At 64.9% G+C, this 87,042-nt stretch carries 74 protein-coding genes, 1 tRNA gene, 1 other RNA gene, 3 pseudogenes and 1 riboswitch; of the genes and pseudogenes, 46 read left to right on the top strand and 33 right to left on the bottom strand.

Features of this window, described 5'->3' with window-relative positions:
- Together CKJ85_RS10335 and CKJ85_RS10330 are read right to left on the bottom strand one after the other, a co-directional pair.
- The coding region (locus tag CKJ85_RS10335) for a Rib/alpha-like domain-containing protein (protein WP_255396023.1) at positions 1-2,148 on the bottom strand (2,148 nt) is incomplete at its 3' end.
- A 289-nt stretch (positions 2,149-2,437) separates the two neighbouring features.
- Entirely contained in the window at positions 2,438-3,430 is a 993-nt protein-coding gene (locus CKJ85_RS10330; RefSeq protein ID WP_095554257.1) for a hypothetical protein, read from the bottom strand.
- A 186-nt stretch (positions 3,431-3,616) separates the two neighbouring features.
- Here CKJ85_RS10330 and CKJ85_RS10325 point away from each other — a divergent pair, with 186 nt between their 5' ends.
- From CKJ85_RS10325 to CKJ85_RS10280, 10 genes are all read left to right on the top strand, one after another.
- The gene (locus tag CKJ85_RS10325) at positions 3,617-3,982 is read left to right on the top strand and encodes a DUF4259 domain-containing protein (protein WP_095554256.1); all 366 of its coding nucleotides are present in this window, start codon (positions 3,617-3,619) and stop codon (positions 3,980-3,982) included.
- A 10-nt stretch (positions 3,983-3,992) separates the two neighbouring features.
- Positions 3,993-4,607 (top strand): dTMP kinase, encoded by a 615-nt coding sequence (locus tag CKJ85_RS10320; protein WP_095554255.1) that lies wholly within the window; start codon positions 3,993-3,995, stop codon positions 4,605-4,607.
- Positions 4,607-5,290, top strand: coding sequence for an MtrAB system response regulator MtrA (gene mtrA, locus CKJ85_RS10315; protein ID WP_095278806.1), 684 nt, complete (start codon positions 4,607-4,609; stop codon positions 5,288-5,290). The genes CKJ85_RS10320 and mtrA overlap by 1 nt, the downstream gene beginning before the upstream one ends.
- 63 nt (positions 5,291-5,353) lie before the next feature.
- Positions 5,354-6,943, top strand: coding sequence for an MtrAB system histidine kinase MtrB (gene mtrB, locus CKJ85_RS10310; RefSeq protein ID WP_279326477.1), 1,590 nt, complete (start codon positions 5,354-5,356; stop codon positions 6,941-6,943).
- On the top strand, positions 6,927-8,672 hold the full coding sequence (locus CKJ85_RS10305) for an LpqB family beta-propeller domain-containing protein (protein WP_095554254.1): 1,746 nt from the start codon (positions 6,927-6,929) through the stop codon (positions 8,670-8,672). The genes mtrB and CKJ85_RS10305 overlap by 17 nt, the downstream gene beginning before the upstream one ends.
- A gap of 28 nt (positions 8,673-8,700) precedes the next feature.
- Positions 8,701-9,318: a ComF family protein gene (locus CKJ85_RS10300; protein ID WP_095554253.1), complete on the top strand. Its 618-nt coding sequence runs from the start codon at positions 8,701-8,703 to the stop codon at positions 9,316-9,318.
- 170 nt (positions 9,319-9,488) lie between these two features.
- Positions 9,489-10,157 carry a ribosome hibernation-promoting factor, HPF/YfiA family gene (gene hpf / locus CKJ85_RS10295; RefSeq protein WP_095536395.1) on the top strand — a complete coding sequence of 223 codons (669 nt, stop codon included), beginning with the start codon at positions 9,489-9,491 and terminating at the stop codon, positions 10,155-10,157.
- Positions 10,158-10,436: 279 nt separating this feature from the next.
- On the top strand, positions 10,437-13,028 hold the full coding sequence (gene secA, locus CKJ85_RS10290; RefSeq protein ID WP_095536394.1) for a preprotein translocase subunit SecA: 2,592 nt from the start codon (positions 10,437-10,439) through the stop codon (positions 13,026-13,028).
- A gap of 40 nt (positions 13,029-13,068) precedes the next feature.
- Complete coding sequence (locus tag CKJ85_RS10285; RefSeq protein ID WP_095536393.1) at positions 13,069-13,482, top strand: HAD family hydrolase; 414 nt, start codon at positions 13,069-13,071, stop codon at positions 13,480-13,482.
- Positions 13,482-13,976: a hypothetical protein gene (locus CKJ85_RS10280; protein ID WP_095536392.1), complete on the top strand. Its 495-nt coding sequence runs from the start codon at positions 13,482-13,484 to the stop codon at positions 13,974-13,976. The genes CKJ85_RS10285 and CKJ85_RS10280 overlap by 1 nt, the downstream gene beginning before the upstream one ends.
- Here the strand turns inward: CKJ85_RS10280 and rsgA are convergent.
- Entirely contained in the window at positions 13,950-14,978 is a 1,029-nt protein-coding gene (rsgA, locus tag CKJ85_RS10275) for a ribosome small subunit-dependent GTPase A (RefSeq protein ID WP_095536391.1), read from the bottom strand. The two genes, CKJ85_RS10280 and rsgA, sit on opposite strands and share 27 nt — an antisense overlap.
- Complete coding sequence (aroA, locus tag CKJ85_RS10270) at positions 14,978-16,258, bottom strand: 3-phosphoshikimate 1-carboxyvinyltransferase (RefSeq protein WP_233127038.1); 1,281 nt, start codon at positions 16,256-16,258, stop codon at positions 14,978-14,980. The genes rsgA and aroA overlap by 1 nt, the downstream gene beginning before the upstream one ends.
- Before the next feature lie 12 nt (positions 16,259-16,270).
- On the opposite strand from aroA, the gene CKJ85_RS10265 reads away from it, so the two are divergent.
- Positions 16,271-16,954: an SOS response-associated peptidase gene (locus CKJ85_RS10265; RefSeq protein ID WP_095554252.1), complete on the top strand. Its 684-nt coding sequence runs from the start codon at positions 16,271-16,273 to the stop codon at positions 16,952-16,954.
- Between the two features lie 4 nt (positions 16,955-16,958).
- Here the strand turns inward: CKJ85_RS10265 and CKJ85_RS10260 are convergent, their stop codons facing one another.
- Positions 16,959-17,432, bottom strand: a complete 474-nt coding sequence (locus CKJ85_RS10260; protein ID WP_095537115.1) for an aminoacyl-tRNA deacylase — start codon at positions 17,430-17,432, stop codon at positions 16,959-16,961.
- Between the two features lie 67 nt (positions 17,433-17,499).
- On the opposite strand from CKJ85_RS10260, the gene CKJ85_RS10255 reads away from it, so the two are divergent.
- The 3 genes from CKJ85_RS10255 (at position 17,500) to CKJ85_RS10245 (ending at position 21,428) form a co-directional block, all read left to right on the top strand.
- Entirely contained in the window at positions 17,500-18,120 is a 621-nt protein-coding gene (locus CKJ85_RS10255; RefSeq protein WP_095537253.1) for a sigma-70 family RNA polymerase sigma factor, read from the top strand.
- On the top strand, positions 18,120-18,434 hold the full coding sequence (locus CKJ85_RS10250) for a mycothiol system anti-sigma-R factor (RefSeq protein WP_143340196.1): 315 nt from the start codon (positions 18,120-18,122) through the stop codon (positions 18,432-18,434). The genes CKJ85_RS10255 and CKJ85_RS10250 overlap by 1 nt, the downstream gene beginning before the upstream one ends.
- Before the next feature lie 624 nt (positions 18,435-19,058).
- Positions 19,059-21,428: a hypothetical protein gene (locus CKJ85_RS10245; protein WP_095554251.1), complete on the top strand. Its 2,370-nt coding sequence runs from the start codon at positions 19,059-19,061 to the stop codon at positions 21,426-21,428.
- 505 nt (positions 21,429-21,933) lie between these two features.
- Here the strand turns inward: CKJ85_RS10245 and CKJ85_RS12405 are convergent.
- Positions 21,934-22,008: a 50S ribosomal protein bL37 gene (locus CKJ85_RS12405; RefSeq protein WP_095066802.1), complete on the bottom strand. Its 75-nt coding sequence runs from the start codon at positions 22,006-22,008 to the stop codon at positions 21,934-21,936.
- Between the two features lie 152 nt (positions 22,009-22,160).
- The gene (locus CKJ85_RS10235) at positions 22,161-22,424 is read right to left on the bottom strand and encodes a WhiB family transcriptional regulator (protein WP_095278793.1); all 264 of its coding nucleotides are present in this window, start codon (positions 22,422-22,424) and stop codon (positions 22,161-22,163) included.
- A 511-nt stretch (positions 22,425-22,935) separates the two neighbouring features.
- Here CKJ85_RS10235 and CKJ85_RS10230 point away from each other — a divergent pair.
- Positions 22,936-23,436: a hypothetical protein gene (locus CKJ85_RS10230; protein ID WP_233125489.1), complete on the top strand. Its 501-nt coding sequence runs from the start codon at positions 22,936-22,938 to the stop codon at positions 23,434-23,436.
- A gap of 21 nt (positions 23,437-23,457) precedes the next feature.
- Here the strand turns inward: CKJ85_RS10230 and CKJ85_RS10225 are convergent, their stop codons facing one another.
- Together CKJ85_RS10225 and CKJ85_RS10220 are read right to left on the bottom strand one after the other, a co-directional pair.
- The gene (locus CKJ85_RS10225; RefSeq protein ID WP_095536386.1) at positions 23,458-24,663 is read right to left on the bottom strand and encodes a hypothetical protein; all 1,206 of its coding nucleotides are present in this window, start codon (positions 24,661-24,663) and stop codon (positions 23,458-23,460) included.
- Entirely contained in the window at positions 24,660-25,970 is a 1,311-nt protein-coding gene (locus CKJ85_RS10220) for a DEAD/DEAH box helicase (protein ID WP_095546053.1), read from the bottom strand. The genes CKJ85_RS10225 and CKJ85_RS10220 overlap by 4 nt, the downstream gene beginning before the upstream one ends.
- 96 nt (positions 25,971-26,066) lie before the next feature.
- On the opposite strand from CKJ85_RS10220, the gene CKJ85_RS10215 reads away from it, so the two are divergent.
- The 9 genes from CKJ85_RS10215 to CKJ85_RS10175 are packed head-to-tail and all read left to right on the top strand — an operon-like array spanning position 26,067 to position 38,936.
- Positions 26,067-26,291: a DUF3107 domain-containing protein gene (locus tag CKJ85_RS10215; protein ID WP_095278790.1), complete on the top strand. Its 225-nt coding sequence runs from the start codon at positions 26,067-26,069 to the stop codon at positions 26,289-26,291.
- An 11-nt stretch (positions 26,292-26,302) separates the two neighbouring features.
- Positions 26,303-27,328, top strand: a complete 1,026-nt coding sequence (locus CKJ85_RS10210; RefSeq protein WP_095546052.1) for a DUF3152 domain-containing protein — start codon at positions 26,303-26,305, stop codon at positions 27,326-27,328.
- Positions 27,329-27,337: 9 nt separating this feature from the next.
- Positions 27,338-28,054 (top strand): hypothetical protein, encoded by a 717-nt coding sequence (locus CKJ85_RS10205; RefSeq protein ID WP_095537111.1) that lies wholly within the window; start codon positions 27,338-27,340, stop codon positions 28,052-28,054.
- Positions 28,055-28,072: 18 nt separating this feature from the next.
- Positions 28,073-31,165, top strand: coding sequence for an ATP-dependent DNA helicase (locus CKJ85_RS10200; protein ID WP_233127037.1), 3,093 nt, complete (start codon positions 28,073-28,075; stop codon positions 31,163-31,165).
- Position 31,166: 1 nt separating this feature from the next.
- Entirely contained in the window at positions 31,167-34,496 is a 3,330-nt protein-coding gene (locus CKJ85_RS10195; protein WP_095554249.1) for an ATP-dependent helicase, read from the top strand.
- 21 nt (positions 34,497-34,517) lie between these two features.
- On the top strand, positions 34,518-35,621 hold the full coding sequence (locus tag CKJ85_RS10190) for a TrkA family potassium uptake protein (protein ID WP_095546050.1): 1,104 nt from the start codon (positions 34,518-34,520) through the stop codon (positions 35,619-35,621).
- 7 nt (positions 35,622-35,628) lie between these two features.
- Positions 35,629-36,363, top strand: a complete 735-nt coding sequence (locus CKJ85_RS10185) for an NAD(+) diphosphatase (RefSeq protein ID WP_233127036.1) — start codon at positions 35,629-35,631, stop codon at positions 36,361-36,363.
- Positions 36,364-36,387: 24 nt separating this feature from the next.
- The gene (locus tag CKJ85_RS10180; protein WP_095547509.1) at positions 36,388-38,436 is read left to right on the top strand and encodes an ATP-dependent DNA helicase UvrD2; all 2,049 of its coding nucleotides are present in this window, start codon (positions 36,388-36,390) and stop codon (positions 38,434-38,436) included.
- Between the two features lie 5 nt (positions 38,437-38,441).
- Positions 38,442-38,936 (top strand): M48 family metallopeptidase, encoded by a 495-nt coding sequence (locus CKJ85_RS10175; RefSeq protein WP_095554259.1) that lies wholly within the window; start codon positions 38,442-38,444, stop codon positions 38,934-38,936.
- A gap of 3 nt (positions 38,937-38,939) precedes the next feature.
- On the opposite strand, the gene CKJ85_RS10170 is transcribed toward CKJ85_RS10175, so the two are convergent.
- Positions 38,940-40,055, bottom strand: coding sequence for a PDZ domain-containing protein (locus CKJ85_RS10170; RefSeq protein ID WP_338080417.1), 1,116 nt, complete (start codon positions 40,053-40,055; stop codon positions 38,940-38,942).
- A gap of 109 nt (positions 40,056-40,164) precedes the next feature.
- Here CKJ85_RS10170 and CKJ85_RS10165 point away from each other — a divergent pair, with 109 nt between their 5' ends.
- On the top strand, positions 40,165-41,586 hold the full coding sequence (locus CKJ85_RS10165) for a zinc-dependent metalloprotease (protein ID WP_095547507.1): 1,422 nt from the start codon (positions 40,165-40,167) through the stop codon (positions 41,584-41,586).
- Here CKJ85_RS10165 and CKJ85_RS10160 read toward each other — a convergent pair whose 3' ends face one another.
- Together CKJ85_RS10160 and CKJ85_RS10155 are read right to left on the bottom strand one after the other, a co-directional pair.
- Entirely contained in the window at positions 41,587-42,285 is a 699-nt protein-coding gene (locus CKJ85_RS10160) for a hypothetical protein (RefSeq protein WP_095554248.1), read from the bottom strand.
- A 56-nt stretch (positions 42,286-42,341) separates the two neighbouring features.
- Entirely contained in the window at positions 42,342-42,839 is a 498-nt protein-coding gene (locus CKJ85_RS10155; RefSeq protein ID WP_095537249.1) for a PPA1309 family protein, read from the bottom strand.
- Positions 42,840-43,018: 179 nt separating this feature from the next.
- Here CKJ85_RS10155 and CKJ85_RS10150 point away from each other — a divergent pair, with 179 nt between their 5' ends.
- Positions 43,019-45,922, top strand: coding sequence for a UPF0182 family protein (locus CKJ85_RS10150; RefSeq protein ID WP_233127040.1), 2,904 nt, complete (start codon positions 43,019-43,021; stop codon positions 45,920-45,922).
- Between the two features lie 4 nt (positions 45,923-45,926).
- On the opposite strand, the gene CKJ85_RS10145 is transcribed toward CKJ85_RS10150, so the two are convergent.
- Complete coding sequence (locus tag CKJ85_RS10145; RefSeq protein WP_095554246.1) at positions 45,927-46,403, bottom strand: hypothetical protein; 477 nt, start codon at positions 46,401-46,403, stop codon at positions 45,927-45,929.
- Between the two features lie 238 nt (positions 46,404-46,641).
- Here CKJ85_RS10145 and CKJ85_RS10140 point away from each other — a divergent pair.
- Positions 46,642-46,718 (top strand) — tRNA-Met (locus CKJ85_RS10140).
- A gap of 333 nt (positions 46,719-47,051) precedes the next feature.
- Here the strand turns inward: CKJ85_RS10140 and CKJ85_RS10135 are convergent.
- The gene (locus tag CKJ85_RS10135) at positions 47,052-47,456 is read right to left on the bottom strand and encodes a MerR family transcriptional regulator (protein WP_034664654.1); all 405 of its coding nucleotides are present in this window, start codon (positions 47,454-47,456) and stop codon (positions 47,052-47,054) included.
- Positions 47,457-47,625: 169 nt separating this feature from the next.
- On the opposite strand from CKJ85_RS10135, the gene CKJ85_RS10130 reads away from it, so the two are divergent.
- The gene (locus CKJ85_RS10130) at positions 47,626-49,185 is read left to right on the top strand and encodes a SulP family inorganic anion transporter (protein WP_095554245.1); all 1,560 of its coding nucleotides are present in this window, start codon (positions 47,626-47,628) and stop codon (positions 49,183-49,185) included.
- 135 nt (positions 49,186-49,320) lie between these two features.
- On the opposite strand, the pseudogene CKJ85_RS10125 reads toward CKJ85_RS10130, so the two are convergent.
- The 9 genes and pseudogenes from CKJ85_RS10125 to CKJ85_RS12265 form a co-directional block, all read right to left on the bottom strand.
- Positions 49,321-50,540, bottom strand: a pseudogene (locus CKJ85_RS10125) (IS30-like element IS1513 family transposase).
- Between the two features lie 19 nt (positions 50,541-50,559).
- Positions 50,560-50,769 (bottom strand): annotated as a pseudogene (locus CKJ85_RS12270) (helix-turn-helix domain-containing protein); the annotation flags it as partial.
- Positions 50,770-51,150: 381 nt separating this feature from the next.
- Positions 51,151-51,393, bottom strand: a complete 243-nt coding sequence (locus tag CKJ85_RS10120) for a CopG family transcriptional regulator (protein ID WP_005292604.1) — start codon at positions 51,391-51,393, stop codon at positions 51,151-51,153.
- Between the two features lie 88 nt (positions 51,394-51,481).
- Positions 51,482-51,844 carry a DoxX family protein gene (locus CKJ85_RS10115; protein ID WP_005292602.1) on the bottom strand — a complete coding sequence of 121 codons (363 nt, stop codon included), beginning with the start codon at positions 51,842-51,844 and terminating at the stop codon, positions 51,482-51,484.
- Complete coding sequence (locus tag CKJ85_RS10110) at positions 51,841-52,416, bottom strand: TetR/AcrR family transcriptional regulator (RefSeq protein ID WP_005292598.1); 576 nt, start codon at positions 52,414-52,416, stop codon at positions 51,841-51,843. The genes CKJ85_RS10115 and CKJ85_RS10110 overlap by 4 nt, the downstream gene beginning before the upstream one ends.
- A 62-nt stretch (positions 52,417-52,478) precedes the next feature.
- A complete protein-coding gene (locus tag CKJ85_RS10105; RefSeq protein ID WP_005292595.1) occupies positions 52,479-52,868 on the bottom strand; it encodes an NUDIX domain-containing protein in 390 nt (129 codons plus the stop codon).
- Positions 52,869-52,888: 20 nt separating this feature from the next.
- Positions 52,889-54,073, bottom strand: coding sequence for an Nramp family divalent metal transporter (locus tag CKJ85_RS10100; protein WP_011272788.1), 1,185 nt, complete (start codon positions 54,071-54,073; stop codon positions 52,889-52,891).
- A gap of 491 nt (positions 54,074-54,564) precedes the next feature.
- The gene (locus tag CKJ85_RS10090; RefSeq protein WP_158221642.1) at positions 54,565-55,590 is read right to left on the bottom strand and encodes an alpha/beta fold hydrolase; all 1,026 of its coding nucleotides are present in this window, start codon (positions 55,588-55,590) and stop codon (positions 54,565-54,567) included.
- Positions 55,591-55,626: 36 nt separating this feature from the next.
- Positions 55,627-55,816: pseudogene (locus tag CKJ85_RS12265) on the bottom strand (hypothetical protein); the annotation flags it as partial.
- A 193-nt stretch (positions 55,817-56,009) separates the two neighbouring features.
- Here CKJ85_RS12265 and CKJ85_RS12035 point away from each other — a divergent pair.
- Together CKJ85_RS12035 and CKJ85_RS10080 are read left to right on the top strand one after the other, a co-directional pair.
- Entirely contained in the window at positions 56,010-56,171 is a 162-nt protein-coding gene (locus CKJ85_RS12035; RefSeq protein ID WP_158221641.1) for a hypothetical protein, read from the top strand.
- A 70-nt stretch (positions 56,172-56,241) separates the two neighbouring features.
- Positions 56,242-57,663 (top strand): cytosine permease, encoded by a 1,422-nt coding sequence (locus CKJ85_RS10080; protein ID WP_095554244.1) that lies wholly within the window; start codon positions 56,242-56,244, stop codon positions 57,661-57,663.
- Here CKJ85_RS10080 and thiC read toward each other — a convergent pair.
- The 3 genes from thiC to CKJ85_RS10065 all read right to left on the bottom strand — a co-directional run bounded on the left by thiC (position 57,660) and on the right by CKJ85_RS10065 (position 61,072).
- Positions 57,660-59,432, bottom strand: a complete 1,773-nt coding sequence (gene thiC, locus CKJ85_RS10075) for a phosphomethylpyrimidine synthase ThiC (RefSeq protein ID WP_095546041.1) — start codon at positions 59,430-59,432, stop codon at positions 57,660-57,662. The genes CKJ85_RS10080 and thiC overlap by 4 nt on opposite strands.
- A riboswitch (TPP riboswitch) is annotated at positions 59,430-59,542 on the bottom strand. It overlaps the preceding gene by 3 nt.
- Positions 59,543-59,606: 64 nt before the next feature.
- Positions 59,607-60,110 carry a hypothetical protein gene (locus CKJ85_RS10070; RefSeq protein WP_095554243.1) on the bottom strand — a complete coding sequence of 168 codons (504 nt, stop codon included), beginning with the start codon at positions 60,108-60,110 and terminating at the stop codon, positions 59,607-59,609.
- A gap of 17 nt (positions 60,111-60,127) precedes the next feature.
- The gene (locus CKJ85_RS10065) at positions 60,128-61,072 is read right to left on the bottom strand and encodes a cation diffusion facilitator family transporter (RefSeq protein ID WP_095554242.1); all 945 of its coding nucleotides are present in this window, start codon (positions 61,070-61,072) and stop codon (positions 60,128-60,130) included.
- Positions 61,073-61,296: 224 nt separating this feature from the next.
- On the opposite strand from CKJ85_RS10065, the gene CKJ85_RS10060 reads away from it, so the two are divergent.
- Both CKJ85_RS10060 and CKJ85_RS10055 read left to right on the top strand, forming a co-directional pair.
- Positions 61,297-63,069 carry a BCCT family transporter gene (locus CKJ85_RS10060; RefSeq protein ID WP_095554241.1) on the top strand — a complete coding sequence of 591 codons (1,773 nt, stop codon included), beginning with the start codon at positions 61,297-61,299 and terminating at the stop codon, positions 63,067-63,069.
- 297 nt (positions 63,070-63,366) lie between these two features.
- Positions 63,367-64,650, top strand: a complete 1,284-nt coding sequence (locus CKJ85_RS10055; protein ID WP_095554240.1) for an HNH endonuclease signature motif containing protein — start codon at positions 63,367-63,369, stop codon at positions 64,648-64,650.
- On the opposite strand, the gene CKJ85_RS10050 is transcribed toward CKJ85_RS10055, so the two are convergent.
- Genes CKJ85_RS10050 through CKJ85_RS10040 form a run of 3 tightly spaced genes read right to left on the bottom strand, consistent with a single transcriptional unit; the run spans position 64,647 to position 67,507 of the window.
- Positions 64,647-65,081 carry a GNAT family N-acetyltransferase gene (locus CKJ85_RS10050; protein ID WP_095548577.1) on the bottom strand — a complete coding sequence of 145 codons (435 nt, stop codon included), beginning with the start codon at positions 65,079-65,081 and terminating at the stop codon, positions 64,647-64,649. The genes CKJ85_RS10055 and CKJ85_RS10050 overlap by 4 nt on opposite strands.
- Positions 65,056-66,270, bottom strand: coding sequence for a DUF418 domain-containing protein (locus CKJ85_RS10045; RefSeq protein WP_095554239.1), 1,215 nt, complete (start codon positions 66,268-66,270; stop codon positions 65,056-65,058). The genes CKJ85_RS10050 and CKJ85_RS10045 overlap by 26 nt, the downstream gene beginning before the upstream one ends.
- A 22-nt stretch (positions 66,271-66,292) precedes the next feature.
- Entirely contained in the window at positions 66,293-67,507 is a 1,215-nt protein-coding gene (locus tag CKJ85_RS10040) for an amidohydrolase (protein ID WP_095554238.1), read from the bottom strand.
- A 115-nt stretch (positions 67,508-67,622) separates the two neighbouring features.
- Here CKJ85_RS10040 and CKJ85_RS10035 point away from each other — a divergent pair, with 115 nt between their 5' ends.
- A complete protein-coding gene (locus tag CKJ85_RS10035; RefSeq protein WP_095554237.1) occupies positions 67,623-68,471 on the top strand; it encodes a S1 family peptidase in 849 nt (282 codons plus the stop codon).
- Between the two features lies 1 nt (position 68,472).
- Here CKJ85_RS10035 and hisN read toward each other — a convergent pair whose 3' ends face one another.
- Together hisN and CKJ85_RS10025 are read right to left on the bottom strand one after the other, a co-directional pair.
- Complete coding sequence (gene hisN, locus CKJ85_RS10030) at positions 68,473-69,255, bottom strand: histidinol-phosphatase (RefSeq protein WP_095554236.1); 783 nt, start codon at positions 69,253-69,255, stop codon at positions 68,473-68,475.
- Positions 69,248-70,054, bottom strand: coding sequence for an inositol monophosphatase family protein (locus CKJ85_RS10025; protein ID WP_233127035.1), 807 nt, complete (start codon positions 70,052-70,054; stop codon positions 69,248-69,250). Before CKJ85_RS10025 ends, hisN begins: the two co-directional genes overlap by 8 nt.
- A gap of 80 nt (positions 70,055-70,134) precedes the next feature.
- Here CKJ85_RS10025 and prfB point away from each other — a divergent pair, with 80 nt between their 5' ends.
- Positions 70,135-71,238, top strand: a complete 1,104-nt coding sequence (gene prfB, locus CKJ85_RS10020; RefSeq protein ID WP_095554234.1) for a peptide chain release factor 2 — start codon at positions 70,135-70,137, stop codon at positions 71,236-71,238.
- A 3-nt stretch (positions 71,239-71,241) separates the two neighbouring features.
- On the opposite strand, the gene CKJ85_RS10015 is transcribed toward prfB, so the two are convergent.
- Complete coding sequence (locus CKJ85_RS10015) at positions 71,242-72,558, bottom strand: MFS transporter (protein WP_095554258.1); 1,317 nt, start codon at positions 72,556-72,558, stop codon at positions 71,242-71,244.
- A gap of 412 nt (positions 72,559-72,970) precedes the next feature.
- On the opposite strand from CKJ85_RS10015, the gene CKJ85_RS10010 reads away from it, so the two are divergent.
- Genes CKJ85_RS10010 through CKJ85_RS09995 form a run of 4 tightly spaced genes read left to right on the top strand, consistent with a single transcriptional unit; the run spans position 72,971 to position 77,431 of the window.
- The gene (locus tag CKJ85_RS10010) at positions 72,971-74,533 is read left to right on the top strand and encodes a pyruvate carboxylase (RefSeq protein ID WP_095554233.1); all 1,563 of its coding nucleotides are present in this window, start codon (positions 72,971-72,973) and stop codon (positions 74,531-74,533) included.
- 2 nt (positions 74,534-74,535) lie between these two features.
- On the top strand, positions 74,536-75,066 hold the full coding sequence (gene accB, locus CKJ85_RS10005) for an acetyl-CoA carboxylase biotin carboxyl carrier protein (protein WP_095278943.1): 531 nt from the start codon (positions 74,536-74,538) through the stop codon (positions 75,064-75,066).
- A 36-nt stretch (positions 75,067-75,102) separates the two neighbouring features.
- A complete protein-coding gene (accC, locus tag CKJ85_RS10000; RefSeq protein ID WP_095278944.1) occupies positions 75,103-76,479 on the top strand; it encodes an acetyl-CoA carboxylase biotin carboxylase subunit in 1,377 nt (458 codons plus the stop codon).
- Between the two features lie 31 nt (positions 76,480-76,510).
- Positions 76,511-77,431: a DMT family transporter gene (locus CKJ85_RS09995; RefSeq protein ID WP_095554232.1), complete on the top strand. Its 921-nt coding sequence runs from the start codon at positions 76,511-76,513 to the stop codon at positions 77,429-77,431.
- 257 nt (positions 77,432-77,688) lie between these two features.
- On the opposite strand, the gene CKJ85_RS09990 is transcribed toward CKJ85_RS09995, so the two are convergent.
- Positions 77,689-78,822: a PDR/VanB family oxidoreductase gene (locus CKJ85_RS09990; protein WP_095554231.1), complete on the bottom strand. Its 1,134-nt coding sequence runs from the start codon at positions 78,820-78,822 to the stop codon at positions 77,689-77,691.
- Between the two features lie 248 nt (positions 78,823-79,070).
- On the opposite strand from CKJ85_RS09990, the gene CKJ85_RS09985 reads away from it, so the two are divergent.
- The 8 genes from CKJ85_RS09985 to ssrA all read left to right on the top strand — a co-directional run bounded on the left by CKJ85_RS09985 (position 79,071) and on the right by ssrA (position 86,519).
- Positions 79,071-80,450, top strand: a complete 1,380-nt coding sequence (locus tag CKJ85_RS09985; protein ID WP_233125480.1) for an oxygenase MpaB family protein — start codon at positions 79,071-79,073, stop codon at positions 80,448-80,450.
- Between the two features lie 37 nt (positions 80,451-80,487).
- Positions 80,488-81,714 carry an oxygenase MpaB family protein gene (locus tag CKJ85_RS09980; RefSeq protein ID WP_095554230.1) on the top strand — a complete coding sequence of 409 codons (1,227 nt, stop codon included), beginning with the start codon at positions 80,488-80,490 and terminating at the stop codon, positions 81,712-81,714.
- Positions 81,715-81,770: 56 nt separating this feature from the next.
- Positions 81,771-83,144 carry an NAD-dependent succinate-semialdehyde dehydrogenase gene (locus CKJ85_RS09975; RefSeq protein ID WP_095554229.1) on the top strand — a complete coding sequence of 458 codons (1,374 nt, stop codon included), beginning with the start codon at positions 81,771-81,773 and terminating at the stop codon, positions 83,142-83,144.
- A gap of 128 nt (positions 83,145-83,272) precedes the next feature.
- Entirely contained in the window at positions 83,273-83,965 is a 693-nt protein-coding gene (gene ftsE, locus CKJ85_RS09970; RefSeq protein WP_095278949.1) for a cell division ATP-binding protein FtsE, read from the top strand.
- A 2-nt stretch (positions 83,966-83,967) separates the two neighbouring features.
- Positions 83,968-84,870 carry a permease-like cell division protein FtsX gene (gene ftsX / locus CKJ85_RS09965; RefSeq protein WP_095278950.1) on the top strand — a complete coding sequence of 301 codons (903 nt, stop codon included), beginning with the start codon at positions 83,968-83,970 and terminating at the stop codon, positions 84,868-84,870.
- Positions 84,871-84,886: 16 nt separating this feature from the next.
- Positions 84,887-85,384, top strand: coding sequence for an SsrA-binding protein SmpB (smpB, locus tag CKJ85_RS09960; protein WP_095278951.1), 498 nt, complete (start codon positions 84,887-84,889; stop codon positions 85,382-85,384).
- 24 nt (positions 85,385-85,408) lie between these two features.
- Positions 85,409-86,065 carry an SDR family oxidoreductase gene (locus CKJ85_RS09955; RefSeq protein ID WP_095554228.1) on the top strand — a complete coding sequence of 219 codons (657 nt, stop codon included), beginning with the start codon at positions 85,409-85,411 and terminating at the stop codon, positions 86,063-86,065.
- A 70-nt stretch (positions 86,066-86,135) separates the two neighbouring features.
- Positions 86,136-86,519, top strand: a transfer-messenger RNA (tmRNA) gene (gene ssrA / locus CKJ85_RS09950).
- Positions 86,520-87,042: the final 523 nt, after the last annotated feature.

Raw genomic sequence — 87,042 nt, 5'->3', positions numbered from 1 at the left:
GAAGTTCGCAGTGATGCCCTTCGGTAGTTCATCCTTGTTGGAGATTGCCGCGAGCGGGTCGGCGGTTTCGCCTTCCTTGATGGTGATACCGGTTGGAGCCGGGGTGTACTTCTCGGCGTCGGTGAGGCGCTCGACGGTGAGGTCGGTCTGGATCTCTTCGCTGGTGCCGTCGGGGTAGGTGACTTCGACGGTCACCTTCTTGGTGCCCACGGAAGAGGTGTCGACCTTGCCCTTGAAGTTCGCAGTGATGCCCTTCGGTAGTTCATCCTTGTTGGAGATTGCCGCGAGCGGGTCGGCGGTTTCGCCTTCCTTGATGGTGATACCGGTTGGAGCCGGCTTGTACTTCTCGGCGTCGGTGAGGCGCTCGACGGTGAGGTCGGTCTGGATCTCTTCGCTGGTGCCGTCGGGGTAGGTGACTTCGACGGTCACCTTCTTGGTGCCCACGGAAGAGGTGTCGACCTTGCCCTTGAAGTTCGCAGTGATGCCCTTCGGTAGTTCATCCTTGTTGGAGATTGCCGCGAGCGGGTCGGCGGTTTCGCCTTCCTTGATGGTGATACCGGTTGGAGCCGGGGTGTACTTCTCGGCGTCGGTGAGGTCGTTGACGTGGACGTCGACCTTTACCTCGTCCGTGCTTCCGTCGGTGTAGGAAACGACGATGGTGGCGGTGGTATCGCCGGGCTTTGAGGTATCGACCGCGTTCTTGAAGGTGACGTCTTTGACCGGGAGCTTGTCCAGGTTGGTGATGGCCTTCTTTGCGGCGTCGTTGGTCACCTTCGCGCCGACCTTGGTAGCGATACCGTTGCCGATGATCGGATCATATTGATCGTTTTGCGTCGTCACGGTGATAGGGACGTTGAACGCAGGGGAGACGGAGCCGTCAGCAAATGCAATCTGGACGGGCACGTTGTGCTTGCCCTTGAGCGACAAGTCATTGGGGCGCGCAACAATTTTTCCGTTTTCGATGCGTACCCAGTCGCGGTTGTTGTTCACATCGGAGACGAAAAGCTTAGCCCCCTGCGGGGTTGCAGGGACGTCGTTTTTGTTTGCAGACGTTGCGTCAATGAATTTGGGGCCGTCTACTGCACCTGAATCTTGAACGCCGACTGTGATCGACCCGCGGAAGTCGGCCGTGAATCGGGCTGCGTTCTTCAGATTCCCGACGAAGATCTGAAAATTCGGGATGTCGTACTCGGGGCCCTCATTCTCCCCGTACATAAACGTGAATGGGAGTTCTACCCACCCAAGTTCGGGAGAATCTTCGGCGACTGTAATTTTCGTACCGATGGTTTTGCCGGGGGTGTCGTACGTGATCTCGGCGTCGTTGCCATCTACGGCGTAGAAATCGTTGGCGTTATGGCTCGCATCAAGGATGCTTTGGTCCTTTTCAACCTTGTATTCGATCTTGTCTTTGTTGTCTTTCAACGGCCAGTCGACGTTCGTTCCGGGGTCACGGATCGGGTCATCGAAGGCTACTCCTTCGAAGATCTTGGTTTCGCCCGGTGCAATAACAATTGGGTGCCGGGGGAACTTAGGCTCGTAGCGGACAAAATCAGGCAACTTTTCTTTGTCGATGTCGCCGTTGCTGTCTCGCGGAATGCCGTCGCGATTGACGTACAGGGTGATGCTTGTTTTGAACGTGGAGCCAGACGGATCCTTCGCCTCGGTGAAGAGCGTCCAAACATTTTGGTTCATGCCGTAGCCGCTGTCCGGCACATCCTCGGGCACTTTGACGGTCACGCTGCCGTCGTCATGGAACTCTGCCCAATCTGGATTCTGCCAGGCCTCGCTGCCAGCAGGTTGCGTGGACCATGTGAGTCCTTCAGGCGTGCTGCGCTGCACTGTTTCCGGATAGAACTCCCAGTATTCGGGGGCGAGGATCTCTATTGTTTCGCCCGGGTCAGCAACGTAGTAATCGGCGTAAGTCGGCCGGTACGTCAGGAACCAGGGCAGCTTGTTTTCGTTGGTCCCCTGGAGTCCGACGCTCGGAACCTCCGTGTCCTCTCTGTCCGGAACCGCGGCCTGTGCGTACGCGGCGACCGGAGCGGTCACACTGACTGCAGCGGTGCCGGAGATAGCCAGCGTAGCTGCCATGGATGCGGCGAGGGCCGGGCGAAGATCAATCTTGCGGGGGGTGAAGAAAGACCGCATGTAGGTCCCTTTCTGAGGAGACGGCTAATAGGAAGAATCAGTCCCGGGGAACCTTATCTACGGCACCAAACTGTTTTGAAAAACGCTTGATGCAGGGTTGGAGGGACCTTTGTATGGAATGTTACGGCATTGGTCATACAAAGGCACGGGGAGGCGCTGATGCGTGTCGCCAAAATGGGGGTAGGCGGGAGATCCCAGCGCAGTGCGGGTGGGGTGGCTGAAAACGGGGCCCGGCAGCCAGCGGAGCACCTTGGATTTCCCTGGAATCGTCGGCGCTCGTCGCGAGTTCTTAGTGGCGGAAGTTGCCCACCCAACGCTGCCAGGCGTGCTGGGCGTCGGAGGAGAAGCCTCCGGGCTGCGGCGCGGCCGCTTCCTGCGGTTGCTCGGAGGGGGCTGCGGGGGCTTCCGGCGCTGCCGGCTCGGGCTGCGGCTGGCCGGGCTGCCCGGCCTGCTCAGCCTGGTTCGCCGGCTCGGCCGGTGCCTGCGGCTGCGAAGCGCCCTGCTGGTCCTGGCTGTCGTTGGCGCCATCGTTGAGGCCCATCGGACGCAGTGCCTCGGAGGCCTGCTGTGCTGCCTCGCTGGCGGCGGACTGTGCTGCGGATTCGGCCGCGCTCGCCGGGTTCTCCGCACCTTGTTCGCCCGGTCCACCCTGGCCGCCCGGGGCTGCGGATGCGGTCGGCTCCGTCGCCGGTGCGGCGGTCGTGGGCTCGCTGTCCTGGGCGCCGGCGGTGCCCGGGGTGCCCGCAGCGCCCGGCTGTGCCGAATCGTTCGCGCCGCCGGTGGTGCCCGTGGTCGCCTGCGCCTCGGGGCCTGCCACCGCAGTCGTGGGCATCACGGTCGTGGGCACCACGTTGGTGGGGCGGAAGACGCGCGTGGACTGGTTCGACGGTTGTGCGGTACCCACCACCGCGTGCTGCGGCGCGTACGGGTCGGAGTTCAGGTTGTAGTTGGAACCGCCGCCCTGCTGGGCGGGCGCGGCCTGGTACGCGTCGGTGTCGTGGTGCGCGTTCTGGTGGCGGGGGTCCTGGTTGTCCTCGCTGGTGGTGGAGGAATTGTGGTCCGCGGGGGCGTCGCTAAGCGCCGTTGCCTTCGTGGACTTCGAGATTGCAGACTCGGTGCTGGAGGCGGAGGTGTCCGGGTGCTTCGTGTTGCTGTCCGTGACGTACCCGGCCTGCGCGGAGCGGTCGGAGGCGGAGGTGTTGAACACCACGATGCCCACCACGATGGCTACCAGGATGCCGGCCGTCATGAAGAGGCCCACGCGGGGCTGGTTGTCCTTCATCGCTCCTCCTCTCGCATGTCACACTATTGAGTCAAAAGTATTACAACCCTATAACAAGAGTTGCGCTGAAGCCGTTATAGCACGCCGCAGGGGAAAGTTTGTGTCCGAGTGATCGCAAACACACCCGCAGCGGCGCGATCGTGGTAGACCTAAGGGGCAAACTGCCCAAATTAGAAGGAGACGCCGATGAGTACGTGGGACGAGGAAATCTTTTCCATCGACGCCAACACCGATTTTCTCGACGAGCTGGATACCCTCGAGGGGGACGAGCTCGAGCAGGCGCTTATCGACGCCGTGCTGCTGGCCGCCAACCAAGACCCCAGCACCGTCAACGAGGACGAGCTGCTGAACGCCCAGGCTGCGGCGACGATCGTGGCCATCTGGTCCGGCGCCCCCTTCTCCGCGGGCGAGACGGCCGATACGTACACCTTTATCCGTACGCACAACGGCGCGCTGGACGAGGAAACTGCGGAGGCGGCCACGTCCGTGCTCGAGGCTGCGGCCGAGCACACCGACTCGGACCTGGACCAGTTCCTCGAAGCGCTGGCGTAGGCGCGCGAGCATGATCATCGCAGTCGAAGGCATCGACGGCGCCGGGAAGAACACCCTGGTCCAGGCGCTGCGCCGCGAGCGGGGTGCGGACGCGCTGGCGTTCCCCCGCTACGCAGACTCGATCCACGCGCAGCTGGCGCAGCGAGCGCTGCACGGGAAGATGGGCGACCTGACCGACTCCGCGTACGGCATGGCCACCATGTTTGCGCTGGACCGCTTCGGGGCGAGGGCGGACATCGCGCGCTACAAAGGCAGCGACGAGCTCGTGATCCTGGACCGCTACGTGGCGTCCAACGCGGCGTACTCCTGGGCGCGCACCGGCGACGAGACGGTGGTGGAGTGGGTCCGCGAGCTCGAGTTTGACCGGCTCGGCCTTCCTCTGCCGGACCTGCAGGTGCTCGTGGATACGCCCCCGGAGGTCGCGCAGGAGCGGGCAGTCCAGCGCGCGGCGCAGGACGCCTCGCGCGAGCGCGACCGTTACGAGCGGGATGCGCAGCTGCAGCGCGACACCCACGGCGCCTACGTGTCCCTGGCGGAATCCGGCTGGGTGAGTCCGTGGATTCGCACCAATGATGCGGGCACTATTATGCAAGCAGTGAAAGACTTCTACGCCAAGGAGCCGTGATGCAGCCGAAGATCCTCGTTGTTGATGATGACCCAGCCATCAATGAGATGCTCACCATCGTGCTGGAGGCCGAGGGCTTCCGCACCGCGTCCGTCCAGGACGGCGCGGAGGCGGTGGACGCGTTCCATAGCTTTGACCCGGACCTGATCCTGCTGGACCTCATGCTCCCGGGTGTCAACGGCATTGACATCTGCCGCGAAATCCGCCGCACCTCTCCGGTGCCCATCGTCATGCTGACCGCGAAGACCGACACGGTCGACGTGGTGCTCGGCCTGGAATCCGGGGCGGACGACTACATCACCAAGCCGTTCAAGCCGAAGGAGCTGGTGGCCCGCATTCGCGCCCGTCTGCGCCGTACCGACGACCAGGCCAGCGACGTCCTCCACGTGGGCGACCTGACCATTGACGTCCCGCAGCACATTGTCAGCCGCGGCAGCGAGGAGATCTCGCTGACCCCGCTGGAGTTCGACTTGCTGCTGGAGATGGCTCGCAAGCCCAACCAGGTGCACACCCGCGAGGAGCTGCTGGAAACGGTGTGGGGCTACCGCAACGCATCGGACACCCGCCTGGTCAACGTGCACGTACAGCGCCTGCGCTCCAAGATCGAGCGCGACCCGGAGAACCCGGAGATCATCCTGACCGTGCGCGGTCTGGGCTACAAGACCGGCAAGCCGGGGGTGTAGCACATAAAGCGCAACGCAGTCTGGCGGGCGAGAGAGCGCGTCGCAGAATCTTGGCGCACCTCCCTGCAGGTTCGGTTCGTGGGCACGGTGCTCATCGTCTCCACCGTGGTCATGCTCGTGCTCGGCTTCGCCATGGCTTCCGTGGTCACCCAGCGCATCGCCGCCACCAAGCTCGACGCGGCGAGCGTGGAGATTGACCGCGCGCGGGTGATGGTGGAGGACCAAGTCAACACCACCGGCAGCGCGTCCTCCCTGCAGGTGCGGCTGAACTCAGCGCGCGCCGCGCTGACGCAGCGCTCCCAGCAAAGCGCTGAGGCCCCGAGCGTGTACGAGCCGGTCCTGGTGGTCAGCGGCGGCCCCGGCGCCGGTACCTCTTCGCCGGAGTCCTTCTCCATCCCGGAGCGGCTGCGAACTTACGTGTCCGAGGGCAACGTGGCCTACCAGTATTCCAGCGTGGAGCGCGCTGACGGCACGACCTACAACGCCCTCATCATCGGTACGCCGACAAACGCGGACGTGCAGGACCTCCAGCTGTACCTGGTCATGAACATGGACAACGAGGCCTCCACGCTCGCGCTTATGCGCGGCCTGATCGCGTCGGCGGCGGTGATTGTCATCGTGCTGCTGGTGGGCATCGCGTGGCTCGCCTCGCAGCAGATCGTCGCGCCTGTGCGCTCGGCGTCGCGCACGGCGGAGCGCTTCGCCTCCGGCCACCTCCGCGAGCGTATGCCCGTGGACGGCGAGGACGAGATGGCGGTGCTCGCACTGTCCTTCAACAACATGGCGGACAAGATCTCGCAGCAGATCAACCACCTCGAGCAGTACGGCGACCTACAGCGGCAGTTCACCTCGGACGTCTCCCACGAGCTGCGCACCCCGCTGACCACGGTCCGCATCGCCGCCGACATGATCGCCGCCAATGAGGACGAGCTGGACCCGGCGACCAAGCGCGCCTCGCAGTTGATGATCAGCGAGCTCGACCGCTTCGAGGCCCTGCTCACCGACCTGCTCGAGATCTCCCGCCACGACGCCGGTGTCGCTGACCTCTCGCTGGCAAACATCGACGCCCGCGCGCCCATCGAGTCGGCCTGGGCACAGACGAAGCACCTGGCAGAGGAGCTCGAGGTCGAGGTGCTTTTCGACGTCCCCGAGGACCCCGTCAACATCGAGGGAGACCCGCGACGCATCGAGCGCATCGTGCGCAACCTCATGGCCAACGCCATCGACCACTCCGAAGGCAACCCGGTGCGCGTGGTGCTGCGCGCTAACGACGAGGCCGTCGCCATCACCGTCACAGACGGCGGCGTGGGCCTCCAGCCCGGCCAGGAGGAGCTGGTGTTCAACCGCTTCTGGCGCGCGGACAAGTCGCGCAAGCGCCATTCCGGCGGCACCGGGCTGGGCCTGGCCATTGCCCGCGAGGACGCGCTGCTGCACAAGGGAACGCTCGACGCGGCGGGCACCCCGGGCGTGGGCGCGCAGTTCCGGCTCATTCTGCCGCGCCACACCGAGGACGGGTTCACCGAGGAGCCCCTGCCGCTGGTCGCCCCGGGGGCGGAGCTGGAAGCGGCGGCGGAGCCTGCGGAACCTGCGGGGCCGGCGGCACAAGAAGACACTGCGGCGCTGAAGGAGGCGACAGATGCGGAGGAACGGTAAGGCCAAGGCGGCGGTGGCGGTGGCGTCGATAATCGCCCTGACCACTGGATGTACCTCCTTGCCCGCGAATACTGACCCGCACGTGCTGCATCCCTTTGACGAGCAGACCGCGGGCGGCCCGGACGTGACCCCGGTGCAGGGGCGAGAGCCGGACCTGCTGCTGCGCGACTTTTACAGCGCGGCCGCGGTTCCCGCCGGCGACTACGAGGCGGCGCGCGCGTTCCTCACGGGCGACGCGCGCTCGGCGTGGGACCCGCGCGTGCAGACGCTGGTGGTGGACAGCCTCGGGGTGACCACGCTGGTCGGCAGCGCGGGGAACAAGCGCAGCTTCAGCGTCCACGGCGACGTGGTCGGCGAGCTGCACGACGGCGGCGCGTTCACCCCGGAGCACGGCTCGTACGAAGCCACGATCGAGCTCGAGCTTGTCGACGGCGAGTGGCGCATTTCCTCGCTTCCGTCCGGCGTGGTGCTGGAGCGCAGCGAGATGCGCGACGAGTACCAGCCCTACGACCTCTACTTCTTCGACCCCGCCGGCAACGAGCTCATCACGGATCGTCGCTGGGTCTACGCCCGCCGCGAGTCGCTGCCGAGCGCCCTGATCTCCCTGCTCACGCAGGGGCCGTCGGACCGCCTCCAGCCCGCGGTGTCCGGCCCGAACGCGCTCGCCTCTGCGGAGGAGGAGGACGCGACGATCGCATACACAGGCTTCAGCGACGGCGCGTACGAGTTCACCGGCTTCGGCGGCATGGACGAACAGACGCGCAAGCAGTTCGCCGCGCAGGTGGTCTGGACGCTCGCCTCCGCCGGCGTGACCGGGCCCTATAACCTGCAGGCCGACGGGGAAGCGCTCTTCGACGGCGCCGACAAGCTCACCGTCGACGACTTCGCCGAGTTCAGCCCCCTCGTGGACCTCGTGGGCGACAGCACGCTCTATTCGCTTACCGACGGCCACGTGTCCCGCGTCAGCGGCGGCACCGCCAGCCAAGTCGACGGCCCGCTTGGGCAGGACGGCAACGTCATGACCGCCGACATCTACGGCGAGGACGCCTGGGCCGGGGTCTTCGGCGACGGACCCGAGGGCGAGGACGACGCGTTCCGCGTCGGCCGCTTCGGCGGAGGAGACGAAGAGGTAGTGAAGGGCAAGACGTTCTCCAGGCCCACCTTCGAGCCGGACGCGGCCGCCGTGTGGATCGTTGCGGAAGGTAAGAACGTGCTGCGCACGTGGCGGTCCACCGCCACCGGCGAGTACACCACGAGCGAGATCACCGTCGACCTGCCGGAAGGGGTGGAAGGCAACATTTCGGTGCTGCGCCTGTCGCGAAGCTCGGCGCGCGTCCTCATGATCATCGACGGTCATCTGTACACCGGCATCGTGCAGCGCGGGCAGACCGGCGATCGCTCCATCGTGAACGTGATGGAGTACGCCTCCGAGCTCGGCGGGTCGTTCATCACCGCCGAGTGGCAGCCGGACGGGTCGCTGCTGGCCGGCACCTCCAGCGCGGCCGCGCCGGTGCTGCGGGTGGAGCAGGACGGTTCCTCCACGACCACGCTGTCCGCGGGCAACATTTCCGCGCCGGTGGTGGCCGTGGGCACCTCGCCGAACATGCTCTACGTCACCGACGCCAACGCGTTGCTGCAGATGCCCATCTCCGGTGCGGATAACCCGCTGTGGCGCGAGGTCCCGGGCTTGCTGGGTACCCGCGCGCTGCCGATTGTGGCCCGCCACTAGGCAGCGGTGCCGGGGGAGGGGGAAGACAATGCTTGGGGGCGTCGCCGACCTGATCCTGCCGCGCTACTGCGCCGGCTGCGGCGAGCCGGGCGCGGTCCTGTGCGGGCGTTGCCGCACCCTGCTGGCGGCGCCGCCGACCCGCGTATTTCCCAACGTCGCCGTCCACGCGCCCGTCTTCGCGCTCGGCCCGTACGCGGAGGCGCACCGCGGCGTCATCCTTGCGATGAAGGAGCGCAAGAACCTCGCGGTGCGCCGCCACGTCGGCGCCGTCATCGGGGCCGCGGTGGAATTCCTCGAGGTGCGCGGTGACCTCGCGGACGTGGACGTGCTCGTCCCCGCGCCGACGCGTGCCGCGAGCGCGCGAGAGCGCGGCGGCGACCCGGTGCAGGCCGTGTGCCAAGCGAGCGGGCGCGCGACGGTGCCCGCGCTGGAGTTGGACCCGCGTACCGCGGACCAATCCGAGCTGGACGAGGCGGGCCGCAGGGCCAATCTGGCGGGGGCGGTGCGGGTGACGGCTACCCCCGCTGGAAACGTAGTGGTCGTAGATGACGTGGTGACTACGGGGGCAACGCTGGGGGCGAGCGTGGCCGGGCTCCTGGCCCACGGGGTACGGGTCGTCGGCTGCCTCACGCTGGCCGAGGCGTGAATGAAAGTGCAGGCAAGGGTGGGTTCTGCGTGGTATACGTGCCACCGGCTGCGTGGCGCGGGCGCGTTCAGGAAATTGGGCGGGAGTTCTTTGGAAAAACAGACATATTGGTTATGACCAGTTGTATAGTGGACATAGACCGAGTTCCTACTACTCAAGGGAGGACGCAGATGACTTCTGCAGACCAACACGACAGCCTGAGCCCCAACGCGCAGGTGACCATCACCGGCCGAAATGTCGATGTCCCTGAGCACTTCCAAGAGCGCGTGAACGCCAAGCTTGCCAAGGTGGAAAAGCTTGACCCGTCGCTCACCTTCTTCCACGTCGAGTTGCAGCACGAGCCCAACCCGCGCCGCGAGGCGCAGGCGCAGCGCGTGCAGATCACCGCAACCGGCAAGGGCCACCTCGCTCGCGCCGAGGCGAAGGAGGACAGCTTCTACGCCGCGCTCGAGTCCGCGCTGGGCAAGATGGAGCGCTCCCTGCGCAAGGTGAAGGTCCGTCGCCAGGTTGCCCGGTCCGGCCATCGCGCGCCGAAGTCCACCGGCCAGATCGCCGCTGAGCTGGCGCAGGAGGCCGAGGAGGCACGCAACAAGGCGGAGAACAACTACGACGTTGACCCGTACGCGGCCACCATTGAGGACGTGGAGCCGGGCCAGGTCGTGCGCCGCAAGGAGCACCCCGCCACCCCGATGAGCGTGGACGAGGCCCTCTCCGAGATGGAGCTGGTGGGCCACGACTTCTTCCTCTTTGTGGATGAGGAGTCTAAGCGCCCGTCCGTGGTGTACCGCCGCCACGCCTACGATTACGGCCTGATCGTCCTCGCGGACGCCGAGGCCTAAGCGCTGACGCCGGCTGTACCGCCCGCGCATCCCGAGTTCGCACGGGGTGCGCGGGCGGTTGTTGTATGCGGTGGCGGAGGGAAGGGGGGCTCGGGGGCGTCGATAAGCATGCGCCCTTGCGCTCACATCAACCTTTTACCGGACAGTCAGGCCGGTGGTTGCCAACAGCTGGAGGAATATGCGTACAATTGCCCGTTGGTACACCATAATGAACTCCACGTAGAACGCGTTTTTCGCATTCGCTACGCCAAGAACTGACTCAAGAAGGATTCGCACAACGTGTTTGGACTTTCCAAGTTGCTCCGCGCCGGTGAAGGGCGCACCGTCAAGCGCTTAGCCAAGATTGCTGACCAGGTCATGGCGCTGGAAGGGGAATACGAGGCCCTGACCGACGAGGAGCTCAAGGCGAAGACCGACGTGCTCAAGCAGCAGGTCGAAGAGGGCGCGTCGCTGGACGACATCCTTGTGGACGCGTTTGCCACCGCCCGCGAGGCGTCGTGGCGCGTGCTGGGGCAGAAGCACTACAAGGTGCAGATTATGGGTGGTGCGGCGCTGCACTTCGGCTCCGTCGCCGAGATGAAGACCGGTGAGGGCAAGACCCTGACCTCGGTGCTGCCCGCATACCTCAACGGCCTGTCCGGCAAGGGCGTGCACATCGTCACGGTCAACGATTACCTGGCCAAGCGTGACGCGGAAATGATGGGCCGTGTGCACCACTTCCTCGGCCTGGACGTGGGCGTGATCCTCTCCGAGATGCGCCCGGACGAGCGCAAGAAGGCCTACGCGGCCGCGATTACGTACGGCACCAACAACGAGCTGGGCTTTGACTACCTGCGCGACAACATGACGCGCTCCATGAACGACATGGTGCAGCGCGGCCACAACTACGCCATCGTGGACGAGGTTGACTCGATCCTCATCGATGAGGCGCGTACACCGTTGATTATTTCCGGCCCCGTCGACGGCTCGAGCCAGTACTACACCGTCTTCGCGCAGCTGGCGCCGCGCATGCGCGAAGGGAAGCACTACGAGGTGGACCACCGCAAGCGCACCATCGGTATTACTGAGGACGGCGTGGAGTTCGTGGAGGACCAGCTGGGCATTACCAACCTCTACGCGCCGGAGCACTCGCAGCTGGTGAGCTACCTCAACAACGCCATCAAGGCGAAGGAGCTCTTCGAGCGCGACAAGGACTACATCGTCCGTCAGGGCGAGGTCATGATCGTGGACGGCTTCACCGGCCGCGTGCTGGCCGGCCGCCGCTACAACGAGGGCATGCACCAGGCCATTGAGGCCAAGGAGCAGGTGGAGATCAAGAACGAGAACCAGACGCTGGCTACCGTCACGCTCCAGAACTACTTCCGCCTGTACGACAAGCTGGCGGGCATGACCGGTACCGCCGAGACCGAGGCGGCCGAGCTGCACCAGATTTACAAGATGGACGTCGTGCAGATCCCGCCGAACCGTCCGAACCAGCGCCAGGACCGCGACGACCTGATCTACAAGACGCAGGAGGCCAAGTTCGCGGCCGTGGCCGAGGACATTGCAGAGCACTCGGAGAAGGGCCAGCCGGTGCTGGTGGGCACCACCTCGGTGGAGCGCTCCGAGTACCTGTCGCAGCTGCTTACCCGCAAGGGCGTGAAGCACAACGTGCTCAACGCGAAGCACCACGAGGAAGAGGGCCGCATCATCGCCGAGGCCGGCCTGCCGGGCCGCGTGACCGTGTCCACCAACATGGCCGGCCGCGGTACGGACATCGTGCTGGGCGGCAACCCGGAAATTCTGCTGGACGCGAAGCTGCAGGCGCAGGGCCTGGACCCGTTTGAGAACGAGGAGGGTTATCAGGAGGCGTGGGACGCACAGCTCCCGGCCGCAAAGGAGCGCTCCAAGCAGCTTGGCGATGAAGTCCGCGCCGCCGGCGGCCTCTACGTGATCGGCACCGAGCGCCACGAGTCGCGCCGCATCGACAACCAGCTGCGCGGCCGCTCCGGCCGCCAGGGTGACCCGGGCGAGACCCGCTTCTACCTCTCCATGCGCGACGAGCTCATGGTGCGCTTCATGGGCCAGTCCATGGAGAACATGATGAACCGCCTCAACGTGCCGGACGACGTGCCGATTGAGGCGAAGATGGTCTCCAACGCCGTGAAGGGCGCGCAGGCCCGCGTGGAGAACCAGAACTTTGAGATGCGCAAGAACGTGCTTAAGTACGACGAGGTGCTCAACGAGCAGCGCAAGGTGGTCTACCGCGAGCGCCAGGAAATCCTGGGCTCCAAGGACATCAAGGACCAGGTCCGCCGCATGATCGATGACACCGTCGGCGCCTACGTCGAGGGAGCCACCATGAACGGTTACGTGGAGGACTGGGACCTGCGCGAGCTGTGGAACGCGCTCGACTCCCTCTACGGCCCGACGGTGTCCTCCGAAGAGCTCGTCGAGGGCTCCACCTACGGCAGCCCGGGTGAGATCAGCGCCTCCGAGCTGCGCCAGGCGCTTATCGACGATGCGCAGGCCCAGTACGACAAGCTCGAGGAGAACGTCGCCGCGATTGGCGGGGAAGACCAGATGCGCAACATCGAGCGTTCCGTGATCCTGCCGATCATCGACACCAAGTGGCGCGAGCACCTCTACGAGATGGACTACCTGAAGGAAGGCATCGGCCTGCGCGCGATGGCGCAGCGTGACCCGCTGGTGGAGTACCAGAAGGAAGGTGGCGACATGTTCGCCGCCATGAACGAGGCCGTCCAGGAGGAGACGGTGCGCCAGCTGTTCCTCATCCGCAAGCAATTCGAGGGGCAGAACGGCACTGAAGGCGCTGACGGTGCTGCGGGCGCAGAGGGCTCCGGCGACGCACCGCAGGGTCAGCAGGCCTAAGTTCCCGTACACTACCGGGAGTGAAGAAAGGAGAGAGGCAATGCAGGGACTGATTATTGATTACGCCGGCGTCCTGGACCAGGACCCGGAGGATGTCGCCCGCTGGCGCGAGCTCATCGCCGAGGTGAAGAAGCAGGAGATCTCCGTCGGCATCCTGTCCAACGAGGAGGCGGACAGCCCGATGGCGGAGGCCATCCGCGAGTGGGAGTTCCGCGGCGACGTGGACGCCGTTGTCCTCTCCGGTGAGGTCGGGGTGGGCAAGCCTGACCGCGCCGCGTTCCAGGCTGCGGCCGACGCCATCGACGTGATCATCAACGACTGCGTGATGATCGACGACGACATTGTCAACGTCCGCGCGGCCGTCGAGTTCGGCATGATCGGCATCCTGCACACCGCATTCGAGCGCACCGCGGTGGAGATCCAGACCCTGTTCGGAGTTGAGGGCGAGTTCTAATGCGCGTCTACATCCCCGCCACCTTCGCCATGCTGGAACAGCTCAACGAGCAGGGCGTCCTGCACGCCCGCAATGGGTGGGGCTTCGCCGCCACCCCGGAGCTCACCGAGTTTTTCAACTCCGGCGACCAGGAAGAGATCGAGGCCATCGCGTTCGATGACGCGGCGCTCGCCTCGATCCGCTTGCTCGCCATCGGCGACGAGGAGCGCTTCCCGCACCGCCGCGTCGTCGTGTCCGCCGACGTTGACGCCACCGGAGAGCCGGACATGGGCGAGTCCGTGGTCAAGGTGTCCGGCCCCGTCGAGCTCAAGGACGTCGCTGCCGTCCACGTGGACGTGCGCGAGGCCGAAGACGCCACGAAGCGGGCCACCGAGCTCATCGACGCCGCCGATCTCGGCGACGAGGACGCCGAGCTGGCCGTGGGCGACGCCCAGGACAACTACATGGCGTTCTTCGACCCCAGCGAGCTACCGTTCCTCATCGAGCTGCTTTAGCTCCCACTCATTATTCGAGTGCAGCGCAGCCAACAGGTTGCGCACCGCCGCCGCCCGCCTGCCCACAGGCGAGTCGGCGGCGAAGTCGTCCCACGCGCACTCCGGGTCCGCGGGCGGGCCCAGGTGGGTGCAGCCGCGCGGGCAAGCGTCTGCGGCCTCGGACAGGTCCGGGAAGACGTCGATGATCTGCTCCGGCTGGACGTGCGCCAGCCCGAACGACCGGATGCCGGGGGTGTCGATGATCCATCCGCCGCCCGGGCCGGTGAGCTCCAGGGCGACGGATTGGGTTGAGGTGTGGCGCCCCTTGCCCACGCCGGAGACGTCGCCGGTCTCGCGCTGAGCGTCCGGCACGATGCGGTTGACCAGGGTGGACTTGCCCACGCCGGAGTGGCCGATGAGGGCGGAGACGTGGGCGTCGAGAAGCTGCTTGAGCGTCGCCAGGTCGTCGTCCGTGCCCGTGCGGAGCACCTGGACGTCCAGGTCGGCGATCTCGCGCTCAAAGTCGGTGGGGTCGTCGAGGTCGGACTTGGTCACGCAGACCACGGGGCGCACCCCGCCGACGAACGCGGCGATGAGAGCGCGCTCGACAAAGCCGGTGCGCGGCGGCGGATCGGCCGCGGCGACGACGATGAGCAAGAGCTCCGCGTTGGCCACGATGATCCGCTCGTAGGGGTCCGTGTCGTCGGCGGTGCGCCGCAGGACGGAGGTGCGGTCGGCGCGTTTGACGATGCGCGCGATCGTGTCCTTCTTGCCCGACGTATCGCCGACGACGCCGACGCGGTCGCCGACCTCCAGGCTCGTGCGCTTGAGCTGGCGGGCGCGGATGCAGTTGACCACCGGGCCGTCGTCGAGGACGACGCCCCAGCGACCGCGGTCCTTGGTGACCACCATGCCGTAGACGGCGTCGTTGTGGCTGGGCCGGTCCTTCGAGCGGGGGCGTTTGCCCTTGCCGGGGCGGACGCGGACGTCGGACTCGTCGTAGTCGGAAAATCGACGGCCCATTAGCCCTCCACCATCGCGGTCCACATATCGGCGAAGCCCGGCAGGGTCTTCGCGGTCGTGGCGATGTTTTCCACCTGCACGCCTTCCACGGCCAGGCCGAGGATCGCGCCGGCGGTGGCCATCCGGTGGTCCTCGTAGGAGTGCCAGGTACCGCCGTGCAGCGTGGCAGGGGAGATGCGCAGCCCGTCCGACAGCTCCTCGCAGGAGCCGCCGAGCCGGTTGATCTCCGTGGTCAGCGCCTCGAGGCGGTTTGTCTCGTGGCCGCGCAGGTGCGCGATGCCGGTGAGCTCGGACGGGGTGGCCGCCAGGGCGGCCAGCGCCGCGACGGTCGGGGTGAGCTCGCCGATGTCGCTCATGTCCAGGCGGATGCCGCGCAGGTTGCCGCGCTGCGGGCCGCGCACCTGGAGGGTGTGGTCGGCGCCGGTGGCGTGCAGCTCGACCTCGCAGCCCATGCGCTCGAGGATGTCGCGGATCACGTCGCCCGGCTGCGTGGTCTGGATCGGCCAGTGCGGCACTGCGGCGACGCCGCCGGTGACGGCCGCGGCGGCGAGGAACGGGGTGGCGTTGGACAGGTCCGGCTCGATGACCCACCGGTTCGGCCGGATTGGTTGCGGCTCGACCTTCCAGGTGTGGGCGGTGGCGGTGGTGTGCACGCCGGCGTCGGCAAGCATGGCCACCGTCATCTCGATGTGGGGCATGGACGGCAAGGTGCTGCCGGAGTGGGTGATGGTTACGCCGCGGTCGAAGCGCGGCGCGGCCAGCAGGAGGCCGGAGACGAACTGGGAGGAACCGGACGCGTCGATGGTCACCGCGCCGCCGTCGGCGTGGCCGGTGCCGTGGACGGTGAAGGGGAGTGCGTCGCCCGCTACGGCGACGCCGAGGTGGCGGAGCGCGTCCAGGATGGTGCCCATGGGGCGGGCCTTGGCTTGCACGTCGCCGTCGAAAAGCACCGGGCCCTGCGCAAACGCGGCGACGGCGGGCACGAACCGCATGACGGTGCCCGCGAGGCCGCAGTCCACCTCTGCGCCGTGGAGTTCGCCGGGCGTGACGCGGATTTCCTCGCCGCTGTGGGTGAACGTGGTGCCCATCGCGGCGAGCGCGGACTCCATGAGTTCCGTGTCTCGCGAGCGCAGCGCGCCGACGACGGTGGACTCGCTGTCGGCGAGCGCGGCGAGGATGAGCGCGCGGTTGGTCATCGACTTCGACCCCGGCACCTGCTGCGTGTGCGAGATGGGGTCGGGCGAAAACGGTGCGGTCCACAGTTCAGTCATGCGGTCCATCATAATAGAGGCATGTGTGGTCGTTTCGTGCTTTTCACCACCGGCGACGAGCTGCTTGACGCCGTCGGCACCCTGCCCGGGGCCGGCACCGTCGACGCCCCCGACGGCACGCCGCCCGCCCGCTACAACATCGCCCCGACCCAGCAGGTGCCGCTCGTGCGCTTCCAGGAGCAGGGGGCGCTTGTCGACGCCGCCCGCTGGGGCCTCCTCCCGTCCTGGAAAAACGACGAAACGGGGCCGCCGTTGTTCAACGCCCGCGCCGAGACCGTGGCCGAAAAACCCTCGTTCCGCTCCGCCTTCAAGTCGCGCCGCGGCCTGATGGTGCTGGACGGGTACTACGAGTGGAAGGGGGAGAAGGGCAGCAAGCAGCCCTACTTCGTCCGGCCCGAGTCCGGCCTGCTGTTCGCCGCGGCCCTGTGGGAGACCGGCCTGGACCGGTTGTCCACCACGATGGTGACAACCGCGGCGGCCGAGAACATGGCGTGGCTGCACCACCGCCTACCGCTGTTCCTGGCCGCAGAAGAGGTGGAGCAGTGGGTGTCCGGCACCCCGGAGGAGGCTGCGGAGCTGCTCGCGCCCTCGCGGGTGGCGGACACGCTGCGCTGGCGAGAGGCGGACCCGGCCGTGGGCAGCGTGCGCAACGAGTACGCGGAGCTGACCGGAGCCGGCGAGCTGACGGACGTGCCCGCGGAGTAGGGGCTTACTGCGCGGCGATGTCGGCGAAGTCCGCGCCGGTGAGGGCGGCGAGGTCCTGCGGGGCGAGCTCCGCGGAGAGCCCGCGTTGGCCGGCGGAGACGATGATGGTGGGGAAGGGGGAGACGGAGGCGTCGATAAGCACTGGCAAACGCTGCAGGGTACCGAGCGGCGAGATGCCCCCGACGACGTAGCCGGTCGCGTGCTGGGCTTTCTTGGGGTCCGCCATCGCCGCTTTTTTCCAGCCGAGTGCTTTGGCGGCGGCCTTGAGGGAGAGGTGGCCGGCGACGGGGACGCAGCACAGCGCCATCTCGCGCTCGTTGGTCTCGTTGCGGACAACGAGCGTCTTGAGCGCGGCGGCGGGGTCCACCCCGAGCTCGTCGACGGAGTGCTCGCCGAAGTGGTCCTGGCTGGCCGCATATTCCAAGATGGTGTGCTCGGTGCCTTCGAGCGCGGCGATCGCGCGCGTGCGTGCAGACATAATTGGTACTCCTTTTGGTTGCTCCCGCCCGATCGTACGCCCGGCGCATTGCCCTACAATGGCGGGCATGCCCGAGACAGACCTGAAATCGCGCTTCACTGATGAAGCCATGCCCCTGCTTGACCAGCTCTATGGGGGCGCGCTACGGATGACGCGGAACCCACAGGACGCCGAGGACCTCGTGCAGGAGACGTACCTGAAGGCCTACAACGCGTTCGATCGGTTCAAGCCGGGCACGAACCTGAAGGCCTGGCTGTACCGGATTATGACCAACACGTATATCAATACGTACCGGAAAAAGCAGCGCCGACCGCTGGTGACCTCGGCGGATGACGTGACGGACAACCAGCTTTATACGTCCAGCTCGCACGAGTCGACGGGGCTGGAATCCGCCGAGGTGGAAGCGCTGAAGCTGATGCCCAATTCGCGGATCTCGCAGGCGCTCAACGAGCTGAACGAGGACTACCGCATGGTCGTGTACTACGCGGACGTTGAGGGGCTGGCGTACAAGGAGATCGCCGAGGTCATGGACATTCCGCTCGGCACGGTGATGAGCCGGCTGCACCGTGGAAGAAAACAGTTGCGCGAGATGTTGAAAGACGTAGCGCGCGATCAGGGCATCGGACTGGATCACGCTGACATGCAGGACAGCGCCAAGAAAAGCGCCAAGAAAGCGGAGGAGAAGTGATGAGCACGCCCGGAAAGCACAACGACGCCGCTGGTCGGAGCCAGGACGGTGCAGGCGGATGCTCGGGGGACTGCAGCGACGTGCACCCGCTGCTGTGCGAGCTGTTCGATCCGGATACTCCACCCGCGCGTGTACTGGAAATTCGCGAGCAGATTGCGGCGTGCCCGCACTGCTTTGGCAGGCTTGAATCGGAGCAGGCCGTGCGCGATCTGGTCCGCGATTGTTGCGGGGAAGCGCGGGCGCCGGAGCCGCTGCGTGACCGGATCATCGCTTCCATCACGTCTGTGAGTTACACAGAAATTCGGTATAACTGACCATCAGCCAGTTTTTATTAATCCCGTGATCGCGCAGGTCACGGGATTTTTTGCGCCTAGATTTTGCTGAAATATGGGGGCATAGTAGTTCTTTGCTTAGAGCGTTCCACAGGTGCAAACGGGGGTGATTTTCGGGGGTGGCGATTGGTGAACAATTGCCGCCCCAGTCGGCTGAGGAAACCTAAGTATTTTTTGCCTAGGTGTTTCCTGATTGGTCTGTCTTAGGAAAACGTTCACTATTCGGAGGAATGTCCAAAAAGTCCAGGTTGCTGGGAATGATAGCTGTGATTGCATGTATAACTATTCTTAGTAGGTATAATATGCAATCTTGTGGGCTGTTGAACAATTCTTATGGTTCTTAAATGTCGGCCGTATTTCGGGGGCGGTTGTAGAACAAATTACGTATGCACGTGACCACAAAGCCCAGCCAGACCCTGATAGCGTGTTGAACAATCAGTAAATAGAACGGGTAAAACGGTAAAAATTCGTAGCTGGATTTACACAGCTTCCCTCTGCATAGTCCTTGTGCATAAACTAAAGCCCGTAAACAATAGAACAGACACGCTGCGGACAGCGCACGGACACCATCCCCGCGACCCGCTGAACCGAGAAGAGGAACCAGTCATGAACGCCATCGCCCGCAAAGCACTTGCCGCCACTTGCGCGCTCGCAGTAATGGTTCCCGCCTTCCGGGTTCCCGCGGAGGCAAAGGTTGTTGACGACCCGAGCGTGGTCACCGTGACCGCCGACGAGGTCGGCCCCTTCTTCCACAACGTCGAGCTGGACAAGGGACGCATCTCCTCCTTTAAGTTCACCGACCCGGCTTCCGTCGGCGGCACCCAGGACTCTTCCTTCTACATCGACTTCCGCTTCGGCGGCCAGAAGCTTGAGATGAGCGGCGCGAACACAAAGGTGCAGACCCGCAAGGACGGCAAGGCTGACGTGATCACGATGCGCAACGAGGACCGCAACCTCGGCGTGCAGTTCACCCGCGAGTTCCGCATCGATGGCAACACGGCCACCGTCCGTACCGAAATCACGAACACCAGCGGCAGCGACTCCTACTACCAGCTGGACATGACCAACCAGATCAACACCGCGCGCGAGCTGCAGGGGTCGTACGAGGATGGCCGCTTCACGGTCGGCCCCGAGGCTCTGGGCTACGATACGGAGATCTCCTTCGATGGCGCGACCTACTCCGGCGCTGCGAGCTCCTTCAACGGCACGACCAACCCGGACGAGGTCGGCTTCGTCGACGAGTCCGGTGCCCAGTTCCAGCGCGGCCGCTGGTTCGACGACATCGCCGCCGGCCAGACCGTCGTTGCAGAGACCACGATGACGATGCGCACCCAGGACGGCGCCGAGGACACCGACGGCGACGGCCTCGCCAACGCGTGGGAGGAGCAGGGGCTCACGCTTAACGACGGCACCGAGCTCCCCCTTAACGCGTGGGGCGCAGATCCGAACCGCCCCGACATTTTCCTGCAGATGAACTGGATGCCGTCCGAATACGAGTCTCTCGGCTGCTTTGACAATCCGCAGCAGGCAGCCTGCGCGGACGCAAACACGAAGAGCTACCGCCCGAGCAACGACATCCTGCAGCAGCTTGTCGACCTTTTTGCGGACCACGACGTGAACCTGCACATCGACGCCGGCGAGTCCTACACCAACATCCCGAACTACTCGGAGCGCCACGGTGGCGTCTACGGCGACTATACGAAGTACTACTTCCAGAACGAGCCGCAGGGCGTCAAGCTCATGGACAACATCGATGAGATGCTGGGCGACCGCTCCGCAGTCTTCCGCAGCGGCATGGTCGGCGACCAGATGGACCCGAGCACCTACTCGGTGGGTGTCTCCACGGTTGGTGACAACGCGTTCTACGTGGCCAACCACGACCGGATGACCACTGACGAGCAGTTCCGCAACACCATCCTCCACGAGCTGGGCCACACCCTCGGCCTGGACCACAACGGCTCCACCAAGTTTGCCAACCAGGTCCCGGACTCCGACTACCTGCCCAACTACTACTCGGTGATGAACTACCTCTACCAGTTCAGCCACTTTGACTATTCCGACCACGAGTCCGTCTCCGGCGGCGAGCTGCCGCAGGAATGCTACAACCCGGGCGCAAACTGCTACACCGGTGACTACCGGGTCCCCGCCGACTGGGACAACCTGATCATCAACACCGGCCACATTGGCAAGCCCGTGGGCACCGTCGGCGTCAAGAGCACGAAGGTTGATGCCGCTGCCGCGAAGACTGCAGCCAAGTACCAGCAGGACCTGACCAAGGCGGAGAAGAACGAGGGCACCGTCGACGTCGAGGTGGCAAGCTCCAACCTCGAGGCGGGCAAGGCCGGCAAAGTCACCCTGAAGGTGAACAACAGGGGTGCGGACCTGAACCGCTACACCGTCCAGGTGGTCACCCCGCACGGCGACGCCTCCAAGGACATCGTCCTCGACGGCGCGCTGACCGACCGCGACGAGGCCACCGTCACCGTGCCGGTGACCGCTGGCGACGCAGCCATCATGCCGCTCGACGTGAAGGTCACCAACCAGAATGGCGAGACCGCCTTCGAAGACCGCTTCGCCGTCGACGTCAAGGCCGGCAAGGCATCCGCGAAATCCGCAGTGATGGCAGGCGCTACCAACGCGCCTGCAAAGACGACCAAGACCGCGAAGTCTCAGGAGGCTGCGGCCGAGACCGCGACGGCGAACCCGACCGTCGAGGCGGCACCGTCCAAGGCGGCGCCGGCGAAGTCGGCACCGGCAAAGTCGAAGGAATCCACCAAGAACGACGACGGCGCAATGACCACGGTGGCGTCGCCGAAGACGCAGGACCAGCCGGAAAAGAAGGAGCTGCACACGGCTTCCGACGACAGCCGTACGGAAGGCGGCCCGAACATCGCCGCCATCATCGTGCCGATCATCGCGATCCTAGCCATTATCGGCGGCGCTGCCGCTGCCCTCGGCTCCGGGGTGCTCGGCTAAGCGTGTTCGGCTAAGCGAGACGGATTGTGCGGAAGGCCTGGCCATGTTGGCCAGGCCTTTGGCGTATCTACGCCAGGGTTTCTCGTGCGCGGAGGCGGAGTTTTCCGGGTTCTGGGGGGGGACTTGAGTTTGGGTGCGGTGCGGCGTCTGTTGGTGGTGCGGCGTTTGCTGGTGCGGTGGCGCGCGGCCAGATGGAGCTAGCTCCGTTTGGGTGACGGGCTGCGCGTCGACCTGGGGGTTTGTTGGTGGTGCGCGGCCAGATGGAGCTAGCTTCGTTTGGATTGCGGGTTGGGAGCCTACCTGGGGTTTTGTTGGTGGCGGCGGGCCAGATGGAGCTAGCTTCGTTTGGCTCGTCACCGTGGGTGAAGCGGCCATCACCGGGTCAGGCGGCACGCCCGGACGCAGTTGCCAAGACAGGCGCCGATGTCACCGATCGACCCCGCGCATGACAACGCCCCCTCGCCGACATTGCGTGAAAGTCGGGGAGGGGGGCGCTGCGCTGTTCTTAAGAGTTAGGACGCTTGCCGCGGTTTGCACTCTTCTTGCGACGGTCCTTGCGCTTACGACCACGCTTGCTCATGGGAGCCTCCTTAGTTCTGTTCGGTTCTGGGCGATCAAAGTTCAGGTACTCCACTTTATCGCTCGGACGTGCCTACAGGGAAATTGTCCCTGCTTCACGGGGATGTACGCCCGGGCGACGCGATGCGTGATGCGGAGTGGGGGGAGTTCGCGTTACGCGGACAGGCGGGCGCGGTTGCGAGCCAGTGCCTTGTTGCGACGCTTGATGGCGCGGCGCTCCTCCTCGGACAGGCCGCCCCACACGCCTGCGTCCTGGCCGGTCTCCAGGGCCCACTTCAGGCACTGGGAGGTGACGGGGCAGCGGTTGCAGACCATCTTGGCCTGGGCGATCTGGGACAGAGCCGGGCCGGAGTTACCGACGGGGAAGAACAGTTCCGGGTCCTCGTCGCGGCAAATTGCTTCGTGGCGCCAATCCATGATGAAATACTCCTTACATAAGCGTTGAACAGGTTTCGCGCACACCACTTCTTCGCCTCTTCGCGGGAGGCGAGTTGCAAACTAAGTTTGATTCCAGGTTCCGGGCGGTGTTCCCTTCGGTGGGATCCGGCGGCCGGTTTCCCTGGCGTTAACCCTGTGGTGTCTTGGGGTTAAGGGCTGTGTTACCAGCCCGTTGTTTTTGCTACCTGAGAATAATGGCACGAATTGCCAATGTGCGCTAGGGGTAAAGGCCGAAATGTGACACTAATCATATGAATTTTTCCCCTCCGGGCAATTCATATTGGGATTTCCAACGAATTTGGGAACGCATCATCAACGGTTTGAACTGCGGAAATGGGAATTTTCGCGCACGCACACGCGGGTGGGAAGGTCAAATCAAGAATCTGTGATTCCGCCCTGATTCTTCCGCGGTGGCTGTGACGGTGCTGCTACTGCACCCGGTTATGTCGCGGTGAAGTCGACCGCAAAGTGACGGTTAGACTAACAAGACGTGACTGAAAAGAAATCCCGCTCTCCTCGTCAACCACGCCCGCCAATGGACCTGGAAACGGCACGGCGTGCCTCCGCAGTGGTTCCGCCCATCATGCGGTTCGGCGCCGTCGTCGTCCTCGTCCAATGCCTCGCCATGTTTGTGTACGCGGGCAGCCTCCTTGTCGCCCAGGTCCGCGGGGTGCAGGACAGCTCGCTGGAGTCCGATTCCGCAGCGACGCACTTCGTCCCCCTCGGCACTGCGGTCTTCCTGCTCATCATCTTCGGCTTTGTCGCGTTCGTGGCCGTCCGCACGCTGCAGGGCCGGCCGCGCAGCACGGGCGCAATCGTCTTGATCCAGGCGATCCTCATCGGTGTCGCCTTCTATATGGTGACCGGCGGCGCGGTCGCCCTGGGCATCGTTACCGGCATCTCCGCCGCACTCGTGTTGTTCACCGTGTTCCACCCGCAGACGGCGCAGTACAACGAAGCCCGTTACGAGCTGCGCAAAGCAGAGCGCTAATCGACGCCCCGGTGCCCGCGACTACTCGGCGCTGAGCGCGACGATCTCGTCGCCGCGCTTTTCCACCACGGTGGCGCCCGCGGAGTCGATGGAGATCGGCCCGTTGTAGTCGCCGCGGTCCACGGGGATGATCTTCTCCACGGAGTTTTTGTCCCAGTTGATGACCGCGACACCGGAATCCGAGGCGTAGAGGAGGCGGTCGTCGGCGGCAAAGCCGGTGCCCTTCGCGCCCTGGAACACGCCGGTGACGTTGAGCTCGGCGGGGTCCAGGAGCAGAAGGTAGTCGCCCACGTGGTACGTCATGTGGTGGGGGAGGTCGTGGACGGGGAGGATGCGGGTGGCGTCGTCAAGCTGCTCAGGCTCTGGCAGCTCCGGGACCTCCGAGACCTTGAGCTCCTTGCCGTCCTTGTTGTAGGAGCGTACTTCTGAAGACTGCGGGTCGTAGATCGCGGCGGCGTCCTGGGAGATACCGACGAGGTAGGCGCCCTCGGGGAGCTCGACGGAGCCGTTCATCTCCGGGGAGCGGGAGTCCTCCGGGGTGGCGTTTTGGAAGCGGAGGAATGTGCCGCCGTCGCACACCTCGGTGACGGCGAGGAGCTCGGTACGGGTGAGCGCCGACGTGATCGGGCACTCGTTGGGCTGCATGTCGGGCTCCTGCGGGGCCTCGATGGTGCCGTACTCCACGGTGCGCACCAGGTCAGAGCGCCACAGCTCGACGTGCTGCGAACTGACGTACCCGACGCGGTCGTTGGAGGAGACGTTCGCCACCTGGTCGGGGCCTGGGGCGGAGCGTGTCGACGCGTACTCGCCGGTCTTCGCGTCAATCCCCACGACGTCGCCGCAGCCGCCATTGCCGCGGTAGTCCGCAACCACCTTGTCCCACGCCCCGGCGAGCGTGCACAGCTCCTTGTCGCGAGTGTACGTCCAGGCGGTGTCGCCCTCCGGGGTGGTGGCGGTGATGGTGTGGTCGTTGTACGTGATGATGAGGCCGTTGACCACCAGCGGAGCCGAGTTGGGGGAGGAGTCGGGCAGGCGGAACGACTCGGTGAGCGACTCCGGCACGACCGCCAACTGGCCGTAGTCCTCCTGCTGCTCGGCAGCCGGGGTGAGCTCAGAGGAGCGAATCGGCGCGGTGAAGAACGCTGTGGCCAGGAGGCCTGCCGATACGGCGGTTATGACACCGGTGGCGATCAGATCGCCCCGGGTACGTCGCAACGGTCTATTCAACGCCGGTTCCTTCCCTGCTTTTTCTGGCTCTTTTCCGCTGGCCGTTTTGGCCGCGCCCCGAGAACTTTACGCGGGTGGCCCACGGTTGGTGCAGCCGAGTCCGGAATGTCCAGCGCCTCGAACAGCTCCGGGGAGGTGGAAAACCAGGTGGGCAGCTCCTTCTTGCCTAGCGAGAGCTCGGAATCGATGAGTTCCCACTTGTGTTGCTCGTCGAACCCGACCAGGGTGACCGCCGTGCCGGAGTGGCCGGCGCGCCCGGTGCGTCCGATGCGGTGGACGTACGTCATCGGGTCATCAGGGGTCTGGTAGTTCACCACGTGCGTGACGTCGTCGACGTCGATGCCGCGGGCTGCGACGTCTGTGGCCACGAGGATCTCCACCTCGCCGGTGCGGAACGCGTCGAGTGACTTCTGCCGCGCCTCCTGGCGAAGGTCACCGTGGACGGTGCCGACAGGGAAGCCGCGCTGCGCCAGGTCCTCGGCGACCTCGGCGGCGGTGCGCTTCGTACGCGCGAAAATAATGGTGCGACCGCGGTGCGGGGCCTGCAGGAGACGTGCAAGGACTTCCGGCTTGTCCATCCGGTGGGAGCGGAACACCACCTGTTTCGTGCTCGTATGGGTGGCCGACGCGTTCGGTGCCTCGGCGCGGATGTGCACGGGGGTGCGCATCATCGACCGGGCGAGCGTGAGGATCGGCGCCGGCATCGTCGCGGAAAAGAGCATGGTTTGGATCTGTTGCGGCAGCGCCGACCAGAGCTTCTGGATGTCGGGAAGGAAGCCCATGTCCAGCATCTCGTCGGCCTCGTCGAGCACGAGGATGGCCACCTGACTCAGCGAGAGGTCGCCGCGCTGCAGGAGGTCGAGCAGGCGACCCGGGGTGCCGACGATGACGTCCACGCCGGCGTCGATAGCCGCGAGCTGCTCCTCATACGGCCTGCCGCCGTAGATTGTGGCGACACGGACCGGGGTGTGTATGGAGGCGCGCTCGAGGTCCTCGCCGACCTGGGCGGCGAGCTCGCGCGTGGGCACGACGACGAGGGCGCGCGGCGTGCCGTCGAGTTCCGCAATCGCGGCGTCATCAAACACGCGGTCCAGCAGGGGGATGCCGAAGGCGTAGGTCTTGCCCATGCCGGTGCGGGCCTGCCCGATGAGGTCGCGCCCGTCGAGCGCGAGCGGGATGGCCAGCTCCTGGATGGAGAAGGTCCGCTCGATGCCCTGCTCCGCCAACGCGTCGAGCAGCTCGGCGGCGACACCGAGTTCCTCGAATGTCGGGGCGGGGCGGTGTTCACTCTCAGCTGATCTAGGCACACGCTCATCTTAGCTTGAGGCCGTTACAATAGGGCCACCGCTTAACAACGAGCCGGTACAAGCAAAACTACTAGTGAAGGAACGTGACCCGCTTTTATGGACATCAAGTTTGGTCTGGCCGACACCGCGCGCGAACTCGTGATCAAGCTGCCGGAAGGGCAGGAGGACATCCTCAGCGTGGTTGAACAGGCGATTGAGTCCGGGCAGTCGACCCTGAAGGTGGTGGATGAGAAGGAGCGTACCTACCTCATCCGCACGGACCGGATCGCGTACGTGGAGCAGGGCTCGACCACCGCGCGCTCTGTCGGCTTCATGCGATAGATTGAGAGGTTATGACGACGAGGCAGAGCAACGCCGAGTGGCCCGACGCGAACGACCGGCGCGATGTGGACGCAAACGCCAACGCGGAGGACTTCTTCGGTGAGTGGGATGGCGACGATGACGGCGGCGAAGGCCGCCTCGTCCGCTTTGCCCGCGAGTACGGGTGGCGTGCCTACGCAATCCCGGTCCTCGCGGTCCTGACGCTGCTCGTCGTAGTGAACATGTTCCAAAACCCGGGCTCTCCCGTGGTGGACGCTGCCGGATCGGAGGGGCACTCCGAGCGCGGAATTGGCGCCGCGGGCCAGGATTCGAGCAGCGGCGAGGGCGGCGTTGAGGGCGACGTCGAGCGCAAGCCCGCCGAACTGCCGGAGGGGGAGCAGAACGCGTTGGAGCTGCCGCCGGGTGGACCGATCGCGGAGGCCGGAGAGGGCACGTACCGCGAGGTGGGTGCGCCGGGCGCCAACGGGGGCAAGGGCGACGAGCTGACGCTGCGCTACGTCGTCGAGGTGGAAAACGGGGTGGATACCAACCCGTACGGCGGCGACCAAGCCGTCGCTGAAATGGTGGACGCGACGCTGCTGGATCCGCGCAGCTGGACCAACGACTCGCGCTTCCGCTTCGAGCACGTCTCCGGCGCTGACAACCCGGACGTGAAGATCCGCCTTACCTCCTTGAACACCGCTAAGGAGATGTGCGGCATGGAGCTGGACATGGAAACGAGTTGCCGGACCATGATCACGGGGGATGACACCGTCGTGCTCAATGAGGCCCGCTGGGTGCGCGGCGCAGCGCCGTTCGAGGGCGACCTGGGCCGCTACCGCCAGTACCTGATCAACCACGAGGTGGGGCACGCTCTTGGTTTCGCATCGCACGAGCCGTGCCCGGCGGATGGCGCCCTCGCGCCGGTGATGATGCAGCAGACCCTGAGCCTGAACAACGGCCAGCTGCACTCCTTTGACCCGGAAGAGGTCTACCCGGATAACCCGGACACGTGCCTGGCCAACCCGTGGCCCTACCCGCGCCCTGCGGCGAGCTAGGGGGGCGCCTTGATTCCGGAGCACGTACTTTCCGCCTTCCAGTTGGAGGGGCGCGGTGAGCCGACCTCGCCCGCGTGGGACAACGGCCTGCGCTTCGGCCACGTTGTCGTGGCTCGCGCGACGCAGACCGCCGCCTGGTCGGGCAAGGTGCGCGACAAGCTGGGCGATTCGCTCGGCGGCGTCCGCTTCGCGCGACCGGTGCGCTCCACCGACGGCCGCCTCGTGGTCAACGGGTTTTGCGCCAACGAGTTCGCGCCGGGGGAGCCGGCAGCGCGCGTCGATGAGGCGATCGCTGCGGCGTTGCTTATCGACGCCCCACTGACCCAGTTCAACGCCCCACCCGCACCCCGCGACGATGCATGGGCGGAGGCGGACCGCGCGGCCTGGCGAGGCTTCGACCTGGACCCCGCGGAGAACCAGCTGGTTACTGCCCATATCGATTTCCTCGCCTGCTGCCTGTTTTCCGGCACGGATGCGCCGGTGGTGACGGAGCTGGTGCCCTCGGTGAGCCCGCGCCCCCGCGGGTATACCGCCGCGCTGACGATGGTGGACGGCCTGCTCGCCGGGGCGGTGGATGACGGCGTGGTGTCGCGCTGGGCACACATCCCCGACGTGGGGTTCTTGGCGGAGCGGGCGCTCGAGTTCCGCGAAATCGCAGCCCGCACCGCGGGAGCGAACATAGGTTCGAGGGTTTCGTGGGTGCGTGAGGTCCTCGTGTCCGCCTAGCCTGGCAGACTAGGGCGCATGCCAACCCCACGCACCGAACCGATGACTCCCGCCGCGCGGATCCCCCGCGCGCGCCTTGTCCCGCGCCGCCGCACGACCACGCAGCGCTCGTGGCCCGTCACGCTTCCGGCGAGCGGGCTGTGGAAGGTCACCGGCGAGGCCGGCTCCGGCGTGTCCAGCTTCCTAGTGGATACGGCGGTGGCCGCGGCGCTTCGGCTGGCCGAGCAAGGCGGGGACGCCAGCGGCGTCGTCGTGGTCACGGACTCCAAGGAGGCGGCGGCCCGGCTTCGCGCGGAGATCTCCGACCGGCTCGCGCGCAGCGGGTTTGTCGCCAGCGAGCCGATGGTGCGCTCCGTCCACTCGCTCGCGTTCGCGGTGCTGCGGCAGCGCTTCGACGAGGAGATCCGCCTGATCTCCGGCGCCGAGCAGGACGCCGTGATCCGCGAACTTCTTGCCGGCCAGGTGGAGGACGTACGCGGCACCTGGCCCGAGGAGCTGCGCCCCGCGATGGGCATGCTCGGCTTTGCCCGACAGCTGCGCGATGTGCTCCTGCGCTCGGTCGAGCGCGGGCTCACCGCCGACGAGCTGCGCGGACTCGGCGAGCGCTACGACGTGCCCATCTGGTGCGCCTCCGCCGACTTCCTGCGCGAGTACCAGCAGGTCATGGCGCTCACCCCGGCCACCAGATTCTCCGCGTCCGAGCTGGTCAGCGAGGTCCTGCGCGGGGAGGTGCCTAGGTGGGACGCAGTGCTTGTCGACGATGCCCAGCACCTCGCCCCCGCCCCCGCCGAATTCGTGCGGCGGCTCCTTTCCGGCGCAGACCTCGGCGTGGTCGGGGGAGACGTCGCCCAGTCCATCTTCCACTTCCGCGGCGCCTCCCCGCGCTTCTTCCACGACCTGGGCGGTCTCGACCACCAGGTGATCGACCTGGGGGAGTCGCGCCGCGACCCCGAGCGGCGCGTGGCCGTCACGCGGAGCGACGCCGCCCAGCACGCCGCGGTGGCGGACGCCCTGCGCCGCGCGCACCTGGAGGACGGGGTGGCCTACCGGGACATGGCCGTCGTGGTGCGTTCCACGCCGATGCTGGAGCCGGTGCGCCGCGCGCTGCTGCACGCCGGGGTGCCGGTGATGCTCAACCCCACCGACGTGGTGCTCGGGGAGCAGCGCATCGTCGCGGCCCTGCTCACCGGCCTGCGCGCGCTAGACCAGGAGCTCACCCCCGCGCAGTGGCGCGACTTCCTGCTCGGCCCCGTCGGCGGCGCCGACCCCGTCACCCTGCGCCGCCTGTTGCGCGGCCTGCGCCGCTGGGAACCCGAGGTGCGCGCGGAGGAGAGTCTGCGCCGCCTGCTGCTCAGCCCTGCGGAGCTGCCGGACTTCGGCCCCGTGCTCACGGACCGCGAGCTCTCGATCCTCACGCGCGTGCGGCGGGTGCTCGACGCCGCCAGGCGCGCGCAGGCGGACGGCGGCAGCGTGGAGGAGGTGCTCTGGGCGCTCTGGCACGCGACCGGGCTGTCGGACCACCTGCTCGCGGTCGCCCTGCGCGGCGGGGCGAGCGGCTCGCAGGCGGACCGGGACTTGGACGCGGTCATGGCGCTTTTCGACGCCGCCGGCGACTTCACCGAGCGCCGCGCAGCAGCAGGAGTGGACTCGTTCGTGGCGGACATCGACGCGCAGGAGCTGCCGACGGGCGTGCGCGACCGCCGCAGCGCGGCGCCCGACGCAGTGGCGCTGCTCACCGCGCACGGCGTGGCGGGCCGCGAGTTCGCGCGCGTCATCGTGGCCGGTGTGCAGGAGAACTCGTGGCCGAGCCTGGGAGAAACCGGCTCGCTCTTCCGCCAGGAGGACCTCATGGACCTGCTGGACAACGGGGTCGAGCCGAACGTGCCGATCTCGCGGACGGCCGAGCGCCTGGCCGAGGAGCGCCGCCTGTTCTGGGTGGCGGTCACGCGCGCGACGGATCGCGTTCTCGTCACCGCGGTGGACGATCAGGACGGCGACGAGCTGATCGTCCCCTCGCGGTTCATCGAGGAGTACTGTCGCGACTTCGACATCGAGGCCCAGGAGGTGGAGCTCGCCCGAGAGACCAGCGGGGTCGGGGGCGACGCGGAGCCGGAGGCGCGGGTGCGCCTGCTCGCCCGGGACGAGATCGTCGCGGAGCTGCGCCGGGCGCTCGCCTCGCCCGAAAGCAGCGAGGTCGTGCGGGAACAGGCGGTGCGCCAGCTGGCGCGGCTGGCCCGAGCCGGTGTGCCCGGGGCTGATCCTGGGCAGTGGTGGGGGATCGGAGGGGCGTCGGTAAGCACTGCCCTGGCGGAGGCGATGACGCTGTCACCGTCGCGCATCGAGCGGCTACTGCAGTGCCCGATGCGCGAGGTGCTTGAGCGGATGGTTGGGCTGGATGACAACCTGGCGATGATTTACGGGTCGATGGCGCACGCGTACCTGGAGGCGCTGGGGCGCGGCGTGGACGAGGCGGCGGTGCGCGCGGCGGCCGTGGCGGCGCGGCGCGACGCCGAGGACGGGCCGGCGTGGAAGGCGGAGCGCGACGTGGCTGACTTCGAGGCGATGCTGGAGCGGACCGCGCAGTGGCTGGAGGAATCCAGAAGCGCGTTTACCCAGGTTGGGGTGGAGATCCCGGTGAGCGTGGACGTGGGCGATACGGTGCGCATCGCCGGGCGGCTGGACAGGCTCGAGCGCGAGGACTCCGGGAAGGTCCACATCGTGGACTTGAAGACGGGCAGCGCGGTGCCAACGAACGCCGACACGGCCGAGAACATGCAGCTCGCCGCCTACCAGCTGGCGCTGTCGCGGGGGCGGATCGACGGGAACGCCGTCACCACCGCGCGCGACGGCGACGAGCCGCTGGAGGTTGGCGGGGCCGTGCTGGTCTACCCGAATGCGGACAAATCGAAGCGTGCCACCCGCGAGCAGGCACCAAAAACGCCCGAGGAGCTGGACGCGCTCACACAGCTGTTGGAGCCGCTGCCGGCGGCGCTGGCGGGGCCCGAGCTGCGCGCCGTGGCCGGGCCGCATTGTGAGCGCTGCGCGGTGCGCGCCCTGTGCCCAGTACAACCGGAAGGAGAGGTGGTCACCCGTGTCGCAGACAACGCCTGATATGTCACCAACCGTGCTCTCGCGGTACCTGCAGCAAAAGTTCCCGCCCACCGAGCAACAAGCCGACGTGATCGGCGCGGCCCCGGGCCCGCTGCTGGTGGTCGCCGGCGCTGGGGCCGGAAAGACGGAAACCATGGCCGCGCGCGTGGTGTGGCTCGTGGCCAACGGCTACGCCCGGCCCGACGAGATCCTGGGCCTGACGTTTACCCGCAAGGCGGCGCAGGAGCTGGGCAAACGCATCCGCGACCGGCTCGGCACGCTGGCCGCCAACCAGGACCTGGTGCGCCGCCTGGACCCGGGCGGGCAGCTCGCGGACGCGCTGCAGGTCATCGCCCCGACCGTAGCTACGTACGATGCGTACGCGGGGGACCTCGTCCGCGAGTTTGGGCTGCTCGTTCCTGTGGAACCGGACTCGCGGCTCATCACCGCGGCGGAACTGTACGCCATCGCCACGGAGGTGGTCACCGACTACCCCGGACGCATCATTTCCGCCGACGGGCGCAACCCGTCCGTGTCCACCGTGGTGGACGGGCTGCTGGCGCTGATGACCTCCATGGGCAACGAGCTGACCACGCCCGACGAGGTAGACCAGGACGCGGCGGCGTTCCTCGCGGAAACGGAGTCGCTGCCCTTGGCGCCGCGGGCGCGCACCGAATTCACCAAGAAGCTGCGCGGATGGCGCGCGACCCAGGAGGAACGCCGCGCATACCTGCCGCTGGCCCGGGCCCTCAACGAGGAGCTGCGGGCGCGCGGGGTGGTCACGTTTAATGAGCAGATGTCGGTCGCCGCCAAGCTGGCGCGCGACCACCAGGGCGTGGGTAAGGCGCAGCGCCAGCGCTTCCGCGTGGTCATGCTGGACGAGTACCAGGACACCTCGCACGCCCAGCGCGTGCTACTGCGCAACCTGTTCGGGCAGGGCGCGGACCCAGACCTCACCGTGACCGCCGTCGGCGACCCGATGCAGGCCATCTACGGCTGGCGCGGGGCCACCGCCGCCAACCTCCAGGCCTTCGTCCACGATTTCCCGGCCGCGGGCGGCGCACCCGCGCCGAAGAAGCAGCTGACCACGTCCTGGCGCAACCCGCCTGAGGTCCTCGCGCTGGCAAACAGCATCTCCGACGCGGTCCTCGGGCGCGGGGACAACCGCGCCGTCGCGCCGTTGGCGGCCCGCCCCGGGGCGCAAGAAGGCGAGGTCGCACTCGGCTTCTTTGCCACCAACGACGAGGAACTCGCCTTCGTGGCGGACGATCTGGCCGCCCAATACGTACAGTGCGCGCGAGACAACGCACCGTTTTCCGCCGCCGTGCTGGTGCGCAAGAACCGGCACTCCGCCGAGATGGCGGAGGCGCTCGCGGAGCGCGGCGTGCCCTTCGAAATCGTCGGCGTGGGCGGGCTGCTGGACATCCCCGAAGTCGCCGACACCCTCGCGGTGGCCACGATGCTGGTGCGGCCCGCGGACTCGGCAGCCGCGCTGCGCATCCTCGGCGGCCCCGCCGTCGGCCTGGGCCTGGCGGACCTCGCCGCGCTGGCCTCGCGTGCGGTGAACCTGCGCGCGACCGGAGCCAGCGCCGACCCCAGCGGGCCCGAGCACGCGGACCCGCAGACCGCGCAGGAGCGGCTGGCGGCCCAGCTGGACGAGCTCGTGGCCCGCGCCGCGGAACTCAATGCGTCTACCGATCGCCCCGCAGGCCTCGCCGACGCGGTGGCGGACCTGGGCGAGCCCGAGCGATACAGCGAGGAAGGACTGCGCCGCTTGCAGGACCTGGCGGCTAAGCTCCGCTCCCTGCGCACCAACAGCCTGGGCAAACGCCTGCCTGACCTGTTCGCGGACATCATCGACGTCTTTGGCATCCGCACCGAGGTCCTGGCCCGCCAGGGGATGGGCAACACCGCAGGCACCGTCCACCTGGACAGTCTGCTCTCCGCGGTCGCTGCCTACCCCGGCACCAGCGTGGAGGGACTGCTGGACTATTTCGCGCTCGCCCGCGAGCACGAGGACGGCCTGGCACCCGGCAACGTGCCGACACGCACGGACCGGGTGCAGATCCTCACAGCGCACAAGGCGAAAGGACTGGAGTGGGACACCGTCGCCGTCCTGCACGCAGACGCCAACACGTACGCGGCCAAGGCGGAGACATTCCTCACCTGGGTCCAGCGCGTGCCCGACGCGTCCTTTGGCAACCCCGAATACCTGCCGGACTTCGGTGAGGTGGAAAACCGCACCCAGTTTGAAAAGGCCGCCGACGCCTGGCTCAAGCTCGTCCGCGCGGGCCTGGCGGAAGAATCGGCGCGCCTGTTCTACGTTGCCGTGACCCGCGCGGAGCGCAAGCTCCTCATCACCGGCTCGCGCCGCAAACCCGACGTGCGCCGCGACGCGAAGCCCTACGAGCACTTCGCCCCGCTGCGCCAGCTGGTCCCCGAGACGGTCGAGTGGGCCGAGGCAGCCGAGGCCGAGAAAACGCCCACCGAGGACGCCCCGACGCTTGTCGACGCCCCCGCCACCGGCACCTGGCCCGCCTACCAGCTCGCCCCGGGGGAGGTGGAGGCCGCGGGGTGGGTGCGTGGCGTCGAGAAGCTGCCCGGGCTCGCGGAGGGCGAACTCTTCTCGCTGTGGGAACGCGACGTGACCGCGCTCATCGAGGAACACGAGCGGGCGAAGTCCCCGGACACGCTGGTGGTCATGCCCGCGGAGCTGACGGCCTCGGACGTCGTCGCGCTCAAGGCGGACGAGGAGCAGTTCGCGCGCCGGGCGCGCCGGCCGGTCCCGTTCAAGCCGAACACCTACGCCAAGCGCGGCACCGCGTTCCACGAGTGGCTGGAGGAGTTCTACGGCCAGCGCCCGCTGCTCACGGAGGACGAGCTGCCCGGCGGCGACGAGGCGGAGGTGGACGCCGCGACGCTGCGCCGACTCAAGGACTCCTTCGAGCGCAGCGAGTGGGCCGCCCGGACCCCGGCCCACGTGGAATACCCGTTTGAGCTGGCCCTGGGCACCTCCGTGGTGCGCGGCCGGATGGACGCCGTGTTCCGGGACGCGGGCGGCGCAGGGTGGGTCGTCGTGGATTGGAAGACCGGCGAAAAGCCGAAGCCGGCGCAGATGGAGGCAGCGAAACTGCAGTTGGCCGTCTACCAGGAAGCGTGGCGCCGGATCGCGGGCGATAGCGCCCCCGTGCGCGCGGTGTTCTTCTACGTGCGCACCGGCGAGACCTTCGCACCCGAGCACCTGCCGGGCGCGGACGAGCTGGAACAGCTCCTCGACGTTGACGGTGATAGTGTTTCGGATTCGGAGACAATTCCGTCCACAGACCCTGCCGTACCTCCGGCGGAGCGATAGAGCAGAAGGGAGCCCGATTCGATGCAGCTTCGCTACCCCTTTGCCTGGCGCGACCGGGTCCGCGACGACGAGGAGCGCGACGACATCCCGGTCCATACGCTCCTGGACGTCATCAATATTCCGACCGCGGAGCGCACGACGCCGTGGGTGCTCATTGCCCGCCGCTTTGGCTACGCGGCCGTGTTGGTCGTGGCCATGGCGCTCATCGTGTACCTGGACTCGAACGGCTACTCGGAGCCGCTGACGTTTGTGGACGCCCTGTATTACTCGGCCGTGTCGCTGTCCACCACCGGCTACGGCGACATCACGCCGGTGACGCAGGGGGCGCGGCTGGTCAACATCTTCGTGGTCACTCCGGCCCGCGTCGCCTTCCTGATGCTCTTGGTCGGCACGACCCTGTCCGTGCTTACGGAGGACTCCCGTAAGACACTCCAAATTCAGCAGTGGAGGAGAACTGTGCGTAATCACACCATCGTCGTCGGCTACGGCACGAAGGGGCGCTCCGCAGTGGACGCCCTGCTCGCCGGGGACACCGCGCCCACCAGCATCGTCGTCATCGATTCGGACCCGGTCACCCTGGGCCAGGCGGAGAAACGCGGCCTGGTCACCGTCCACGGCGACGCCACCAAGTCCGGCGTGCTGCGCGTCGCCGGTATCACCCGCGCCCGCTCCGTCGTGGTTGCGCCCAGCTCGGACGACACCGCGGTCCTGGTCACGCTGTCCGTGCGCGAGCTTGCCCCCAGCGCCATGATCGTGGCCAGCGCCCGCGAGAGCGAAAACCAGCACCTGCTCATGCAGTCCGGTGCGGACTCCGTGGTGGTGTCCGCGGAAACGACGGGCCGCCTGCTGGGCCTCGCAACCGTCACCCCGCCGGTGGTGGAGATGATGGAAGACCTGCTCAGCCCCGACGAGGGCTTTGCCGTGGCGGAGCGCCCCATCGCAGACGACGAGGTCGGCTCCAACCCGCGCCACCTCGCCGACATCGTGCTCGGCGTCGTCCGCTCCGGCGAGCTCTACCGCATGGACGTGCCCGAGGCGGAAACCGTCGAGCCCGGCGACCGCCTGCTCTACGTGCGCATGACCCAGCCGCAGGAGTCGCCCGAGGCGCAGAAGCCGTCGGAGTAGCGCGCCTGTGCTGTTGCTTATCGACGCCACCTCGCACCTCCCCCTCACCGCCGAGGGCGCACCACTCCTGTTTCCGGAGCTTCCGGCGGGGATCGAGGTGACCACCCGGGTGCAGATCACGCCCGAGGTCACCGCCGCGCGGCTGCGCTCCGCCAGCGCCGCCGACCTCGCCCCGCGCACCGGCCACGCGCGCAGCCATGCGGACAACTACCTCGTCTCCCGGGCCGTCGGCCTGCTGGCTGCGCGGGAGCGTTACGCCTTCGACCCGACGGACGGCTCGCCGCTGACCTGGGGCGAGTCCGGGATCGTCGCCCGCGGCGCGTCCGGCACGCCGATCTTCCCGCGGATCGACCCGTGCGTGATCGGGGTCGTCGAGCACGCCGCCGGCGACCGCATCCTGCTGGGGGAAAACCGCCGCCGCCCGGGGTTCTTCACCTGCATTGCCGGCTACATGGATGTGGGCGAGAGCGCGGAGGACGCGTTCGCGCGCGAGGTCCTGGAGGAGACGGGGCGGCGGGTCACCGACATCGCGTATGTTGGGTCGCAGCCGTGGGCACTGTCGGGCTCGCTGATGCTGGGCTTCCGCGCCCGCACCGCAGACGAGACCCAGGTGGGGGATACAGATGGAGAGCTCAGCCAGATCATCTGGGCGACGCGCGAGGACCTGGGCAGGCTCACGCTCGCGCCCGAAGGCAGCATCGCCCGGCAGCTGATTGAGCGCTGGGCCGCAGGCGAGATCTAAGAGGGAAGGACAAAGGACACACCGATGGCAGTGGACTTGAGTTTGTTGGATGAGGACCAGCGCGTGGCAGCCACCGCTCCGCGTGGCCCGGTGTGCATCCTCGCGGGCGCCGGCACGGGCAAGACGCGCACCATCACGTACCGCATTGCCAACCTGGTGGACCAGGGGATCGTGGCGCCCACGAAGGTGTTGGCGGTGACGTTCACGCAACGCGCCGCGGGCGAGATGCGCGACCGCCTGCGCACCATGGGGGTGGGCGGGGTGCAGGCCCGCACCTTCCACGCTGCGGCGCGCCGTCAGCTGCAGTACTTCTGGCCCCAGATCGCCGGTGACCTGCCGTGGAAGCTGCTGGACAACAAGTTCCCGCTCGTTGGCCGCGCGGCGCGCTCCGCCGGGCTGGACTCCGGCAAGGAAATGGTGCGTGACCTTCTCGGCGAGATCGAGTGGGCGAAGTCCAGCGTCATCGGCCCGGACGACTACGCCGAGCGAGTCGCGGGCACGAAGCGCACCCCGCCCGCGGACGCGGCGAAGGTGGCCCAGGTCTACCGCGCCTACGAGGAGTCGAAGACGTCGCCGGACGGCATGCTGCTCGACTTCGATGACCTCTTGCTGCACGTCGCGGGCGCGCTGGAGAACGCGCCGGCGGTGGCGGAGGAGTTCCGCGCCCAGTACCAGTCCTTCGTGGTGGACGAGTACCAGGACGTCACGCCGCTGCAGCAGCGCGTCCTGGAGGGGTGGCTGGGCCAGCGCGACGACCTCACCGTCGTCGGCGACGCCAACCAGACCATTTACTCGTTTACCGGCGCGACCCCGGAATACTTGTTGAACTTTTCGCGGACGTACGAGCACGCGACCGTCGTGAAGCTGCAGCGCGACTACCGCTCGACCCCGGAGATCACGGACTTGGCCAACACCGTGATTGGCAAGGCGAAGGGGCGCGAGGCGGGCACCCGACTCGAGCTGCAGGGCATGCGCGAGCACGGCCCGCAGCCCACGTTCACCGCGTACGATGACGAGCCGACCGAGGCGCGCGAGGTAGCCATCCAGATCAGGGAGCTTCTCGACGCCGGCGTGCCCGCCCGAGAAATCGCCGTCCTCTACCGCATCAACGCACAGTCGGCGGCGTTCGAAGCGGCGCTCGCGGACGCGGGCATCATGTACCAGGTCCGCGGCGGGGAGGGCTTCTTCCAGCGCGGCGAGATCCGCGAGGCGATCCGCGCACTCGTTGCTGCATCGCGCCGCGGCGACCTGCCGGACGATCCGGTGGCGGTGGCCCGCGCCGCCCTCGGCCCGCTGGGGCTGACGCCGACCGAGCCGGAGGGCGCGAAGGCGCGCGAGCGCTGGCAGACCCTCGGCGCGCTGGTGGACCTCATTGAGGAGATCGTGCGCAGCCGCGAGGCGGAGACCCTGCCGGAAGTGCTGATGTCGCTGCGCCGCCGCGCGGACGCGAAGCAGCCGCCGTCGGTGGACGGCGTCACGCTGGCCAGCCTGCACGCCGCGAAGGGCCTGGAGTGGGACGCGGTGTTCCTGATCGGTCTGGTGGAGAACACGCTGCCGATCTCGCACGCGATCAAAGCGGGCGATGACCAGGTTGAAGAGGAGCGCCGCCTGTTCTACGTCGGCGTGACGCGCGCCCGCGAGCACCTGCGCCTGTCCTGGTCCTTCGCCAGACAGGAGGGCGGGCGCAAGTCGCGCAGCCGCTCTCGCTTCCTCGACGGCATCGCCCCCGAGCTGGAGGTGGAGAAGGCCCCCGAGCGGCTGAAGCGCAACCGCCGCTGCCGCGTGTGCAACAACCTGCTGTTCACCCCCGCGGAGAAGACGCTGGGACGCCACGAGGACTGCGAACCCAGCTACGACGAAGCCGTTTTCGGCGCCCTCAAGCGCTGGCGGAGGGACCAGGCGCGCGAGGCCGGCAAGCCCGCCTACATCGTGTTCACGGACGCCACGCTGCTTTCTATCGCGGAGGCCATGCCCGCCGACGAGCACGAGCTCCTCGGCATCTCCGGCGTCGGCCCCGCCAAGATTGAGCAGTACGGCCAGGGCGTGCTGGACACGCTCGCGGAGTTCCGGTGACGCGCGTGAGCGAGCAGCCCTACCGCGTCATCCGCTCGGCCCGCCGCACCCGGTCTGTGCAGGCACGCCTGGTCGGCGGCGTCGTGGAGATCCGCATCCCCGCGCGTTTTTCGCAGGCGCAAGAGGACCAGGTGGTGGAGGAGATGCTCGCGCGCGTGGCGAAGAAGACGCAGGCGAGCGCGCTCAACGACGCCACCCTCACCGCCCGCGCCACGCAGCTGAACCGAGAGGTGCTTGACGGCCGCGCCCGCGTCGGCTCCATCCGCTGGGTGGACAACCAGCAGACGCGCTGGGGGTCGTGCACCACGACCACCGGCGACATCCGGATCAGCTCCCGGCTCAAGGGGGTCCCGGACTACGTGCTCGACGCCGTGATCGTCCATGAGCTGGTGCACACGTTTATCCCCGGGCACTCCGCCGAGTTCTGGGAGTGGGCGGACCGGGCGCCGCGGGCAGAAAGGGCGAAGGGCTACTTGGAGGCCTACCAGCGCTTCGGGTGAGCGCTACTCACCGCAGCCGTGGACTTCCTTGCCCGCGGCGAAGTTGTCCATGGCGGTGACGGCGTCTTGCAGCGAGCCTACGCTCGCCACGGTCATGTCGCCGGGGTCGACGGTGCGGACCGCGTCGCAGTTGCCCTCCGGGGCGAGGAACAGCTCGACGTGCTGGTCGCGCGCTGCGGCGAGCTTGTGCTGGATCCCGCCGATCGGGCCGACCTCGCCGTCCTCCGCGATGGTGCCGGTGCCGGCGACGAACTTGCCGTGGTTGAGCTCTCCGGGGCTCAGTTTGTCTATCACGGCCAGCGAAAAGATCATGCCGGCGCTGGGGCCGCCGACGTCGTTGAGGTTGTAGTTGACCGTCACGTCGCCGCCAGGCTCCGAGGTCATGAGGATGCCTACCATCGGGGTGCCCTTGTCCTCGGGGCTCTCGCCGAGGCGGACGCGGACGTCCATCGGGGCGCGGTCACGCTCGATGCTCACGGTGATCTCGTCGCCGGGGGAGTGGGCGTGAACCTTTTCCTGCACCTCGCTGGGCTCGGTGACGGGGGTACCGTCGATGCGGGTGATCACGTCCTCTGCTTCCAGCACACCGGACGCGGGGGAGTCATCCACCAGGTCGTGGACCAGCACGCGGGTCGGTTTGCCCAGGTAGCGCATGGCGGCCACGGTCGCGTTGCCCTCAGAGGCGGCGAACTCGGCCTGGTTGTATTGGCGCATCTGCTCCTCGTCCACGTCCGGCGGGATGATCTGCTCCACCGGCACGATTGTGTCGTCGGTGCCGATCCACCGGCCGACCGCCTGCGCGAGCGACATGTTGGTGCGCACGGACACGGTGGTCATGTTGAGGTTGCCCGAGACAGGGTCCGTCTCAGTGCCCTCGACGTCAATCACCGGCTCGCCCTCGACCTCGCCGAGGGTGTTGAACATCGGGCCGGGGCCCTCCGCCGCGTACGGCACGGCCAGGGAAATGTTGGTGCCGGGGACGTGGTTGATGGACATCATGACGGCGAGTGCTGCCACGGGGATCGCTCCCCACACCACGGTTGACCACCGCCTGCTGTGAGTGGTTTCCTGCGCGGATGCGTCCGCCTGGGGCTGCGCCCCGTCTTCCTGTTCTTCCACGCAGCGCATCTTAGCGCAGCCGTCATCGCTCACCGTGTTCGCTCTCAGCGTCCCGGTCTGCGCAAAAAGTGCTCGCGCGCAAGAGTCGGCGCTATGTATCGTGGCAGGTATGAATAACGGATTTGGATTTTCCTTTCCCAACAATGATGACGACGAAGATAAGAACAAGCGCGGCGACAACAACGGTGGCGACGCGTCGAACCCCTTCGCCGCCTTCGGGTTTGGTGGCGGACAGCAGGGCGGCGGGTTCGGCGACATGCTGAACCAGTTCGGCCAGATGCTGTCCGGCATGGGCAATTCGTTTAATCAGGCGAGCCAGTCGGGCGACTCGGCCGTGAACTTTGACATGGCGCTGCGCATGGCCCGCCAGCGCGTTGGTGACAAGGCGGCGGTCTCCGCCGGCGACAAGAAGGCGGTGGAGGAGTCACTCGGGCTGGTCAACCACTGGCTGAGTGAGTCCACCACGCTGCCCGCTGCAGATTCGAAGGCGCAGGCCTGGAACGCCGACGATTGGCTGGTTGAGACCATGCCGATGTGGAAGCGCCTGGTAAATCCAGTTGCGGAGCATATGAACCGCGCGCAGTTAGACCAGATGCCCGCTGAGGCCCGCGAGATGATGGGCCCCCTCGCCGGCATGATGAACTCGATGAATTCCATGAACTTCGGCATGAAGCTGGGCCACGCGCTGGGAGATCTGGCGCAGCAGGCGCTCACCGGCACGGACTTCGGCCTGCCGGTCGCGCCCCGCGGCGTGGCGTCGGTGCTGCCCAAGAACGTGACCCGGATTTCCAAGGACCTCTCGGTGCCCGGGCAGGAGGTGCTGGTCTACATCGCGGCGCGAGAGGCCGCGCGCCAGCGTCTGTTCCAGCACGTGCCGTGGCTGGTCGAGCGGATCGTGGCCTCGGTGGAGGAGTACGCCGCGGGCCTGGAGATTGACACCTCCAATATTGACGAGGCCACGCGGAGCCTCAACCTGGAATCGGGCGACCCGCAGCAGATCCAGGAGGCGCTGCAGAACCTGCAGAACATGGACCTCTCCCCGCGTGTGGTGTCGCGTAACGCTGGGGCAACCTCGCGGTTGGAGACGCTGCTCGCGCTGGTGGAGGGCTGGGTCGACGTGGTCGTCGACGCGTCGCTGGCGGAGCGCATCCCGTCTGCTGCCCAGCTCGCGGAGGCGTGGGCGCGCCGACGCGCCACCGGTGGATCCGCAGAGCAGGCCTTTGCCAGCATCGTCGGCATTGAGCTCGGCGCCCCGAAGGTCCGCGAGGCAGCGGAGCTGTGGCGCCGCGTGGACAATGCCGTGGGCGTCGAGCGCCGCGATCAAGTCTGGAACCACCCGGACTTCCTGCCGGACGCGGAGCACTTGGACAACCCGGCAGCGTTCATTGACACGCTGCTGGACGACACCACGGACGCGGACTTCGACGCCGAGTTCAGCAAGCTCGAGGAGGAGCTGCGCAACAACCCGAAGCTCAAGCGCGAGGACGGCGACGGGAAGGACGACGGCAGCGAGGATGGCACCGAGCTGTAGCTAGCTGCGCTCGGTGCTCGTGGTCGCCGCCCCCGTCGTTTCTGTCGTCTCCGTCGTCTCTGCCGACGGGGTAGCAGCGCCGCTAGCCAGGCCCAGCTTCTCGATGCGTTCGCGCGGATCCTCCTGCTCAGAGGACACCAGCTGCTGCATCACTTGGCCGCGCTGATTGTCCACCACCGTGATGATCGCGGAGGTGCCCAGCGTGGACCAACCGACGATGCGCTCGCCGTCATCTTCCACGATCCGCGAGGACCGCAGCTCCGTGAGCAGCTGCGTCGTCGACGCCGCCTTCGCCTCGGAATCGAAGAATTGGAACTGTCCGATCTCTGCGCCGGAGCAGTCGTAGGAGCCGCTCACCCCAGTTGCCGAGCACGTATCCAGCTGCGCAAACAGCGACTCCGGCGCCAGCCCCGCGAAGGATTCGGTCACTTCCTGCACCGTCTTGTCTTTCGCAGAAGTGCTTGTCGACGCCCGCGTGCCCGATTCCTTCGACGTGCTCGATGCTGAACTCCCAGCGCTCTCAGTGCTCTCCGCCGTGGAACTCGTCGCGCTGCTGGACGGCGCCTCGCTCTGCGCCGTCTCGGTTTCTTCCGGTGCCGGAGCTGCTGTAGTGCTCGTCTCGTCGTCCCCGTTCCCGCACGCGGTCAGTGCGAGCGAGGCGGCGAGGAGAGCGGGGACAAGAGTGCGACGGTGCGTCACGGGTAGGCTCCTTTTTTCCTGTGCGTATGGGTAACGATAGTACGTGAGCGCTCGACCTAGGTCAGCTCGTCGGGGTCCTGCGCGAGGCTGTAGCGCAGCGCGGCGATCACGTTCGGGGCGACGTTGGGCCCGCCGCGCAGCTCGATCTCGTCCTGGGCAAACATGCCACGTTCCTCCAGTTCTTCCTCAGTAAGCCGCATCTGCAGGAGAGTCTGCTCGATGTCGTCGTCGCGCAGCACGCCGGAGAAGAGGCGCGCGGGGCGCGGCTGGGCGTCCGGCCCGGCGGAAGTGTCGCGGAAGATGATTTCCTGGGCGAGGACGACGCCCTCGACCTGCTCGGGCCAGGCGACGCGAGCGACGTAGTCGGCCAGCTCATCGCTACCGGGGCGGATGTGCTCCGGAAGCTCCTGCACAACCAGGGTGAGGGGGGAGTGGTCGGCGTCGTCGGTGAGTTGAGACAGCTCGTCGATAAGCAACTGCGAGGGGACCAGCGCAAAGAGTGAGGGCGGTGCGTCCCAGCCCTCCGCGTGGACGAACTCCACAGCTTCCGTCATGGCTTTGTTCAGGGCCTGCTGTGAGCTGAAGTGACGCTGCACGGGAACCTTTCTGGCTGTCGAATCGTTGAAACTTTAAGCTAGAAGCTTAATACGCACGTAAAGACTATTTCGAAGGAGCAGGATTGGCTACCCGCGTCAACCAGCCTCAACCCAACGCGAAAAAGTCGAACCGTACGCTGCTGACGGCGGTCATCGTCGTTGGCGCAATTTTTACCCTCGTGCCCATGCTGGTCGGTCTGTACACCGACTTCCTGTGGTTCGGGGAACTCGACTTCCGCGGTGTGTTTAACCGGGTGATTATTGCCCGCATTGTTTTGTTCGTCATTTTTGCGCTGATTGGCGGCGGTGTCGCGTACGCGGCGGCCCTGCTGGCCTGGCGGGGGAGACCGGCGGGTGCGCCCACGGCGGATCCGTTCTCGCCGTCCGCGCAGTACCGCGAGACGATTCAGCAGGGCATTCGTTCCCTGCTCTTCGTCGTGCCGCTGGTCGTCGCCGTCCTGTCGGGCCTGGCGGGGCAGCGCATGTGGCGAACGTTCCTGCTGTGGTTCAACGGCTCCGATTTCAGAGTGGCCGACCCGCAGTACGGCAAGGACCTCGGCTTTTACGCGTTCGCGCTGCCGGGGCTTTCCGCCATCGTGGGCACGCTGAGCATGCTGCTTATCGTCGCGTTCCTCATCGCCCTCGTTGCGCACTACCTGCTGGGCGGGATCCGCATTGGCAACCGTGCGTCGGGGCAGCGCGGCTTCGTCTCCAAGGCGGCGCGCGTGCAGCTGGCGTTTACTGCCGGTCTGTGGATGCTGCTTAAGGCCGTGAGCTACTGGCTGGAGCGCTACTTCCTGCTCTACGGGCAAAACGACATTTTCACGGGCGCGTCCTATACCTCTATTAACGCGATGCTGCCTGCCAAGATGATCCTCACCGTTATCGCGGTCATCGTCGCCGCGGCGTTCTTCGCGTCGGTGGTGTACAAGGACTTCCGCATCCCGGTGCTGGCCACCGTGCTGATGCTGGTGTCCTCGCTGGTGATTGGCAACGTCTGGCCGGCCCTGCTTGAGCAGTTCTCGGTGAAGCCGAACCGCCAGGCCAAGGAGCGCGAGTACATCGGCCGCAACATCGAGTCCACCCGTTTCGCCTATGGGCTGACGGATGACACGGTGACGTACGAGGATAACTGGGGCTCGGACAACGTCTCCAACAACGAGGTCGCGGACGATTGGTCCACCATCAGCAACATCCGCCTGCTGGACCCGGACGTGCTCTCGCCCACGTTCACCCAGAACCAGCAGCTGCGCAACTTCTACGGCTTCCCGGACCAGCTGGCCATGGACCGCTACCAGGTCGACGGGGAGATGCGCGACTTTGTCGTCGCTGCGCGCGAGATGGATCCGAACGCCCTGCGCGAGAACCAGCGCGACTGGATCAACCGCCACACGGTGTACACGCACGGCAACGGGTTCGTGGCCGCGCAGGCGAACACCGTGGACGAGGCAGCGCAGGACGCCGGCTCGACCCGCGGTGGTCTGCCCATCTTTACGGTCTCGGACCTGCAGTCCAACGCGAAGGCGGCGGAGAAGAAGGACGCCGAGGAGCTGGGCATCCGCGTTGACGAGCCCCGCATTTACTACGGCCCCGTGATCTCCAGCGCCGAGGATGGGCTGGACTACGCGATCGTGGGCGACAACGGGCAGGGCCCGGTGGAGTATGACACGGACAACTCCACCTACACCTACGAGGGTGAGGGCGGCGTGAACATTGGCAACTGGTTCAACCGCGCCGCGTACGCGGTGAAGTACCAGGAGCTGAACATGATCCTGTCGGACCGCGTGGCCGGCAACTCCAAGCTGCTCTACGACCGCGACCCGCGCGAGCGCGTGGAGAAGGTCGCGCCGTGGCTGACCACGGACTCCAAGACCTACCCCGCAGTGATCGACGGGCGAGTGAAGTGGATCGTGGACGGCTACACCACGCTGTCGCAGCTGCCGTACTCCACGAACACGTCGCTGCAGGACACCACGCAGGACGCGTTGAACCCGGACGGGACCACGCAACGCCTGGTGAACAACAACCTGGGCTACATCCGTAACTCGGTCAAGGCCACGGTGGACGCGTACGACGGTTCGGTCGACTTGTACCAGTTCGACGAGAACGACCCGGTGCTCAAGGCCTGGATGGGCGTGTTCCCGGATACGGTGCGGCCGCACAGCGAGATCAGCGATGATCTGCGCGAGCACCTGCGCTACCCGGAGGATCTGTTCAAGGTCCAGCGCGAGCTGCTGGCGCGCTACCACGTGGATGATCCGGGCGTGTTCTTCAACAACGACGCCTTCTGGTCCGTCCCGAACGATCCGACCGCGCCGGAGGGCCGCCAGGAGCTCAACCAGCCGCCATACTACGTGGTGGCCGCTGACCCGGAGACCAACGATGCGTCCTTCCAGCTGATCACCCCGTACCGTGGCCTGAACCGCGAGTTCCTGGCTGCACACATGTCGGTTTCTTCCGACCCGGAGACCTACGGCAACATCACGGTCCGCGTGCTGCCGACCAATACGCAGACGCAGGGCCCGAAGCAGGCGCAGGACGCGCTGATGTCCTCCGACCAGGTCGCGCGTGACCGTACGCTGTGGGAGGGTTCGAACGACCTGAAGAACGGTAACCTGCTCACCCTGCCGGTGGGCAGTGGCGAGATCCTCTACGTCGAGCCGATCTACTCCAAGCGCAAGGACCAGGAGTCCGCGTTCCCGAAGTTGCTGCGTGTGCTGGTGTTCTACCGTGGCCAGGTCGGCTACGCGCCGACGATCTCGCAGGCCCTGAAGCAGGTTGGCATTGATTCCAAGGCTGCGCAGGACATCGAGCTTGTCGACGAAGGCGCGTCCGACAACCAGGACGCCGAGGCCCCCGCCGAGCAGCCGCAGGAAGGCGACAGCGAGGCGCCTGCCCCGGGCAACAAGGACGAGGCGATGCAGGGTATTAACGACGCCCTGCGCAACCTTGAGGGCGCCCGCGACGGCTCCTTCGAGGAGTACGGCCGAGCCCTCGACGAGCTGGACCGCGCAGTGGAGGCGTACCAGAGCGCGCAGTAGGCGCTTACCCTAGCGGGTTGCGGACCAGGAGCCGGTCGATCTGCTCACGCAGATCCTCCGGTGCCGGGCGAAGGAAATCGCCGGGCTTCTCCTGGTCCGCTTCGTCGTTCTCGGGGCCCGGCCCGCCCGGATCCACCATGGCCGCCTCCGTGAGGTCGAGCAGCCTGCCCAGGCGTGCCAGGTTGAGTTGGTACGCGCCATCCAGCGTCGGCTCCTCCACCTCGCGGATCCAGCCTGTCTCTTTGAACAGTGGAATGTGCGTGGCGACGATGTTTGTTCTGGCGAACCCGCCCTTCGCCCCCGGAGGCCCGAGCCGGGTAATGAGTCCGGTGCGGCCGGGACGGATCGTTCCGTCGAGTTCGAGCGTTGGCTCGTCGGAATCGTCGGCGAGGAAAGCGAGGGTGCCTAGGATGTTCCGCTCCTTTGGTAGGAGCGAGGGGATCTCAACACAGTAGATTGCGGCTCGAAGTAGTTCTCCCAAGGGCGCCTCCTGAAGTCGTGTGACTGGATGGAGCGCAATCGTATCGCCCGGCCCGGACACGGCACCGGGTCGGTTCGAACTGGTGAACGAACATGAGTGTGGTGGGCGTGTGTTGGGCAAGCCGTATGAATCTCACGATTATGGGTTCTGCCCAGGGGATTTGGCCTTTGGCAAAGTAGTCAGTATAGTTACTTCACGTTGCCGATACGGCAGCAGGTGAAAAGAAAATATCACCCGACGCGGGGTGGAGCAGCTCGGTAGCTCGCTGGGCTCATAACCCAGAGGTCGTAGGTTCGAATCCTGCCCCCGCTACCAACTTCCAAGCCCCTACCAGGAGAAACACTGGTAGGGGCTTTAGTTATTTCTCTTAAGGCGCACGTCCTGGGACTCAAATCGGGACTTTAGCGATGGCATTTTGTCACTTAAGCCGGTTTGGAAGTGATGGGGTTAAGTGACAATTTTCGATTTTGTGACCTTGGATGACTGTGTCGTTTTGAGGAGTCGTCTGCACGGATTTCAGAAGTCCTCTGTACTATCGCCATCCACTCCGGAGAGGCCGCGGGCGTTCGTCCACTTCATCTGGAACGCGATTCGACAGAGCGCATTCAATACGATGGTCTTTTTCTCCCTGCGAAGGATGGGGGCAGTTTAGGGTGCCAGGGTGTTGACCAGATCGAGGAATTCCTCAGCGTAGGCAATTTGCTTGCGTAGCTTTTCGTAGCGGGTGCGCGTCTCCTCACGAATGTCGGCAAGGGTGGCCTTGGCATTACTCCGTGCCTGCTGTGCGGTATCACTTTCCTGCCCGCCATCTGAACTATGAAGAATCTCCGCAGCTTCCAGGAATTCCCGCATCTGATCCAGAGTAAACCCCAGCGGTTTCATCCGTCGCACCAGCAAAACACGACGTACATCAGCCTCACTATAAAGCCTGAACCCACCAGGGCTACGCCCCGATGGGGTAATCAGGCCGACGTTGTCATAATAACGCAAGGTGGGAATCGACAACCCCGTCTGGTCAACGACCTCGCCGATCTTGAAATTACTGTTTTGCATTGCCTGTTCTCCTTCACGGTGATGTTGCCCACGGGTTCCTGTGCCTGGGTTGGCGGTTGAGTAAAACTCCCGCTACCATGACCACCATCACCAAACCTAAAGTTACTAGAGGGATGGATTCCTTTCGGGCGTTCGCCCAGTTACCTATCCCCTCAAAGATTGGACATCTATGACTGAAACTAGCACGGCGGCCCCCCGCCCCCTCCTGAGTCCAGACGGCGCTGATGCCCCTACCGGGATCATCGCATCCTTCCGTTACGCATTTTCTTCCCCCGCCCGTATCCGTATAGAGATTCTGGCCGGACTGGCGGTATCCCTGGCGCTGATCCCTGAGGCCATTGCCTTTTCCATCCTTGCCGGTGTTGACCCAGCCATGGGTCTGTTTTCCTCGGTAGTCATGGCCATTGCGATCGCCTTTACCGGTGGCCGCCCGGCAATGATCACCGGCGCCACCGGGGCTATTGCCCTAGTCATTGCTCCTGTGACGCGTGGTTACGGGATGGATTATTTCATCGCCACCGTCCTGTTGGGCGGTGTCCTACAAATCGTGCTCGGCGCCCTCGGTGTGGCGAAACTTCAGCGTTTTATCCCCCGATCGGTGATGCTGGGTTTCGTCAATGCACTGGGCATTATGATTTTCACCGCCCAACTCGAACACCTCATTGATGTGCCTTGGATAGTCTACCCACTCGTCGGCTTGGGTGTGGTGATCATGATTTTCTTCCCCAAGCTCACCAGTGTGATCCCCGCCCCGCTGGTCACGATTATCGTGCTCACCGGTTTGGTCATTGCCGCCGGTTTGACTGTCCCGACGGTCTCGGACATGGGCAAGATGCCGGAGACCTTACCGTCCCTGTTTATTCCGAACGTGCCGTGGACGTTGGAGACCCTGCAGATCATCGCGCCTTATGCCCTGGCCATGGCCGTGGTCGGTCTCATGGAATCGTTGATGACCGCCAAGCTCGTCGATGACATCACCGACACTCATTCCGATAAAACTCGTGAATCCTGGGGACAGGGGGTGGCTAATATTGCCTCCGGTTTCTTCGGCGGCATGGGTGGCTGCGCGATGATCGGTCAAACCATGATCAACGTCCGCGAATCCGGGGCACGTACCCGCCTATCCACCCTGTTAGCCGGTGTGTTCCTGCTGGTCCTGGTCCTGGCACTGGGCGACATCGTTGGCATGATCCCGATGGCTGCGCTGGTGGCAATCATGATCATGGTCTCGGTCGGCACCATCGACTGGCACTCGGTGCATCCACGCACCCTTAAACTCATGCCGGTCTCTGAGACCATTGTTATGGCCGTGACGATTATTGCCACCCTAGCCACCAGTAACCTGGCCATTGGTGTGGTGTTGGGTGTGGTCACCGCGATGATCATGTTCGCCCGTCGGATGGCACATATCGCTTCCATTGAAAAGGTCTCCGAGATCGACGGCGACGGCGATGGCGAGATTGATACTCGTACCTACCGGGTGCATGGCCAGTTGTTTTGGGCATCAAGCAATGACCTGGTTTATCGCTTTGATTACACCGATTCTGCCCGTCATATCACTATTGATCTCACTGAGGCGGAGATCTGGGATGCCTCCACGGTCGCGACCTTTGACGCGATTACGCAGAAGTTCCAGGACAGAGGCAAAACCGTGTCCATTATCGGGCTCGACGGTCCCAGTCAGGACCGGCTGAACCGCCTGTCTGGCCGGCTTGGCACCGGCCACTAACATCCCCCGACTCGAGCACATCGACTTGGCGCCCCAACTTATAACCGGGGCGCCAGTTTATTGGTGCTGTTGCAAAGTTGGGGCATAGGAAGAGCATAAAAGAAGCGTAGCGGTTAACCGCTACGCTGGGCGGAATCAAGCGGTGGATGCGCCACGCTTGAATAGTTCGTTAAGTATTTCACGTGGGGTTGCGCCGCCGAGGATTTGTCGGGGTGTTTCGTTGAGCTCATTTTGCACCCACGCGACATGTTCGGGTGTGACGGTGGCAAAGTCGGTGCCCTTTTTGTAGAACCTGCGCCTGATCTCGCCGTTGGTGTTCTCGTTGGTTGGTCTCTGCCACGGTGAGTGCGGTTCACAGAAAAACACCTGGCAGCCGTCTTTAATCTGGACTTGTGCTGTGACAGCCATTTCTGCGCCTTGGTCCCATGTGATGGTCTTTAGCTGCTCGGTGTTGAGGTCTTTGACCATGTCCTGCAGGGTTGCGACCACGGTGTGTGAACTGTGCTCATCGGGAAGGTGTCCAAGCAGGGTGTAACGGCTGGTGCGCTCTACTAGGGTAATCAGCGCGCTTTTGCCACCTTTACCAATAACAAGGTCGCCCTCCCAGTGCCCGGGAATAGCCCTGTCATCAGCTTCCGGGCTGCGGTGGGTGATCTCAGCACCTTTGATCCAAGGGCGACCGGTTAACACGCCAGCGTTTCGGGCACGACGCTTGCGTGTTGAGCCGCCGCGGATAAGTACGTCTTTAGTCTTCATGACTTCTTCAAGCTCGGCTCGCAGGCTGCCTTTGCCTTGAATGTATAAGGCACTGTAGATCGCTTCGTGGGAAATACGCATGCTTTCATCATCGCTGAAAGCATGCTCAAGCCATGCACTAATGCGCCCAGGTGACCACCTGCGGGCAAGGCAATCGACTACTACACCCCGAAGCGTTGGGCTTTCATCGAGCTTGCGTAGTTTTGGCCGCACCATCCGACCAGCAGTAGAAACAGCAGCGTTGTGGGCGTTATACCGCAGCTGCTCTGTGCCGTCCTCATCGACGATCTTCCAACCATTACGGGTGATTTCACGAGCGACGACACTGTGGTGCCTATTTATTTTCTGCGCGATGGCTCGTGCCGAATCACCGACACGACATCCCGCTTCAATAGCAACACGGTCTTCAACAGTAAGCCTGCGACCACGCCCTACTAAGGCGTGTTTGTCGAATACGCCGCTAGGAAATCCATCAACGGCTTGAGTTTTCATCGGTGCTGGCATAACAGAATCTTTACCCAGCTTCTTGCCTGTATCTGGCAAAGACACCACCGCCTCATCAGGCGTTCGACGATGTCGCTGCCGGCGTAACTTCGCATACCGCTGCTTCCTTATCCACCCATACACGGTAGAAGGATGCACACCGATAGCATCAGCCACTGTCTGACAGCTCTCACCAGCAAGCACTCGCTCCACGGCCTGGGCACGTTCATCAGGTGACAAGTGGGCGCGTCTAGGCCGCACTTCGATTACACCAGCTTTCTTTAACCTGCTGTGAAGCAAGCCAGTCGATATTCCAACAGTCTGTGCTGCTTGACTGATCGACATACCTGCACGCACCAACCCAACAGCCTCACGGACAAACGGATCACGCAAACGACTCGCACGCCTGCCTGGAGGTTCGACACCTCTTACCCTCAACCAACCGTAAACCGATTCGGGGCCTACACCCACATCACGCGCGACCAGGCTAACTGCCTCGCCTGCCACCACGCGCTCAACAGCAGCATCCTTAACATCCTTCGGAGTCCAACGCGTCACAACTACCTCCCGGTCGAAGTGGCGCATTCACCCCTTGACAGCACGCCCGTTGCCACAACATCCAGGAGTCCAATTGTTTCATGCCGATTTAGAGCACTACTTAGCCATTGTTGAGCGGGTTTATGTTGCGGTGCAGCGGAGTGGAAGGCATAAACGAGAATGTTGACATCAGGAATGATCATCGAGTACCGCCCACACAGCTTCTTTGTTGCTGAGATCAACTAGAGCCGGTCCGCCGCAATCGAAGGAGGGCAGGTTAACGGGGGTGTCTTCGGTACTGATGCGGGCTTCCTTCTTGAGGGCAGCGCGGACCGCCTCTTCGACGTATGAGCTCAAAGTGACATTGTTGGCTTTGGCTTGGACCTTCGTTTCTTCAAGGAGTTTCGGCGGGAGGTTTATCGTCGTGCGCATACCTTTAGGGTAGAAAGCATCAAGTCATCATTCAAGAGGTGCAATGATGTATCTGCCTTCAGGAAGCCGTGAAAGGTTGACTGGTGTCTTAATTCAGTGCGAGCGTCAGGATCAGTACTCCGATGGAGAATGCGAGCATGCCTAAGCAGTTGATCCAGAATGCGCTACCGAGGAAGTGGGCGCGGACATGGGCTGCTGCGGCCGCGCAGAAATAGGCGATGACTCCAATCATGGCTGTGATTCCTACGCCGGGGAACCAGAGGCCGGCAATGAGTCCTACGGCGGCGAGGCACTTGATGACAATGAGCGCCCACCACCAGTCCTTGGGGAGTTTGACGCCGCTGAGGCAGGCTTCGATGAAGGGGACTGGTTTGAGGGAGAGGGCGGCGTCGCCAAGCAGAATGGCTGCTAGTAGAAGGGAGGGCCAGGCTGGGGAAGATTCTAGGATCATTGGGTTACTCCGAATGCGGTGTTGAGGCGTTCGATCGATGAGGCGGCTTGGGATGTGAGGTGCTCGGTGTCGTAGATTCCGGCGGCCCAGCCGATGAGTAAGCCGAGGTAGACGTTGTACAGCAGGTCGGCGTACTCGGCCGCATCGGCGCTGCTGAGCCTGGTGCCGAGTCGCAGGGTGATTTCATCGGTCAGGAGCGTTTTGAGTGCGGTGAGCGCTTCGCCTTGATTGCCTTGTTGGATGAGTGCTGCGCCAAAGGCGCGGGAGAGCTCTTCGTGGCCGGTAAACATCTGGAGGAAAGGTCTCAGGACATCGAGAAGGCTATCGGATTGTCCCCGGATGTCATCGTGGAGTTCTGAAATGTGTTGGCCAATGGTGCGGATGAGCAGCGTTTGTTTGTCGCCGACTCCCATGACGGTTCCCACGCTAACGCCAGCTTCGGATGCGATAGTCCGGATGCTGGTGGTGGCGTAGCCCTGAGTGAGGAAGAGTTCGTAGGCGGTGGCTAGGACCTTGCTGACGGTGCCAGCTTTGGCGGCCGAGCGCGATGAGTGAACGTGTTCAGTGAACATGTTCAAAAGGGTAGCTCTTGATGGTTTCGAGGTCAATGACGCCGAAGTGTTGACAGTTGGCGCTAGGCCAGCGTGGGGAAGACGCGGTCGCGCAGCAGGTGTGCAAGCTCGCGGTCGGGGGCTGCTGGGTTGACCCAGGCGGTGTCGCCGATTTCGGCGGCGGCATGGGGTTCGTCGGCGGTGACGGTGCGGGTGTAGGTGAAGATGGTGCCGACGACGACCTCGCCCGGTTCGTTGGCGGCGGGAGCGTCGAAGGTGCCGAGTTTGTTGAGGCTCTCGGCGTCGAGGGTGAGGCCTACTTCTTCGGCAACTTCGCGCAGGGCGGCGTCGACAAGCGCCTCGCCCGCCTCGGGCTTGCCGCCGGGCAGTTGGTACTTGGTGGAGGACTTCTTGCGCACGGTAAGCACGTGGCCTTGTGGGTTGCGGATGACGACGGCTGCTACTTCAATCATGGCTGCTGATTGTAGGCGGCCTAGAGCAGCGGCAGGAGCACGAGGGCGAGATTGAGTGCGATGACCAGCGCGGCAAGCGTCCAGCCCACGGCCATAGACCAGGGTTTCGCGGCGAACTCACCCATGACGTCCCGGGAGCCGGCATAGCGGAAAAGCGGGATGATGGCGAAGGGGATGCCCAGGGAAAGAAGTGCCTGGCTGACCACCAGTGCCATAGTGGGGTCGACCCCGCAGCCGATGATGACCAGCGCCGGGATGAGCGTGACCAGGCGGCGGACTAGTAGGGGGACCTTGATGTGAAGCAGGCCGTCCATGATTTCGGAGCCGGCGTAGGCGCCCACTGACGTCGAGGCGAGGCCGCTGGCCAGCAGGCCGATGGCGAAGAGAACGCCGGCCAGCGGGCCGAGGTGGCTGGCAATCGCCGTGTGGGCCCCGGAGATGGTCTCTGTGCCGTCCACGCCGTAGAGGGCCGAGCCCGCCAGGACCAGCAGGCCCACGTTGACGAGCCCGGCGATGGACAGCGCCACGGCGATGTCCGCGCGGGTGCCGGCCAGCACGTGGGGGATTTCCAGGTCGGGGTAGCGCTGCTTGGTCAGGGAGGAGTGTAGGTAAATGGCGTGCGGCATGACGGTGGCGCCCAACATGGAGGCGGCCAGCAGGATGCTGTCCTTGCCCTCTAGGCGGGGGATGAGGCCGCCGGCCACGTCGGCGGGGTCGGGCGGGGCGATGGCGAGGCCGGCAAGGAAGCCGATGCAGATGACCAGGAGCAGGCCGATGACAAGCCCCTCGAACCACTGGTTCTTCTTCTGGAAGATGAGGAGAATGATGGAGACCGCGCCGATGATGAGCGCGCCCGCGAACAGGGGGAGGTTGAAGAGGAGTTGCAGGGCAATGGCGCCGCCGATGACTTCGGCGAGGTCGGTGGCCGCGGCGATGAGCTCGGCCTGGGCCCACATGCCTAGGCGCGCGCGGCGGGAGAGACGCTCGCCCATGATTTCCGGCAGGGAGCGGTGGGTGACTAGGCCCAGTTTGGCGGAGTGGTACTGGATGAACATGGCCATGAGGTTGGCCACGACGAGTACCCACACCAGGAGGTAGCCGTAGTGGGAGCCGGCGCTGATGTTGGCGGCTACGTTGCCGGGGTCGACGTAAGCCACTGCAGCAACGAAGGCGGGGCCGGTGAGGCTGATTAAGGTCTTACGCATAGGCATCTCCATACCAAAAGTTCAACTACTTGAAGTCTAGTTTTCATCTGTCATGTCTAGGGACTTTTTGGACAAGGAGTCCAGCGACTTTTTGGACAGGATGTCTAATGGCTTTTTGGACGTCTGCGGCGGTGGAATAGCCGGATGGCTATTCCAGGTAGTCACGAGCGAACACGCGGGCAATCGGATGTCGAAATCCGATCTCAAGGCGCGACCAATTTATGCCCGAACCGAGGGCTCGATTAATGCGCACCTCAATATCGTCATGGCAACACTCGCAGTAAGTCGAATGATGGAATCAGCAACCGGACGAAGCATTAAACGACTCGTGCGAACTTTCAAAAAGTATCGCAGTTTTGAACTCAGAGTCGAAGACACAACAATCCACGCGGCCACGCCACTACCAGCCGAAGTGCAAAACCTCGTCCACGCCATCACCGAACCCTGACTTCCGCACTAAAATGATCCAACTCAGGAGAAGCGCACGCGGATTAACCTACGCCGGCCAGCAGAATTTCTACGAACTCCTTGCGCTTTTCTACATGGAAGTTGTGGCCCGAGTCAGCCTCGACTTTAACGGCACCGGCGGGAAGAGAATCCATGGCCCTGGCGGCGTCCTCATCACTGGCCGCAGCTTGAAGGACTTCCCCGTCGTATCGCGCTTGACAATGAATATAGGTAACTGGCGCTTGAATCGCCGCAAGTGTTGCTTCTTGATCAAACCCTTCGTTCCAGAGACCCGTAAAGAAGGCATCACCAAACGCTGGGTCATAATCCATGATGTACACCTGTGCCTCATTCATCTCGGGAGGCATGGTCCACAGAGCTATCGGGGCGCCCGGATGCCGAGAGTGATATGCGAGTCCATCACCGATGAACCCCTGAGCAGAGTCCCCAAAGTATTGCCACATTTTTTGGCTGCGCCACTGATAAGCCTGCCAGTCGGTCTCTCCTGAAGACAAGAACTCATGAGTGCTGACAGCTAGGTCCTGATAATTCCACGTATTGCGCGCCTCAGGCAGCTCTGTGGCAAATAGCGGCGGATCTTCTAACACCAGGAAGCTAACCAGTTCTGGATGACGCGCAGCAATCAACGCGGCCAATTGACCCCCAGACGAATGCCCACTTAATACGACGGGTTGGCCAATTGTCTCTATATAACGAGATAGGACGTCTGCGACCTCCACCGCTCGATAAGATTCAAGGCGATCAGACTTGCCATGCCCTGGAACGTCGATGGCATAGACTTGGCGGTCCTTGCTGAGGTCACGTAAAGCGTAACCGTACTGGCGCCATCCGCTCGCTTGACCATGGATAAGGACAATAGGGGAACCGTCCCTTGGCTCGCTTACCCCTACATTGAGCTTCACATGATCCACGCTCATCCGGTGCTCTTGATAGCCAGCCTTTTCCAGGGATCTCACAAGACGCGAGTGATACGTGGTTGTATACCATGCCCAACCGCCAGCACCGGCTGCCGCAAGTGCAACGATTGCCGTCACGATAAGTCCCGCCACCTTCAGGACCCTTTTCCCGACCAGGGCCATGAGCTATCACCTTACCAATACATTTGTATTACAACACCAATACATGGGGTATGCCACGGCTAGTTGGTTGATGGCTTGTTTCCACCCTCTTGGCTTTCGCCCCTTCAATATAGCCGTTGCACTCAGTTGCCTGTTTCGCCTTCTTCGCACGCTGGGCGGCGCGCTTGTCCTCGATGTTGCAGATCATCAACCATAGGGCCGGCCCCCGCTACCACTTTTTAGCCCTTCACCAGCAGTGATGCCGGTGAGGGGGCTTTGTGCTGCGCGGTGAGACATATCCAACACCCCGTGCGCTGGGGAAAGCCTCACAACCGGTCTACGCTGGGGAGTAGGAAAGGACCAGTACTTTTCCGCCGCACGAGCTACTTCGAGTCGAAAAGAGCACGACCATGAGCATCGAGACCTACGCAGACATCGCCATGATTGTCATCTTCATTATCGCCACGGTCGTGTACCTCAAGTACGGCGGTAATGAGTACAGCTACGACGCGAACGGCAAGCTGGTCCGCGAACCCGCCCCGGAACCCGCTCCGCAGCCAAAGGCGGCCTAGCCCGCCGCTGCGTGGAATATAAGTCGTTGAAACGGCCCACGGTTGGGAGTCGAGGGGCTAACCTGCTGCTATGGAAGGCACACCACTTATAGAATCCCGCGGGATCGACATCGTCCCGGAATCCGAGCGCACGGCAAAGCCGTCTGACCTGTGTTGGCCGTGGTTCGCGGCCAACATCTCCGTCTTCGGTATCTCGTACGGCTCGTTCATCCTGTGGTTCGGCATTTCGTTCTGGCAGGCGGCTCTCGTCACCGCAGTCGGGGTGACATTCTCGTTTTTCCTCTGCGGTCTTATCGCAGTTGCGGGCAAGCGAGGCTCCGCGCCAACGATGGTCCTCTCGCGTGCCGCGTTCGGCGTACACGGGCAGAAGGTGCCCGGCATCATCTCCTGGCTCACCTCCATCGGGTGGGAGACGTTCCTTTCCATCATGGCGGTGCTTGCTACGAACACCGTGCTGCGGCAGCTCGGTGCGGACCCGGGCACGGCTGTCACCGTCATCGCCACCGTCATCGTCGCGGCCCTTATCGTGGCGGCGTCTGTCCTCGGCTACCACACCATCATTCGGATGCAGTCCGTGCTCACTTGGCTCACCGGCGCGGTCACCATCATCTACGCGGTGCTCGCCATCCCGCACATCGACCTGGACGCCATCCGCGCTATTCCCGCAGGGCCGGCAAGCGCTGTGGTCGGTGCGCTCGTGATGGCGATGACCGGCTTCGGCCTGGGCTGGATCAACATCGCTGCAGACTGGTCGCGCTACCAGCGCCGCGACACCTCCGACGGCGCGATCATCTTCTGGAACACGTTCGGCGGCTCGGTTGCCACGGTGGTGCTCATTGTCTTCGGCCTCCTGCTTGCTGGCTCGGATGCATCGCTTGCCGACGCCATCGCGCAGGACCCCATCGGCGCACTCGCCGTCATCCTCCCGACCTGGGTGCTGGTCCCGTTCCTGATCACGGCGGTGCTGGCCCTCGTGTCCGGCGCGGTGCTCGGCATCTACTCGTCGGGCCTAACGCTGCTCACGCTTGGCATCAACATTCCGCGCCCGGCGGCCGCGGCGGTCGACGGCGTGATCCTGACCGTCGGCACGATTTGGGTCGTCTTCTTCGCCCAGGACTTCCTCGGCCCGTTCCAGTCGTTCCTCATTACCCTGGGCGTGCCGCTGGCGAGCTGGGCGGGCATCCTCATCGCGGACATTTATAGCCGGAAGCAGGACTACGACGAGGCCGCGCTCTACGATCCAGCGGGGCGTTACGGCGGGGTGGATGTGGCGTCGATAAGCATTCTGACGATTGCTTCGATCCTGGGGTGGGGGCTGGTGGCCAACGCGTTCGCGGAGGAGGCGGCGTGGAATAACTGGCAGGGATACCTGCTCCCCCTGGTGGGGGAGCAGTGGGCTGATGCGAACCTGGGCGTGCTTGTGGCGCTGGTGTTCTCGCTGGTCGCGGCGTGGGTGGTGCGCCGCGGGCGAGTGCGCGCGCAGGAGCGTTAGTCGGCGCGCAGGTAGACCTGGGAGCCTTCCTCGCGGAACTTCTCCGCCATCTGCTCCTCGCCGACCGCGAGCGTCGGGATGCCGAGGTTTTGGATGGTCTGCTGCGTGTCAGCGTCCAGGACGGCGTCGATCTTGTCGCCGAATTCGTCGCGGATGTCTTGGGAGATGCGCATGGAGCAGAACTTCGGGCCGCACATGGAGCAGAAGTGCGCGGTCTTCGCGGGCTCGGCGGGCAGGGTCTCGTCGTGGTAGGCCTGCGCGGTATCCGGGTCCAGGGAGAGCGCGAACTGGTCCTCCCAGCGGAACTCGAAGCGGGCCTTGCTCATCGCGTCGTCCCAGTCGCTCGCGCCCGGGTGGCCCTTTGCCACGTCGGCGGCGTGCGCGGCGACCTTGTAGGTGATCACGCCGGTCTTCACGTCGTCCTTGTTGGGCAGGCCGAGGTGCTCCTTCGGGGTGACGTAGCAGAGCATCGCGGTGCCGCCGGCGGCGATGTTTGCCGCGCCGATGGCGGAGGTGATGTGGTCGTAACCGGGCGCGATGTCGGTGACCAGGGGGCCAAGCGTGTAGAAGGGGGCGCCGCCGCACCACTCTTCTTCCTTCTCGTTGTTGAGCTGGATCTTGTTCAGGGGCACGTGGCCCGGGCCCTCGATCATGACCTGGACATCAAAGTCCCAGGCGCGCTTGCACAGCTCGCCGATGGTCTTGAGCTCGGCGAACTGGGCGGCGTCGTTGGCGTCGGCGATGGAACCGGGGCGCAGGCCGTCGCCAAGCGAGAAGGCGACGTCGTACTGAGCGAAGATCTCGCAGAGCTCGTCGAAGTTCTCGTACAGGAAGCTCTCCTTGTGGTGCGCCAGGCACCAGCCGGCCATGATCGACCCGCCGCGGGAAACGATGCCGGTCACGCGCTTCGAGGTCAGCGGCACGAAGGGGAGGCGCACGCCGGCGTGGATGGTCATGTAGTCCACGCCCTGCTCGCACTGCTCGATGACCGTGTCGCGGAAGATCTCCCAGGTCAGGTCCTCGGCCACGCCATTGACCTTCTCCAGTGCCTGGTAGATCGGGACGGTGCCGATCGGGACGGGGGAGTTGCGCAGGATCCACTCGCGGGTGGTGTGGATGTCGTTGCCCGTGGACAGGTCCATCACGGTGTCGGCACCCCAGCGGGTGGCCCAGCGCAGCTTGTCCACCTCCTCGCGGATGGACGAGGTGACCGCGGAGTTGCCAATGTTGGCGTTTATCTTGGTGAGGAAGGCGTTGCCGATGATCATCGGCTCGCTCTCCGGGTGGTTTACATTGTTCGGGATGATCGCCTTGCCCGCGGCGACCTGCTCGCGCACCTTTTCCACGTCGCAGTGCTCGCGCAGCGCCACGAACTCCATCTCCGGGGTGATTTCCCCGCGGCGGGCGTACGCCATCTGGGTCACGCGCTTGCCTTCCGTGGCGCGCAGCGGCGCGCGGCGGGCTCCGCGCCACTCCTCGGAGGCGGCGCCGCGCTTGGCGGCACGGGTGCCGTCGTCAAGCAAATTGCGCTGGCGTCCCTCGTACTCCGCAACGTCGCCGCGGGCGGCGATCCACTCGCTGCGCAGCGCGGGCAGGCCCTCTTCCGGCTCCGCCCATGGGCCGCGGGTGCGGTAGAGCTTCACGGGCTCGTTCGGGCCGGTGGGGGAGTCATCCAACTGGACCGCGGTCTCGGGGACCTCGAGTCCGTTCTTACGCAGCGGTGCGTAGCTGTGCTTGCGGTGGATTTCTTGAGCGTAGGCGTCAGTCATGACACTCCTTCAACTTCCTTCGCCGGTGCTAACCGGACAGGTTCGGACGGTGCCCGCGCGGCATGTAGCGCGATCTCAGCCCCTACCTTGGGGCGCCCGTGTGGGATTGCGTCATCGAGTGTAGCGGCTAACAGGCGTGTGCTGCCATTGGGGGAGCTCACTTTCCGGCTGAGGCTAAGGATTTGCCTGGTTCCTGCGCTTCTGCAGCCGCCGATCGATGAGCCACCATTCGAGGGGAGTGAACAAGGTGGCCACGACCCAGTACATCAGCCAGAAGCTGCCTGCCGTTCCGGTGACCAACATGAGCCCGACCAGGAGTGTTGCCGTCAGCGCCGCCGCGATACCGCAGCGAACCACGTTGCTGGCGGTGCTTCTGGCGAAACCTTCGCGGTGGAGTTCCGATGTTCCCCTGAACTTGTGGTCCGCAGCCTGGATGGTGTCGAGGCCGAAGACGAGGGAAAACGCGACGTAAAACGCGGCGAACCCGTGGAAGAAACCGGCTTGGTGGGTGGCGGAAAGGTCGTAGAAAGCGTAGGCCAGCAAGCCGAGATCAATGATGGGGGTCGTGAACAGGAGCGCCAACCCGACTTTCGGCATGTGCAGCTTGTACCGTGCGAGGAGTCCTGACAGTAGACAAATCCAAAACAATACTTCTGCAACCAGAATCACGGCGAGCATGGGTGCAAGTGTATCGATTATCGCGGGCTTTCTAGCGACTTGGACCAAAGCGGCCCGGTGCGCGTGGTGTAGCCGAGCGGCTCGACGTGCACGATCGTTTCTGCGGAGCCCAGTGCGTTGGCCATGCCGGCTTCGATCTCGTCGGCGTGGGCGTGCGCGTACGACACCGTCCACTCGCCCGGCACCTGCATGACCAGGCTAATGAGCCGCTCGCGACCAAACGCAGCGGTGCGCACTGAGGTAAACGCAACCCCGTTGTCCTCGGCAAACGTGTCTAGGAAACGACTGACCTTGGCCAGCTCCTCTTCCGGCAGGGCCTCCGAGAGCAGGCTCAGGATGGCGCTGCGCAGGAGCTTGTAGCCAGTGAGGAGGATGTTTGCGCCAACCAGCAGCGCGACGATCGGGTCGAGGACCTGCCAGCCGGTCAGCGCCACGAGCGCCATGCCGACAATCACGCCCACGGTGGTCCACACGTCCGTGAGCAGGTGTTTCCCGTCCGCCTCCAGGGTCGCCGAGCGGTAGCGCTTCCCGCCGCGGACGAGCGCGTACCCGGCGGCGGCGTTGAGCACGGCGGCGATGACGGAGAACAGTAATCCCACGCCGAGCTGCTCCACCGGCTGCGGGGAGATGAGCCGTTCTACGCCGGTGTAGATGATGGCCACGGCCGCGACGAGGATGAGCGAGCCCTCCACCTGGGCGGAAAAATATTCAGCCTTGGAGTGTCCGAAGTTGTGGTTCGCGTCCGCCGGCTTCGCGGACAGCTTGAGCGCCCAGAGGCCGACGACGGCGGCCACGAAGTTGATCACGGTCTCGATTGCGTCCGACATGAAGCCGACGGAGCCGGTGACCCAGGCTGCGATCATTTTTAACGCAATGGTGAGGATTGATACAGCGATGGAAAGCCACATGAAGCGTTCCAGGATCTTTTGCTCTTTTTGGAGTGAAGGGGGCAATTCAGGCATGCGAGTGTCCTCCCACAATTGGGGCGCTTCGGCGCCGTGCGTGCAACGGTCCGAAGGTCTCGCTCACTCCAAACCGGAGCCGGTTGCCCGGGCGCGTGCGCCAGTATGTCGAACAACCGATTGCGGGCTACTCCCCTTCAACGGAGAGAGAGTGTAGCAGGGCGTCGATAAGCAAGTGCCCTACAATAGTCACCGTTTTGAATTCCCAACGATTGGAAAACACCATGGCACGCAAGCGCGGCCTTCAAACTGATCCGGTGATCTTCGGGGCATCGCTCGGCTTCATCGTCGTCTTCGTGGCGGCGACGCTGGCGTTCGGTGATCGCGCCCGCCAGCTTTACAGCTCGATCTCCGGGTTCCTAATGGACAATTTCTCCTGGATGTACATCGGCGGTATCTCCGCAGTGTTCATCTTCCTCATCGTTATTTTCGTCTCCCGCTTTGGCAACATGCGGCTTGGCGACGACGAAGACGAGCCCGAATACAGCTACCCAGTCTGGTTCGCCATGCTCTTCGCCGCCGGCATGGGCGCAACGCTCATGTTCTGGGGCGCCGCGGAGCCGCTGAACCACGCGTACAACCCGCCGCGCGGCGATATGGAACCAATGAGCCGCGAGGCGATCGTGCAGGCCTTCGAGTTCACGTACTACCACTTTGGCATCCACATGTGGGTGATCTTCACCCTGCCCGGCCTGGCCATCGGGTACTTCGTGTACAAGCGCAAGATGCCGGCGCGCATGTCGTCGATGTTCGCTCCGCTGCTCGGCGGTCGGGTGTACGAGACGCCGGGCAAGCTTCTCGACGCCCTGGGGATCATCGGTACCATCTTCGGCCTCGGTGTCTCTGTGGGCCTTGGTGTCCTGCAGATCTCCGCGGGCCTGAACATTCTGTGGGGCGTGCCGCTCATTACGCCGGTGCAGCTGGGCATCATCCTGTTCATCACCATCGCGGCGTGCCTTTCCGTGGCCACCGGCCTGGACAAGGGCGTGAAGATCCTGTCCAACGTGAACATCGGCGCGACGATCTTCCTCATGCTCTTCGTGCTTGTCTCCGGCCCGACGCTGGCGCTGATGGGGCAGATCACGGAGTCCTTTGGCATCTACGGCAACTCGCTGCCCGAGCTGATGTTCTGGGTGGACTCCTACAACGACAACCCGGGCTGGCACGCCACCTGGACGGCGTTCTACTGGGCCTGGACGATCTGCTGGTCCCCGTTCGTGGGCATGTTCTTCGCGCGCATCTCGCGCGGCCGCACCGTCCGCGAGTTCATCGGCGGCACCATCCTGCTGCCGACGGTGTTCGACCTGATCTGGTTCTCCATCTTCGGCCGCGCCGCGATGGAGATGGAGGCCGAGGACCCGGGCGTGCTGACCAAACCCGTGGTGGAGGACGGCGACACGCCGCGCGCCCTGTTCTCGCTGCTGGCGGAGTACCCGCTGTACGCGGTGACCGGCGCGGTCGCCCTGTTTGTCATCGTGATGTACTTTGTCACCTCCATGGACTCCGCCGCGCTGGTGGTGGACATGTTTGCCACCGGCGAGGAGAACAAGTCCCCGGTGTTCTACCGGGTTGGCTGGGTTATCGCCGTCGGCCTGGTGACCGGCGCGCTGCTGTTTATCAATGACTCCGGCATCCAAGCCCTCCAGGAGGTGGTGATCATCATCGCCTTCCCGTTCTTCATTACGTACTTCATCATGATGTGGTCGCTGGTCAAGGCGATGACGGACGACTCCGCAGCCGCCCGCCGCTACCGCTCCCGCCAGTGGGAGAAGACCGACACCGCGGAGAAGCTGGAGGAGGGCGAGAACAAGCCCGCGCCGGGCTACGACTCCGAGGGCAACCCCGTCGACCGGCCCGAGTTTGAGTACGACGCGGAGGAGGGGACCTGGCGCCTCGAGGACTCCCTCATCCTCGGCGAGGATGTGCAGGTCTCCGGCGACGGCGAGCCGAAGGCCGGTTCCAAGGTCAACTGGGTGGAGCAGCAAGACCCGAAGTAGGCGCGATCGGCGCCGAAGGCTGAGAAAACTGCGCAATGCGTAGTTTTCTCAGCCTTTTTCGTGTCGTGAGTGGGGAACAGGAGTTTGGGTCCCGCCGCGCATTCGAACATATGCTGAGGAAACTGCGCATTGCGTAGTTTCTGTGAGTCTGCCGAGCTGGGGACAGCTTCTCGACGCCCATGACCCCTGTTGTTATACCGCCATAACCGCAGGCAGGTGGCGTGTTCGGATGGGGTGCTACCGTGTTGCGTACAACCAAAACTCCGACCATCCCACCTCCCGAAAGGGGCCTGCACCATGACGATCACGACCACCAATGCCACACCAAAGCCACCTACCGCAGACAAAAGTGTGGACGACAAGACGCAAGATTTCGAACATTCTCCGGGCGACGACGACGCGATCGCGGAGCTCGCTTCCCGCATCGAGGACACGTTTGGCAGGATCACCACCTGTAAAGCGCAATTGCTGCACCAGATTGGCATCTTTGATTCGCTGCGGCTGGCTCGTCGATGCGGGGCGAGGACGACCGCGGGGTGGCTGGTGCGGCGGCTGGGGATCTCGCAGACCACAGCGCACGAGTATGTGCGCGTCGCTCGTGAGCTGACCACGTACCACCTGCTCGCGGAAGCATTCCAAGAAGGCGCAGTGAACTACTCCAAGGTGCGCCTGCTCCTCCCGTACCTGAAGAAGAACGACGAGTCGACGCTCGTGGAGATGGCACGGAAACACGGCTACCACGAGCTGGAGGCGGAGCTTGCGCTGCTGGACAGGGACGACGGCGAGGATGCCCCGACACGGTCCTCGTACGTGCGGATTGCGGAGCGCAAGAACGGACGCTTCGGACTGTGGGCCGACCTCAGCCCGATGGAAGGCGCGCAGGTAGCGGCCGCGCTGAAGATCGGGGAACTGGCCTACCACGACGTTGACCTGCAGGATGCGGTCAACCGGGACGCGGTCGAGGAGGAGCTGGAGGACCTGCCCACCTCGTCCGGGATCGGGATGCCTACGGGCAAGGTGATGCTCGCTGCGTTCATGGGGATGGTGAATGTCGTGCGCTCGCGCCCGAAGAACCCGCTACGTGCCCCGGGTGCGCACGTCAACATCGTGACCACGGTTGACGGCGGGGCCTATTTGCCGGTTGGGGGCGCGGCGGCGTCGGCAAGCGTGGCGCACGCCGTGGCGAACGCCATGGTGCGCGTGAACACGGTGGACAAGGACGGCCTGATTCTCAACACGTCGAGGGCGTCGAGGCTGGCCACGGACGGGCAGCTCAACGCGCTGATGACCATGTGGGGCGGGCGCTGCGCCATGCCCGGGTGCGACCATACGAGGTTCATTCAGGTCCACCACGTTCACGACTGGGCGGACGGGGGCGCCACGGACCTGCACAATCTGCTGCCGCTGTGCTCGTCGTGCCATGCGATGGTCTCGGAGGGGTGGATTCGCATCCTGGAGGACGGCCCCGACTTGCACTTCGTGTTTCGGGACGGGAGCAGGTTCGTGGCGGAAAGCTATCAGGCACCGCTGCGCAGCGACGCGTCCTTGACCCTGCGCGAGTTCAACCAGGGGAGCGCTTAGCGCGCTAGGCGCATCCTGCGGTGGGGGATGCCGGTGTCGAGGAACTCGTCGCCCTCCGCGACGAGTCCGTAGCGGGAATAGTAGCCAACCAGGCCGGCTTGGGCCTCGATGATCAGGTCGCCCGGCCAGCGGGTGGTGTACTCAATCCCGGTGCGCACGATCTCGGGGCCGAGGCCGGTGCCGCGGTGCGCCGGGGCGACGACGAACCTGCCGAAGCGCGAGCCGGTCTCGGTGGGGAACACCCGGGCGCAGCCGGCGAGCTCGCCGACTGCAGTCAGCGCGAGGAGGTGCGTGGTCGACGGGTCCGCGTCCTGCGCGTCGATCTCGTTGTACGGGCAATTCTGCTCGGCGACGAACACGTCGACGCGGAGCTTGTACAGCGCGTGGACCTCGCGCGGGGTCATCTCATCCAGCGATTTCAGCACGATCACGGTGCGGTGCAATCCTTCCTGCCTTGCCGTAGGAAACGTGGCGGTGTGCCCACTCGAACGGACCTTGTTTACCGGCTGCCTCGAGCACCGTGGCGAGCACGACGGTGGCCAGCCACACGCAAGCACTCAGGCCGAGCTTACCGCTGATAGTCCAATCCTGGCCGATGCCCAGGCTAAACGGGTACACTAACACGATAAAGAAGATGGTCTGTGCCAGGTAGCCGGACATCGAGCGCTTGCCCAACGCGACGAGCGGGTAAGTCCAGGTGGGTGCCGCGTTGTTCAGGCGCGACGTGAGCAGCGTCAGCGCGGCGAGGATCCCCGGGCCGGTCAAGGAACCCCACGACGAGTTGAGCAGGTGCAGGCTCGACTCCAACTCGGGATTGAGCACGCCAATGGCGGCCAGCCCCCAGGGCAGACCGATGGCCAACATGATGACCCCGGCCAGGATCGTCCACGTCCACAGCGTGCGTGCGTGCTGCTTGGTGTTGACCAGCACGCCTTCCTTCGCCCACACATAGCCGATGGTGGCCAAGGGGACAAGCTCAAGCAGGATAAACGGGGTGGACAGCAGCATTTCTGCCGCGTTGGCGAGGTTGTTGGTGAAGTAGGTGCCAAAACTCCCAAATTCTTCATTGAGCACATTGTTCCCACCCATCTCCTTAGCCACCTCAGGGATTAACGCCGCGGATACGCCAACGAATGAAGTGAAAAGGATGTAGAGGCCGAGGCAGGAGTACGAGATGATGCGCAGCACCTTCGTCGAGAGCGTGAACATCACCGAAAGCAGCAGCCCGACGAAGCCGTACATGGTCATGATGTCGCCAAAGAACAGCAGGCACAAGTGGGCCAGGCCAAAAAGCGCGAGCGCGCCGTAACGTCGGGCCAGGACCTTTCGCGCCTCACCGACCGGGTACTGCTTCCGGTACAGGCTGGAGACGACAAGCCCGAAGCCGAAGCCAAGCAGCGTGGCAAACATGGGCAGGCCGCGGGAGTGGACGAAGAGGGCGGCGAAGAGGGCCAACGCGGCGTCGATAAGCGAGCCCTCTTGCACCCCGCCGACACTCCACCCGGGGCCTGACTCCGGCTGCGAGTGCTGATTGATCATCCAAAATAGCGAGCCGTTGGCGAGAGCGATGCCGAGCAGCGCTGTGCCACGGGCAAGGTCGGGGACGAGTAGTCGTTGCATGGGCCTCACTTTTACCAGCTGCTTACCGCATCAGCCAGGGCGAGACCGAGACGAGGATGGCGCGGGTGGCCTGGTCGAGCGTGGGCTGCAGGTCAGGCGCAAAGAAGGGGGAGTGGTTGGACGGGGCGGAGTTGATGTCCGAGCTGCTGCCCACAAACCAGTAGAAGTACGGCGCGCCGAACGCGTTGGCAATGGTGGGGAAGTCCTCGGAACCGCACAGCCGGCCGAAGTCGCCGACCACATCGCCGAACTGCTCGCGGAACGCGGCCATCACCTGCTCGGCGATGGCCTCGTCGTTGGAGAACTCCGGCGCCCCGCCGACAATCTCAAACGTCGGTTCCGTGGTCGCGCCTGCCGCCGCGCACTCGGCGCGGACGATGCGCCGGATGGCGCTGTTCAGGCGGTCGCTGACCTCGGTGGTGAACGCGCGGGTGCTCACGGACAGCTCGGCGGTGGCGGGGATCGTGTTCGGGGATTCGCCGGCGTGGATCGCGCCCACCGTCACCACGCCCATTTCCTGCGGGGCGATCTCGCGCGACACAATGGTCTGCAGGCGGGTGATCACGTGCGCCGCGATGACCACGGGGTCCACCCCCTTCTCCGGCATCGAGCCGTGCGCGCCGGTGCCGTGGATGGTGATTTTGGTCTGCACGCACGTGGAACACACCGGCCCGGCGAGCGCGCCCATCCCGTAGCCGGGAATCATCGGGCCGACGTGCTGGCCCAGCACCACGTCCGGGGTCGGCACCTTCTCCGCCAGGCCGTGCTCCACCATGTCCCGCGCGCCGGCGCCGGTTTCCTCGCCGGGCTGGAACAGCGCGAGGAGCGTGCCCGACCAGGCGTCAGTGTGCTGCGCAAGCATTGTCGACGCCGCGAGCAAGGCCGCCGTGTGCATATCGTGCCCACAGGCGTGGGCGGCGCCGAGCGCGGGGTCGGCCGAGTACTCCAGGCCGGTCTCCTCCGAGAGCGGCAGGGCGTCGAAGTCGGCGCGGAAGCACACGGTCGGCCCTTCGCCGTTGGTGAGGATGCCGACCTTGCCGGTGGCGCCCACCGGCACGACGGTGAAGCCGGCGGCTTCCAGCTCTTCGCCGATGCGGGCGCTCGTCTGGTGCTCTTCCAGAGAGAGCTCGGGGTGCTGGTGGAACCACTTGTACAGCGCTTCGCGCTCGTCGCGGGTGGCGTTCAAGCTGGACTCGAATTGCGCAAACGGTCCAGTGAGTGCAAAAGAATTCGTCATGGGGACATGCTAGCCGGGCACTTCCCACCTTTGATGTGGTAAATGAGGAAATTGGGGCAAAAACATGGCAATGTATACGGGAGTTGCTGTTGTGGTCTATGTAGGAAGAATGCCCATGATTCGTCGTCGTATCGCCGCCCTGATCACCGCTTTCGCCGTCGCCGCGCTGCCCGTTGCGCCCGCGAACGCCGGTGAAGCGCCTGCACCGCAACCGGCGCCGATCGACCCGAACTACTCCTGGCACGACGACGCAATCTCGAAGGTACTCGCCGGCAAGCCGTTCGCAGACTACGTGCTGCACCGCGTACCCGGCTCGTTCCACGACGCACCGCGTATCCCTCGCGAGTCCAACGAGGCCCTGCAGCGCGGTAACTCCCTGTACGGCCCCGGCACCCCGATCTACGTGGGCGAGGGCGACCACGAGGTCATGTGCACCGTCGCCGTCGCCGGCTACGGCGAGCACGGCAACAAGTACGCCCTGACCGCGGGGCACTGCGGCAAGGTCGGAGACCCGGTCTCCTCGGCGGACTCCTGGCAGGTGGGACACTCCGGCAACATCGTCAAGGTCAACGAGCACCTGGACTACGCGCTCATCGAGCTCGGCTCCAACGCCGAAGTCACCCGCTCCTACGATGGCGTGACCATCAACCACCTCGGCTCCGCGCCGGTGAAGCCGGGCAAAAACGTGTGCAAGAAGGGCGTCGCCTCGGGTGAGACCTGTGGGATCACCTGGTCGGACTGGAACGTGCAGAACGTGAACCAGGTCTGCGCCATGCAGGGCGACTCCGGTGCGCCCCTGTACACGGACGACCGCCTCGTCGGCATGATCAACGGAGGCCTGTTCCCCGCGCCGTTCGACGTGCAGTGCACCACCCCGCTGCAGGGGCCGATCTACGCGCCCACCAGCGCCGCCCGCATGGACGCGATCCTTGCGGACCTGAGCAACGGGTTCCGCCTGCCGTAACCTAGCGCAGCGCCGAGAGTGCCGCGTCGTGGAGCGCGCCGTTGCTGGCCAGCGCGTCGCCGCCGTGTGGGCCGTCCTCGCCGGACAGAGAAGTAAACTGCCCGCCGGCCTCCGTGACCAGCACCGACAGGGCGGCGAGGTCCCAGAGGGACACCTCCGGTTCGGCGGCGATGTCCACCGTTCCCTCCGCGACGAAGCAGTAGTTGAGAAAGTCGCCGTAGCCGCGCAGGCGCCAGGTCTGCTCCGTCAGGCCGATGAACTTCTCCAGCAGGCCGCGTTCGCGCCAACCGGCGAGGGAGGACATGGCGAGGGAGGCGTCGGCAAGCGAGCGCACCCCGGAGACCTCGAGTCGCGTGAGCTCGCCGCCGTTGAACGTGCGCCACGCGCCGCCGCCGGCCGATGCGTACCAGCGGCGGGTCAGGGCGGGGGCGGAAACGACGCCGACGACCGGTTCGCCGTCCACAAGCAGCGAAATGAGGGTCGCCCACACGGGCACGCCGCGGACAAAGTTCTTCGTCCCGTCGATCGGGTCGATGACCCACTGGCGGCCCTCGAGCGCCACCTCGCCGCCGAACTCCTCGCCAAGCACCGCGTCCGCCGGCCGCGACTCCGCAAGCTCCGCTCGGAGCGCCTCCTCCACGGCGAGGTCCGCGTCGGAGACGGGCGTCATGTCCGGTTTGGACTCCACCCGCAGGTCAGAGGCTTCGAAGCGCGCGAGCGTGAGCGCGTCGGCCGCGTCGGCCAGTTCGAGGGCGAGGGCGAGGTCGTCGGCGAAATTACTCATGACCGACAAGTCTAGTAGTGATGTCCTGCACAATCTGGGCATTTCCCGCCACACACCATGTCACTCCGCCCGCATCCACCTTGCGGGCCACGCCGCCCGCCGCCTCCACCAGCGCCTTGCCTGGCAGCCAATCCCAATCCGCCACGGAGTGCTGCAGCCACCCGCCGATCTGCCCCGCAGCCACGGTGGCCAGGTCAATCGAGCCGGCGCCCCACATCCGGATCGTCGCCGCGTCGCGCACCGCGCGCAACCACACGTCGCGCACGGCGTCCTCGCGCATGTACGTGGGGTGCAGGTACGTGGCCAGGGCTTTCTCGCTTATCGACGCCCCCGCCAACCCCTCCGCACGCTCCCCGTTCACCGTCAGCACGCCCTGGTTGGCCAGCCACGTCGTGTCTGTGGCGGGGCGGTGCACGGCGCCGAGGCGCACCCGTTCCGTGTCCGCTGCATCCGTGAGCGCGATGGCAGAGCAGAAGTAGTCCGAGCCCTGCGAGAAGTTGTAGGTGCCGTCGACCGGGTCGATGACCCAGGTGCGTCCGGTTGCGGAGTCGCGGGCCGCGCCTTCTTCTCCAACCACGCCGTCGTCGGCACGGAGCGCAGCGAGCGCCTCCGCCACGAACGCCTCCGCGGCGCGGTCGGCCTCAGTGACCACGTCGGACACTGACGTCTTGTAGTCGGTGGTCAGGCCCTCCTCGCGCATGCGCAGCGCGAGCTGGCCTGCGTGCTTGACCAGGGCGGCGGCGAGCGCGGCGTCGTCGGATTCGCGGTGGGCCTCAATGAACTGTGCGGTGGATGTCATGCGGCCCATTATCCACGGCATCGCGGTTTGGCGCGGGGGACCGGGGCTGCCGCATTGCTCCTCGACTAGACTGCGCTCTTATGCAACCGGAGACTCAGACGCGCATCGCCGACCTCGACTTGAAGCTCACCACCATTGAAAAGGTGATGGACCTCGAGGAGATGGGCGTGCGCATCCGCGAGCTTGAGCAGCAGGCTGCCGACCCCTCACTTTGGGACGACCCCTCGCACGCGCAGCAGGTCACTTCGGAGCTCTCCAACGTGCAGGCGCGCCTGCGCAAGGTGACGTCGCTGCGCACGCGTATCGACGACCTCCCGGTCATGGTCGAACTCGCGGAAGAAGAGGGGGATCCCTCCATGGCTGCGGAGGAGCTGGAGGACGTGGAGGCGCGAGTGGAATCGCTCGAGGTGCAGACCATGCTCTCGGGCGAGTACGACGCGCGCGAGGCCGTGGTGAACATCCGCTCGGGCGCGGGCGGCGTGGACGCTGCGGACTGGGCGGAGATGCTCATGCGCATGTACGTCCGCTGGGCCGAGAAGAACGACCACAAGGTGGACGTCTACGACATTTCTTACGCGGAGGAGGCGGGCATCAAGTCGGCCACCTTCGCCGTCCACGGCGATTACATGTACGGCCAGCTCTCCGTCGAGCAGGGTGCGCACCGTCTCGTGCGCATCAGCCCCTTTGACAATCAGGGGCGCCGCCAGACCTCGTTTGCGGAAGTCGAGGTCCTGCCGGTGGTGGAGCGGACCGACCACATTGACATCCCGGACTCGGACATCAGGGTCGACGTGTACCGTTCCTCCGGCCCCGGCGGGCAGAGCGTGAACACCACCGACTCGGCGGTGCGCATCACCCACATCCCCACCGGGATCGTGGTGACCTGTCAGAACGAGAAGTCCCAGATTCAGAACAAGGCCTCGGCGCTCAACGTCTTGCAGTCCAAGCTGCTGGAAAAGAAGCGGCAGGAAGAGAAGGCGGAGCTGGATGCGCTGGGCGCGGGCGGCAACGCGTCGTGGGGCAACCAGATGCGCTCCTACGTGTTGCACCCGTACCAGATGGTGAAAGACCTGCGCACCAACTACGAGGTCGGAGACCCGCAGAAGGTGCTGGATGGGGACCTCGATGGCTTCCTCGAGGCCGGCATCCGGTGGCGCAAGGCACAGGAGCAGGGCGAGGAGTAGCTCCTACGCGTGGCGGAGGTCGATGCCCTTCGTCTCCGGCAAGATGTACATGCTGATCAGCGTCAGGATGCACATCGCGATCACGTAGGTGCCGGACGCCCACGACAGGTCGTGGGCCACGAACCACTGGAAGATGTAGGGCGCGGTGCCGCCGAACACGGCCACCGAGATGGAGTAGGCGAGACCGATGCTGCGCGTGCGCTGGTCGGTGGGAAAGACCTCCGACATGACCGGGGCGAGCAGCGCGCCGCCGGCGGCCACGGCAATGATCGCGAGGGTGGACGCGACGAGGAGGGTCCACGGGCGGGCGTCGATAAGGCCCATGAGCGGCAGTTGCAGGAGGGCCAACAGGATGGCGAAGGTGTACATGACGGGCTTGCGGCCGATCTTGTCGGACAGCGAGCCCCACATCGGCAGGGCGATCAGGCCGATCGCCTGCGCCACCACGGTGACCCAGTAGGCACCCTGCGTGGACATGCCCTGCTGTGAGATGGCGTAGGTGGAGACGTACGAGGTCCAGGTGTAGTGGGCGGCGGTCACGCCGGAGACCATGCCGATGACCAGGAGGACGTTGACCACGACGGGGCGGTGGTTGACGCGCTGCTCCACGGCCTCGTGCGCGCGCCGGTCGTCGTCCTCGTTGGCCACTGCCTCATCGAGCTCGGTGAAGTGGTCGGACTCCTTCATGTGGCGGCGCATGTACAGGGCGAAGATGGCAGCCAGGGCGCTGATCCAGAAGGGGATGCGCCAGCCCCAGGCGCCGATTTGCTCGTCGCTGAGCACGAGTGAGATGCAGCCGCCGATGACGTAAGCAATCACGGAGCCGCCGAAGATGGAGACGTAGACCAGCGACCCCCACTTGCCGCGCTTGGACGGCGGGGCGATCTCGGGGATGTAGCTGTTGGCGGCCGCGGACTCGCCGCCGTGGGCGAAGCCCTGGGCGACGCGAATGAGGAGCAGGCCGACCGACGCCCAGATACCGATGGTGTCGTAGGACGGGAGGAAGCCGATGAGCACAGATGCGACCGCCATCATGATGATGGTGATCATGAGGACCGCCTTCCGGCCCTTCTGGTCCGCGATGTGCCCGAAAACGATGCCACCGAGCGGGCGGACGAGGAAGCCGACGGCAAAAACGCCGAAGGTGGCCAGCAGGGCGGAGGTCTGGTCCGCTTTGTGGAACATCGCCGCCGCGATGAACGGGGCGAAGACAGCGTAGGAGCTCCACTCGAACCACTCGAGGACTTGGCCGATGAGGCTGGCGCCGAGCGACTTTCGGTCTGCGGGGTACTCGTGGTCCGGATGGTGCTCCGTTGCCACGGGCTGGGTCTGGGTGGTTGACACGAGGCCTCCCTAGTCTGTGGGTTGTATGGGTGTGAGCAGAAACTATAATCCAGGTCACTCATTAGGGGTGGGGAACCTGGGTCTCACCAAAAAGAATTTGTGCTCCGATTCACAATGAAAGCGTTTGTCCAGGTAGTGGGCTCGGTTGGGGTGTCGCCGTTGGCGTGCAAATGTGCGCATAGCGAACCCGCGTGCATATTACGCACCACTTTCGGGGGAAGTGACTTAGGGCTTCACTACGGGAAATAGTGGGATATATGCGATATTCCGAAAAACTCGTCGCACATCACACTTTGAAGTGCTTACAATGAGCGCACCGGAAACACACGTCTTGAGCGGGCCAAAGTTCAAAGGCAGTCCCGATTCTGGTGTTTTTAAGGAGGAAAATATGGTTGCTCTCAAACCAGAGGAACTCAGCACAGAAAGTCTCGCCGAGATTCTCGCCGCGGGTGGTCGCCCTGCGGACAGCGAGCGCGAGATCAAGATCATCGACACCACGCTTCGCGACGCCCACCAGTCCATCTGGGCGACGCGCATGCGCACCGAGCACATGCTGGAGATGCTCGACGACATCACCAACGCGGGCTTCGAGCACGTGGACCTCGTCGCGCCGATCCAGTTCGACGTGCCCGTGCGCTACCTCAGGGAGGACCCCTGGGAGCGTGTTCGCCTGGTCCACGAGAACGCGGCGCCGGGTACCAAGTTCCGTGCCATGGTGCGTTCCCGCAACCTCGCGTCGTTCGACTTCTTGCCCGACGACGTCATCCACGCGTGGGTCGAGCGCCTGTACGCCAACGGTTTCCGCGTCATCGGCGCGTTCGATGGCCTCAATGACATCGACAACATCGCCGACACGCTGATCCTGGCTAAGGAGCTCGGCGCGGAGACTTACGGGTGTCTGTCCTACTGCCTCAGCCCCGTGCACACCGATCAGCTCTACATTGACAAGGCCCAGGAGCTGGTGGAGCGCACCGACGTCGACCGCATCATGCTCAAGGATGCTGGTGGTCTGCTCACCCCGGACCGGATGAAGACGCTGATCCCGGCGATCCGCGGTGCGATTGGGAACGACCTACCGCTGGAGGTCCACACCCACTCGCTTACCGGTCTGTCGCCACTGACCTACATCTACGCCGCTGAGCTCGGAGTGGACTCCATCCACACCTCGACCGCGCCGCTGGCCAACGGCCAGGGCCAGCCCGCGACCCAGGCGCTCGCCCGTGACCTGCGCGCGCTCGGCTACACAATCAACATTGACGACGAGCGCGTGGACAACGTGAGCAAGAAGATCCAGGAGATCGCTGACCGGGAGGACAAGCCCGTCGGCAAGCCCCGTGCCTTCGACGGCGTCCACTACATGCACCAGCTGCCGGGCGGCATGCTCACCAATTTTGAGTCCCAGCTGGAGACCGCCGGGCTGTCCGACCGCTTCGAGGACCTGCTCTACGAGACCGCGCGCGTGCGCGAGGAGCTCGCGTTCCCGATCATGATTACTCCGTTTGCGCAGTTCGTGGGCACCCAGGCCGTGATGAACGTGATCTCCGGCGAGCGCTACTCCGTGGTGCCTAACGAGATCAAGAAGTACGCACTCGGCCACTACGGCGAGCCGCTCGCGCCGATCGACCCGGATGCGCTGGAGAAGATTAAGGCGAACGGCTCGGCCGAGATCAAGGAAGGCCGTCCAAAGCTGGAGCCGGCACTTCCCGCGCTCAAGGAGCAGTACCCGGACGACGACATCGACACGATCCTGCTGCGCGCGAACATCCCGGGCAACAACGTGGACGAGATGAAGCGCTTCGTCGCCGAGGGGCGCGCCGGCCAGGGCGAAGGCGTGCCTGGCGGCGAGCTGACCAAGCTGGTCCAAAAGATCTACGACACCACTAATTCAGGCGAGTTCCACCTCAAGACCGACGACCTCGAAATCAACCTCACCAAAAAAGGAGACAAGTAACCATGTCTGAGACCACCAACTTCAACGAGCTGAAGTCCCTCCTGGATTGGGTCAACCAGTCCGGCGACATCGAAGAGCTGAGCATCAAGTACGGAGACATCGAGCTCGCCCTTTCCAAGACCCCCGGCGGGCTGAGCCACCTCAAGGCTGCCCCTGCTCCGGCCCCGGCAGCGCCCGAGGCTGTACCGGCTGCACCCGCTCCGGCACCAGCTGCACCGGCCGTGGAGGAAACGCCCGCACCGAAGGCTCCGGAACCCGCTCCGGCACCGGCTGCGTCCGAGGCCCCGGCCGACGGCGTCGAGATCACCGCGCCGATGGTGGGCACCTACTACGCGGCTCCGAAGCCTGGCGCTGACCCGTTTGTGAAGGTTGGTGACGAGGTTGAGGTCGGCCAGGTGCTGTGCATCGTCGAGGTGATGAAGTTGATGAACAACATCGAGGCGAAGGTCGCCGGCACCGTCAAGCAGATCCTTGTGGAGAACGAGGAGGCTGTCGAGCACGGCCAGACCATCATGATCATCGAGCCCAAGTAAGCACACCCACAACCCCTAGAAAGGTGAGGAGTCCCAATGTCTGAGTTGTTGGGGAGCGTACTCATTGCCAACCGCGGTGAGATCGCACTTCGCATCATCCGTGCCTGCAAGGAGCTCGGTATCAAGAGCGTCTTGGCATATTCCGAGGGCGACCGCGACTCGCTTCCTGTGAAGGAAGCGGACAAGGCCGTGTGTATCGGCCCGGCGAACGCCGCCAAGAGCTACAACAGCCCGGAGCTCGTCGTCTCCGCCGCGATGGCGTACAAAGTCGACGCGATCCACCCCGGCTACGGCTTCCTCTCCGAGAAGGCCGACTTTGTCAAGATGGTCGAGGACGAGGAGATCGGCTTCGTCGGCCCGTCGTCGGAGCACATCCGCCGGATGGGCGACAAGATTGAGGCGAAGCGTATCGCGCAGAGCGCGGGCGTGCCGACGGTGCCCGGCTCCGACGGCGTCGTGACCGAGTTCGATGAGGCGCTCGAGGTGGCCAAGCAGACCGGCTTCCCGCTGCTGATCAAGGCGGCGGCCGGCGGCGGTGGCCGAGGTATGCGCGTGGTGGAGTCCGAGGACACGCTGGAGAAGGACCTCAACGAGATCATGAACGAGGCCCAGTCCGCGTTCAACGACTCGTCGGTCTACATCGAGCGCTTCCTCACAGACATCCGTCACATCGAGATTCAGGTGCTTGCGGACGGCGAGAACGCGATTGCGCTCGGTGAGCGCGACTGCACCTCGCAGCGCCGCAACCAGAAGCTCATCGAGGAAGCCCCGTCGCCTGCGATCGACGACGAGCTCCGCGCCGGCCTCCAGGAAGCGGCGATCAACCTCTGCAAGGAGGTCGGCTACAAGAACGCCGGCACGGTGGAGTTCGTGTTCGACAACATCGAGCGCAAGTACTACTTCATCGAGATGAACACCCGCATCCAGGTGGAGCACCCAGTCACCGAGATGATCACCGGCGTCGACCTCATCCAGGAGCAGCTGCGCATCGCCTCCGGGCAGAAGCTGCGCCTGACCCAGGACGATGTGCAGATCCGCGGCCACGCCATCGAGTGCCGCATCAACGCGGAGGACCCGAATGAGAACTTCGCGCCGCGCCCGGGCAAGATCGAAAACTACCGCGCGCCGGGCGGGTTCGGGGTGCGCATGGACACGCACATCGAGTCTGGGTACACCATCCCGCCGTTCTACGACTCGATGGTGGGCAAGCTCATCTGCTGGGCGGAGGACCGCGACGCAGCGATCGAGCGCACTCTGCGCGCCCTCGACGAGCTGACCGTCGACGGCGTTGTCACCACCGGCCCGTTCCAGGCCTACCTGCTCAACAGCGAGCAGTTCCGCAGCGGTGACATCAACACCGGCTACGTGGCGAAGGTCCTCGAGTCAGTCAACGAGATCCCCACTGAGGAGTAACACCTCGCAGCGCCTGTAAGGAGGGCACAGAATGTTGGTCGTCGTGGCCATGATGGTCGGGGCGATCGTCCCCGTGCAAACCGCGATTAATACCCGGCTTCGGCAAAGCGTGGGATCGCCGATTGGCGCAACATTCCTTTCGTTCATCCTTGCAGTTGCCGCGTCCTGCGTCATCGCGCTTTTTGCCACACGCACCCTGGTCCCGGACCTGGCACTCGCCGCGTCTGAGCCGTGGTGGGTGTGGCTCGGTGGCTTTATGGGCGTGATGTTCATCGCCGGCAACATCGTGCTCTTTCCGGAGCTCGGCGCCGTCCAAACCACCATCCTTCCCATCCTGGGGCAAGTGCTCATGGGGCTGCTTATCGACGCCACCGGGCTCTTCCGCTACCCCCAAACCCCCGTCGGACCACTCAGGCTCCTGGGCGCGCTGCTCGTGCTTTTCGGCATCGCGATGGTCCTGGAGATCGGGCGCGGAGTCCCGCTGCGCGGCACCGCCCGGGGGCTCCGCGCCTGGTTGCTGCGCGGCTTCGGCGTCCTCATGGGCATGGGCTCTGCGACCCAGACCGCGGTCAACGGCTACCTGGGCAAAGTGCTGCACAGCCCGATCCAGGCCGGGCAGATCTCGCTCGCCGTCGGCCTCATCCTGCTCTTCGCCATGGTCCTCCTGATTCCAGCCCCTCGTCGCGCCGTGGCTTCAGGCGTCGCCCCGGGGCCGTGGTGGATGTGGCTCGGGGGAGTGCTGGGCGCCCTCTTTGTCTTTGGCGGCGCGAGTTTGTCGCCTCTCTTGGGCGCCGGCACTACCGTCATCGGCTCGCTGGTTGGCATGATCATCTGTGGTCAGGTGCTCGAGTCGCTCGGCATCGGTGGCGGCTCAAAAGGAATGCCCACGCCCTTCAGACTCGCGGGGCTGGCCATCGTGCTGGTTGGCGTGGCAATGGTTCGACTGCTCTAACGATTCCCCCCGAACGCACTGGCGGCATCCCGTCCGTCAAGCTCACATGCAGTGCTTGCAAGGGTAGGAAGGACTACAAGTCGCAAGCCCATGGACGGGTGGAAGCAGGCAGGCATCATTATCGGTGTGATCGTCACCGTGCTCAGCGTCGTTGCTTTTGCTGCAGGCTCGGCCTTGCAGCAGTTCCTGTAGCTGAAGAACGGCTCGCCGCCTAGAACCTGAGAAAACTGCGCATTGCGCAGTTTTCTCAGGTTTGTTTATGGGGTCTGTCGCCAGCGCTCGAGCGTGAGCGTGGGGGAGAGCGAGCGTGACACGCAGGTGGTGAATGCGCCCTTCTCGTGGCGCTCTTCGGTGAAGATGCTGTCGCGGTGGTCGGGGGTGCCGTCGACAACGCGCATTACGCAGGTGCCGCACGTGCCTTCCGCGCACTGGGACAGGATGGGCACGTCCTCGTCCTCGAAGACGTCGAGGACGGATTCGCCCTCGGGGATGTGGTACGTCTCGCCATTGAAAATGACGTCGAAAGCGCCGTCGGCGTCATGGTTCCCGGCGAGAGTTTCCTTGGTGGGGCGGTAGGTCTCGAAGTGGATGTTGTCCCGGGGGAGCGTGGCCGACGCCGTTTCGATGACACCGTCCATGAAGCCGTGTGGCCCACACACGTACAAGTGTGTGTCCTTCGCCGGGACCGCTGAAGTCGCGAGCGCTTCCCTGATGTAGCCGGCCTGTTTGTCGCGTTCGCCCGAAGCGAAGATGCTCTTGGTCCGGCCGTGCAGATAGGTGTCAATGAGGTGGCGCATCAGCGCGCGCTCCTCGCTTGAAGCGAAATACAGCACCGAGTAGTCGGCATCTTGCATTTGGAGCTCTCGCGCCAGCGAGAAGATTGGGGCGATGCCCACCCCGGCACCGACGAGCACAGACCGCTTCGCGTCTTTGGCCAGGGGGAAATTGTTGCGGGGCGGGCGGATGCGGAGGGTGTCGCCGACCTCGATGCGGTGGATTGCCGCAGAGCCGCCCTTGGAACCGGCTTCGCGCTTGACCTCAACGCCGTAGGCCCCCTCCTTGTCGCCCAGGTGGTGGGTGGGGAAGAGGGAGAATTGGCGCACGAGTTCCTCGCCGTCTGGGGTGCGCAGGAGAAAGTCTGCGTGGCAGCCGGGCTCGTACCCAGGAAGCGGGGCGCCGTCGGTGGTTGTGAACGTGATGAGCGCGATCTCGTGTGCCCGCTCGACACCGGTGACGGTGAGTTCGATGATGTCTCCGCTACCGCGTCGTTCCGACTTCGTGGCGCGCCGGGATTCCAGTGCGGCTTCTCGGTCGGCCGCGTTTGGGTCTGCTTTCTTCTTTTTTCCTCCAAAAAACGCTGCAAATCTGCCGATGCCAGTGTCGTTTCCCATGGTGGACTCCGTCGAAAAGCGAATAGAAAATGTGTAATCCAAAAAGGGCGCCAAATTGGTTGCCGGGCCCGTTCTGTAATGGATAGTATAAAACCACGCAAAAAGTGACCGGCAATACACCACTGCATGACTATCGGATAGGTAACATGTGAGGGTGGAAGGCGGTTACTATCACTCTATTTGCGGCAAGCGAACCAACCCAGCCGCCCGTGAGGGGCGGCGCAAGAGTGCAGAGAAACGGGATGACGATGACTGCCAGCACAGATGTCCGCGAGGAGCATCAGTATCAAAATCCGGTGCGCCCGGAGATTCTCCCCATGTCGGACAACCCTTACGAGGACTTCCGCTACTTCTACCGCGACGGGATGCCGCTGCGGCCGGCGCCGAAACGTCGCGTGAAGCGCCCCGGCTGGTCGAAGCTGCGCCACAACCTCTTTGACCGGTGGCACACGGTGGCCGACACCTGGGAGGGCTACGACAGCTTCCAGACCAAGCTGCTGGATGACCACATGTGGCAGACCGACGAGACCGGCTCGAAGCTGGCGGAGGCGTTTAAGCGCGATGGCGCCGAGAAGTCCCGCGCGGACTTCGAGCAGGCGCTCAACAGCGGAATCGACACGGTGGCCGACCCGTCGCCGGAGCTCGTGGAGTTCTTCGCCGAGGTAGACAACATCCCGGAGTGGATCGACCTTGAGGCCGCGGAGCGTGGCCGCATCGCCTACTACAACGTGACGCCGTCGGCAGAGCTGCTCTCCATCGGATTCGCCTACTGGGCCACCACGATGGAGGACCGTACCTCCGCAGCGACGGGTGAGACAGCGATGTTTGAGATCGAGTCCTTTACTCGCATCATCGAGACGGTGAAGTTCTTCGTTGACCTGGGCAAGAAGGGCGTGTTCGACCGCTACAGCGACGGCCTCAAGGCAGCGGTGCGCGTGCGCCTGCTGCACGCGCAGGCAAACCGAGGCCTGGAAAAACTGTGGGGTCCCGAGCACTACAACGAGTTCGGTCGCCCGATCGGCTCCTCCTTCCTCGTCTCCGGCGAAGGCTGGTTCGCCCTCATGCCGATCGGCGTGGACGAGTTCTTCGGACGCCCACACACGGGCGAAGAGTGGGACGACGTCGCCATGTACTGGGCGTGGGTCCTGCACCTCATGGGCGCCGAGGAGCGCCTGATCCCGAAGACGGGCGACGAGATGCGCAAGATGACCGACTTCATCTACGCCAACGGCGGCTACTCCTCCGATTACCACGTGCGTGTTGCCACCGCGCTCATGGGCATTCTGGAAGACCTTGATCCGAAGATGCCGGGGCAGGTGCTCGGCGCGCTGTCGCTGATCATCGGCGACGAGGACACGAAGTTCATGGTCAAGGGGTCGCGCTTTGAAGGGACCCCGTACCTGCACTGGAAGATCGCATTCCTGCTCAAGGCGAAGTCCGAGGCGGTCATCTACCGCCTGCTGGACAAGCTGCCGGGCGCGCAGGCCAAGAAGGCCAAGAAGGCCGGAGACGGCAAGCCGCCGTGGTCTGACGTTTTCCAGCAGATCGAGGACTACGTGGCCGAGAAGGCCCCGGACGTCAAGGCCGAGTACAAGCTGCACGACACATCCAAGGAAGGCCTGCGCTAACCCCGCGCGGCCCGCCCCAACCACAAGGAGACCCACCATGACCCAGACTTTTACTGAGAACCCGCTCGCGCACGACCACTACGACCGCTCCGAGTGGCCGTCGGCGCGCGGCGACCGTGACGCATTCGCTGCTAAGTTCGGCGAAGCCCGCGCGCAGCGCTTTGAGCAGGCGTTTTGGGCGACCGATCCCATTGCGGATGCGCTGTTTACCAGCGGCCACAAGAGCAAGGAGATCATGCCGAACCTGCGCGAGGCGCTCGCGCGCGGCGAGGCGACCGATTCCACGCTGCCCGAGGTCAAGGCGCTTATCGACGACATGAACGCGGCCCTCGACGGCGTCGACTGGGAGCGCCTCGAGCGCGGACAGCAGGCGGCGCTGGCGATCCCGGTGCTTGCGCAGAACCTGTCGCTCGGGCCGGGCGCGCTGATCCACACCTACATCACCCCGTCGATTGCAAACGTCCTGGTGAACACCGGCGAGCTCACGGAGGGCGCCGTGCACCGCCTGGCGTACACCACCAACTGGATCTACTCCGTCTACCTGAAGGACGGGCTGAAACCGGGCAACGTCAGCTTCGTCCACACCGGCATGGTGCGCGCGATGCACGCCCACGTCCGCCGGGTGCAGGGCCAGCTGGGGCTGGACTACGCGGAGTGGGGCCGCCCGATCAGCGAGTTCGACATGCTCCGCACCTGGTTCGACTTCACCTACATCGCGTTCACGTACCTGCGGAACCTGGGTTACAGGCTGACGGTGGAGGAGGAGCAAGACCTGTTCTACCTATGGAAAGTCGTGGGCATCATGCTCGGCATTCCGACCGACCTGCTGGACAATGAGACGGACATCGACGCCTCCCAGGCAACGATCGACGCGATCCACGCCGTCGACGGCGAGCCGAACGATGCGTCCCGCGCCCTCATCGACGCGCTCTTTAGCGGCTTCCGCACCAACGTCAAGGCCATGCTGCCGTTCCCGGACGAGTCCATCGATGACTGGATGTACACCGCGACCCGACTCATGCACGGCGACGAGATTGCGGACCAGTTCAACGTCCCGCAGCCCGTTTCCCGCCCGTTCGTCGAGCTCGACCTGCCGCTGGTGCAGCAACGATTCGACCTGCTGCGCGCGAACCCCGAAGCGCTGGAGAAGGAAGTTGCGCAGAACCACCAGGCGCTTCTCGACGCCCTCACGCAGGACACCTCCTACATGTCCCAGGACGAAGGCGTGAAGATGGGCGACGGGGCTTACAGGCCCGGCGCGTAGTGGTAGAGTTCACAAACAGTACGAGAAAGTAATCTACGAGAGGAAAATAGGACACGATGTCTAACCCGTACCGCGTACAGAACCCGATGACCAACGAGGTCGTCGAGACGTTCGATCACCCCACGGACGAGCAGGTGCAGGAGATCCTGGCCAAGTCCGACGAGGCGTTCCAGTCCTGGCGTCACACGTCGTACGAGGAGCGTGCGGCGATCGTCGGCAAGGCTGCGCAGCTGCTCAAGGAGCGGAAGAACGAGCTGGCCAAGATCATGGCTGAGGAGATGGGCAAGTCGGTGCCGGAAGGCGAGTGGGAGGCCGACTTCTCCGGCGACATCCTGCAGTTCTACGCCGACCACGCGGCCGAGTACTGCGCTGACCAGAAGGTCGACGTCCCGGGCGGCAAGGCAGTTGTCCGCCGCCTCCCGCTGGGCATCCTGCTTGGCATCATGCCGTGGAACTTCCCGGTCTACCAGGTGGCTCGCTTCGCCGGCCCGAACCTGATGAACGGTAACTGCATCCTGCTCAAGCACGCAGAGATCACCCCGAAGTCCGCCGCGGCGTTTGAGGCGATCCTCAAGGAGGCGGGCCTGCCGGACGGCGTGTTTACCAACGTGTACGCCTCCCACGACCAGATCGAGACCATCATCGCGGACCCGCGCGTTCAGGGCGTCTCCCTGACCGGCTCCGAGCGTGCCGGCGCGAAGGTCGCGGAGACCGCGGGCAAGAACCTGAAGAAGGTCGTCCTGGAGCTTGGCGGTACCGACCCGTACGTCATCCTTGACTCCGCGGACATCAAGACTGCTGCGCAGGATGCGTGGGCGAAGCGCGTGCAGAACGCGGGCCAGGTGTGCACCTCCAACAAGCGCATCATCGTCATGGAGGACATCTACGACGAGTTCGTCGACGAGATGGTGAAGATTGCGGAGTCCTACAAGAAGGGTGACCCGTCCAACCCGGGCGAGAACGAGTACTACCCGATGTCTTCCCGCAACGCCGCGGAGCTGCTGGACGACCAGGTCAAGCGCGCCGTCAAGGCGGGTGCGACGCTGCGCACCGGCGGCGAGCTGGACGACACCACCGCGTACTACTCCCCGGCAGTGCTCACCGACCTCCCGGTCGGCTCTGACGAGTACTACGAGGAGTTCTTCGGCCCGGTCGCTGAGATCTACAAGGTCTCCTCCGAGGATGAAGCGGTGGCGCTGGCCAACAACTCCCGACAGGGCCTGGGCGGCGCAGTGTTCTCCGAGGACACCGACCGTGCGATCAAGGTCGCGGACCAGATCGACACCGGCATGATCCACGTCAACCTCGGACAGTACTTCTCCGCCGTGCTGCCGTTCGGTGGCGTGAAGCGCTCCGGCTTCGGCCGCGAGCTGTCCGTGTTCGCGCTCGATGAGTTCGTGAACAAGCAGTACCTCTACGTGAACGACTAACAAGTTCACAGACTCGCGCGTTGTCGCTCGCAGGCGGCGCGCGGGGCGAGGGTGAAGCCCCAGATTGCGCAGCGCAAGCGCGGTCTGGGGCTTCACCTGTCACACCGGTAACAGGTAAAGTCGGTCCGGTGATCAAATTCTCCAACGTCACCAAGGTTTACCCCACGTCGACCCGGCCTGCGCTGGACGACGTGTCGTTCACGATCGGAGACGGAGACTTCGTCTTCCTCATTGGCCCGTCCGGCTCCGGTAAATCCACCTTCCTGCAGCTGATGATCCGGGAGGAGAACGTCTCTTCCGGAGACATCTATTTCAACGACTTCCACGTCAACGAGCTGCGCGGCAAAGAGGTGAACAAGCTGCGCCAGTCCATCGGCTATGTCTTTCAGGACTTCCGCCTGCTGCCCAAGCTCAGCGTGTACGACAACGTCGCGTTCGCGCTGGAGGTGATTGGCAAATCGAAGGAGCGCATCAAAAAGCTGGTGCCGGAGGCGCTCGAGCTAGTCGGTTTGGATGCCAAGGCGAACCGCATGCCGCACGAGCTGTCTGGCGGTGAGCAGCAGCGTGTGGCGATTGCGCGCGCTTTCGTCGATAAGCCTGCGCTCATGCTTGCCGACGAGCCCACGGGCAACCTCGACCCTGCGACCGCCGATGGGATCCTGGCGCTGCTCTCGCGCATCAACCGGATGGGGACCACCGTGGTGATGTCCACGCACAACGCCCGCGCGGTGAACGACATGCGCAAGCGCGTGATGGAACTCGATTTGGGCCGACTCGTGCGCGACGACGAGCACGGCGTGTACGGAAACGTGAGGGGATAGCTGTGAACTGGAATTTCATTTTCCGCGAAGGATTCCGCGGGCTGGGGCGCAACGTCACCATGACCATTGCTCTGATCATCACGACCGCCTTGTCGCTGGTGCTCGTCGGAGCGGGCATCTTGATTTCGCAGGCGACGAGCGAGACGAAGGACCTGTACCTGGACCGCGTCGAGGTCATGGTGGAGCTGGACGAGGACATCTCCGCAAACGACAAGGACTGCTCATCCGACGCCTGCAAGGAGGTGCGCGACGCGCTGCAGGGGGATAGCGGGGTAGAGCAGGTAACGTTCCGCTCTCGCGAGCAGTCGTACGAGCGGTTCAAGGAGCTGTTCGAGGAGTCCGAGCCGGACCTGGTGCGCGAAACGACCCCGGACGCGCTGCCGGCGGCGCTGCACGTGCGCCTGGCGGATCCGGCGGATACCTCACCGATTGAGAAGATCTCGTCGATGCCGCAGGTGACCGTGGTGACGGACCAGGCGGACACGGTGCGCGAGGCCGCCGGCACGATGGATACGTTCCGCAACGTGACCTTCACCGTTGCCGCGGCGCAGGCGCTGGCGGCGATCTTCCTCATCGTGAATATGGTGCAGCTCGCCGCGTTCAACCGCCGCGACCAGATCGGCATCATGCGCATGGTCGGCGCGTCCCGCTGGTTCACGCAGGCGCCGTTCGTGCTGGAGGCGCTGATCTCCGTGTTCGTGGGCGCGGTGCTGGCAACGATTCTCACGTGGGTGGCAAAGCGCTCCATCGTCGATCCGATGCTGGGCGACCTGTACTCGTCGTCGCTGATCGCGCGCGTGCCGGACTCCGCCGTGTGGACCGTCATGCCGCTCGTGGGGCTCGGCGCCATGGTCGTCGGCGCGGTGGCGGCGCAGGTGGCACTTCGTTCTTACGTGCGTAAGTAGTACACTTGTTGCTCCTATGGCCAAGAAGAGTAAAAAGAAGAAGCTGAGCAACACCGGTGTCCTCGCGACCAACCGGAAAGCTCGGCATGACTACACCATCTTGGACACCTGGGAGACTGGCATCGTGCTCTACGGCACGGAAATCAAGGCCTTGCGCGAGGGCAAGGTCTCGCTGGTCGAGGCCTTCGCCACCATTGATAACGGCGAGGTCTGGCTGCGCAATATGCACATCCCCGAGTACTCGCGCGGCCACTGGACCAACCACCCGCCGCGCCGCACCCGCAAGCTCTTGCTGCACCGCCGCGAGATCGACTCGCTGGAGGGCAAGATTCGCGACGGCAACCGCACCCTCATCCCGCTGTCCCTGTACCTCAAGGACGGCCGCGCGAAGCTGGAGCTCGGCCTGGGGCAGGGCAAGCAGGACTACGATAAGCGGCGTTCCATCAAGCGTCGCACCGAGGATCGCGAGATCGCCCGCGACCTGGGCCGGAAGTTCAAGGGAATCAAGGCCTAGCTGCTTAACGCTACGGTGGTGCCCATGAAGACTGCACTGATTACCGGCGCGTCCCGCGGCATCGGCCGTGCGATCGCCGAGGAGCTTAGCAAGGACCACCACATCATCGCGGGCGCGTCGCGCGACGCCTCCGAGGTAGTCCGCGCGCTGCCAAGCGCAGAACCCTTCGAGGTGGACCTTACCGATACCGAGGCGCTCATTCGCGCCGCCCGCGCCATCGAGCAAGTCGACGTGCTCGTCCACGCGGCCGGCGTGCTGCACAAGGCCCCCTTCGCCGAGCTCACCGAGGCGCAGTGGCGGGAGTCCATGGAGGTCAATGTCCACGCGCCCATCACCCTCACCAGGGAATTGCTGCCCGCTTTACGACGCTCACGTGGACTCCTCCTCACCATCAACTCAGGCGCCGGCTTCTTCGGTGTTCCCGAAAACTCCGCGTACTGCGCGTCAAAGTTCGCGCTCCGCGGCTTCACCGACGCGCTGCGCCTGGAAGAAGCCGGCGCCATCCGCGTCACCTCCTTGCACCCCGGGCGAACGAACACGGACATGATCGCAGCTCCGCAGCACGGTGATGCCCCGAAGATGGCGGCGACCTCGGTGGCCAAGGCCGCGCGCCTCGCCGTCGACGCCGGCCCCGATGCGGTGGTGGACTTCCTCCGGATCACGCCGACCGGCCTGGAATAGGCGCCGGGTGCTTGCAGTTGAAGAGGGGGAGAGGTAGAGTTACTTCTCCTACGGTTCCCGTAGTTGACAAGGGGTCGATTCAGGTTTCGACTTCATCGACTTAGCCAGGGGAAGCGTGCCGGTGCAGGCTGGAGACCACCGTAAGCGTCGCAGCAACCAATAAACGCAGAGAAGAACTCTCAGCGTGACTTCGCCCTCGCTGCCTAAGAGCTAGCGACCGCGAGTCTGTCAGGCCGGGGACGTCCCCGACCCGGTACCTGGCATCGACTTAGGGGACTCGCCTCCCGGGCTTGTGAGTGGGCCTTTGGGAGGGACACTTCACACTTACTGGGCTCATCATCCGGACATGTCCGCCTGATCCGGAGGGCCGAGCAGAGGTAGCGCGCGGACTGCGCACGGAGAAGCCCTGGCGCGGTGATGAAGGACCCGGGTTCAATTCCCGGCGGCTCCACCGAAGTGCGAACGCCCGCTGGTCGGCAATGGCCAGCGGGTGTTTCTTTTTGCCAGTTCACCTAAAGTTTTCAATTCGAGATATTCCTGCGCGCGCCACGTGAGGGATCACCGCTGAAGAATCAACCGCTAGAAATTTTGCGTTAACGCAAGCATTGGGTTGCTAAAAACCGTGTGTGTGCTGGGGGTTTGCGTGTTTGTGTTGTTCGTGGTTAAGTAGTTCCTCGTTGCCGAGAGCGAGTGAGTCGCTCGGAGGGAACGAGATAATTTCACAGTGTTGCGGGCTTGGTTGCTTGAGTTTGGTTGAGGTTTTCCTCGATTTTGACTTTTGTTTACCTTGTGTGTAACGTTGTATTCCGCTGCCGAGCACTGATTGGTTATGTTTGACTGGTTGGTCTGGTGTGCGTGTGTTGTTTGAGAACTCGATAGTGTGCCAATGTACTTTTGTTTGTGGATTGGTTGCGTGCCTGTGTTGTGCTGGCTGCACGTTTTGTGTGGTTGGTGTGTGCCGGTAGCATCGCTTGTGA

This window comes from Corynebacterium sp. NML 150383, from assembly GCF_002285085.1.
In the GTDB taxonomy this organism is placed as follows: domain Bacteria; phylum Actinomycetota; class Actinomycetes; order Mycobacteriales; family Mycobacteriaceae; genus Corynebacterium; species Corynebacterium gottingense.
This window is presented reverse-complemented; position numbering and strand designations above follow the sequence as displayed.

Excerpts from the sequence above, each read along its gene's own strand:
- CKJ85_RS10010 (WP_095554233.1), top strand. The coding sequence starts at position 72,971 with ATGGTTGCTCTCAAACCAGAGGAACTCAGCACAGAAAGTCTCGCCGAG.
- CKJ85_RS10195 (WP_095554249.1), top strand. The coding sequence starts at position 31,167 with ATGTCACCAACCGTGCTCTCGCGGTACCTGCAGCAAAAGTTCCCGCCC.
- CKJ85_RS10080 (WP_095554244.1), top strand. The coding sequence starts at position 56,242 with ATGGAAGGCACACCACTTATAGAATCCCGCGGGATCGACATCGTCCCG.
- CKJ85_RS09995 (WP_095554232.1), top strand. The coding sequence starts at position 76,511 with ATGTTGGTCGTCGTGGCCATGATGGTCGGGGCGATCGTCCCCGTGCAA.
- CKJ85_RS10070 (WP_095554243.1), bottom strand. The coding sequence starts at position 60,110 with ATGCTCGCCGTGATTCTGGTTGCAGAAGTATTGTTTTGGATTTGTCTA.
- smpB (WP_095278951.1), top strand. The coding sequence starts at position 84,887 with ATGGCCAAGAAGAGTAAAAAGAAGAAGCTGAGCAACACCGGTGTCCTC.
- prfB (WP_095554234.1), top strand. The coding sequence starts at position 70,135 with ATGCAACCGGAGACTCAGACGCGCATCGCCGACCTCGACTTGAAGCTC.
- accC (WP_095278944.1), top strand. The coding sequence starts at position 75,103 with ATGTCTGAGTTGTTGGGGAGCGTACTCATTGCCAACCGCGGTGAGATC.
- CKJ85_RS09955 (WP_095554228.1), top strand. The coding sequence starts at position 85,409 with ATGAAGACTGCACTGATTACCGGCGCGTCCCGCGGCATCGGCCGTGCG.
- CKJ85_RS10165 (WP_095547507.1), top strand. The coding sequence starts at position 40,165 with ATGAATAACGGATTTGGATTTTCCTTTCCCAACAATGATGACGACGAA.
- thiC (WP_095546041.1), bottom strand. The coding sequence starts at position 59,432 with ATGACTGACGCCTACGCTCAAGAAATCCACCGCAAGCACAGCTACGCA.
- CKJ85_RS10120 (WP_005292604.1), bottom strand. The coding sequence starts at position 51,393 with ATGCGCACGACGATAAACCTCCCGCCGAAACTCCTTGAAGAAACGAAG.
- CKJ85_RS10330 (WP_095554257.1), bottom strand. The coding sequence starts at position 3,430 with ATGAAGGACAACCAGCCCCGCGTGGGCCTCTTCATGACGGCCGGCATC.
- CKJ85_RS10285 (WP_095536393.1), top strand. The coding sequence starts at position 13,069 with ATGCAGGGACTGATTATTGATTACGCCGGCGTCCTGGACCAGGACCCG.
- CKJ85_RS10260 (WP_095537115.1), bottom strand. The coding sequence starts at position 17,432 with ATGTCTGCACGCACGCGCGCGATCGCCGCGCTCGAAGGCACCGAGCAC.
- CKJ85_RS10200 (WP_233127037.1), top strand. The coding sequence starts at position 28,073 with ATGCCAACCCCACGCACCGAACCGATGACTCCCGCCGCGCGGATCCCC.
- CKJ85_RS10325 (WP_095554256.1), top strand. The coding sequence starts at position 3,617 with ATGAGTACGTGGGACGAGGAAATCTTTTCCATCGACGCCAACACCGAT.
- CKJ85_RS10065 (WP_095554242.1), bottom strand. The coding sequence starts at position 61,072 with ATGCCTGAATTGCCCCCTTCACTCCAAAAAGAGCAAAAGATCCTGGAA.
- CKJ85_RS10115 (WP_005292602.1), bottom strand. The coding sequence starts at position 51,844 with ATGATCCTAGAATCTTCCCCAGCCTGGCCCTCCCTTCTACTAGCAGCC.
- rsgA (WP_095536391.1), bottom strand. The coding sequence starts at position 14,978 with ATGGGCCGTCGATTTTCCGACTACGACGAGTCCGACGTCCGCGTCCGC.
- CKJ85_RS10215 (WP_095278790.1), top strand. The coding sequence starts at position 26,067 with ATGGACATCAAGTTTGGTCTGGCCGACACCGCGCGCGAACTCGTGATC.
- CKJ85_RS10130 (WP_095554245.1), top strand. The coding sequence starts at position 47,626 with ATGACTGAAACTAGCACGGCGGCCCCCCGCCCCCTCCTGAGTCCAGAC.
- CKJ85_RS10320 (WP_095554255.1), top strand. The coding sequence starts at position 3,993 with ATGATCATCGCAGTCGAAGGCATCGACGGCGCCGGGAAGAACACCCTG.
- accB (WP_095278943.1), top strand. The coding sequence starts at position 74,536 with ATGTCTGAGACCACCAACTTCAACGAGCTGAAGTCCCTCCTGGATTGG.
- CKJ85_RS10265 (WP_095554252.1), top strand. The coding sequence starts at position 16,271 with ATGTGTGGTCGTTTCGTGCTTTTCACCACCGGCGACGAGCTGCTTGAC.
- CKJ85_RS10305 (WP_095554254.1), top strand. The coding sequence starts at position 6,927 with ATGCGGAGGAACGGTAAGGCCAAGGCGGCGGTGGCGGTGGCGTCGATA.
- CKJ85_RS10110 (WP_005292598.1), bottom strand. The coding sequence starts at position 52,416 with ATGTTCACTGAACACGTTCACTCATCGCGCTCGGCCGCCAAAGCTGGC.
- CKJ85_RS12035 (WP_158221641.1), top strand. The coding sequence starts at position 56,010 with ATGAGCATCGAGACCTACGCAGACATCGCCATGATTGTCATCTTCATT.
- hpf (WP_095536395.1), top strand. The coding sequence starts at position 9,489 with ATGACTTCTGCAGACCAACACGACAGCCTGAGCCCCAACGCGCAGGTG.
- CKJ85_RS09985 (WP_233125480.1), top strand. The coding sequence starts at position 79,071 with ATGACTGCCAGCACAGATGTCCGCGAGGAGCATCAGTATCAAAATCCG.
- aroA (WP_233127038.1), bottom strand. The coding sequence starts at position 16,258 with ATGGACCGCATGACTGAACTGTGGACCGCACCGTTTTCGCCCGACCCC.
- CKJ85_RS10105 (WP_005292595.1), bottom strand. The coding sequence starts at position 52,868 with ATGATTGAAGTAGCAGCCGTCGTCATCCGCAACCCACAAGGCCACGTG.
- CKJ85_RS10300 (WP_095554253.1), top strand. The coding sequence starts at position 8,701 with ATGCTTGGGGGCGTCGCCGACCTGATCCTGCCGCGCTACTGCGCCGGC.
- CKJ85_RS10055 (WP_095554240.1), top strand. The coding sequence starts at position 63,367 with ATGACGATCACGACCACCAATGCCACACCAAAGCCACCTACCGCAGAC.
- CKJ85_RS10035 (WP_095554237.1), top strand. The coding sequence starts at position 67,623 with ATGATTCGTCGTCGTATCGCCGCCCTGATCACCGCTTTCGCCGTCGCC.
- CKJ85_RS10100 (WP_011272788.1), bottom strand. The coding sequence starts at position 54,073 with ATGCGTAAGACCTTAATCAGCCTCACCGGCCCCGCCTTCGTTGCTGCA.
- CKJ85_RS10040 (WP_095554238.1), bottom strand. The coding sequence starts at position 67,507 with ATGACGAATTCTTTTGCACTCACTGGACCGTTTGCGCAATTCGAGTCC.
- CKJ85_RS09990 (WP_095554231.1), bottom strand. The coding sequence starts at position 78,822 with ATGGGAAACGACACTGGCATCGGCAGATTTGCAGCGTTTTTTGGAGGA.
- CKJ85_RS10210 (WP_095546052.1), top strand. The coding sequence starts at position 26,303 with ATGACGACGAGGCAGAGCAACGCCGAGTGGCCCGACGCGAACGACCGG.
- CKJ85_RS10025 (WP_233127035.1), bottom strand. The coding sequence starts at position 70,054 with ATGACATCCACCGCACAGTTCATTGAGGCCCACCGCGAATCCGACGAC.
- CKJ85_RS10045 (WP_095554239.1), bottom strand. The coding sequence starts at position 66,270 with ATGCAACGACTACTCGTCCCCGACCTTGCCCGTGGCACAGCGCTGCTC.
- CKJ85_RS09975 (WP_095554229.1), top strand. The coding sequence starts at position 81,771 with ATGTCTAACCCGTACCGCGTACAGAACCCGATGACCAACGAGGTCGTC.
- CKJ85_RS10235 (WP_095278793.1), bottom strand. The coding sequence starts at position 22,424 with ATGGATTGGCGCCACGAAGCAATTTGCCGCGACGAGGACCCGGAACTG.
- CKJ85_RS10255 (WP_095537253.1), top strand. The coding sequence starts at position 17,500 with ATGCCCGAGACAGACCTGAAATCGCGCTTCACTGATGAAGCCATGCCC.
- CKJ85_RS10180 (WP_095547509.1), top strand. The coding sequence starts at position 36,388 with ATGGCAGTGGACTTGAGTTTGTTGGATGAGGACCAGCGCGTGGCAGCC.
- CKJ85_RS10280 (WP_095536392.1), top strand. The coding sequence starts at position 13,482 with ATGCGCGTCTACATCCCCGCCACCTTCGCCATGCTGGAACAGCTCAAC.
- CKJ85_RS10155 (WP_095537249.1), bottom strand. The coding sequence starts at position 42,839 with ATGACGGAAGCTGTGGAGTTCGTCCACGCGGAGGGCTGGGACGCACCG.
- mtrA (WP_095278806.1), top strand. The coding sequence starts at position 4,607 with ATGCAGCCGAAGATCCTCGTTGTTGATGATGACCCAGCCATCAATGAG.
- CKJ85_RS10190 (WP_095546050.1), top strand. The coding sequence starts at position 34,518 with ATGCAGCTTCGCTACCCCTTTGCCTGGCGCGACCGGGTCCGCGACGAC.
- CKJ85_RS10135 (WP_034664654.1), bottom strand. The coding sequence starts at position 47,456 with ATGCAAAACAGTAATTTCAAGATCGGCGAGGTCGTTGACCAGACGGGG.
- hisN (WP_095554236.1), bottom strand. The coding sequence starts at position 69,255 with ATGAGTAATTTCGCCGACGACCTCGCCCTCGCCCTCGAACTGGCCGAC.
- CKJ85_RS09980 (WP_095554230.1), top strand. The coding sequence starts at position 80,488 with ATGACCCAGACTTTTACTGAGAACCCGCTCGCGCACGACCACTACGAC.
- CKJ85_RS10250 (WP_143340196.1), top strand. The coding sequence starts at position 18,120 with ATGAGCACGCCCGGAAAGCACAACGACGCCGCTGGTCGGAGCCAGGAC.
- CKJ85_RS10245 (WP_095554251.1), top strand. The coding sequence starts at position 19,059 with ATGAACGCCATCGCCCGCAAAGCACTTGCCGCCACTTGCGCGCTCGCA.
- CKJ85_RS10060 (WP_095554241.1), top strand. The coding sequence starts at position 61,297 with ATGGCACGCAAGCGCGGCCTTCAAACTGATCCGGTGATCTTCGGGGCA.